We start from the raw sequence: 114682 nt of genomic DNA on the forward strand, positions 1-114682 counted from the left end.
CCGTTATCGCAACGAAACCAGCGGCGGCGACCTGTTCTGGAAAGCCAAGCCGGAAGTCTCGTTCATCGACCGCGACGTGCTGATCATCGACGACATCCTCGATGAAGGTCACACCCTGGGCGCGATCATCGACTTCTGCAAACACGCCGGCGCACGCAAAGTGCACACCGCCGTGCTGATCGACAAGGACCACGACCGCAAGGCACGTCCTGACCTGAAAGCCGATTTCGTCGGCCTGCCGTGCATCGACCGCTACATCTTCGGTTATGGCATGGACTACAAAGGCTACTGGCGCAACGCCAACGGGATTTACGCGGTTAAAGGAATGTAAGCAATGGGTACGCCAGGCTTTCTTGATCAAACGCTATTCGCTGAGTTGGCCGAGAAAGCCGCGCACAATCCCCGCGGACGCCAGCATCACAACTTCCATCAGATGGAAGAAGCCTGTCATCGCATGGCTGTGGGGCTGCAACCGCAGACCTACATCCAGCCTCATCGTCACCTGGGTGACAACAAGGCAGAAACGTTGTTGGTACTCAAGGGGCGGCTGGGGCTGCTGATCTTCGACGAAAACGGTGCCGTGCTGAAAAAGCAGGTCCTGCAGGCCGGTGGAGACTGTGTCGGTGTGGATCTGCCGACGAACGTCTTTCATGGTCTGGTCGTACTGGAAGCTGACAGCCTGATGTTCGAATGCAAGGCCGGACCTTATCGCCCGGTGGGTGAGGGCGAACTTGCCCCGTGGGCACCGCGTGATGGCGAGCCCGGTGTTGCTGACTATCAGGCCTGGATGCGCAAGCAGTTTGATTGAATCGGCGCATTGATTTGCGCAGGTGCATGCTAGAGTTCTCGGCCCCGCCCTCCGGAGCCTGTCATGCGCCTCTTGATCCGCAGCCTCGCCGCCCTGTTGCTGTCCATCAGCCTGCCGCTGTCCGCTGCGCCGATGCACAGCCAGTTCCTGCCGCCGGACGATCTGACCCTGCGCGACGCTGAACCCGAGCAGCAGCAACTGCTGCAGGTCAGCGAGTATTCGGTGGTGGTCGGTGCGCAGCGCCAGTCCAATCAGCAGCCGATTCCGGTCACCTCGTCCTTGTTGATCCGCCTCAAGGGCAAGTCGCTGAACAAAGGCGCGAACATCAACCAGGTGCTGGTGAGTTTCGACGGCGAAAGCAAAAGCCTGAAGAAACCGGCATATGACGATAAAAGCAAAACCCTGACGCTGTTCTATCCGCTCGCTCAATACCGCGTGGTGATGGATCTGCTGCGCAACGACACGGTGTATGTGCAGTTCCTCAGTTATGCCAATGGCCATATCTGGGCCGATCTTCATACCGGGGCGATTCGTCCGCGTTGAGCCGGGCGGCCGGGCAAGGGTAAACTGCCCGCCCCGTGTCATGTCTGCGAGCTGGAGTCGGCAATGCGTAAAGATAAGAAACAAGTGATTGGTGACGAGATCGGCGATGAGCAGATCAAGCTGTTCCTCGATTTTGAGCCGGTCGACGCCACTTCGCCGTCGCTGCACAAACTGATAAAGGCCTATCGCGGTTTGCGCATCGATGATTTCGAGCGCTTTCTGGGCTTCTTCGTTGCGGCGGGTTATGACGTTGATGGCAAGGATGAGCAGGGCAAGACCTTTGTTGACCTGATCGCCGATCAGCGCAACGCCCCGGACTACATCGAGCTGATCGAAAAGTCCCGCTCCTGAGATCAAAGATCGCAGCCTGCGGCAGCTCCTACAGGTTGAACACAAAACCTGTGTAGGAGCTGCCGAAGGCTGCGATCTTTTGCTTTTCAAGGCCATAAAAAAACGCCCCGATCGGGGCGTTTTTTCATGCCGCAAGATCAAGCGAAGCTTGGGGTCTCGCTGCTTTCTTCAACCAGTTCCAGGGCGATGTTGTTCTGCGTGTTGATCTTGCGATACAGCGCAGCATCGGTTTCCAGAACCTTTTCACGGGCCGGGAAGATCTCGGCCAGTTTGGTAGCCCATTCGCCGGACGCCTTGGCCGGGAAGCACTTCTCGATCAGTTCGAGCATGATCGAAACGGTCACCGACGCGCCTGGCGAAGCGCCGAGCAGGGCGGCGAGGGAGCCGTCCTTCGCCGCGACCAGTTCGGTACCGAACTGCAGGATGCCGCCCTTTTTCGGGTCCTTCTTGATGATCTGCACCCGTTGGCCGGCCACTTCCAGGCGCCAGTCTTCGGCTTTCGCCTGCGGGTAGAAACGCCGCAGCGATTCCAGGCGCTGTTCCATCGATTGCATCACTTCGCTGACCAGGTACTTGGTCAGGTCCATGTTGTTTTTCGCCACCGCCAGCATCGGCCCGATGTTGCCGGCGCGCACCGACATCGGCAGGTCCATGAAGGAGCCATGCTTGAGGAACTTGGTGGTGAAACCGGCGTATGGCCCGAACAGCAGGGATTTCTTGCCGTCGACGACGCGAGTGTCGAGGTGCGGCACCGACATCGGTGGCGAACCCACGGCCGCCTGGCTGTAAACCTTGGCCTGGTGGTGCTTGACCACTTCCGGGTTATCGCAGCGCAGCCACTGGCCACTGATCGGGAAGCCACCGAAGCCTTTGCTTTCTTCGATGCCCGAAGCCTGCAGCAACGGCAGGGCAGCGCCACCGGCACCGAGGAAGACGAACCTGGCGTCGACTTCGCGGGTGTTGCCGTTGTTGACGTCCTTGATGCTGACGGTCCAGCCGGCGCCGTTACGCTTGAGGCCGGTCACGCGCTTGCAGTATTTGACCTGGGTGTCCGGGGCACTGCTCAAATGCTTGAGCAGCTGATTGGTCAGGGCGCCGAAGTTGACGTCGGTGCCGTTCATCACACGGGTGGCGGCGAGGACTTCGTCCGGCGAGCGGCCCGGCATCATCAGCGGCATCCACTCGGCCATCTTGCCTTTGTCTTCGGTGTACTCCATGTCGGCAAACGCGTGGTGCTTGCTCAGGACATTGAAGCGCTCCTTGAGGAACGACACACCGCTTTCGCCCTGAACGAAACTCAGGTGCGGTACCGGGCTGATGAAGGATTTGCACGAGCCGAACGTGCCCTTCTTGGTCAAGTACGACCAGAACTGCTTCGACACCTCGAACTGGGTGTTGATGTGCACGGCTTTCTTGATGTCGACGCTGCCATCGGCAGCCTGCGGGGTGTAGTTCAGCTCGCACAGGCCGGCGTGACCGGTACCGGCGTTGTTCCACGGATTGGAACTCTCGGCGGCGCCGGAATCCATCAGCTCGACGACTTCCAGCTTGATCGCGGGGTCGAGCTCTTTGAGCAGTACGGCCAGGGTGGCACTCATGATGCCGGCCCCTACCAGAACTACGTCGACTGCTTCGTTATGCGCCATTTAACGCGTCTCCCAAATCTGCAGCACCAAATTGTCGGCATGGCTGCCAGGCGTTCCAGGGCAGGTCAGTGGGCCCGGGCTATCCGTGGTCAGGTGGGCCATGTCCGAATCTTCGCAATTTTTCGCAACTTCGACGGATGCGTGCGGCCTGGTTTCAAGCGTTCCATGAACGCATTTTCGCGCAGGGCTGGCAATTCGACTTATGGTCGAGTCATCCGTTTTCGTGCAACCAAATCCGTAGCGGACAGGCTTCAGGCTCCGATGTTCGAGGTATACCCGGTCCTGTGTCGTTGGGCTGTTTCAGACGCTAATGGTGCATGTTCAGACGCAAAACTATTCATTTGCTCGCCACACTCTTGTGAAGTTGTGAAAACCCGTTTTTTTCACGCTCTTTTGAAGACGTGAACCTCAAAAAAGGGCTGCCTTGGCCTGGCACCTGCCCGCTAGGGCAAAACAACGCGGTGGCCGAGCGAATGACAGCTCTGCAGATTCGCGAAAAGCGGGTTTTTGCCGGAAGAACAGGCAAGCGCGCCAACTTCACTCGATCTGTGTGGGCGGCTCTCTGTGGGCGATTTTGATGTCGATGCATGCGCATTGACGCTGTTGCGGGGCCCGATCAGGAGACGTCCTTATAATCGGGGGAGATTGTAGCGAAGAAATGCGCGCAGTTGCTCGTGTTTAATGACTTTTATTAGGCATCCGGTCAGATGCTCAACTGCACCTGACCCCGTGCGCGCATTTGTCGCGGTACGACCCGGGCGCTGGCGGGCAGCGGCTGGTTCAGCCAGGTCAGGCGGATTTCTTCGATTTCCACCCAGCCGTCGCCCATCGGTTGCAGGCTGCACTGTTTGAAGGCCTGGCAATGACCGTTGCGGTCGAGCAGGGCAAAGCTGCGATGCAGCGGGCGTGGGGCGAACAGCGAGATCAGATAACGCATGGCAGAGTTCCTTGAAGGAGGACTGCTGTGAAGCTTGCCGGTGGGCCGTGACGTCGCGGTGTATGGACGGTGAAGAATGTGTGACAGGAACCGCTTTCAGCGGGGTTTGTCAGACATTTCAGTATTCACTGTGCGACGCTGGTTACGCGCAGTGGCCCACCGCTATACTGCCGGCCTGTTTGTGCCTGATTCTGGAGAGAAGAGCATGTTGCAACGCCTGTTGTTCGGTTTGATCACTGTCGCCGGTTTGACCCTCGCCGGCTGCGCCCATAGCCCGCAACAACTGAATCCGGAGCCAAAGCTGACCACGCAACTGCCAGCGGTCGGTCGCGGCCAGCCTGTCATCGTGCGTGTGGTCGACGGTCGTCCGTCGCCGACCCTCGGTACCCGTGGCGGTCTGTATCCGGAAACCAGCGCCATCACCGTGCAGCGCGAGCAGATCCTGCCGAAGCTGCAGGCCCAGGCCGAAGCTGCCGTACGTCTGCTCGGCTTCACCCCGACCACCAGCGCACCTAACGCGCCGCAGCTGACCGTTACCCTGGCCGAGCTGAAATACCAGTCGCCGAAAGAAGGCATGTACGTGACCGAAGCCACCATCGGCGCGACCTTCCGCTCCGACGTGCAGAACGCCAACCGCCGTTACAGCGGCCGTTACGGTGCGTCGCTGGACCAGCGCTTCGGCATGGCGCCGAATCAGGAGACCAATACCAAACTGGTCAGCGATGTATTGAGTGACGCACTGACGCGTCTGTTCAAGGACCCGACCGTGGGTCAGGTGCTCGCTGAGTAAGCTTGCAGTGGATATGAAAAAGCCCGGGGCCAGTGATGGTTCCGGGCTTTTTTGTGGATCTGAGATTTGTGTCGTATGGGAAATCGATTCCCCTCACCCCAGCCCTCTCCCGAGGGAGAGGGAGCCGATCGCGTGTGCTTCAAAACCTGAATTCGGCGCGGTATCTCATGTCGGCGTATCTACCGCAAACACCTCGGTCAGTCCCCTCTCCCCAAGGAGAGGGAGCCGATCGCGTGTGCTTCAAAACCTGAATTCGGCGCGGTATCTCAAGTCGGCGTATCTACCGCAAACACCTCGGTCAGTCCCCTCTCCCTCTGGGAGAGGGCTAGGGTGAGGGTGCTTTTGACGTTCAGGCAGCCTGAGAATAAAAATCGAGCACGCTCACTCCGGTCAGCAAATCCGTCTCGGGCAAGTCCGCATGCTGATGCCCGCCCAGCGCGCAATACACCAGCCAGTGCCGATCCTGCACGTTGAAGGCAAGGCTGCCGATCAGGCTTTGCTGGTCGTCGTAAGGAGTGATGAGGTACAGGCGATCCTGGTTTTCCGCGTGCAGCATGTCGCATTCCATTCGGGTTTCGAGGCGCGCAGGGTGAAGCATCCACGTGACGATGCCATGACACAGGACAGCCATCGGTCGATTGTCAGGTTATTTGTCGCAAAGGCTGGGGCAGGGCGTCAGGGTTTGGGTAGAATTCGCGCCGCGGTCGTCGGTCTGGCGTCTGCCACACCGGTTAAGTTCGAGGTCTGTGATGTCGCTGCACTTGATGACGCTGTTTACCGCCCATCCCGCCAAGTTGATCAACCTGCTGGCCTTGCTGCTGGCCTTTCCGGGCAGCTGGCTGCTGCACGCGACCCGCCGCCGTGAGCAACGCGCCCAGGCCAGTCTCGCCGCCCAGCGCCAGGCGCAGCCCAATGCCGAGCCGATGCTCGATTGGGCGACGTTGCGCATGAACCGGTTTTTCTATCGTTTTGGTTTTGCTTGCCTTGGCCTGGCCCTGATCGTCTCGTGGATCAGCACGCGCTTCTGAAAGCAAAAGCAAACCCTGTGGCGAGGGGATTTATCCCCGCTGGACTGCGTAGCAGGCCCCGTTTTTCTCAGGTAAAAACTTGGGAGCGCTGCGCACTCCAACGGGGATAAATCCCCTCGCCACAGCCGTTGCCTACAGCGGCAATCCAGCCTTGACCCGATACTGATTGCGCACCGGCGTCGCATATTGCAGCACCAGGTACGGACGATGCTCAGCGGGGCACGCATCCAGTCGGCTTTGCCATTCATCCTGCGCCTTGGCCAGTTCGTCAGCCGGGAACACCTCGGCCGCCGTCGGCACATTCAGTTGCGGATCGGCATCCGCCCACTGCGCGTACGCCAGGTAATGCACCGGGAACAGCCGGTAGCCGCCGAGAATCTGCTTGTCCATCTCGATCGCCAATTGCTTGGTGTCCTCGAACACCTCAGTGATCGGCGCGGCAAAGTTCACGTGCACCCGGCCCTTGTAACCGGTGATGCCCTTCGCGATGCTCACGTCATCCTCGCCCGGCGCCTTGGCGTAGGTGCCGGTGGTGGCGCGGATGTAGAGTTCGCGGGCCTTGGCCTGGTCGCAGGGGTCGTACTCATAGCTGATCGACACCGGCGTCACGTTGAGCGAGCGGATGACTTCGCCGAACGGCTCGTCCTTGCGGCTCATGTGGAACATCTTGAGGATCGCCGACTCGGTGCGGTCGTCGCCGTCCTTCGCCCGACCTTCAGCCTGAGCAATCCAGATCGACGCGCAGTCGTTGCGGATCGAGTGGTTGATGTACGCCGACAGCAACTGATAAGCAGCCATCTTCTCGCGGCGGCCGGTGATCGAGCGGTGGACGATAAAGCTCTTGTTCAAGCGCATCAGGTCACTGACAAACGGCTTTTGCAGCAGGTTGTCGCCAATCGCGATGCGCGGCGTCGGCAGGCCGGCGTGGTACACGGCGTAGTTGACGAAGGCCGGGTCCATGACGATATCCCGGTGGTTGGCGATGAACAGGTAGGCGCTGCCGGACTTGAACTGCTCGACACCGGTATAGGTCACGCCGTCGGTGGCGCGCTCGATGGTGTGGTCGACGTAGAACTCGACTTTGTCCTGTAAGGTAGCCACGGAATTCACGTCGGCAAACTCACGACGCAGCCGATGGGCTATAAGAGGTTTGAGCATCCAGCCGAAGGCACCGGCAAAACGCGGGAAGCGGAAGTGGGTGAGGATATCTAGAAACGCCTTGTCGCCGAGCAGCCTTGCCAGTACCGCAGGTACTTCGCTGTCGTCGTAAGGTCGGATGGCATCGAATTCGCCCATCATGCTCTCTTGTTGGAAACGGCTAGGGTAAGTAAAGGGTTTGATCGAAAACCCGCAGGGCACGGTCTGAAAAGTAGTCAGACAAAAATAGCCCTGCAAATAGACCGGCGATTATACGCACAAGTCACTTGGGAGACCGCGATGCTGGAAGATGCACGGTATGAATGTCCGTATTGCGGTGAGGAAGTCGAGACCACGCTGGATTTGTCCGGCGGCGATCAAACGTATATCGAAGACTGCCAGGTGTGCTGTCGTCCGATCACCTTTGTCCTGCAAGTCCATGAAGACGAGTGGCATCTGGAAGTCTTCAGCGAAAACGAGTGAGGGCCGCGTATGCAGCGCATCTACGAACCGGCGAACCTGATGGAAGGGGAGATGCTCAAGGGCATGCTCGCCAACGAAGGAATCGAGGCGCACCTGATCGGCTGTGATCTGGTGGGCGGTACGGGTGAACTGCCGATCTTCGGCCTGCTCGGGCTGTCGGTGGATAACGATCAGGCCGAATACGCCCGCGAGCTGATCAACTTGTACAATGCCGCGCTGCCGCTACACGGCGACGAACCGGAGAGCTTCCCCGGGACGCTGGTCTGTTAGGCTGGCGCTGGTTTTATTCAGAGTTATGTTGCCCCATGTGTGGACGTTATGCCCTGTTTCGCTGGAACCGCGACTTTGCGGCCCTGCCAGGTTTTCCCGCCGATCAACAGGCGCAGTGGAACATTTCCCCCAATGATTCGGTGTTGATGCTGCGTGCCGACGAAGACGGCCAGCGCACGTTGGCCCGTGCGCGCTGGGGCCTGACACCGCCGTGGCTGACCGATCTGTCGAAGACCCCGGCCCATGCTCGCGCCGAAACCGTGGCCGAGCAGCCGATGTTTCGTGAGGCGCTGCGTCTGCGGCGTTGCCTGCTGCCGGCCAACGGTTTCTACGAATGGCGCGGCACCCAGCGCAAGCGACCGTACTGGTTGACGCCGGGGGAGGGCTCATCGTTGTTTTTCGCCGCGATCTGGGAAGCGTATCCGGTGCAGGAACAGGTCTGGCTGAGCACGGCAGTGATCACTCAATCGGCGGCGAGTCAGCGGCGACCGTTGATTCTCGATGAAGCGGGGCAGGCTGCCTGGCTTGATCCCGAAACGCCGCTCCATGTCTTGCAGGGTTTGCTCGCCAGTGAACCGGCGGCGCTGCGTGAGCGGGTGTTGGCGAATCTGGTGAATGATCCGAAGTTGAACGGGCCGGAGTGTTTGACCCCGGCTTGATTTGCGTGGATCAAAAGCCCCTCACCCCAGCCCTCTCCCGGAGGGAGAGGGAGCCGAATGGGGATACTTCAGAGGTACACCGACCTGAACGATCTGTTGTGAATCCATAATCGACTGTTTTTTTCAGGTCGATGTATAGCGCAAGACATCGCGGTCGGTCCCCTCTCCCTCCGGGAGAGGGCTAGGGTGAGGGGCTCTTGATCTTTCAGACCTTGAATTGATTGATCAACCGCCGCTGCTGTTCCGCCAGTTTGGTCAACCCGGCGCTCGCCGAACTCGATTCATCCGCACCGCCGGCCACTTCATTCGCCACCTGACCTATGTTGATCACATTGCGGTTGATGTCGTCGGCCACTGCGCTTTGCTCTTCTGCCGCACTGGCGATCTGCGTGTTCATGTCGTTGATCACCGACACGGCCTGGGTGATCGTTTCCAGCGCTTCGGCCGCTTTCGCCGCGTGTTGCACGCTTTCGTCGGTGCGGTTCTGGCTGTCTTCCATGACGCGCACCACATCGCGGGTGCCCTGTTGCAACTGCTGGATCATGCTCTGGATTTCTTCGGTGGCCTTCTGGGTTTTCTGCGCCAGATTGCGCACCTCGTCGGCGACCACGGCAAAACCGCGACCCTGCTCGCCGGCTCGCGCGGCTTCGATCGCCGCGTTCAGTGCCAGCAGATTGGTCTGTTCAGCGATGCCGCGAATGGAAGTGAGGATGGCGTTGATGTTTTCGCTGTCCTTGGCCAGCGTCTGCACCACCTCGACAGCCTTGCCGATTTCCACCGCCAGTACGCCAATCGAATTCGAGGTGTCGCGCACGATCTGCATGCCCTGGCTGGCGGCCTGATCGGCGTGGCTTGCCGCTTGTGCTGCCTGGGTGGCGTTGCGCGCCACGTCCTGGGCGGTAGCGGTCATTTCCTGCACCGCTGTCGCCACTTGATCGATTTCGGCCATTTGTTTCTGCACGCCGATGTTGGTGCGGATGGCGATGTCGGCGGTGTGTTCCGAGGAATCGCTGACGCTCTGCACCGAGGTCACCACCTGGGTGATCATCGCCTGCAACTTGCCGAGGAAGGTGTTGAAGCCTTTGGCAATCGAGCCCAATTCGTCGCTGCGGTCACTGCTCAAACGCCGGGTCAGATCGCCTTCGCCCTGCGCGATGTCATCGAGCATGGCGACCATTTGCTTGAGTGGCCGCGCGATGCCGTGACCCACCAGCCAGATCACCAGCAGGCCGATGCCGGCGATGATCAGGCCGACCATGGCCATGCCGAAGGTGTCGGATTTGCGCTGGGCATCAAGATCAGCCTGGAGGTTTTGCAGATCGGCCATGACCGCGTTGAGCGGCAATTGCAGCATCAGTGTCCAGCGTGCGTCGGTCTGGCCGATGCCGAACGGCAGGTACAGTTCGATGCGGCCCTTGGCCTGATTCACCGCATAGGTGACCTCGTCGCGCTTGAGGTTGGCGAGATTGCTGGCCTGTTCGGCGTCGAGAATGTCGCTGACTTTTTCGCCGAATTTGCTCGAATCCTTGGTATAGGCAACGATCCGCCCATTGCCGCCGACCAGGGCCATTTCACCGGCGCCGCTGTAAAGCTTATGGTTGGCGGCGAGGAGCATGTCCTGAATGAAGTTCACCGAGAGGTCGGCGCCGACGATGCCCTGGAACGCCCCGTTGACCATGATCGGTTCAATGAACGAGGCGAGCATGACGATCTTGTCGCCGACCTTGTACGGTGCCGGGTCGATCACGCAGGCTTTCTTCGTCTCTTTCGAGCACAGGTAGTACTCGCTGGCGCGCACCCCGGTGGACAAGGTTTTCTGATCGTCGACATCGGCCAGTTTGTCCACGCCCAGACTGCCGTCGGTATTGCGGAACCACCACGGCAGGAAACGTCCATTGGCTGGATCGATACCGACCACGGCGCTGCCGATGTAGGCCGCGTCATTGTGGTCCAGTGCGTTTTTTCCCAGCCGATGTAGGTGCCGAGAACCTTCGGGTTCTTTTCTACGTTTTCCTTGATCAGGCTGATCAGTTGCTCGCGGCTGACGCTCAGGCGCGGCTGGCCATCGGCGGCGGTTGTGCCGAGCAGGGCGTTGACGCGTACCAGACCGCCGGCAATCAGCAGCGGCGCTTCGAGTTCGCGCTGGATCTGGCTGACCTGGGTCTGCGCCAGCGAGGTCAGGCGCTGTTCGATGACTTGCTCGAACTGCGCCTGGGTGCGCTGTTGCACCATTTCTTGAGTGCGGGCGCCGGAGAACAGCGCGTACAGCACCAGCGCCGCGACCACGCTGAGGACGATGGCGCCGGCCAGAGCGGCGACGGAAAACTGGATCGACTTGAACTTCATGGGAGCTCCGCACGCAAGAGGACAATCTGCGAGGGATTTATCGGCGGGGTGGGCGCGGCCATGAGAGACGTTGGTCGGAATCGCCGCGCGATGTCGCTGATGGATCGATGCACGGCGGATTCAATGCGCGTCGAGGAATTTCCAGCCAGTCTTGCGGCCTTAGGTGGATGTACGCGCAATGCGTCCGTTGTATCTGGCGCCAATACAATTAGCCGCCTAGGATACGCCTCAGGTTTTCAGGGAGCTTTTGAATGAACAAGACATTAGTGGTAAGTGCTTTGAGCGCAGCGCTGTTGCTGGCCGGTTGTCAGTCGGTCAACACCACCAGCGGCGGCGCCGTGGGCGTGGAGCGCAAGCAGTACATGTTCAGCATGCTGTCCTCGCAAGAGGTCGATCAGATGTACGCGCAGTCGTATCAGAAGACTGTCGGCGAGGCGTCGAGCAAAGGTGTGCTGGACAAGACCAGCCCGGAAGCCAAACGCGTGCAGACCATCGCCAACCGCTTGATCGCCCAGGCGCCGACCTTCCGCCCGGACGCGGCGCAGTGGCAATGGGAAGTCAATCTGATCAAGAGCGATGAGCTCAACGCCAACTGCGGTCCCGGCGGCAAGATCATTTTCTACACCGGGCTGATCGACAGCCTGAAACTCACCGACGATGAAATCGCTGCGGTCATGGGCCATGAAATCGCCCACGCCCTGCGCGAGCACGGCCGTGAGGCGATGTCCAAAGCCTATGGCATGGAAATGGCCAAGCAGGGCGCCGGCGCTTTGTTCGGTCTGGGTCAGGACAGCCTGGCGCTGGCGGACACCGTGGCCAACTACGGCATGACCTTGCCCAACAGCCGCGCCAACGAAAACGAAGCTGACCTGATAGGCCTGGAACTGGCCGCCCGCGCCGGCTACAACCCGAACGCGGCGATCACCCTGTGGGACAAGATGAGCAAGGCTTCCGAAGGCGCGCCACCGGAATTCATGAGCACTCACCCGGCATCCAGCAGCCGCATTGCTGCGTTGCAGGCAGCGATTCCGAAGGTGATGCCGTTGTACGAAAAAGCCCCGAAGTCCTGAGCCAATGATCGTTCCCACGCTCTGCGTGGGAATGCAGCCCGGGACGCTCTGCGTCCCATTGGAACGCGGAGCGTCCCTTGAGGCATTCCCACGCAGAGCGTGGGAACGATCCTTCAAATCCCCTCACCACAGGTTTTGGGTAGTTCAGTAGACGGGGTTAAACCCAGCCACTGCTCTGCATCGCTTTATAAACCGCAACAATCGCCAGAATCATGAACGCCGAAGCCGCGAGGCGGCGGATCAGGGTCAGCGGCAGTTTCTCTGCGGCAAAATTACCCGCCAGTACCACCGGCACGTTGGCAATCAGCATGCCCACGGTGGTGCCGATGATCACCAGCCACAGTTCCGGATATTGCGCGGCGAGCATCACCGTGGCGATCTGCGTCTTGTCGCCGATTTCCGCCAGGAAGAATGCGATCAGTGTGGTCAGGAACGGCCCGAACTTGCGCGCAGTACTGGCCTCGTCGTCATCCATCTTGTCCGGGACCAGCGTCCACAGTGCCGTGGCGGCGAAGCTGGCGGCGAGGATCCAGTGCAGAACGGCGTCGGAGAAGAAACTGCCGACCCAGGCACCTACCGCACCGGCTGCTGCGTGGTTGGCCAAAGTCGCGGCGACAATCCCGGCAATGATCGGCCAGGGTTTGCGAAAGCGGGCGGCGAGAATCAGCGCGAGCAGTTGCGTCTTGTCGCCGATTTCGGCCAAGGCAACGATAGCGGTGGGAACGAGTAGCGAGTCCAGCATCAGGGATTTCCTAAGGGGCGGGTCGACACGGCTATGACACGTACAGCCTTCCCGCCCCGGGTAAGGTGTGCGTGTCATAGGTCTTGTCAAACCCTGCGATCCGTCTGGTGCGGACGCTTGGGTCGCATACGCCATGATCTGAGGATCAAGTATGTTGACGTATGCCGGACGAGCTTGGCGCTCGTGGGAGACTACTCCCCTAGGACGGAGCGGATTCTGCCTAGGCAAATCCGATTGGGCAAGAACAAATTTTCAACCGCGCTTGGCCCGGTAAATCCGGAAACCGTTGCCTTCAGCCTTGATCGCACACACGCCCAGGTGCTCCTCGATCAACGGCTGATACTTGAGAAAGCTGTTCGCCACAAGGCGCAGTTCGCCACCGTTTTTCAGATGTTTCGCCGCTTTTCGCAGCAGGTTCTCTGTAGCGAAATAATCGGTGTGCACGCCGACATGGAACGGCGGATTGCTCAGAATCGCGCTCAAACCCATCGGCGCCGCATCGATGCCGTCCCCGGTCAGCACTTCCGCCTCCAGGCCGTTGGCGGCCAGGGTCAGACGGCTGCTGGCGGCGGCGAACGCGTCGACATCCAGCAACGTCACCTGATTGTGCGGATAGCGACGTTTCACTGCAGCCCCGAGCACGCCGGCGCCGCAACCGAAGTCGAGCAGATGGCCGCTCGGCAGTTTGTCCAGATGCTCCAGCAGCAGGGCGCTGCCGCGATCCAGTCGACCGTGGCTGAACACGCCCGGCAAACTGATGACTTTCAACGGCCCTTCGGCCAGGGGCAGTTCGTAGGTCTGCGCAAGACTTTCCAGGGATTTCGCTTCAGGCGCATTGGCCACGGTGACTTGCCAGAGCTGGCAGTGCCGGGCGCTGTCGAGTTTGCGTGGCTTGCCGAACGGATTGAGCTGTTTGGATGCGCCTTCGATGCCGCTGCGTTTTTCCCCGACCAGAAACACCTCACGCCCGGCCAGACGCGACGTCACGGCGTTGAGGATGTAATCGGTCAGGTCCTTGGATTTGGGCAGGAACACCACAGCGCTGTCGAACTCACGCTCGGGCACATTCACGCCGAACTGGCTGCGGCCCTCGAAACGCGCGTCCAGTGCGGCTTGATCGCCAGCGTGCCAGCACCAGCCGAACGCATTGGGCAGACGCCCGAGCAGATCGTCGGCGGGCAGGCCGGCCAACAGCAGCGAACCCTGGAATAACTCGGCCTGACGAAGCAGTACTTCACTGCGCGGATCCATAACTGCTCCTTGAAAAAAGTGCCGCAGTTTATCAACTGACGACCCGCAGCGCCTCACCGCTGAAGAACGCCTGGGCGTTTTCGCTCAGTTGGCCGACGATACGCTGGCGTGCCTCGCGGCTGCCCCAGGCGTTGTGCGGGGTGACGATCAGGCGCGGGATATCGGCGGCGAGCAGCGGATTGCCCTGGGTCGGTGGCTCGACACTCAACACATCGGTCGCCGCACCGCCGAGGTGACCGCTGCGCAAAGCGTCGGCCAGCGCCTGCTCATCGATCAGGCCGCCGCGGGCGGTATTGACCACAAATGCGCCAGGCTTCATCGAGGCCAGTTCGCGGGCACCGATGAAATGCCGGGTGTGCTCGTTGAGCGGGCAGTGCAGGGTCAGGGCGTCGATCTGCGGCAGCAGTTCTTCCAGCGGCAAGCGATCCGGCCGAGCCGGGCGCCCGGGAATCTGCCCGAGCAACACACGCATGCCGAACGCTTCGGCCAACCGCGCCACGGCACCACCAAGTTCGCCATGCCCGAGCAGGCCGAGGGTTTTGCCTTGCAGTTCGATGATCGGGTAGTCGAGCAGGCAGAACTGTTTCGCCTGTTGCCAGCGGCCTGCGCTCACAGCTTTCTGATAGTCGGCCAGGCGCGTGGCGAGGTTGAGCAGCAGCATGATCGTGTGTTGCGCCACCGACGGCGTGCCGTAAGCCTGGCAATTGCACACGGTGATGCCGTGGGCGCGGGCGGCAGTGAGGTCGACATTGTTGGTGCCGGTGGCGCTGATCAGGATCAGTTTCAGTTGCGGGTTGGCAGCCATGGCAGCAGCGTCGATCACGACCTTGTTGGTGATCGCCACTCCGGCGCCTTGCAGGCGTTCGCTGACCTGTTCCGGCAAAGTCTGGGCGAACAGCTGCAAGTCGCTGAAGCATTCGCGCAACGGACCGAGGTCCAGATCGCCGAGATCCAGCGAAGGGTGATCAAGGAATACCGCGCGGCGCGTGTTCGTCATCAACTGTACCTTTTGTGCTGTGAGCGGAGGGCGTACTCTGCCGAGCCTACCAGATGAAACAAATCGTTACGCTGACCCCGCAGCGGACACATAACCTTGTGGCGAGGGGATTTATCCCCGTTCGGCTGCGCAGCAGTCGCAAAATCACTGCCTGCGGGCCAGGCAGAAGTTTTTGGCGCTGCTTCGCAACCCATCGGGGATAAATCCCCTCGCCACAGGACTGCGTTCTTTTCAGATTTTTTATTGACCAAGCTGCCCCAAAGGAGCCCCCATGTACTGGACCGAGTTCTTGACCGTTGCCCTGATCCACTTGCTCGCCGTGGCCAGCCCCGGCCCGGACTTTGCCGTGGTCGTGCGCGAGAGCGTGACCCACGGGCGTCGCGCCGGCACCTGGACCGCGCTGGGCGTGGGCTCGGCGATTTTCCTGCATGTCGGCTATTCGTTGCTCGGCATCGGTCTGATCGTGTCGCAATCGATCGTGCTGTTCAACGCGCTGAAGTGGGCCGCCGCCGCGTATCTGCTTTACATCGGCTTCAAGGCCTTGCGCGCGCAACCGGCGAAAACCGTCACCGATGATTTGCACCGGGAAACCGGCGTACGCACCGCGCGGGGCGCGTTTACCTCGGGCTTCGTCACCAACGGCCTGAACCCGAAAGCCACGCTGTTTTTCCTCTCGCTGTTCACCGTGGTGATCAATCCGCACACGCCGCTGGCCGTGCAGGCCGGTTACGGCGTTTACCTGGCGGTGGCGACGGCGATCTGGTTCTGTCTGGTGGCGATGCTGTTCAGCCAACATCGCGTGCGCGCCGGCTTCGCGCGCATGGGCCACTGGTTCGACCGCACCATGGGCGCGGTGCTGATTGCTCTCGGTGTGAAAATCGCTTTTACCGAGATGCACTGACCGGGCCGCATTGTTCTCTTGTAGGAGCTGACGAGTGCAACGAGGCTGCGATCTTTTGATCTTGTCTTTTCATAAGCAAATCAAAAGATCGCAGCCTTCGGCAGCTGGTACAGGGGCCATATCCAATTTCCCGATACCTGGGGTGCTGGCGCAAAGCTAGCATTTGTACGGCTCTGCAAATCATTCCTTTGGCTGATTTGACTGTCATGCTGGCGCACTAGAGTACGAATCTCTCCGCCAACACCGTGCAGTCAGAAAAGGGATTCTTATGTTGCAGACTCGGGTCATTCCGCCGGCCGATGGGGCCTACCAGTATCCATTGCTGATCAAACGGCTGCTGATGTCCGGCGCCCGTTACGAGAAAACCCGCGAAATCATCTACCGCGACCAGTTGCGCTACAGCTATCCGACCCTGATCGAGCGGGTTGCGCGGCTGGCCAACGTGCTGACGGCTGCCGGCGTCAAGGCCGGTGACACCGTGGCGGTGATGGACTGGGACAGCCACCGTTACCTGGAATGCATGTTCGCCATTCCGATGATCGGCGCGGTGATCCACACCATCAACGTGCGCCTGTCGCCGGAGCAGATCCTCTACACCATGAACCACGCCGAAGACCGCTTCGTGCTGGTCAACAGCGAGTTCGTCGGGCTGTATCAGGCCATCGCGCCGCAGCTGACCACGGTGGAGAAAACCCTGCTGCTGACCGATCTGCCGGAGAAAACCGCAGAGCTGCCGAACCTCGTCGGCGAATACGAGCAACTGCTGGCCGCTGCGAGTGCGCAATACAATTTCCAGGACTTCGACGAAAACTCGGTCGCCACCACGTTCTACACCACCGGCACCACGGGCAATCCCAAAGGCGTGTATTTCACCCATCGGCAACTGGTGCTGCACACCATCGGCGTGGCGACGATCATGGGTTCGATCGACAGCGTACGGCTGCTCGGCACCAACGATGTGTACATGCCGATCACGCCGATGTTCCACGTCCACGCCTGGGGTTTGCCGTACGTGGCGACCATGCTCGGGCTCAAGCAGGTTTATCCGGGGCGCTACGATCCGGAGTATCTGGTGGAGTTGTGGCGCAAGGAGAAGGTCACCTTTTCCCATTGCGTGCCGACCATCCTGCAGATGCTGCTCAACGCCAAAGCCGCGCAGGGTGCCGACTTCGGTGGCTGGAAGATCGTCATCGGCGGCAGCGCGCTCAATCGCAGCCTCTATGAAAACGCCAAGGCCCGTGGCATTCAGCTGACAGCCGCTTACGGCATGTCGGAAACCGGGCCGCTGGTGTCCTGCGCGCACCTCAACGACGAACTGATGGCCGGCAGCGAAGACGAGCGCACCACTTACCGGATCAAGGCCGGTGTACCGGGGCCGTTGGTCGAAGCGGCGATTGTCGACGGCGACGGCAACTTCCTTCCGGCCGACGGTGAAACCCAGGGCGAACTGGTGCTGCGCGCGCCGTGGCTCACCGAAGGCTATTTCAATGAACCGCAGAAGGGCGCCGAGCTCTGGGCCGGTGGCTGGTTGCACACCGGCGACGTCGCCACGCTCGACAGCATGGGCGTGATCGATATTCGTGATCGCATCAAGGACGTGATCAAGACCGGCGGCGAGTGGATCTCCTCCCTTGACCTCGAAGACCTCATCAGCCGGCATGCGGCGGTACGCGAAGTAGCAGTGGTGGGCATCGCCGATCCGCAGTGGGGCGAGCGCCCGTTTGCCTTGCTGGTGGTCCGCGAAGGGCAGGTGATCGGTGCACGGGAACTGAAGGAACACCTCAAGCCGTTCGTCGAGCTGGGACACTTGAGCAAATGGGCGATCCCCAGTCAGATCGCCCTTGTTACCGAAATTCCCAAGACCAGCGTCGGCAAGCTCGACAAGAAGCGCATTCGCCTCGACATCACCGAGTGGCAAGCCAACAACAGTACCTTTCTTTCGACACTTTGAGTGTCTGCTGGCGCGCCGAAACCGGCGCGCCAGACCCACCAAGCAAGCGCTTGGCTTGTGAAATCGAAAAAATCAGCCATCCTTGCCCTGCCGACGTGTGTCGGACTGGCGAAAGGACTGTTCCAGAGTGGTTGGCGGCTGCAAATCACACTTTAGAGGGATCAAGCACTACCACCCGCTGGATATAGTCCGCTCAAGGACTTTTTAGAAACGGAGCACACGCACTGATCGGGGCGAGCAACTCTGGAGTGATTTCGGGCAACCCTGGCGCCCGGTCCTCCACAGCGTTTTTAAAAGTACTCACTGCCATAACAATAATGCACATGGAGTAGCGTCGATGACCTCAGTAAACCAGTTCTGGCGCCGGGCGAAACTGCCTCTGGCGGTCAGTCTTGCCTCCTCGCTCGCCGGGCCTGCATTCGGCGTCAGTTTCAACGTCGGTGAAATCGAAGGCCAGTTCGACTCGTCCCTGTCGATCGGTGCCAGTTGGTCTACTCAGAGCCCGAACAAGAACCTTATCGGCGTCAACAACGGCGGCCGTGGCCTGTCGCAGACTTCCGATGACGGGCACGCCAACTTCAAGAGCGGCGAAACCTTTTCGAAGATCTTCAAGGGCATCCATGACCTTGAATTGAAATACGGCGACACCGGCGTGTTCGTCCGTGGCAAATACTGGTACGACTTCGAACTGAAGGACGAGAGCCGCCAGTTCAAGGACATCAGCGACAGCAACCGCAAAGAGGGCGCCAAGTCCTCCGGCGGGCAGATCCTCGACGCCTTCGTCTACCACAACTACGCGATTGCCGATCAGCCGGGCTCCGTGCGTCTGGGCAAGCAGGTAGTGAGCTGGGGTGAAAGTACCTTCATCGGCGGCGGCATCAACTCGATCAACCCGATCGACGTCTCCGCGTTCCGTCGTCCGGGCGCCGAGATCAAGGAAGGCCTGATTCCGGTCAACATGTTCTACGTGTCGCAGAGCCTCACCGATAACCTCTCGGCCGAAGCGTTCTACCAACTGGAATGGGACCAGACCGTCGTTGACAACTGCGGCACCTTCTTCTCCCAGCCGGACATCGTTGCTGACGGTTGCGACAGCAATCTGCGCGTACTGAACAAGCGTTCGCAGATTCCGGCGATCGCTTTGGGGCCGTTGGCCGCCAACGGTGTGAACGTCGACCAAGAAGGCGTGCTGGTGCGCCGTGGGCCGGACCGTGACGCGCGCGACAGCGGTCAGTGGGGCGCGTCCCTCAAATACATGTTCGAGCCACTCGACACCGAGTTCGGCGCCTACTTCATGAACTACCACAGCCGTGCGCCGATCTTCAGTGCAACCGGCGCACCGCAGTCGGTCTACAACACTGCCGCCGCGCTGCCGGGGCCGTTCGCCGCACTCGCACCGCTGCTGGTCGCGGGCAATTCGAATTACTTCATCGAATACCCGGAAGACATTCGTCTCTACGGCCTGAGTTTCTCCACCACCCTGCCTACCGGTACGGCGTGGAGCGGTGAGATCAGCTACCGTCCGAACGCGCCGGTGCAACTGAACTCCACCGACATCCTGTTTGCCGGCGTGCGTCCACTGGGCGGCGCGCTGACCAACGCTTCGTTGCTCACTGGCGTGCCGGGTCAGGACCTGCATGGCTATGAGCGCAAGGAAATCACCCAGATCCAGACGACCTTCACGCACTTCTTCGATCAGGTCATGGGCGCCAGCCGTCTGACCCTCGTTGGTGAAGTCGGCGCGACCTACGTCGGTGGCCTGGAAAGCCGTTCCGACAAGCGTTATGGCCGCGATCCGGTCTACGGTCCGGGTGAGTTGCCGGCTACTGGCACAGTCGATACCTGCGCCAACATCCTCAACAACAGCACCATCAACGGCGCAGGTCCTGGTTCGCCGCAGAACAACCGCAGCCGCAATTGCGAAAACGACGGCTTCACCACGTCGATGTCGTGGGGCTACCGTGGTCGGGCGATCTGGGAATACAACGACGTGTTTGCCGGTGTGAACCTCAAGCCGAACGTGGCCTGGTCCCACGACGTGAGCGGTTACTCGCCAGGCCCTGGCGGCAACTTCGAGGAAGGTCGCAAAGCGGTCAGCCTGGGCGTCGACGCCGAGTACCAGAACACCTACACCGCGAGCCTGGCCTACACCAATTTCTTCGACGGCAAGTACACCACCGTGGATGACCGCGACTTCGTGGCGCTCAGCTTCGGCGTGAACTTCTAAGCACTGCATTTCAGGACGAACGAATTTATGAAAATAACAAAGAGTCTGTTCCACGCCGGTGTTCTGGGCCTGTCGCTGCTGGCGACCAGTGTCATGGCGGCGGTGCCTGCTGCCGAAGCGGATAAACTGGGCAAGAGCCTGACGCCGATGGGCGCGGAAATGGCCGGTAATGCCGACGGTTCGATCCCGGCCTGGAAACCGCTGCCAAAAATGCCGGCAGCGTCGACAGCAAGGGCTTCCTGTCCAACCCTTACGCCAGTGAGCAGCCGCTGTTCACCATCACCGCCAAGGATGTCGACAAGTACAAGGACAAGCTTGCCCCGGGCCAGTACGCGATGTTCAAGCGCTACCCGGAAACCTTCAAGATGCCGGTCTATCCGTCCCATCGCGGCGCCACCGTGCCGGATGACGTGTTCGCCGCGATCAAGAAGAACGCCACCAGCACCAACCTGGTGTCCGGCGGCAACGGTCTGGAAAACTTCGATACCGCCGTGCCGTTCCCGATCCCGAAAACCGGTGTGGAAGTGATCTGGAACCACATCACCCGTTATCGCGGCGGCAGCGTGACCCGTCTGGTGACCCAGGCCACGCCGCAACCGAACGGCTCGTACAGCCTGGTGTACTTCCAGGATCAGTTCGTGTTCCGCGACAAGATGAAGGATTACGATCCGGCGAACCCGGGCAACATCCTGTTCTACTTCAAGCAGAAAGTGACCGCGCCGGCGCGTCTGGCCGGTGGCGTACTGCTGGTGCACGAGACTCTCGATCAGGTCAAGGAGCCGCGTTCGGCGTGGGTCTACAACGCCGGGCAGCGTCGTGTGCGCCGTGCACCGCAAGTGTCGTATGACGGCCCGGGTACTGCCGCCGACGGCCTGCGTACCTCGGACAACCTCGACATGTACAACGGCGCGCCGGATCGTTACGACTGGAAGCTCGAAGGCAAGAAAGAGATGTACATCGCCTCCGACAGCTACAAGCTCGACGATCCGAAACTGAAGTACTCGGACATCATCAAGGCCGGTCACATCAACCAGGACCTGGCTCGCTACGAGCTGCGCCGCGTCTGGCACGTGGTCGCGACCCTGAAGGAAGGCCAGCGCCACATCTACGCCAAGCGTGACTTCTACATCGACGAGGACACTTGGCAGGCAGCGGTCATCGACCACTATGACGGTCGCGGCCAACTGTGGCGTGTAGCCGAGGCGCATGCCGAGAACTACTACGACAAGCAAGTGCCGTGGTACGCCCTCGAAACCCTCTACGACCTGCAGTCCGGCCGCTATCTGGCACTGGGCATGAAGAACGAAGAGAAGCAGGCGTATGACTTCGGCTTCACCGCTACCACCAGCGACTTCACCCCGGCCGCTCTGCGTCAGGATGGTGTTCGCTAAACCTGCGTAAACCCGAGGCCGCATCCTCGTGAAAACGCCCCGACCGGTTCGGGGCGTTTTTTTGCGTGCGGTTTCACGCCTCAGCTCCGACACGGATTCATCGTGGTCGCGATTGGTCGGTGATGCCGGATTTTGGCGGCGCTGTGTAGGCTTTTTGTAGCCATTTGTAGCAGTGACCTTCATTACCTCTTCGTTTAAGGCTAGGCTGCGGACATCTGCAACGCCGCCAATCGCCTTCGAACAAGAGCCGGCCATGACTGATCTGTCCCCACTTCCGGGTCCCGCAAGCATCACCGTCGCAGCACTGGACGGGCGTTTTTTCCGCCCGCCGCTGCCTGATGGCTATGTCTTGCGGCCGCGCCTTTGCCAGCGTCTGCAGGCCGGGCTCGGAGGTCGGTTGCTGCTGGTCAGCGCCCCGGCCGGGTTCGGCAAAAGCTCGCTGGCAGTGGAGTTCTGTCAGAGCCTGCCGGCGCATTGGCAAAGTCTCTGGCTGGGCTTGAGTCCGCGTGACAATGATCCCGGACGTTTTCTTGAGCGCTTGCTCGAAGGTCTGCAGGACTACTTTCCGGCCTTGGGCGCTGGCGCTCTTGGTCTGCTGAAAATGCGTCAGCGTCATCAGCCATTCGCTTTTGAAGAATGGCTCGACGGTCTGCTCGATGAGCTGGCGCTGCATCTCGATCCTGCCGCGTCGTTGCTGCTGGTCCTCGACGACTACCACCTCGCCCAAGGGCCGGTGCTGGATCGTTGCCTGCAATTTTTCCTCAATCATCTGCCCGATGGCTTGCTGGTGATGGTCACCAGCCGCCAGCGCCCGGACTGGCATCTGGCGCGTCTGCGCCTGTCGCGTCAGTTGCTCGAGCTGCACGAACAGGACTTGCGCCTGACCCACGACGAAGCCCTGACCTTGCTCGACCGCCACAGCAGCTCACTGCGCGGCGAAGCACTGGAAAGCCTGATCCAGCGCAGCGAAGGCTGGGTCGCCGGCCTGCGCTTCTGGCTGCTGGCGGTGGCCGAGGCGGGTAACGATGCCGCGCTGCCGCAGGCGCTGAACGGCGGCGAGGGGTTGATACGCGACTATCTGCTCGAAGAAGTCATCGATTGCCTGCCGGCCGAAGTGCAATCGTTTCTCTACGAAACCGCACCGCAGGAACGCTTTTGCAGCGAGCTGTGCGACGCGGTCCGCGAAGCCCATGACAGCGCCGAGATCCTGCGCTTTCTGCTCGCCCATCAGGTGTTTCTGGTGCCGCTGGACGAGCACGGTCACTGGTACCGCTATCACCATTTGTTTTCTGACTTGTTGCGCAGCCGGCCAATCGCCCAGGCGATGGTGCCCAACGCTACCCTGCATTTGCGCGCCTGCCGCTGGTTCAATGCGCAAGGCCTGCTCGACGAAGCGGTGGAGCAGGCGTTGCGTGCCGGGCATCTCGATGTCGCGGCGAACCTGGTACAGAACCTGTCCGAAGAACAGCTGCTCGCCGAGCAGAACGTCGGCATGCTGCTGCGCTGGAAAATGGACTTGCCCGACAGCCTGCTGATCAGCACGCCACGGCTGATCGTGCTCTACAGCTGGGCGCTGGGGCTGGCCTGTCAGCTCGACGCCGCTGAAGAGCTGGCCAGCCATTTGAGCCGTTTCCTGCCGGCGCCTTCGGCCACCGCGCAAAAATCCATGCTTGCGCAATGGCTGGCGCTCAGCGGGATCATCGCTCGCGGGCGCGGCCATCGCGAACTGACCCTGCGTTATTGCAGCGAAGCACTGGAGAGCCTGCCGGCCAAACGTTATGGCCAGCGGCTGATGTGCCTGTCGACCTTGTCCAACCTGGCGATCGCCGACGGTGATCTGTGGCGCGCCCGTGGCCTGAACCGTGAATCCCTCGAGCTGGCGCAACGGGTCGGCAATCCATTATTCGAAGCGTTGGCGCATTACGACAGGGCGCGGGTTCTGCAATCGCGGGGCGAGATTCTGCGCGCGCTGGATGAAGTGCATCAGGGCCTGGAACGCTTGCGCGGTCTGTCGCCGCAACGCCTGTACGCCGTACGCGCACGGCTGACGTTGTATGAAGGTTTCCTGCTGGCGATGCGTTTGCAGCCGCAGGCCGCACGCGTACGCCTGCTGGCCGGCATTGGCGAGGCGCGCGCCTGTCGCGACATCAGCGTGCTGATCGGCCACTGCGTGATCGCTCGGCTGGACGGCGCCAGTGGCGAATTCGCCAAGGCCTTCGCCGAACTCGCCGAAGCCGAACGCCTGATGCACATCTGGGACGTACCGCCGATCTACTATCTGGCGATGATCACCCTGGTCAAATGCGAACTGTGGCTGGCTCAGGGCCGGATTGATCTTGCCGAGGCTTGGCTTGCACGCCTGGGCCAGACCTACACCGGCGAACACGCTGCGGCACCGCCAGAGTTTCATCCGCAGCTGCCGCTGCATGTGGAACTGCAACAGGCGCTGCTTGATGTGATTCAGGGGCAACCGATGCTCGCCGAAGGGCGGCTGAACGTGTTGCATGAAAACGGCCAGCGGACCGGCCGGCAGTTGCTGAGCGTGATGGCGTTGACGCAGAAGGTGGCGCTGTTGCTGTCCAGTGGACGCGAGCCCGATGCGCGCAAGGTGTTGAGTCAGGCGCTGGAAGCTGCGGCCGGCGGCGTATTCCAGCCCTTCGATGCGCTGCTGAAAAGTCATGCCGACTGGATGCGCGGGCAATTGCAGGCGCTTTCCTGCCACGCCGTCAGCCAGCAATTGCTCACACAGTTCCCAACAGCCGCGCCGCGACCGAGCGTAGAAAGCTCAACTACCGAACAACTCAGCAGCCGGGAATTGGCCGTGCTGCGCCTGATCGCCCAAGGCTGTTCCAATCAGGAAATCAGCGAGCAGTTGTTCATTTCCCTGCACACCGTGAAAACCCATGCCAGCCATATCAACAGCAAGCTCGGGGTTGAGCGGCGTACGCAGGCGGTGGCGCGGGCGAAGGCGTTGGGGTTATTGCTCTAGCGACGGTAAAATTCGCCATCGGCCGTTGCCAACGGCGTTGACCCTGTCCAGGATTTTTCCATGACCACGCCCAGCCCTGCGCTTATCCGCGAAACCTTCCCCGTCGGCCCGCTCCAGTGCAACTGCACGATCATCGGCGACCCACTCACAAAAAAGCCATCGTCGTCGATCCCGGCGGCAACCCGGACCTGATCATGGCGCGCCTCGATGCCCATGGCCTGAAAGTCGTCAGCATCATCCACACCCACGCGCATCTCGATCACTTTCTCGCTTCCGGGCAGATGAAGGAGAAAACCGGCGCGACCCTGCATCTGCACAAGGAGGATCAATTCCTCTGGGACAACCTTGAAATGCAATGCCAGATGTTCGGCGTGCCTTACACCCCGGTGCCGTCGCCGGATCGCTGGTTGAGCGATGACGAAGAACTCGCCTGCGGTTGCGGTGTGGCACTGCACACGCCGGGACATACACCCGGGTCCATGAGCTTTTGGTTTTCCGAGGCTAAGCTGTTGATAGCCGGCGACACGCTGTTTCGTCGCGGGGTAGGGCGCACGGATTTGTGGGGTGGCGATCAGGCGACCATCGTGCGTTCGATCAAACAGCGGCTGTATACGCTGGACGAGGACGCAACGGTTGTCACCGGGCACGGTCCGGACACGCGTCTGGGTGATGAGATGCGTGAGAACCCGTTTGTGCGTGCCTGAATTTTTTGTCACGGGCAGCGGGCGGAATTTTTAGGCATTGTCATGATCCAACGCCCGCGCAGGTCCATTGATTGATCAGTGGCCGCTGCACCACAGAATGCAGAAAACCAGGAGCTCTCCATGTTCACCACGCGTCGTTTGATTATTGTCGCTACTGCCGTGGCCGTGCTGTCCGGCTGCGCCTCGCCTAATCCGTATGACAATCAGGGTCAGGCCGACGGTGGCTCGCAAGGCATGAGCAAAACCGCCAAATACGGTGGCCTCGGCGCGCTGGCCGGCGCACTCGCCGGTGCCGCCATCGGTCACGACAACCGTGGCAAGGGCGCCTTGATCGGCGCTGCTGTCGTCGGTGCCTCCGCTGCCGGCTACGGCTACTACGCCGACCAGCAGGAAAAGAAACTGCGCGCGAGCATGGCCAACACTGGCGTTGAAGTGCAGCGGCAGGGCGATCAGATCAAGCTGATCATGCCGGGCAACATCACCTTCGCCACCGATTCGGCGAACATTGCCCCGAGTTTCTACCAGCCGTTGAACAACCTGGCCAACTCGCTGAAGGAGTTCAACCAGAACCAGATCGAAATCGTCGGTTACACCGACAGCACCGGCAGCCGCCAGCACAACATGGACCTGTCACAGCGTCGTGCGCAGAGCGTGGCGACCTACCTGACCTCGCAAGGTGTCAGCGGTGCCAACCTGTCGGCCCGTGGCGCCGGCCCGGATAACCCGATTGCCAGCAACGGCGACGTGAATGGCCGCGCGCAGAACCGCCGGGTCGAAGTCAACCTGAAGGCGATTCCGGGCCAGCAGTATGGTGGTCAGCAGCAACAGCCGGGTACGGTGCAGCAGTATCCATAAGCGATTGCCTGAATGAAGAAATGCCCGATCCTGTGATCGGGCATTTTTTTGTCTGGGCAGTGCCGGCCTCTTCGCGGGCAAGCCCGCTCCCACAGGTATTGGCGGTGGCCACAAAATCTGTGTTCCACACCTGACCCCTGTGGGAGCGGGCTTGCCCGCGAAAAGGCCAGTGTTGTCACCGCAAAATCAGCCGATACAAAAAAGCCCCCGGACAACAGCATTGTCCGGAGGCTTTTTGTTGGGCGCGAAACCCGATTACTTCTTCAGACCATAATGCTCATCGAGCATGCCCGGCGAGTTTGGATTCTTCGGTGCATAGTCACGCGGTGGTTCCTGATCGCGCGGTGGCGTCAGGCGTTCACGTGGTGCCTGCGCTGCGTCGGCGTGCAGGGCGGCGATCAGGCGCTGGCGGGTCTGCTCGTCCAGGGCCAGACGATTGGCGCCCTCGGCGAGGTGGTCCTGCACTTCCTGATAGCTCTGGGTCAGTTTCTTGACCAGCATCGCTGTGCTGTTGAAGTGGGTGACCACTTCGTTCTGATAACTGTCGAAACGCTCCTGGATATCATCCAGTTGACGCTGCGTGCGGCTCGGTGCGGCGTTCGGCGCAACGCGCGCGATCAGGAATCCAATGGCGACACCCACAACCAGGGCAAGAGTCGGTAACAACCAAACTAAGAGCGAGTGTTCCACGAGTCCTTCCTCTATAAACGGCTTTGCTTTACGTTAACGGCTCGAACCTGCGCTGTATACCGCGATTCACTCGCAATAGATTGGCACAGACAATTTGCTAGACGAGTCGACCCGATTCGAGGTCACGGAGTTCCTCCCTTGCTGATGCGTGAAACCCCTGTAGTGATTGACGGCCCTGTCGGCCAAATTGAGGCTTTGTATCTGGATAACGAGCAGCCGCGCGGCATCGCGCTGATCTGCCATCCGAACCCGGTACAGGGCGGCACCATGCTCAACAAGGTCGTCTCGACCCTGCAGCGCACCGCGCGCGACGCAGGCCTGATCACCTTGCGTTTCAACTATCGCGGCGTCGGCGCCAGCCAGGGCACGCATGACATGGGCACCGGTGAAGTCGACGACGCCCAGGCCGCCGCCACATGGCTGCGGGAAAAACACCCGGATCTGCCGCTGACCCTGTTCGGTTTCTCCTTCGGCGGATTTGTTGCAGCAAGTCTCGGCGGCCGTCTCGAAGCCCAGGGCGTGCAGCTTGAGCACCTGTTCATGGTTGCCCCGGCGGTGATGCGTCTGGGCGAGCAGGATCAACTGCCGCAGCACGGCGGGTTGACCGTGATCCAGCCGGAAACCGATGAAGTCATCGATCCGCAACTGGTCTACCAGTGGTCGGAACAACTCCAGCGCCCCCATGAGCTGCTGAAAGTGGCAGAATGCGGACACTTTTTTCACGGCAAGCTGACCGATCTCAAGGATCTGCTGCTGCCGCGTCTCTCGAATTGATTGCAGTCTGACAAGCGATTACCCATGACCAACCGTACCCGCATTCTCACCGGCATCACCACCACTGGCACGCCGCACTTGGGCAACTACGCTGGGGCCATTCGCCCGGCAATCCTCGCCAGCCGCGACAGCCAGGCCGATTCGTTCTATTTCCTGGCCGACTACCACGCCCTGATCAAATGCGATGACCCGCTGCGCATCCAGCGCTCGCGTCTGGAAATCGCCGCGACCTGGCTGGCCGGTGGCCTCGATGTCGACCGCGTGACGTTCTACCGCCAGTCCGACATCCCGGAAATCCCCGAGCTGACCTGGCTGCTGACTTGCGTCGCTGCCAAGGGCCTGCTCAACCGCGCGCACGCCTACAAGGCCTCGGTGGACAAGAACGTTGAGACGGGTGAAGACCCGGATGCCGGCATCACCATGGGCCTCTACAGCTATCCGGTGCTGATGGCGGCGGACATCCTGATGTTCAACGCGCACAAGGTGCCGGTCGGTCGCGATCAGATTCAGCACGTGGAAATGGCCCGCGATATCGGTCAGCGTTTCAACCATCTGTTCGGCCAGGGCAAAGAGTTCTTCACCATGCCCGAAGCGCTGATCGAAGAAAGCGTGGCGACGTTGCCGGGCCTCGACGGTCGCAAGATGTCGAAGAGCTACGACAACACCATTCCGTTGTTCAGCAGCGCGAAAGAAATGAAGGACGCGATCTCGCGGATCGTCACCGACTCCAAGGCCCCGGGCGAAGCGAAAGATCCGGACAACTCGCACCTGTTCACTCTGTTCCAGGCCTTCGCCACTCCGGCGCAGGCTGACGAGTTCCGCAGCGAACTGCTCGGTGGTTTGGGCTGGGGTGAGGCGAAGAATCGCCTGTTCCAGTTGCTCGACAATGAGCTGGGCGAGGCGCGCGAGAAGTATCACCAGTTGATCGAGCGTCCTGCGGATCTGGAAGACATTCTGCAGATTGGTGCGAAGAAGGCCCGCGCCGTGGCCACGCCGTTCCTCAATGAATTGCGCGAAGCCGTTGGCCTGCGTTCTTTCGTCAATCAGGTCCAGGTAGCCGCGACTACCAAGAAGAAAGCCGCGAAAGCCGCACGTTTCGTCAGCTTCCGCGAGGACGACGGCAGCTTCCGTTTCCGTCTGCTGGCGGCCGATGGCGAGCAATTGCTGTTGTCGCGCAACTTCGCCGACGGCAAGACTGCCGGCCAGGTGACCAAACAGTTGCAGTCCGGCGAGTCGCTGGATGTGCGTACTGATGACCTGAGCTTCAGCGTCTGGCTGGCCGGTGAGTGCGTGGGCGACAGCCCGGCCTTCGCCGACGCTGCCGCGCGAGACGCCGCCATCGAGGCGTTGCGCGTCGCGCTGACTCCAGCTCAAGACTGATAGGCGGCACGACCCGACCAAGGGCCGATTGCCATTCCCACAGGCCGTCGCTACAGTGACGGCCCGTTTTTGTTGCCTTGCTAACGAATTATGACGCCCCTAGAACGATATCAAGCTGATCTGAAACGCCCGGACTTCTTCCATGACGCCGCGCAGGAAACTGCTGTGCGTCACTTGCAGCGTCTGTACGACGACTTGATCGCCGCTGACCAGAACAAGCCGGGTCTGTTCGGCAAGCTGTTTGGCAAAAAGGATCAGGCGCCGGTCAAGGGCCTGTATTTCTGGGGCGGCGTCGGTCGCGGCAAGACTTACCTGGTCGACACCTTCTTCGAAGCGTTGCCGTTCAAGGAAAAGACCCGCACGCACTTCCACCGCTTCATGAAGCGTGTGCACGAAGAAATGAAGACCCTGGGCGGCGAGAAAAACCCGCTGACCATCATCGCCAAGCGCTTCGCGGCCGAGTCGCGGGTGATCTGCTTCGATGAATTCTTCGTCTCCGACATCACCGACGCGATGATCCTCGGCACGCTGATGGAAGAATTGTTCAAGAACGGCGTGACCCTGGTCGCGACGTCGAACATCGTGCCGGACGGCCTGTACAAGGATGGCCTGCAGCGCGCGCGCTTCCTCCCCGCCATTGCGCTGATCAAGCAGAACACCGAGATCGTCAACGTCGACAGCGGTGTTGACTATCGTCTGCGTCACCTCGAGCAAGCCGAGCTGTTCCACTATCCGCTCGACGAAGCCGCCCACGAAAGCCTGCGCAAGAGCTTCAAGGCACTGACGCCGGAGTGCACGGCAGCGGTGGAAAACGATGTGCTGATCATCGAGAACCGCGAAATCCGCGCTCTGCGCACCTGCGACGACGTGGCCTGGTTCGACTTCCGCGAACTGTGCGACGGCCCGCGCAGCCAGAACGACTACATCGAACTGGGCAAGATCTTCCACGCCGTGCTGCTCAGCGGCGTCGAGCAGATGAGCGTCACCACCGACGACATCGCCCGTCGCTTCATCAACATGGTCGACGAATTCTACGATCGCAACGTCAAACTGATCATTTCTGCTGAAGTCGAGTTGAAGGATCTGTACACCGGCGGACGCCTGACCTTCGAGTTTCAGCGCACGCTGAGCCGACTGCTGGAGATGCAATCCCACGAGTTTCTGTCGCGGGCGCACAAGCCTTAAGCGGAGTCTCGGCGACAAAAAAGGGCCTGCGATTGCAGGCCTTTTTTATGGGGCCAGTTCAGCGAGGCAGGTTGCCAACGTTGATTGCTGTTGGCAGCCAACCAGAAGCCAGAGCAGAATTCTTGCTTTGCGCGGGCATAGGAACCCAGCCATCACGGCACCTTTACGCGTCATATCGATTTCACTGCCGACGAAGCCATAGGTCACTTGCGCCGTCGCGCCACAACCGGTGCGGGTGGCGATGATCACCGGAATATGTCGGGCAATGCCTTCGATGACGTTGGCCCAGTCCGCTGAAACATGGCCGGCACCGAAGCCAGCGATCACTAGGCCGGCGTAACCTAGCTCCACAACCTTCTCTAGCAGCAGACTGTCTGCACCGAGCGAAGCTTCCAGCAAAGCAATATTCTGGCGGGTGTCTCGGGGCATCGGCAAAACATGGCGCGCAACCGGCGCATGGAAGTAGCGCGGAGCGCCTTCCACTATCAAGCCAGCAGGGCCGGTCAAGGGCGAGGCGAAGGCGTGCATGGCCATTGAATCGACTTTGCGCACGCTACTGGCGCGGTGAATCTCGCCGTTGATAACCACCTGTGCTCCGCGCCCATGACTGCATGCCGCCAACGCAACGCGACCGGCATCCAGCAGGTTTGCCGGGCCATCAGCCCCCGCTTGCATGGCAGAGCGCATGGCGCCAGTCAGCACCAATGGCTCGTCGTGCGCCCACAGGTAATCGAAGAAAGTGGCGGATTCCTCCAGAGTGTCCGTGCCCTGGATGATGATGACTGCGGCCACGCCTTGGCTGATCTGCGCGTTGGCCCAGTTCAATACGTCCAAGAGGTATTCGAAATCCAGCGAAGCGCTGGGTAACAGACCGAAAGTCTCGACGGTTGCTCGTGCGAGCATATTCAACTCCGGCACGGTGTTCAGCAACGCTTCGCCGGACACCGCCGGAACGACGCCTTGGCCGTTTTGCGTCGATTGCATGCTGACAGTGCCGCCGAGCGCGGCAATAGCCAGTTTTGGCAGTTCCATGTGATACCTCGCGAAGAAAGACCGGCTGTACCGGGGACTATCCAGATGCCAGCCGGGGCAGGGGAAAGATCAGTGGCTGGCCAGCCATCCGACGATTGGCAGGATCAATAGCGTACTGAGAGCCATCGACAACACGTTACCGATAAAGCCATGCATGAAGCCTGGCAGCCGCTGCGCGAGGGCGCAGGCCAGTGGCGGGGCGATTAGGGCGCCGAGCAGCGCACTGGAGATGATCACTTGCCAAGCGCCGCCGAAGGTAAGGATCGCAGCCGGAACAACGGACACCAGCGGTACATAGGTCGGATACCAACCGCGCGCCATCCACTGCTTGCGCCAGATCACTACGCCCAAGGCCGACGTCAGCGCCTGACCGGCCAGCAGTTGCGGCAGCAGACCGGTGCCGTAGACCGGGCTCATCGGGTTGAGTGTAAATGCGAGCAACGCACCGACAATCAGTCCCAGACTGGCCCACTCATTGCCGAAGAAAGGTGCCTCGGAGAAATCCGCCAAGACCCGGCGCATGCTCCATACCACGCCATAATCCGGCGCCTTGCCGGACACGGTCATGCTGACTTCCTCGGCAGCCGGCTCGGGCTCCGCTGGTCTCACCAGGCTTGGCACGTAGCGACAAAGCACGAAGGCGCCGATGCTGGCGATGGCCATGCCCGAAACATTGCCAATCACCACGGGCAGACCGAGTGGGTTGCATACGTAATTGACCATCAGCAGACACAGAGGTGTCACGAACAGGGCGCCCATGATGGCTCCGTTGATCGCGACCTTCCAGCCTGCACCGAACATCAATACCATTGCGGCAGGCAACGACACGAATGCCGCGAAGGTGGGCTGCCAACTGGTCGCGGTGACGGTCCAGCCCCACAGCAAATTGCTCAGCACCAGACCCAGTAGTGAGCTTGTCACCAGCCACGGCCAGAGCCCGCTGCCGTAACAGATCGTGAAGCCTTGCCAGGCTTTTCCCGTTCGATTAGCCCAATAGCCCAGATATGCACCGGCCAGAAGGCCAATCGAGGCAAACTCGTGTTTATAAAACGCCACCTCGCTGATATCTCCAAGCACCCAACGCAGCCAGGCAGCAGCGTCGGGAAAACTCGAAACCATATGGCTGTAGTCCGGCCAGCGCGCCGACCACAACGAATGATGGGTGAGCGATAGCCAGCCAATCAAAACCGTCGCACCCAGAATCAGGCCGATAATGGTGCTGTCCATCGCGGTTCTGGCCACGATTGTTTTGCGGTGCTTTGCGTGAATGTCCATTGCCCGGCCTCCGGTTAACGCGGCAGGCACGGATGCTGGGTGTAACCGAGCATTCGATCGTAGACATCACAGCGCCGATCACGGTGCAAATCGTTCAGGTCGTTCCAGATTGGCGCACTGCGCGAGCTGGTCAGGTCGATATCGGCGTAGAGGATTTCCTGCTGGTCGGCGGACGCCACGCGGCCAATCGGCCAGCCGTTAGTGCCAGCAATCAAAGAGCATCCAAGGTAACGAGCGCCACGCTCTTCGCCGATTCGGCTGGCCGCCGCAATGAACACATTGTTGACGTGCGCCGCGGTCATGGTCAGGTACGAAGCCATGCACTTGCCGGCGTCATCGAACAAGGGCGGTGGTGTCCAGACCCAGTTGTTCAGGCTGCAGATAATGTCCGCGCCCTGCTGGCTGAGGATTCTCGGGACCTCGGGAAACCAGATGTCCCAGCAGATCAGCAGACCGATACGACCGATCGGCGTTTCGAACACCGGGAAACCGCTATCGCCTGCGGTGAACCAGAGCTTCTCCAGATTCCACAGGTGCGCCTTGCGGTATTTGCCGATGAAACCGTCAGGTCCCAACAACACGGCTGTGTTGTACAACCGTGCCCCTTCGCGCTCGGTCAGCCCTGCTACCAGATACACCTGATGCTGGCGGGCAAAATCCTCCCATCGGCTCACGCTCGGCCCATCCGGAACCGATTCGGCGTGATCGAACGCATCCTGTCGAGTGCGAAAGAAATAACCGGTGTTTGTCAGCTCGGGCAAAACGATGAGGTTGGCACCGCCATTGACCGCCTGCAGTGCCAACTCCAGGCTATTACTCAGATTCGCTGCACGATTTTGCGTACCGACCTGCGGATCACATTGCACAACCGCAACACGAACAGGGCTTGTTGACTCACTCATTTTTCATGATCCCTTATTGTTGTTTTCACGCCATCGGGTGGCGGGGAACATAAGAGTCGAGTCAGCACTGGAAGGTAAGTCGGCGCTTTCCGGTTAAGTTGTAGTACGCCTCCTAGGACGATTAAACACATATCGACGATGCACGTTCAGGACGCTGAATTGCGTGACTGAAAACTTCATGGTCCGGCCTGGTAGTGTGGATAGTCGGTTATCTGGAAGCCGCCATTGAACTGCGCCGAGGTTTTTTCGCAAATATGAATCACCGCATCGATGGCACCGCGAAAGCAGGGCTCGGTCCAGCCGGCATCCACTGAAAACGACTCGCCAGAAAGATACAGCCCGGAAACACTGGAATAGTCGCGGTTGTATTTCATCAGGCTTACAGCGTCGTAGTAGGCGCCGGGGCGGTAAAGTTTGGCGCACCCCAGTGAGTTCTTATCGGTGATCCAGCGCTGTACGACGGCCTGATTCAGGCCAATGAAAGGCGAGATGCGCTGCCCGATATTGCTGCAGTTCATCAGGATTCGATCAAGTTCTTCGGCACATTTGGCGACCAGCTCCTTGTCGCTGAAACAGCAGAGTTTGGTAGCGTCATCTTCCCAGGTGTAACTGAGAAGAATGCAGTCGTAGCTGTAGTGATCGTTATAGCGGTAGGTATAAACATCGTGGATAAAACTGTCCGTGACGATCGCTTGGGGGATGGCGGTATTGCCGGACAGGAAGGATTTCTTCAGCGGCGCGAACACTTTGCAGCTGGTTTCCCAATGTGCTGTCTTGTACGCATTGATCGTTTCGAACGGCAGCATTTGTGCAGTGAAGTTTTCAAGCCTGATTCGTGTTTCGATCAACCACGAAGGCAGCGTCATGATCACGGAGTCATAATCGCTGAAATGTTCCTGGGCCTGATGGGGGCGACTTTGCTTCCAGTTGTAGTAGACACGGGTTCTACCGCTGTCGAGCTTTTTCAGCCGAGTGACGGCGCTATCAGTCAGCAAACCTTCGCGGTATTGCAGGCTGTGTTCGTGGAAAGACATCGCTGTTTCATCAGGTTTGATGAACATAAGGCTTTCACTCAGCGCCGCGAGACCGAGGTAGCGCGGGCCTTCAAACTGCAGGCCGGTTGAATCGAAAACCGCATTGCTGCGGATATGCGGTGAGTCAGGCAGAGGATCGCCTTGTTCATCTACCCGACCCAGCACCAGTTGCAAGTGACTGCTGAACCCGAATATGGCAGTGCGCAGCGGGTACAGTGCACAGACGTCATAAAATGCGCCCCAGCTGCCGTCACCGATGCCGATGGCATAAAAAATGGCCGATTCCTCTGGCGACATTCCCATCCCGCCAAAATCGCCCGGCGCGTCTTTTTCCCAGCGTTGCAGCACCGGCATGCTCACCAGATCACGGAAGGAAATGGCGTGATACCTGGCGACAATAGCTGCCCACACGGACTCCCATTCCTCGCTCGCATAACTGTCGCAAACGTGCCGGGTCATGCGGTCGGCGAACGCTCTCCATTTTGCATACACCGCTTGCAGCTTCTCGCCGGGAGGACGGGTCTGACCGTCGGCGTTTTTCCAGATAAGCATTTGCGGCGTAGCCTGCTCTGACAGGCTGCCCTCGCGCAGATAGATGCCGGTTGATTTGACCCATTGGCTGCCGGGATTGGCAAAGTCTGAAAGGGCCAGGTCGAATATCGTCGCGTAGTAGGCCATCAGCGAACGACCGTCCTTCGGCGATTCTCCTTCGCGATTGAACAAAGGCATACGCATCGCACCCATTTCGAACGGGGTATGGCTGGCCTTGGATTGAGGACTGCCGGGAACGGTCAGGTGCCTGCCGCCGATTCGCGAGGACTGTTCGATCAGCGTGATCTGGGTGAAGCCGCAGCGCAGCAATTCTCTCGCTGCCGTCAGGCCTGTGATGCCTGCGCCGATGATGCAGATTCGATGGCTCGAATCAGTCGCTCGGGCGATTCCGCCTGGCTGCTCCAGTAACGCGCGGTAGTCAAAACACAGGTCCGGCGGATTGGGGAAACGGGCTTTCCAGTTGTCCTGTGGCGAACGTTTTTTGCGTTTTTCAAGGCCAGGAGCCTGTGAGGGATAGTTGTAGCTGGAGCCGATGGTCACTGTTGATCTTCCCTGATGCGATGTGCTTGGGAAGTAGTCTGGTCGGCGCAGGCACGTCCGAACAGTCGTAAAACACAGCCAGACGCTGTTCTGTTTTCGTTCATTTGTGTCGGACGAATCACAACTTACAAGCCGGTCCCCGTGGAAGGACTACACCCACAGGGACGTCAGTCTGGCGGAAGTTTACGCAGCCTGCTGAAACTGTTGCCGATACTGGTTAGGCGACAGTTCGGTGTGCTGGCGGAACAGTCGCGCGAAGAAGCTCGCATCGTCGTAACCGACCTCATAACTGATGGTCTTGATGCTCTTGCGCGTGCCCGAAAGCAGGCCCTTGGCCGTCTCGATGCGCAGGCGTTGCAAGTAATGCAGCGGCTTGTCGCCGGTGGCGGTCTGGAAGCGGCGCATGAAGTTGCGGATGCTCATGCCGTGCTCGCGGGCGACGTCTTCGAAGCGGAACTTGTCGGCAAAATGTTCTTCGAGCCACTGCTGGATCTGCAGGATGATCACGTCCTGATGCAGCTTCTGCCCACCGAAACCGATACGTCCCGGCGAATAGCTGCGCTGCACTTCGTAGAGGATGTCGCGGGCCACGGCTTGCGCCACGTTCGCACCGCAGAAGCGTTCGATCAGATAGATATAGAGATCGCATGCCGAGGTAGTACCGCCGGCGCAGTAGAGATTGTCGGCGTCGGTCAGGTGCTTGTCCTGATTCAGATAAACCTTGGGGAAGCGCTCGGCGAAGGCATTGAAGAAGCGCCAGTAGGTGGTCGCTTCCTTGCCGTTGAGCAGCCCGGCTTCGGCGAGCCAGAACACCCCGGTAGCTTCGCCGCACAACACCGCACCGCGCGCATGCTGTTCGCGCAGCCACGGCAGGATTTGCGGGTAACGGCCGCACAGCGTATCGAAGTCGTCCCAGAACGCCGGGAGGATGATCACATCGGCGTTTTCCAGGCCACCGTCGACCGGCATGACCACGTCGCTGAAGCTTTTTACCGGTTTGCCATCGGGGCTGACCAGGCGCGTTTCGAACGCCGGTGTCAGGCCGTGGCCCAGTTGTTTGCCGTAACGCAGGCTGGCCACATGGAAAAAATCCTTGGCTTGCATGAGGGTGTAAGCGAAAACCCGGTCGATGGCCAGGATGCTGACGCGCCGCAAGGGCGGGGAGACGTGCTTAGACATAATTCAACTTTTGTTTTGTTTTTATAAGGGAAAGTGGTCACCAGACGGCTGGATCGTCTTATTTTTTGTCGGATGTGTCCAGTGTCCCGTAGCAGGAGTCGGGCTTAGTCTCTGAGAGCCGTATCCCTCCAACAACAAAGAAAGGTGCCGCATGATCCCCAGAACCCTGTTCAGCTCCGAGCACGAATTGTTCCGCGACAGCGTGCGAACTTTCCTCGAAAAAGAGGCCGTGCCGTATCACGCGCAGTGGGAGAAGCAGGGACACATTGATCGCGCGCTGTGGAACAAGGCGGGGGAGGCGGGGATGCTCTGTTCGCATCTGCCGGAAGAGTACGGCGGGCTCGGCGCGGATTTCCTCTACAGCACCGTGGTGATTGAAGAAGTCGGGCGTCTGGGACTGACCGGCATCGGCTTTTCGCTGCACTCGGACATCGTCGCACCGTACATCCTGCATTACGGCAGCGAGGCGCTGAAACACAAATACCTGCCGAAACTGGTCTCAGGGGAAATGGTCACGGCGATCGCCATGACCGAGCCTGGCGCCGGTTCCGACCTGCAAGGGGTGAAAACCACGGCGGTGCTCGACGGTGACGAATATGTGATCAACGGTTCGAAGACCTTTATCACCAACGGCTTTCTGGCTGATCTGGTCATCGTGGTGGCCAAGACCGACCCGAAGGCCGGGGCCAAGGGCACCAGCCTGTTCCTGGTGGAGGCGAATACGCCGGGCTTCGAGAAAGGCAAGCGCCTGGAGAAGGTCGGCATGAAGGCGCAGGACACCTCGGAACTGTTCTTCCAGGACGTGCGCGTGCCGAAGGAGAACCTTCTCGGCCAGGCGGGGGCCGGGTTTGCCTATCTGATGCAGGAGTTACCGCAAGAGCGCCTGACCGTGGCGATTGGCGGCCTGGCCTCGGCTGAAGCGGCGTTGCAATGGACGCTGGATTACACCCGTGATCGCAAGGCGTTCGGCAAGTCGATTGCCGATTTCCAGAACACCCGCTTCAAACTGGCCGAGATGGCTACCGAGATCCAGATCGGCCGGGTTTTTGTCGACCGCTGCCTGGAGTTGCATCTGCAAGGCAAACTCGATGTGCCGACGGCGGCGATGGCCAAATATTGGGGCACCGACCTGCAATGCAAAGTGCTCGACGAATGCGTGCAACTGCATGGCGGCTACGGCTTCATGTGGGAATACCCGGTGGCCCGGGCGTGGGCGGATGCGCGGGTGCAGCGGATCTATGCAGGCACCAATGAAATCATGAAGGAGATTATTGCGCGGTCGCTTTGATGATCGTTCCTACGCTCTGCGTGGGAATGCCGCCGGGGACGCTCCGCGTTCCGCTGTTGAGGTAATCCGACTGGCCCCTTCGCGAGCAGGCTCGCTCCCACAGGGGATCACGGTACCTGTGGGAGCGAGCCTGCTCGCGAAGCCTTGGCGGTCAGTTACGGCGCGGGATTCGGATGATCCTTGTGAATCGCCTCGATCCCGGCCAGCACTTCATCGGACAGTTTCAGATCAAAACTGGCAATGTTGCTGTCCAGTTGCTCAAGCGTCGTCGCGCCAATGATGTTGCTGGTGACGAAAGGTTGCTGGGTCACGAAGGCCAGTGCCATTTGCGCCGGGTCCAGACCGTGTTCACGGGCCAGGGCTACGTAACGGCTGCACGCCGCTTCGGATTGCGGGTTGAAATAGCGGCTGAAGCGGCTGTAGAGGCTCAGGCGTCCTTTCGCTGGACGGGCGCCACCCTCGTACTTGCCGGAGAGGAAACCGAACGCCAGCGGCGAATAGGCGAGCAGGCCGCACTGTTCGCGAATGGCGATCTCGGCCAAGCCGACTTCGAAGCTGCGGTTGAGCAGGTTGTACGGGTTCTGGATCGACACTGCACGCGGCCAGCCACGGGCTTCGGCCAAAGCCAGAAAGCGCATGGTGCCCCACGGCGTCTCGTTGGACAGACCGATGTGGCGAATCTTGCCGGCCTTCACCTGTTCGTCGAGGGCTTCGAGGGTGTCTTCCAGTGGCGTCAGGTTCGCTTCGATCTTGTGTTTGTAGCCCAGCTGTCCGAAAAAGTTGGTGCTGCGTTCCGGCCAGTGCAGTTGGTACAGATCGATGTAATCGGTCTGCAGGCGCTTGAGGCTGCCGTCCAGTGCCTCGGTGATGTGCTGGCGGTTGTGGCGCAGGTTTTTATCGCGGATGTAGTCGATGGTGTTGCCGGGGCCGGCGATCTTGCTGGCGAGGATCCAGTCGGCACGGTCACCGCGACTCTTGAAGTAATTGCCGATGTAGCGCTCGGTGGTGGCGTAGGTTTCGGCTTTTGGCGGCACCGGATACATTTCGGCGGTGTCGAGGAAATTGATCCCGGCTTCCTTGGCCCGTTCAATCTGGGCGAAGGCTTCAGCTTCAGTGTTTTGCTCGCCCCAGGTCATGGTGCCGAGGCAGATTGCACTCACGTTCAGGTCGGTACGGCCTAGCTGGCGATAGTCCATCGGGTGCTCCTTGGGCAAAACAATCATAAAAGCAGGTTGAAAAATTTTTCGCAATCTGCATAATTGCCGACCTCTTTCTGCAGTGGAAGTGATGCGCCGCCGCCGAAGAATCTTGCCGTTGAACGGACGCGCCGACCCGAGCCCCCGAAAGCGTCTGTATCCGGCTGCCTTTGACTTGTCAAAGTACGCACTATTCAGTAAGATCCGCCGTCTTATTTACAGGCGGCCCCTGAGGCTATAAAGAATGAAAACTTTTACTGCTAAACCGGAAACAGTAAAGCGCGACTGGTTTGTCGTCGACGCTGCTGGTCAGACCCTGGGTCGTCTGGCCACCGAAATCGCGAGCCGTCTGCGTGGCAAGCACAAGCCTGAGTACACTCCTCACGTTGACACCGGCGACTACATCGTCGTCATCAACGCCGAGCAGATCCGTGTTACCGGCGCTAAAACCACTGACAAAATGTACTACTCCCACTCCGGTTTCCCGGGCGGCATCAAGTCGATCAACTTTGAAAAGCTGATCGCCAAAGCCCCTGAGCGCGTGATCGAGACCGCGGTTAAAGGCATGCTGCCTAAAAACCCACTGGGTCGCGACATGTACCGTAAGCTGAAAGTCTATGCGGGCGCTGCACACCCTCATACTGCTCAGCAGCCCCAAGAACTGAAGATTTAACGGAATAGTTCATTATGTCGGCGACTCAAAATTACGGCACTGGCCGTCGCAAGACCGCAACCGCACGCGTTTTCCTGCGTCCGGGTACTGGTAACATCTCCATCAACAACCGTTCGCTGGATAACTTCTTCGGCCGCGAAACTGCCCGCATGGTAGTTCGTCAGCCGCTGGAGCTGACCGAGACTGTCGAGAAGTTCGACATCTACGTCACCGTGATCGGCGGTGGTGTAAGTGGTCAGGCTGGCGCAATCCGCCACGGCATCACCCGCGCTCTGATGGACTACGACGAAACCCTGCGTAGCGCTCTGCGCAAAGCTGGCTTCGTTACCCGCGACGCCCGTGAAGTTGAACGTAAGAAAGTTGGTCTGCGTAAAGCGCGTAAGCGTCCGCAGTACTCGAAGCGTTAATTTCGCTTCCACGTTCAAAAAAGAACGCCCGCCTCCTCACGGAAGCGGGCGTTTTTTTATGCGTGCGATTTATCAAAGAATTGCGTTGTGACAACTTGCCACAGCCGTAGACCCCCTATACTCCAAGGCTTGAGGGGTTGATCCCCGGGGAATTAACCTTGTCAGAATTGGGGGTTTTCATTACCATTCGGGCAAAATTTTTATAAGTAACATTTGATTTATTTAGTAGACGCCTGATTTAACAGGCCAAAAAAGCTGATGGGAGAGGACTGAATGAGCAATGACGGCGTGAATGCAGGCCGGCGTCGCTTCCTGGTGGCAGCCACATCCGTGGTGGGTGCTGCAGGAGCGGTGGGGGCTGCGGTCCCGTTCGTGGGGTCATGGTTTCCCAGTGCCAAGGCGAAAGCTGCCGGTGCACCGGTGAAAGTGAATGTCAGCAAAATCGAGCCAGGCCAGCAGATGATTGCTGAATGGCGCGGCCAGCCGGTGTTCATTGTCCGCCGTACCGAGGAAATCCTGGGGAATCTCAAGAAGATCGAGGGTCAACTCTCCGATCCGACCTCCAAAAACTCCACGCAACCCACTTATGTCGACCCGGAAGTGCGCTCGATCAAGCCGGAAATTCTCCTGCTGATCGGGATCTGTACGCACCTGGGTTGCTCACCGACCTTCCGTCCCGAAGTGGCACCTGCGGATCTGGGCAAAGACTGGGTAGGCGGCTATTTCTGCCCGTGCCACGGTTCCCACTACGATCTGGCTGGCCGCGTCTACAAGTCGCAACCTGCGCCTTTGAACCTGCCAGTTCCCCCGCATTCCTATGAGACCGATGACCTGATTGTCATTGGCGTCGATACGGAGAAAGCGTGATGAGCAAGTTCATGGATTGGGTTGATGCGCGCTTTCCCGCGACCAAAATGTGGGAAGACCATCTCAGCAAATATTACGCACCAAAAAACTTCAACTTCTTCTATTTCTTCGGCTCGCTGGCGCTGCTGGTGCTGGTCAATCAGATCGTCACCGGTGTCTGGCTGACGATGAGCTACACGCCGTCCGCAGAAGAGGCGTTTGCTTCCGTCGAATACATCATGCGCGACGTCGAGTACGGCTCGATCCTGCGTCTGCTGCACTCGACCGGCGCCTCGGCGTTTTTTATCGTCGTCTATCTGCACATGTTCCGCGGCCTGCTCTACGGTTCGTACCAGAAACCGCGCGAGCTGGTCTGGGTGTTCGGCATGCTGATCTACCTGGCACTGATGGCCGAAGCGTTCATGGGTTACCTGCTGCCTTGGGGCCAGATGTCGTACTGGGGCGCCCAGGTGATCATCTCGCTGTTCGGCGCGATTCCGCTGATCGGCGATGACCTGACCCAGTGGATTCGTGGTGACTACCTGATCTCCGGAATCACCCTGAACCGCTTCTTCGCCTTGCACGTTGTCGCGCTGCCGATCGTGATTCTCGGTCTGGTGGTGTTGCACATTCTGGCGCTGCATGAAGTGGGCTCGAACAACCCTGACGGCGTCGATATCAAGAAGCACAAAGACGAAAACGGCATCCCGCTGGACGGCATCGCGTTCCACCCTTACTACACGGTGAAGGACATTGTCGGCGTCGTGGTGTTCCTGTTCATCTTCTGCTTCATTGTGTTCTTCTTCCCGGAAATGGGCGGCTACTTCCTCGAAAAACCAAACTTCGAGCCGGCTAACCCGTTCAAGACGCCTGAGCATATTGCCCCGGTCTGGTACTTCACTCCGTTTTACGCAATCCTGCGTGCGGTGCCAGACAAGCTCATGGGCGTTATCGCCATGGGCGCGGCGATTGCGGTGCTGTTCGTGCTGCCATGGCTTGATCGCAGTCCGGTGAGATCGATGCGCTACAAGGGCTGGATGAGCAAAATCTGGCTGGTGGTGTTCTGCATTTCTTTCGTGATTCTCGGCATCCTCGGCGTTCTTGCGCCGACGCCGGGGCGCACGTTGCTGTCGCAGGTCTGCACCTTCCTGTATTTCGCCTACTTCATTCTGATGCCGTTCTACACCCGGCTCGAGAAGACCAAACCGGTTCCGGAAAGGGTGACTGGCTGATGAAAAAGTTATTTCTTGCTCTGATTTTTACTGCGCTGCCTTCCCTGGCTTTTGCTGCCGGGGGCCATGGTCCGGAACTGGAAAGTGTCGATATCGACGTCTCCGACAAAGCCGCCCTGCAGGATGGTGCGCGGACCTTTGCCAACTATTGCATGGGGTGCCACAGCGCCAAGTTCCAGCGTTACGAGCGCGTTGCCGATGACCTCGGCATTCCGCACGAGTTGATGCTGGAGAAGCTGGTATTCACCGGTGCCAAGATTGGCGACCACATGAACATCGGCATGCAGCCGGCCGACGCCAAGACCTGGTTCGGCGCGGCGCCGCCGGACCTGACGCTGGTAGCGCGGGTACGCGGCACCGACTGGCTGTACGGTTACCTGAAGTCGTTCTACGAAGACCCGGCGCGTCCATGGGGCGTGAACAACAAGGTCTTCCCGAACGTCGGCATGCCTAACGTGCTGGTCGGCCTGCAAGGTCGGCAGGTCGTCGGCTGCAAGCAGGTGCAGATCGTCGAGGACGGCAAGAAGCAATACGATCCGCTGACCGGCACGCCGCTGACTCATGAAGCGTGTGATCAGTTGACCATCGTGCCGAAGTCCGGTGCTCTGAACGAAGAGCAGTTCGATGAGAAGGTCAAGAATCTGGTAACCTTCCTGGCTTACTCGGCTAACCCGGTTAAGCTGCAACATCAGCGCATCGGTACTTATGTCTTGCTGTACCTGGCGTTCTTCTTTGTGTTCGCCTACCTGCTCAAGCGTGAATACTGGAAAGACGTGCACTGATACGCTTCAAGCATTGCTGTTAATCGCGCGCGCCCAAGGGCGCCTCCGCTAAAGCAGGGTCTGCTCAGTCAGACCCTGCGGGAGGTGCCCTCTGGGCGCGCGCGTTTTTCCGGTTCCGACAAATTCAACAAGCGAGGAGGATCGCCATGGGCGTGACCAATCGGTTGGCCTGTTACTCCGACCCCGCCGACCACTATTCCCACCGAGTGCGCATCGTGCTTGCAGAGAAGGGTGTCAGCGCCGAAATCATTTACGTGGAAGCGGGCCGCCAGCCGCCTAAACTGATTGAGGTGAACCCTTACGGCAGTCTGCCGACGCTGGTCGATCGTGACCTGGCGTTGTGGGAGTCGACCGTGGTGATGGAGTATCTGGATGAGCGTTACCCGCACCCGCCGCTGATGCCGGTTTATCCGGTGGCGCGGGCCAACAGTCGTCTGCTGATCCACAGGATTCAGCGTGACTGGTGCGGGCTGGTGGATCTGATTCTGGATCCCAAGAGCAAAGAGGCTGCACGGGTCGTGGCGCGCAAGGAACTGCGCGAAAGCCTGACCGGCGTTTCGCCGCTGTTTGCCGACAAACCGTTCTTCCTCAGTGAGGAACAAAGTCTGGTGGATTGCTGCCTATTACCCATACTCTGGCGTTTGCCGATTCTGGGTATTGAACTGCCGCGGCCGGCCAAGCCGCTGCTTGATTATATGGAGCGTCAGTTTGCGCGTGAGGCTTTCCAGGCGAGTCTGTCTGGTGTCGAACGCGATATGCGCTAAGGCTTAAGGAGCCGCTATGAACTCCAGTCGACCTTATCTGGTCCGCGCGCTCTACGAGTGGATTGTGGATAACGATTGCACCCCGCACATGCTGGTCAACTCCGAGTACCCGGCGGTGCAGGTGCCACAGGGTTTTGCCAGTGACGGCCAGATCGTCCTGAACATCTCGCCCAGTGCCGTGCGTCATCTGCACATGGACAACGACGTGGTGACGTTCGAAGGCCGCTTCGGCGGTGTTCCGCACAGTCTCTACGTGCCGATCAGCGCGATCCTGGGCATCTACGCCCGGGAGAACGGCCAGGGCATGGTGTTTGACCTCGAGTTGCCGATGGACGACGAGGAAGACATTGATCCGGATGACGACTCGCCGCCACCGGGCAGCGAGCCGCCACGTCCGAGTGGCCGGCCAAGCTTGAAGGTTGTGAAATAAAAAAAGGCGATCCGGATGGATCGCCTTTTTTGTGCCTGCATTGGTCGTGTAGGAGCTGCCGGAGGCTGCGATCTTTTGATTTTTAAAAGCAAGATCAAAAGATCGCAGCCTCGATGCACTCGTCAGCTCCTACACAGCTCCCGCGTAATCAGGTCAGTCGATGTATTCGAACAGCTTCACGATCTTCTGCACACCGGACACGCCCTGAACCAGATTGGTTGCCTGAGTGGCTTCCTGTTTGGTCAGCAGGCCCAGCAGATAGACGATGCCGTTCTCGGTCACGACCTTGATGCGCGAGCCGGGGATGCTGGCGTCGGTGAGCATCTGGGTCTTGATCTTGGTGGTCAGCCACGCGTCGTTCTGGCGCGCGAGCAGGGAGGACGGTTGCAGCACTTGCAGTTCGTTATGCACCTTCTTCACGCGCTGGACGTTGGCGGCGGCCTGTTCGGCTTTGGCCTTGAGATCTTCGCGTGGCGTCTGGCCGGCGAGCAATACCACGCCGTTGAAGCTGGTAATGACGATATGCGAGTCGTTGTCCAGGGCCGGATCGGCCTTGGCGATGTTCACGCCTGCTTTGGTTTCGATCAGCGAGTCGTCGATCTTGCTGCCGAAGGTGCGCGTGCCACGGTCGTCTTCGATCGGCGCTTCACGGCTGGCGTTCACCACCGAGGTGCAGCCGCTGATGCCGAGGCACAGGGTCAAGGCCAGAAGGCCAAGGCGATTAGGGGTCATTCTTCACTCCCGAACAGTTGGCTGTCGATCAGATCGCAAAGGCAATGGATCGCCAGCAAGTGGACTTCCTGAATACGTGCAGTGACGTTGGCCGGTACGCGAATCTCGACGTCCTCGGGCAACAGCAGCGACGCCATGCCGCCGCCATCGCGTCCGGTCAAAGCTACGACAATCATTTCGCGATCATGTGCGGCCTGGATCGCTTGAATAATGTTCGCCGAGTTGCCACTGGTCGAAATCGCCAGCAACACATCGCCCGGCTGGCCGAGCGCGCGGATCTGCTTGGAGAACACTTCGTTGTAGCTGTAATCGTTGGCGATCGAAGTGATTGTCGAAGTGTCGGTGGTCAGCGCAATCGCCGGCAGACTCGGACGCTCGCGCTCGAAGCGGTTGAGCAGCTCCGAAGAAAAATGCTGGGCATCGCCGGCCGAACCACCGTTGCCGCACGAGAGCATTTTGCCTTCGTTGAGCAGGGCGTTGACCATGATCTGGCTGGCTTGCTCGATGTGCGGTGCAAGTACGTCCATCGCCTGTTGCTTGGTGTCGATACTGGCCTGAAATAGCTGGCGAATTCGGGATTGCATGTCCATCTGTGTGACCTTAAGTGGCGCGGCTGTTCGGCACGTGAATGTGCAGCCGGCAAAGCAAAGAGCAAAATGTGTCGGACGAAAACGGGGCAGGGTGCAGGCGATCAACTGTCGAAAGCATTCTGCAACCAGTTCAGCTGATTCGGGTGGCTGTCGATTGCCACCACATCGAAGCGGCAGGGGGAATTGGCCCAACGCGACTCGCGCTGAAGAAAATACTGTGCTGCAAAGATCAGTTTCTGCTGCTTGCGCTCGTCGATACTGGCGAGCGCGCCACCCCATTGAGTGTTTTTTCTGTAGCGAACTTCAACGAATACTACTGTATCGCCATCAAGCATGACCAGATCAAGCTCGCCGCGTTTGCATAACCAGTTCTGCGCCAACAGGCGCAGACCTTGTTGTTGCAGATGTTCGAGCGCCTGGCGCTCGGCATCCTTGCCGCTTTGCGAGCGTGACCTGTCGGGCATCAGCGCGGGGTGTCCGGCAGGCGCTGCACCTGACCGCTGACGAACTGTGCCCACGGCAACTGGCGCACAACGCGCTGGGTCTGGGTCATGCCGAGGCTGCCCGACTGACCTTCGATGCGGCTGTCCGGCAGGGCCTTGAGTTGGCCCAGGCGCGGTGCCAGGCGATAGGCGTCGGCGCCCATGGCGTACAGGCGACCGAGGCTGCCATTGGCTTGCGGCCATTGCGCAGCTACTTGCTGGCGCAGCGGATCGCTGGTTTCCAGCAGCCATGGGGTTTCGCAGAAGCGAATGCCGTTCATGTCGTTGTACTGATTGACGTCGCCGCTGGCGCTGTAGACGTGGGAGGTCGCGTAGACCGGGACGTCACCGGCGTACTGGAAATTCAGGGTCGGCTTGATCTGCTGGGCCTGTTGCGGCGTGGCGGCCAAGAAGATGAATTCGATGTCCTGACGACGCGAAGGCTGCGCGGCGACATTGGTGCCGGCAACATTCTGCAGGCTCTTGGCGCGGGCTTCGCTCTGGCGCAGCTGGAACATGTCGGCAATCTGCTGGGCCAGTTGCACCGGCTGATCGACACGCTCGGTGGCAACGATGCTGCCGCCATTCGCTTGCCAGTCCTGGCTGAAGGCACGCAGGACGCGATCGCCCCATTCGCCCTTCGGTACCATGATAGCGGCGCGATGCAGGCCGTCGGCACGAGCGCGACGGGAAACTTCGCGAGCTTCGTCTTCAGCCGCCAGGCCGAACTGGAACAACTGCGCCGGGCCTTGCTCGCCTTCGCTGTAGTTCAGCGCCAGGGTGGTGATTGGCAGTTGCGGGCGAGTGCTCAGTTGCTTGACCAGTGGTTTTTCCAGCGGGCCGACTACCAGTTGCACGCCGTCAGCCTGAGCCTTGCGATAGAACTCGTCCATCGAAGTCAGCTTCGAGCTGTCGTAGAACTCGATGGCAGGTGGGTTCTGGCCGGCCTGTTGCGCCTGATAATGCGCGGCCATGAAGCCTTCACGCAGCGCTTTGCCGACCGACGCCAACTGGCCGTCCTGTGGCAGCAGCAGGGCGATTTTGCTCAGTGGCTGGCTGGCCAGTTCCTTGAGCTTGGTCAGCGGCAGCGGCAGGTTGATCGCCGCCGGGTGCTTTGGATTCTGCGCACGCCAGTTGTCGATCGCGGCTTGTTGCTGTTCCAGCGTGCCTGCGGTTTTCACCGCTTGCGCCAGTGCCATCCAGCCGCCGAGATCGTCGGTGTTGTTCGGTTGCAATTGATCGGTTGGCAGCGAAGCGATCAGGGTCCAGATCGCTTCGTGGTTCTTGCTCGCCGCTTCGCCTTCCAGCATCGGTGCGATGAACACACGCTCACGGGCAGCGGCCAGCGTCTGGCCATCGGCTTCAAGGGCGCGGGCGTGAACAGTGCCAGTGCGCACTTGCTGCTCTTCCGGCATTTCCCCGAGCTTCTGGAAGCTAGGATGGCTCAGGGCGGTCAGCGCAGCTTTCGGCTGATTGCGCGTCATGGCCAGTTCGGCGGAAAGCGTATTGGCGAAAATCTGCTGGCCTGGCTTGAGTTGCTCCACCGGCACTTGTTGCAGGATTTGCGCGGACTGGCCGGCATTGCCTTGGCGGTAGGCCTGGTCCGCCGCGCTCAGGCGCAGCAGGGCGGCTTGTTCCGGGGTTTTAGCCTGCGCAGCCTGTTCGAGCAGTTGCTCGATGCTGGCGTCCGGAGTCCGTGGAAGTTCGCCAAGGCTGGAGGAAGGGGAGCTGGCACACGCGGCCAACAAGGCAGCGAGGCAGAGGGCAGTGAACAGCCGCAGGCAAGCGATCATGTAAGTGTTCCTGATACTCGATCAAATTAGCGTGGAATTGTACCCAAGCACTGGCCGGGGCGCGATGTTACTGGCGTGAATCGGTCAATTTAGCTGGAGTAAATGTTGCGGCAGCGCACAACCGGGCGAAAAACCGCACTCGGCCGGAGCGCATCGCAAGCCTCATGACGCGCTACAATGGCCGCTTTTACCGATCACGAGGTGTGCGCTTTGACTGCTCCAGGTCCTTTGAATTCCGCTGCTGGCTCGCTTTATGTGGTGGCGACGCCCATCGGCAACCTGGACGACATCAGCGCCCGGGCCTTGAAAATCCTCCGTGAAGTGGCCCTGATTGCAGCGGAAGACACCCGGCATTCGGCGCGCCTGATGCAGCACTTCGGCATCGGCACGCCCTTGGCCGCATGTCACGAACACAACGAACGGGATGAGGGTAGCCGCTTTATTACGCGGTTGTTGGCGGGCGACAACGTCGCGCTGATCTCCGATGCCGGCACGCCGCTGATTTCCGATCCGGGTTATCACCTGGTGCGTCAGGCCCGTGCGGCCGGGATCAACGTGGTGCCGGTGCCGGGTGCCTGTGCGTTGATCGCAGCGCTGTCGGCGGCGGGCTTGCCGTCCGACCGTTTTATCTTCGAAGGCTTTCTGCCGGCCAAGTCGGTCGGACGCAAGGCGCGTCTGGAAGCGGTTAAAGAAGAGCCGCGCACATTGATTTTCTATGAAGCGCCGCATCGCATTCTCGAATGCCTGCAGGATATGGAAGCAGTGTTTGGCGGCGAGCGTCAGGCTCTGCTGGCGCGGGAAATCACCAAAACCTTCGAAACCCTTAAAGGCCTGCCGCTCAGCGAGCTGCGTGCGTTCGTCGAGTCCGACAGCAATCAGCAGCGCGGTGAGTGCGTAGTGCTGGTGGCCGGCTGGACCGCGCCGGAGTCGGAGGACGCGGTCAGCAGCGAAGCCATGCGCATCCTCGATCTGCTTCTGGAGGAAATGCCACTCAAGCGCGCCGCCGCACTGGCAGCGCAAATCACTGGCGAGCGCAAAAACGTGTTGTATCAGGTGGCGCTGGATAAACAGAAAGGCGTGTAAGCCGTCGCCCATGGCGGTATGGAGGGTTTTAGCGCTTGTTCTTCCGGCGCTCTGCCGTTAACCTTCGCGGCGGAGAGTCGATCGGACAGTCGCTGCCCTCTATGAGAATTAGGGGGAGGAAAGTCCGGGCTCCATAGGGCGAAGTGCCAGGTAATGCCTGGGAGGCGTGAGCCTACGGAAAGTGCCACAGAAAATAACCGCCTAAGCGCGCAAGCGCCGGTAAGGGTGAAAAGGTGCGGTAAGAGCGCACCGCACGTCTGGCAACAGTTCGTGGCTAGGTAAACCCCACTTGGAGCAAGACCAAATAGGGTCCCAAGGCGTGGCCCGCGCTGGGACCGGGTAGGTTGCTAAAGATGTCCAGTGATGGCCATCGTAGACGAATGACTGTTCAAGACAGAACCCGGCTTACAGATCGACTCTCCACCTTTTTCTTTCCCTGCTTGAAACAAAGAAGACGCGGCTGTGTAATATCAGCCGGCCTGGTCTGAAATTCCGGCAGCGGCAAACGCGGTAATAGCCTTTTCCCACCCTGCTTCAATCAACAGCCGAAGCGCCTTTGTAATACCGAAAAAATCTTACTCTTAACAAACTACTTTAACTTTCGAGCGCAGCTTTCAGTGCTGCATCAAGTTATTGACCAAAACTTCACGTCAGATTCTCGTTGAGCCTCCTTTTACGTCGCTAAATCTCCGTTCTGTAAGGCTTTTCCTTTAATCCGCGCCTTGACGGTGTGGTGGGCGCATTCCTATAGTGTGCGCAAGTGGCGGAAAGTGGCATGAAGTGGGTTTTTTGAGCTCAAAACGATAAAAATTGGAGAAACGCTGACGTGTTTCGCGGAGCTAACGCTATCAGTCTCGATGCAAAGGGCCGTCTCGCCATGCCGAGCCGGTACCGTGACGAGCTCGATTCGCGCAGTTCCGGCCAATTGATCGTGACCATTGATGCCGTTGATCCATGCCTGTGTGTCTATCCGCTCGACGAGTGGGAAATTATTGAAACCAAGTTGCGCGCACTCCTTCGCTTCGCGAAGAGAACCGTCGCCTGCAACGTTTATTGATTGGTAATGCCGTCGACCTCGAACTCGATGGCAGTGGTCGTTTCCTGGTTCCGCCGCGTCTGCGCGAATACGCCAAGCTGGACAAGCGCGCGATGCTGGTCGGCCAACTGAACAAGTTCCAATTGTGGGACGAGGATGCATGGAATGCGGTATCTGCCGCTGACCTTGCTGCTATTCAACAACCGGGCGCGATGCCTGATGAACTGCGTGATTTGATCCTGTGACTATTGATAGCGGCTTTAACCACATCACCGTACTGCTTGACGAAGCCGTCGAGGCTCTCGCCGTACGTCCTGATGGCTGCTATCTGGACGGCACGTTCGGGCGCGGCGGGCACAGTCGGTTGATCCTCAGCCAGCTCGGGCCGGACGGTCGACTCATCGGATTCGACAAGGATCCTCAAGCGATTGCCACCGGGCAAACGCTAGCGGCCGAAGACGGCCGCTTTGTCGTTGTGCAGCGCAGCTTTGCCGAGCTCGGTTCGGTGGTTGCCGAGCAAGGCCTGACCGGCAAGGTCAGCGGCATTCTGCTCGACCTCGGTGTGTCTTCGCCGCAGCTCGATGACGCCGAGCGCGGCTTCAGTTTCCTCAATGACGGGCCGCTGGACATGCGCATGGACCCGTCCCGTGGCATCAGCGCTGCCGAATTCGTCAACACCGCGCCTGTGGAAGAAATCGCCCGGGTGTTCAAGGAATACGGCGAAGAACGTTTCTCCGGGCGTATGGCCCGTGCCGTCGCCGAGCGTCGTGACATCAAGCCGTTCGAGCGCACCGCCGATCTGGCCGAAGTGCTGAAAGTCGCCAACCCGGCGTGGGAAAAGGGCAAGAACCCGGCCACCCGCGCGTTCCAGGGGTTGCGCATTCACGTCAACAACGAGCTCGGCGATCTGGAGGCCGGTCTCGACGCCGCACTGGAAGCGCTGGAAGTTGGCGGCCGTCTGGTGGTCATCAGCTTCCACTCGCTGGAAGACCGCATCGTCAAACTGTTCATGCGCAAGCTGGTGAAAGGCGAAGTCGACAACCTGCCGCGCAACCTGCCGGTTCGCCACGTCGCCTTCGAACCGAAAATCAAAATCCACGGCAAAGCGCAGACGGCCTCCGACGCCGAACTCAAAGCCAACCCACGTTCCCGTAGCGCCGTCATGCGTGTCGCGGAGAAGTTGCGGTGAGCAAGCTTTTCGCCAAACCACTGCCCGGCGGCAGCTTTCTGATGCTGCTGCTGTTTATCGGCGTGCTGTTTTCGGCCATTGCCGTGTCGTACAGCGCGCACTGGAACCGGCAGTTGCTCAACACCCTTTATAACGAACTGAGCGTGCGCGACAAGGCGCAGGCCGAGTGGGGCCGCTTGATTCTCGAGCAGAGCACCTGGACTGCGCACAGCCGCATCGAAGTGCTGGCCACCGAACAACTGAAGATGCACATCCCTGGCGCCGCCGACGTGAAGATGGTGGCGCCATGATGAAACTCGAAGGCGCAATGTTCCCATGGCGCTTCCGCCTGATGGTGGCGCTGCTCGGCCTGATGGTCGCGGCGATCTGCTGGCGCATCATCGACCTGCAAGTGGTCGACCGTGACTTCCTCAAAGGTCAGGGCGATGCGCGCAGCCTGCGGCATATTCCGATTCCGGCGCACCGTGGCCTGATCACCGACCGTAACGGCGAGCCTCTGGCTGTCAGTACGCCAGTGACCACGCTGTGGGCCAACGCCAAGGAAATGCAGTCGGCCAAAGAGAAGTGGCCGGCACTCGCCGCCGCGCTGGGCCAGAACCCGAAAGCCCTGAGCGAGCGACTCGAAGCCCAGGCCAACAAAGAATTCATTTACCTGGTGCGCGGGCTGACCCCCGAGCAGGGTCAGGCTGTGCTCGATCTGAAAGTGCCGGGCGTCTATGGCATCGAAGAATTCCGTCGTTTCTATCCGGCCGGTGAAGTCACCGCGCACATGGTCGGCTTTACCGACATCGACGATCACGGTCGCGAAGGCGTCGAGCTGGCCTATGACGAATGGCTGGCCGGGGTGCCGGGCAAACGACAAGTCATCAAGGATCGCCGGGGCCGGCTGATCAAGGATGTTCAGGTCACCAAGAACGCCAAGGCCGGCAAGCCCTTGGCGTTGTCGATTGACCTGCGTCTGCAATACCTGGCCAACCGCGAGCTGCGCAACGCGATCATCGAAAACGGCGCCAAGGCCGGCAGTCTGGTGATCATGGACGTAAAGACCGGCGAGATCCTGGCCATGGTCAACCAGCCGACCTACAACCCGAACAACCGTCGCAACCTGCAACCGGCGATGATGCGCAACCGCGCCATGATCGACGTGTTCGAGCCGGGTTCGACCATGAAAGCCATTTCCATGAGCGCGGCGATCGAAACCGGCCGCTGGAAACCGAGCGACACCGTCGAGGTGTATCCGGGCTCGTTGCAGATCGGCAAATACACCATTAAAGACGTGTCGAAGACCGAAGGGCCGGTGCTCGATCTGACCGGCATCCTGATCAATTCCAGTAACGTCGGCATGAGTAAAGTCGCCTTCGATATCGGCGGCGAAACCATTTTCCGTCTCGCGCAGAAAGTCGGCCTCGGTCAGGACACCGGCCTGGGCTTCCCCGGCGAACGTGTCGGCAATCTGCCGAACTACCGCGAATGGCGCAAGGCTGAAACTGCAACCTTGTCTTACGGCTACGGTATTTCCGTGACCGCGATCCAGTTGGTGCACGCGTTCTCGGCACTGGCCAACAACGGTCGCCTCGCGCCACTGACCCTGATCAAAACCGACAAGATGCCGCAGACCACCCAAGTGCTGCCGGAAGCCGTGGCGAAAACCATGCAGGGCATGTTGCAGCAGGTAATCGAAGCGCCGCGCGGCGTGTTCCGTGCGCAGGTGCCGGCTTATCACGTCGGCGGCAAGTCGGGTACCGCGCGCAAGACTTCGGTCGGCACCAAGGGCTACGCAGAAAACTCCTACCGTTCGCTGTTCGCCGGCTTCGGCCCGATGAGCGATCCGCGTTACGCCATCGTTGTGGTGATCGATGAACCGACCAAGGCCGGGTACTTCGGTGGTCTGGTGTCCGCGCCGGTGTTCAGCCGTGTGATGTCCGGCACCCTGCGTCTGATGAACGTGACCCCGGACAACCTGCCGACCACCCAACAGGCCAACGCCACCCCGGTCGTTCCGCTGAAAGCCAATGGAGGGCGCGGCTGATGTCATTAAGTCTGAACAAGATATTTCCCCACGCCGGCCACGATCTGTTGATCCGTGAACTGGCGCTGGACAGCCGCAACGTGCGCGCCGGCGACTTGTTTCTCGCCGTGCCCGGCGGCCGTTTCGATGGCCGTGCGCACATCGCCGATGCCTTGCAACGCGGCGCGGCTGCCGTGGCTTATGAAGTCGAAGGCGCCACCGTGCTGCCGATCACTGACGTGCCGCTGATTCCGGTCAAGGGTCTGGCGGCGCAACTTTCGGACATTGCCGGGCGTTTTTACGGTGAGCCGAGTCATCACCTGAACCTGATCGGCGTCACTGGCACCAACGGCAAGACCAGCGTGACCCAACTGGTTGCGCAGGCACTTGATCTGCTCGGCCAGCATTGCGGCATCGTCGGTACGCTGGGTTCCGGTTTCTACGGCGCGCTGGAAAGCGGCCTGCACACCACGCCGAACCCGATTGCCGTGCAAGCGACCCTGGGTGACCTGAAAAAGGCCGGTGCCAAAGCCGTGGCCATGGAAGTCTCGTCCCACGGTCTGGATCAGGGCCGGGTCACCGCGCTGGCGTTCGACGTGGCGGTGATGACCAACCTGTCCCGCGATCATCTGGATTATCACGGCACCATGCAGGCGTACGCCGAGGCCAAGGCCCGGCTGTTCGCCTGGAATGACCTGAAGTGCCGCGTGGTCAACCTCGACGACGATTTCGGCCGGCAACTGGCGGCGGAAAAACGCGAGTCGCGTTTGATCACCTACAGCCTGCTCGACAGCAGTGCCTACCTGTTCTGCCGCGAAGCGCAGTTCGACGACCATGGTGTACGCGCCACGCTGGTCACGCCGCAGGGCGAGCATCACCTGCGCAGTACGCTGCTTGGTCGTTTCAACCTGAGTAACGTGCTGGCCGCAGTCGGCGCCTTGCTCGGTCTGGATTACGCCCTCGACGAAATTCTCAAAGTGCTGCCGAAGCTCGAAGGCCCGGCCGGTCGCATGCAGCGTCTGGGTGGTGGCACGCAGCCGTTGGTGGTGGTCGATTACGCCCACACACCCGATGCGCTGGAAAAGGTTCTCACTGCGCTGCGCCCGCACGTCAAAGGCCAACTGCTGTGCCTGTTCGGCTGCGGCGGTGATCGCGATCGTGGCAAACGTCCGTTGATGGCCGAAGTGGTCGAGCGCCTCGCCGACCAGGTGCTGGTCACCGATGACAACCCGCGCACCGAAGATCCTGCGGTGATTTTCGACGACATCCGTGCCGGGTTTACCGCTGTGGATAAAGTCACCTTCGTCGCCGGTCGCGGTCAGGCCATTGCGCAATTGATTGCCGGCGCAACCGCTGACGACGTGATTGTGCTGGCCGGCAAAGGTCACGAGGACTATCAGGAAATCAACGGCGTACGCCATGCCTTTTCCGATCTGGTCGAGGCTGATCACGCCCTGACCGCGTGGGAGGTGGCCCATGCTTAAGGCACTGACACTCAGTGAACTTACCAATGCACTCGAGGCCCGCCTGATTGGCGCTGATGCCCGTTTCGACGGCGTCAGTATCGACAGTCGTGCGATCCAGCCCGGCCAGTTGTTCATCGCCCTGACCGGCCCGCGTTTCGACGGTCATGATTATCTGAACGACGTTGCCGGCAAAGGCGCCGTGGCGGCACTGGTCGAGCGCGAAGTCGCCGACAGCGCGCTGCCGCAATTGCTGGTCAAGGACACCCGTCAGGCGCTGGGCCAACTCGGCGCGTTGAACCGTGCTGCGTTCACTCAGCCCGTGGCAGCGGTGACCGGTTCCAGCGGCAAGACCACGGTCAAGGAAATGCTCGCGAGCATCCTGCGTACCCGCGGTCCGGTGCTGGCGACCCGTGGCAACCTGAACAACGACCTCGGCGTACCGCTGACCCTGATCGAGCTGGCGCCGGAACACACCTCGGCTGTCATCGAACTGGGCGCTTCGCGTCTCGGTGAAATCGCCTACACCGTCGGCCTGACCAAGCCGCACGTAGCGATTCTGAACAACGCCGGCACCGCTCACGTCGGTGAGTTCGGCGGTCCGGAAAAAATCGTCGAAGCCAAAGGCGAAATCATCGAGGGTCTGGCCGCCGATGGCATCGCCGTGCTCAACCTCGATGACAAGGCTTTTGGTATCTGGAAGACCCGCGCGGCCGGCCGTCAGGTGCTGACGTTCGCCCTGAGCAACAGCGAGGCGAATTTCCACGCCAGCGATCTGGCCACCGATGCCCGTGGTTGCCCGGCGTTCAATCTGCACACGCCTGAAGGTAGCGAGCGCGTGCAACTGAACCTGCTCGGTACTCATAACGTCGCCAATGCCCTGGCTGCCGCCGCTGCTGCTCACGCCTTGGGCGTGTCGCTGTTCGGCATCGCCACCGGCCTCGGTGCGGTGCAACCGGTCAAGGGGCGCACCGTCGCGCAACTGGCAAAAAACGGCATGCGCGTGATCGATGACACCTACAACGCAAACCCCACCTCGATGTGCGCGGCCGTTGATATACTCGCCGGCTTTTCCGGCCGCACCGTCCTGGTGCTCGGCGATATCGGCGAGTTGGGCGACTGGGCGGAGCAGGGGCACCGCGACGTGGGCGAGTACGCCCGAGGCAAGGTTTCTGCGCTTTACGCGGTCGGGCCGAACATGGTCCACGCGGTAAACGCTTTCGGTGAGCAGGCGCAGCACTTCGGCACACAGGCCGAGCTGATCCAGGCCCTCGCCGCCGAGCAGGACACAAACACCACCATTTTGATCAAGGGTTCGCGCAGCGCAGCGATGGAAAACATCGTTGCGGCTCTGTGCGGGTCCAGTCTGGAGAAACATTAATGCTGCTGCTGCTAGCGGAGTATCTGCAACAGTTCTACAAAGGCTTCGCGGTCTTCCAGTACCTGACCCTGCGCGGGATTCTCGGTGTGCTGACCGCGCTGGTCTTGTCGCTGTGCTATGGCCCGTGGATGATCCGTACTCTGCAGAACCGTCAGATCGGCCAATCGGTGCGTAACGACGGTCCGCAATCGCACCTGTCCAAATCCGGTACGCCGACCATGGGTGGCGCGCTGATTCTGTCTTCGATCGGCGTCAGCACCTTGCTCTGGGCTGACCTGAGCAACCGCTACGTCTGGGTGGTGCTGCTGGTGACCCTGCTGTTCGGCGCCATCGGCTGGGTCGACGATTACCGCAAAGTGATCGAGAAGAACTCCCGTGGCCTGCCGAGCCGCTGGAAGTATTTCTGGCAGTCGGTGTTCGGCCTCGGCGCTGCGATCTTCCTTTATATGACTGCCGCGACGCCGGTGGAAACCACGCTGATTCTGCCGATGCTCAAGGACTACAGCATCCCGCTGGGCGCCGGTTTCATCGTGCTGACCTACTTCGTCATTGTCGGTTCGAGCAACGCGGTCAACCTGACTGACGGCCTCGACGGCCTGGCGATCATGCCGACGGTGATGGTCGGCGGCGGCCTGGGGATTTTTTGCTACCTGTCGGGCAACGTGAAGTTCGCCGAATACCTGCTGATTCCTTACGTGCCGGGCGCAGGCGAATTGATCGTGTTCTGCGGTGCACTGATCGGCGCGGGTCTGGGCTTCCTGTGGTTCAACACTTATCCGGCGCAAGTGTTCATGGGCGATGTCGGTGCACTGGCACTCGGCGCGGCACTGGGCACCATCGCGGTGATCGTTCGTCAGGAAATCGTCCTGTTCATCATGGGCGGCGTGTTCGTGATGGAAACCCTGTCAGTTGTCATTCAGGTTGCCTCCTTTAAGCTGACCGGTCGCCGCGTGTTCCGCATGGCGCCGATTCACCACCACTTTGAACTCAAGGGCTGGCCCGAGCCGCGCGTGATCGTCCGTTTCTGGATCATCACCGTGATTCTCGTCCTGGTCGGCCTTGCCACCCTGAAGCTGAGGTAGAACGAGTGTCTCTGATCGCTTCTGACCACTTCCGCATCGTTGTCGGCCTCGGCAAGAGCGGCATGTCCCTGGTTCGCTTCCTGGCGAATCGGGGCACGTCGTTTGCTGTGGCCGACACGCGGGAAAATCCACCGGAACTGGCCACGCTCAAGCGTGACTATCCGCACGTGGAAGTGCGTTGTGGCGAGCTGGACGTCGAATTCCTCTGCCGTGCCGACGAGCTCTACGTAAGCCCCGGCCTGGCGCTGGCGACTCCGGCCCTGCAAGCCGCCGCTGCCCGTGGCGTGAAAATGTCTGGCGACATCGAGTTGTTCGCGCGTTACGCGCGGGCGCCGATCGTCGCGATCACCGGCTCCAACGCGAAAAGCACCGTGACCACGCTGGTCGGTGAGATGGCGGCTGCGGCCGGCAAGCGCGTCGCCGTTGGCGGCAACCTCGGCACCCCGGCGCTGGACCTGCTCAGCGATGACGTCGAGCTGTACGTCATGGAGTTGTCGAGTTTCCAGCTGGAAACCACCGACCAGCTCAACGCCGAAGTCGCCACCGTACTGAACATCAGCGAAGACCACATGGATCGCTACAGCGGTCTGCCGGCCTATCACCTGGCCAAGCACCGGATCTTCCGGGGCGCGAAGCAGTTTGTGGTCAACCGTCAGGACGCCCTGAGCCGTCCATTGATCGGCGAAGGCCAGCCATGCTGGACCTTTGGCCTGAGCAAACCGGATTTCAAAGCGTTCGGCATTCGCGAAGAAGACGGCGAGAAGTACCTCGCCTTCGAATTCCAGAACCTGATGCCGGTGCGTGATCTGAAGATTCGCGGTGCGCATAACCAGTCCAACGCTCTCGCCGCATTGGCACTGGGGCACGCTGTGGGTCTGCCGTTCGACGCCATGCTCGCGGCGCTGCGCACGTTTGCCGGGCTCGAACACCGCTGCCAGTGGGTGCGCGATCTCGACGGCGTGGCTTATTACAACGACTCCAAAGCCACCAACGTTGGCGCCGCTCTGGCCGCGATCGAAGGCCTCGGTGCGGACATTGACGGCAAGGTCATTCTGATCGCCGGCGGTGACGGCAAAGGCGCCGAATTCAACGATCTGCGCGATCCGGTGGCGGCCAACTGCCGCGCTGTGGTCCTGATGGGCCGCGACTCCGACAAGATCGGCGCAGCCATTGGCGATGCCGTGCCGCTGATCCGCGCGACCTCGCTGGTCGACGCCGTCGCGCAATGCCGCGCAGCTGCCCAGCCGGGTGACGTGGTGCTGCTGTCTCCGGCCTGCGCCAGTTTCGACATGTTCAAGAATTACGAAGACCGTGGTCACCAGTTCGTCCGCGCTGTGGAGGAACTGGCATGAACCTGAGAAACATCATCAAGCCGTACCCGTCGCCGCTGATCACCGGGCGTGGCATCGACCTCGACTTCCCGATGCTCGCCGGTTGCCTGGCGCTGCTCGGTCTCGGCCTGATCATGATCGCTTCGGCGTCCACCGAAGTGGCGGCGGCGCAGTCGGGCAGTCCGCTGTATTACATGATTCGCCACCTTATCTATGTGGTGCTGGGCCTGGGTGCGTGCATTGTCACCATGATGATCCCGATCGCCACTTGGCAGCGCCTCGGCTGGATGATGCTGATCGGTGCGTTCGGCCTGTTGGTGATGGTGATCATCCCCGGCATCGGCCGCGAAGTGAACGGTTCGATGCGCTGGATCGGTTTCAGCTTCTTCAACGTGCAGCCGTCGGAAATCGCCAAGGTGTTCGTGGTGATCTACCTCGCCGGTTATCTGGTGCGCCGGCAGAAAGAAGTGCGCGAGAGCTGGATGGGCTTCTTCAAGCCGTTCATCGTGCTGCTGCCGATGGCGGGTCTGTTGCTGATGGAACCGGACTTCGGTGCCACCGTAGTCATGATGGGCGCGGCGGCGGCGATGCTGTTTCTTGGCGGGGTCGGACTGTTCCGCTTCTCGCTGATGGTAGTGCTGGCGGTTGGCGCGGTGGTTTTGCTGATCCAGATGCAGCCGTATCGAATGGCGCGTCTGACCAACTTCGCCGACCCGTGGGCCGACCAGTTCGGTGCCGGCTATCAGTTGTCGCAGGCCTTGATCGCTTTCGGTCGCGGCGAGTGGCTGGGCGTCGGCCTGGGCAACAGCGTGCAGAAGCAGTTCTACCTGCCGGAAGCGCATACCGACTTCGTGTTCTCGGTACTCGCCGAAGAGCTCGGTGCGGTCGGTTCGTTGTGCACCGTCGCGCTGTTCGTGTTCGTGTGTATTCGCGGCATGTACATCGGCCTGTGGGCGGAGAAGGCCAAGCAGTTCTTCGCCGCTTACGTGGCTTACGGCTTGTCGTTCCTGTGGATTGGTCAGTTCCTGATCAACATCGGTGTGAACGTCGGCCTGCTGCCAACCAAAGGTCTGACTTTGCCCTTCCTCAGTTACGGCGGCAGCTCGCTGGTGATCTGCTGCGCCTGTCTGGGCCTGTTGCTGCGCATCGAGTGGGAGAGTCGGACCCACCTGGGCAGCGAAGAGATGGAATTCCAGGAGAGCGACTTCGCCGAGGAGCCGACTCATGGGCGCTAACGTATTGATCATGGCCGGCGGTACCGGCGGCCACGTGTTCCCGGCGCTGGCCTGTGCCCGCGAGTTTCAGGCGCGCGGCTACACCGTGCACTGGCTCGGCACGCCACGGGGGATCGAAAACGAACTGGTCCCGGCGGCAGGGCTTGAACTGCACCGGATCAACGCCAGCGGTCTGCGCGGCAAGGGCAAGCTGTCGCTGCTCAAGGCGCCGCTGATGCTGCTGAAATCGGTGTGGCAGGCGCGGGCGATCATGCGCCGCCTGAAACCGGTGTGCGTGGTTGGCTTCGGCGGTTATGTGACCGGCCCCGGCGGTCTTGCCGCAAAACTGGCCGGCGTGCCAGTGATCGTTCACGAGCAGAACGCTGTCGCCGGCACCGCCAATCGGTTGCTGGTGCCGTTCGCCGCCCGAGTGTGTGAAGCGTTCCCCGACACCTTTACTCTGTCGGACAGCCGCCGTACCACCGGTAATCCGGTGCGCAGCGAGCTGTTCCTCGACACATCGCGACCGGCGCTGACCGGGCGCAAAGCGCGTTTGCTGATCCTTGGCGGCAGCCTGGGCGCAGAACCGTTGAACAAATTGCTGCCTGAAGCCCTGGCCCAAGTCGCTGCCGACCTGCGCCCGGAAGTGTTTCATCAGGCCGGTAAAAACCACGATGAAGTGACTGCCGAGCGTTACCGCGCCGTGGGCGTGGAGGCGCAGGTGCAGCCGTTCATCAAAGACATGGCCCAGGCCTATGGCTGGGCTGACCTGGTGGTGTGCCGCGCTGGCGCGTTGACCATCAGTGAGCTGGCGGCCGCCGGTCTGCCCTCGATGCTGGTGCCCTTGCCCCACGCGATCGACGATCACCAGACCCGCAACGCCGATTATTTGGCCCGCGAAGGCGCTGCCTTCCTGATGCCGCAAAGAACGACTGGTGCCGCGGATCTTGCCGCGCGCCTGACAGAGGTCTTGATGCAACCGCAACGACTCGAAGCAATGGCCCAAGCGGCCCGCCGACTGGCCAAACCCGATGCCACCCGTAGCGTGGTCGATACCTGTCTGGAGGTGGCCCATGGTTGAGAATCAGAAAGCCATGCCACAACCGGAAATGCGCCGCATCCGTCGCATCCACTTCGTCGGCATCGGCGGCGTGGGCATGTGCGGTATCGCTGAAGTGTTGTTGAACCTGGGCTATCAAGTCTCCGGTTCCGACCTGAAAGCCTCGCCGGTCACCGAGCGCCTGGAAACCTTCGGCGCGCAGATCTTCATCGGTCACCGTGCCGAGAACGCCGCTACCGCCGACGTGCTGGTGGTGTCGAGCGCGGTAAACACGTCCAACCCGGAAGTGGCGACTGCCCTTGAGCGCCGCATTCCAGTGGTGCCGCGCGCAGAAATGCTCGCCGAGCTGATGCGCTATCGCCACGGCATCGCCGTCGCCGGTACCCACGGCAAAACCACCACCACCAGCCTGATCGCTTCGGTGTTCGCGGCCGGTGGTCTGGACCCGACATTCGTGATCGGTGGTCGCCTCAATGCAGCGGGCACCAATGCCCAGCTCGGCACCAGCCGTTACCTGATTGCCGAAGCCGACGAAAGCGATGCGAGCTTCCTGCATCTGCAGCCGCTGGTGGCCGTGGTCACCAACATCGACGCCGACCACATGGCGACCTACGACGGTGACTTCAACAAACTGAAGAAAACCTTCGTCGAGTTCCTGCACAACCTGCCGTTCTACGGGCTGGCGGTGATGTGCCTGGACGATCCGGTGGTGCGTGAAATCCTGCCGCTGGTCAAGCGTCCGACCGTGACCTACGGCTTCAGCGAAGACGCCGACGTACGCGCAATCAATGTGCGCCAGCAGGGCATGCAGACCTTCTTTACCGTGCTGCGCCCGGATCGCGAGCCGCTGGACGTGTCGGTGAACATGCCCGGCAACCACAACGTGCTCAACTCGCTGGCGACCATCTGCATCGCCACCGACGAAGGCGTCAGCGATGAAGCCATCGTTCAGGGCCTGTCGGGCTTCCAGGGTGTTGGCCGACGCTTCCAGGTCTACGGTGAACTGCCGGTGGACGGCGGCAACGTGATGCTGGTCGACGACTACGGTCACCACCCGACCGAAGTCGCTGCGGTGATCAAAGCCGTGCGCGGTGGCTGGCCGGAGCGTCGTCTGGTGATGGTCTACCAGCCGCACCGCTACAGCCGCACCCGTGATCTGTACGACGACTTCGTCAATGTACTGGCCGACGCCAACGTGCTGCTGCTGATGGAAGTCTATCCGGCCGGCGAAGAGCCGATCCCGGGCGCCGACAGCCGCAAGCTGTGCAACAGCATCCGCCAGCGCGGTCAGCTCGACCCGATCTACATCGAGCGGGGCGTTGACCTGGCGCCGCTGGTCAAGCCGCTGCTGCGCGCCGGCGACATTCTGCTGTGCCAGGGCGCTGGTGATATCGGCGGTCTCGCGCCGAAGCTGTTGAAAAGTGAATTGTTCGCCGGCGCCGTGGCGGCGCCGGTCGAGGGAAGTTGAAATGACTGCTGCCTACGCCAAGCTGTTCTCCACCATCGCGCCGAAAGACTTCGGCCGCGTCGCCGTGCTCTTCGGCGGCCTGAGTGCCGAGCGTGAGGTTTCGCTGAAATCTGGCAACGCCGTGCTCGAGGCGCTGCAAAGCGCTGGCGTCGATGCGTTCGGCATCGATGTCGGTGAAGACTTCCTGCAGCGTCTGCTCAGCGAAAAGATCGACCGTGCGTTCATCATTCTCCACGGTCGCGGCGGTGAAGACGGCAGCATGCAGGGCCTGCTCGAGTGCGCGGGCATCCCGTACACCGGCAGCGGCATTCTTGCTTCCGCACTGGCGATGGACAAACTGCGCACCAAGCAGGTCTGGCACAGCCTCGGGATTCCGACGCCGCGTCACGCCGTGCTGTGCAGCGAAGCCGATTGTATTTCCGCAGCGACGGAACTGGGCCTGCCTTTGATCGTCAAACCGGCGCATGAAGGTTCAAGTATCGGGATGGCCAAAGTGAATTCTGCGTCCGAGTTGATCGACGCATGGAAAGCGGCCAGTACCTACGATTCGCAAGTCTTGGTCGAGCAATGGATTCAAGGTCCGGAGTTCACCATCGCCACCCTGCGTGACCAGGTGTTGCCTCCAATCGCCCTGGGTACACCGCACACATTTTACGACTACGACGCCAAGTACATCGCCAACGATACCCAGTACCGCATTCCGTGCGGGCTGGACGCGGCCAAGGAACAGGAACTCATGGAACTCACGGCCAAGGCCTGTGAGGCGCTGGGTATCGCCGGTTGGGGCCGGGCGGACGTGATGCAGGACGCCGATGGGCAGTTCTGGTTCCTCGAAGTCAATACCGCACCGGGCATGACCGATCACAGCCTGGTGCCGATGGCGGCGCGGGCTGCCGGTCTGGATTTCCAGCAGCTGGTTCTGGCCATTCTGGCCGCCAGCGTTGAAGACGCAGGCGCAACAGAGGCGCGAGGTTAAGACCATGCAAGGCGCTCATCTCAGACATCAGCCACCCGCACCCGGCCGCAAGCCGGTGCCGCGGGGTGCCAGCCGAATGGTGGCGAAAGAGCCGATGTCCGCGCGCCTGCCGAAAGCCAATTTCAGCTTTCTGAAAAGTCTGTTCTGGCCGGTGCTGCTGGTGGCGCTGGGCTTTGGTACCTACGAAGGCGCGCAGCGTTTGCTGCCGTACGCCGACCGGCCGATCAGCAAGATCGCGGTGCAGGGCGACTTGAGCTACATCAGCCAGCAGGCGGTGCAGCAGCGGATCGCGCCGTTCGTGGCGTCGAGCTTCTTCACCATCGACCTCGCCGGTATGCGTACCGAGCTCGAGCAGATGCCGTGGATCGCCCACGCCGAAGTGCGTCGGGTGTGGCCGGATCAGGTAGTGATCCGCCTGGAAGAGCAATTGCCGGTGGCGCGTTGGGGCGACGAGTCGTTGCTCAACAACCAGGGCCAGGCGTTCACGCCCAAGGAACTGGCGAACTACGAACACCTGCCGCAGCTGTTCGGCCCACAACGGGCTCAGCAGCAGGTGATGCAGCAGTATCAGGTGCTGAGCCAGATGCTGCGCCCGCTGGGTTTTTCGATTGCACGCCTGGAATTGCGTGAACGCGGCAGCTGGTTCCTGACCACCGGTGCCGGCAGTTCCGGCCCCGGCATCGAGTTGCTGCTGGGACGCGGCAACCTGGTGGAAAAGATGCGCCGCTTTATCGCCATCTATGACAAGACGCTGAAAGAGCAGATTACGAACATTGCGCGCATCGATCTGCGCTACGCCAACGGCCTCGCTGTTGGCTGGCGGGAACCCGTAGCGCCGACGACAGCCCAACCCGCTGTCGCAAAGAATTAAGAAGAGGCAGGACCCATGGCAAACGTGCAAAGCGGCAAAATGATCGTCGGTCTGGATATCGGCACCTCCAAAGTGGTGGCGCTGGTAGGCGAGGTCGCGGACGACGGCCAGCTGGAAATCGTCGGGATCGGCACGCATCCGTCCCGCGGCTTGAAGAAGGGCGTGGTGGTCAACATCGAATCCACCGTGCAGTCGATCCAGCGCGCGATCGAAGAAGCCCAACTGATGGCCGGCTGCCGCATTCACTCGGCGTTCGTCGGCGTTGCGGGCAATCACATCCGCAGCCTGAACTCCCACGGCATCGTCGCGATCCGTGATCGCGAAGTCAGCTCGGCTGACCTTGAGCGTGTGCTCGACGCCGCCCAGGCCGTGGCGATCCCGGCTGACCAGCGCGTGCTGCACACCCTGCCGCAGGATTACGTGATCGATAACCAGGAAGGCGTGCGCGAGCCACTGGGCATGTCCGGCGTGCGTCTGGAAGCCAAGGTTCACGTGGTCACCTGCGCCGTCAACGCTGCACAGAACATTGAAAAATGCGTACGCCGCTGCGGTCTGGAAATCGACGATATCATTCTCGAGCAACTGGCCTCGGCCTACTCGGTGCTGACCGACGACGAGAAAGAACTGGGCGTGTGCCTGGTCGACATCGGCGGCGGCACCACCGACATCGCGATCTTCACCGAAGGCGCGATCCGTCACACCGCCGTGATCCCGATTGCCGGTGATCAAGTGACCAACGACATCGCCATGGCGTTGCGCACCCCGACCCAGTACGCCGAAGAGATCAAGATCCGTTACGCCTGCGCCCTGGCCAAACTGGCCGGTGCCGGTGAAACCATCAAGGTGCCGAGCGTTGGCGACCGTCCACCGCGTGAGCTGTCGCGTCAGGCCTTGGCCGAAGTGGTCGAGCCGCGTTACGACGAACTGTTCACCCTGATCCAGGCCGAGCTGCGTCGCAGCGGCTACGAAGACCTGATCCCGGCGGGCATCGTGCTCACCGGTGGTACTTCGAAAATGGAAGGCGCCACTGAACTGGCCGAAGAAATCTTCCACATGCCGGTGCGCCTCGGTGTGCCGCATGGCGTGAAAGGTCTGGATGACGTGGTGCGCAACCCGATTTATTCCACTGGCGTCGGTTTGTTGATGTACGGCCTGCAGAAGCAGTCCGACGGAGTTTCGTTCTCCGGCATCGGCAGCCGCGACAGCTACAGCAGCGAAGAGCCTCAGGCGCCGCTGCTGGACCGACTGAAAAAGTGGGTTCAGGGCAATTTTTAAAAGCTTTACCGCAACACCGCTACAAACAGCAGTAGGCGAAAAAACTAGAGAATGTAAGGAGAGGGAAAATGTTCGAACTCGTAGACAACATCCCCGCAAGCCCGGTAATCAAAGTTATCGGTGTCGGCGGTGGCGGCGGCAACGCTGTCAATCACATGGTCAAGAGCAACATCGAAGGCGTTGAGTTCATCTGCGCCAACACCGATGCTCAAGCGCTGAAAAACATCGGCGCGCGGACCATCCTGCAACTGGGCACCGGCGTGACCAAAGGCCTGGGTGCCGGCGCCAATCCTGAGGTCGGCCGTCAAGCCGCTCTGGAAGACCGCGAGCGCATCGCTGAAGTGCTGGCCGGCACCAACATGGTGTTCATCACCACCGGCATGGGCGGCGGTACCGGTACCGGTGCAGCGCCGATCATCGCTGAAGTGGCCAAGGAAATGGGCATCCTCACCGTTGCGGTCGTGACCCGTCCGTTCCCGTTCGAAGGCCGCAAGCGTATGCAGATCGCCGACGAAGGCATTCGCATGCTTTCCGAAAGCGTCGACTCGCTGATCACCATTCCGAACGAAAAACTGCTGACCATCCTCGGCAAAGACGCAAGCCTGCTGTCGGCTTTCGCCAAGGCTGACGATGTTCTGGCCGGTGCCGTTCGCGGTATCTCCGACATCATCAAGCGTCCGGGCATGATCAACGTCGACTTCGCCGACGTACGCACCGTGATGAGCGAAATGGGCATGGCGATGATGGGCACTGGCTGCGCCAGCGGTCCGAACCGTGCACGTGAAGCCACCGAAGCGGCAATCCGCAACCCGCTGCTGGAAGACGTCAACCTGCAAGGCGCGCGCGGCATTCTGGTGAACATCACCGCCGGTCCTGACCTGTCCCTGGGTGAGTACTCCGACGTGGGTTCGATCATCGAAGCCTTCGCTTCCGAGCACGCGATGGTCAAGGTCGGTACCGTTATCGATCCGGACATGCGCGACGAGCTGCACGTAACCGTAGTTGCCACCGGTCTGGGCGCGAAAATCGAGAAGCCTGTGAAGGTCATCGACAACACCGTTCACACCTCGATGGCTTCGGCGCAGGTGCAACAACCGGCTCCGGCCCGTCAGGAGCAGCCAGCGGTTAACTACCGTGATCTGGACCGTCCGACCGTCATGCGCAACCAGGCTCAGGCCGGTGCTGCGGCTGCCGCGAAGATGAATCCGCAGGATGACCTGGATTACCTGGACATTCCGGCATTCCTGCGTCGTCAGGCCGATTGATGGAATGTATCAGGGCTATGAAGGTGATTGGTGTTCAGCAAAGGCATGGTCTGCTATCATCGCCAGCCTTTGTTGATACCAGTTCGCAATTTGCGCTGAAGCGGCCCAAGCCATGATTAAACAACGCACACTGAAAAATATTATCCGTGCCACAGGTGTAGGCCTGCATTCCGGCGAGAAGGTCTATCTGACCCTCAAGCCTGCGCCTGTCGACACTGGCATTGTGTTTTGTCGCGCTGACCTCGACCCTGTGGTGCAGATTCCTGCCCGCGCGGAAAACGTCGGTGAAACCACTATGTCGACGACGCTGATCAATGGCGACGTCAAAGTGGACACGGTAGAGCACTTGCTCTCGGCCATGGCTGGCCTGGGCATCGATAACGCCTACGTCGAGCTCTCCGCGTCCGAAGTCCCGATCATGGATGGCAGCGCTGGACCCTTCGTATTCCTGATTCAATCGGCAGGCCTGGAAGAACAGGACGCCGCCAAGAAATTCATCCGCATCCTGCGTGAAGTGACAGTGGAAGACGGCGACAAGCGCGCCACTTTCGTCCCTTTCGAAGGCTTCAAGGTGAGCTTCGAGATCGATTTCGATCACCCGGTATTCCGGGACCGCACCCAGAGTGCAAGCGTGGATTTTTCCAGCACTTCGTTCGTTAAAGAAGTCAGCCGCGCCCGTACCTTTGGTTTCATGAGTGACATCGAGTACCTGCGCAAGCACAACCTCGCACTCGGCGGCAGCGTGGAAAACGCGATCGTGGTCGACGCTGATGGCGTGTTGAACGAAGACGGTCTTCGTTATGAAGACGAATTCGTCAAACACAAGATCCTCGACGCGATTGGCGACCTGTACCTGCTGGGCAACAGCCTGATTGGTGAGTTCAAAGGCTTCAAGTCCGGTCATGCACTGAACAACCAGCTGCTGCGCAAATTGATTGAGCAGACAGACGCTTGGGAAGTGGTGACGTTCGAAGACGCCAGCACCGCACCGATCTCTTACATGCGCCCGGTTGCGGCGGTGTAAGTAAAAAACCTCTCTAGTTTTTTGAAGGCCATCCTCGGATGGCCTTTTTTTATGCCCTTTCAAAAGCAAAAGATCGCAGCCTTCGGCAGCTCCTACAGGGGAACGCATTCCAGATGTAGGAGCTGCAAAAGGCTGCGATCTTTTGACTTTAAATTGACACTACAACGCGATTGCGCCCGCCTTCCTTGGCCTGATACAGCGCCTTGTCCGCTGCAAACAGCAGCTGCTCCAGTGTCATCTCGCTCGCCGATGTCCATGTCGCGATGCCGATACTCACCGTCATCGCCCGCTCAGCGCCTTCAACCCATGGCAAGTTTTCCACCGCCTGGCGAATCTGCTCGGCGATCTGCTGCGCCCCGGCGCTGTCGGTCTCGGCGAGAATCACCGAAAACTCTTCACCGCCATAACGTGCGACCAGATCCGCCGGGCGTCGCACGTTCGCGGTGATCACCCTGGCCAGTTCACGCAACACCTGATCCCCAGCCTGATGGCCATGGCGATCATTGAAGGCCTTGAAGTGGTCGGCATCGATCATCATCACCGACAGCGGCTGGCCCGAGCGCTGGGCGCGGAACCATTCGTGGCGCAGGGTCTGGTCGAGCATGCGTCGGTTGGCAACGCCGGTCAGATCATCGGTGGCAGCCAGTTGCGCCAGTTCGCGTTCGGCGCGATGGCGCAAACGCAGTTCCCGGGCGAGCAGCCAGGTCAGCCACAACAGCCCCAGGCACAACACGCCGGTGGCGCCGCTGATCAGAATCGCCGTGCGCCGCCAAGTGCCGAACACCTCCTCGCTGGACAGCGCGACCATCACCGTCAACGGCAGATTGCCGACCCGCGAGTAGGTATAGAGCCGGCGTTGTTTATCCATGCTCGAGGTACTGGTGAAACTGCCGCTGCCATCGCGATCGTTGAGAATCCGCACGACGTTGGGCCGGTTGCCGAAACTCTTGCCGACCGAATCGCTTTGCAAATAGGGCTTCTGCGCGAGCAGCACGCCATCGCTGTTGATGATGTTCAATGTGCTGTCGGTGCCGATGTCGAGGCTTTTGAACAGGTCGTCGAAGTAGTCGAGTTTCAGCGACGCCACCGCTACGCCGAGGAATTCGCCGGTCTGCGCGGAGGTGCGCCGGCTGAAGCTGATGCGCCACTGATCGGCCTCTTCGCAATCGCAACGGGTCTTGAACGGGCGGCTGATGAACATGCCCATGTCACGGTTGAACGCATGGGCGAGGAAATAATCGCGGTCGGCGAAATTGCCCGGTTTCGCTTCGATGCGCGAGGAGTCGGCGATCACCTCGCCATGCTTGTCGAGCAGGAGGATGTCGCCCTTGAAACGCGCGGTGGCAGAGCGATCGAACAGGGCCAGATGACGGATCTGCGGCGAGACGTTCTGCAGGTCGTCACGCTGAGCGGCGGCGATCAGGCCTTGCAGCGTCAGGTCGTACAGCTCGACGGTGCGCAGCACATCGGCGTCGATCAATTGCGCAATGGTCGTGGCGCGGCGCGTGGCGACTTCCTGCGCACTGGCGTACTCGCGGATCAGCAGAAATGTGACGATGCACACCATCGCAATCACGGTCAGCAGGCTGCCAAGGATCAGCAGGCGCTCGGGGCGACCGGTAAGGCCTGTGATGGAAGGCGTGCGGCTGGTGATCATGATGGGCTGTCGGTAGGAGTGGTTTCGTAAGCTTAGTAGGGCTGACGCCGGACAAACTTGTGGGAGCGAGCCTGCTCGCGAAAGCGGTGTGCCATTCAACATCAATGTTGATGGATCAACCGCGTTCGCGAGCAGGCTCGCTCCCACAGGGTAGATCACAGGATCTGAAAAACGCAGCGCCGATCTTAGAAGACGTTGACCGGGTAGTCGATGATCACGCGGTATTCATCTGTATCCGAATCAATCGCGCCGTAGCCGTTGCCGCCCCGGTTGGTGGCCCATTGCAGGCGCACCGCGAGATCCTTGGCCTGGCCGCTTTGCACGACGTACTGCAAATCGATGTCGCGTTCCCAATGCTTGGCGTTATGGCCGTCGGCGCTGTACCAGCTGGAATAGCCTGCGCTGTTCGGGTCGGCTTTGGTCAGGTCCACCGTGCCGCGCGAGTAGGACAGCGCCGAAGTCAGGCCGGGCATGCCGAGGCCAGTGAAGTCGTAAGCGTACTTGAGCTTCCAGGAGCGTTCGTTCGGGCCGTTGAAGTCCGAATACTGCTGCGAGTTGTCGAGGTAAACGCTGTCGCCCTGGCTGATGTAGTCGAACGGCGTGTTGCCGTTGACCCGCTGATAGGCGGCAGTGACGCTGTGGCTGCCGATGCCGACGGTGAGATGCGCGCTCCAGGTGTTGTTGTCGATATCGCCGAGCAGCGCATCACCGGTGTCTTGCGTGTGATAGAAGTGCAGGCCCGGGTTGAGGCTGACCAGATCGTTCAGTTGCCAGGTGTAGTCGAGGTCGTAGTAGTACTGGTTCCAGATGTCCTTGAGCTCAGACGCGTAAAGGCTGCTCGTCAGGCCTTCAACGCCGCTCCAGGCCACTCCGGCCCAGTTCAAGTGTTGGCTGTCATCGCCATCGGCCAGCGTGCCGTAGGACGTGCCGATTCGGGTATGACCGCTCTGGTTATACGGCTTGGTGAAACTGGCCTGGCCACCTTCGATCAGCCAGCCGTCGAAGCTGCGGTTACTCAGGCTGATGCCACGAAAGGTCTGCGGCAGCATCCGCGTGTCGCCGCCGGCAATCACCGGGTTGGTGAGGAACAGGTCACCGGCCTTCAGTTCGGTATCGAATGCTCGCAGCTTCAGGGTCCCGCCGGCGGTTGAAAACGAGCCCGGCGCTTTGCCGTTGCCGTCGCTGATCGGCAGGATGCTCGAACCGTCGGTACCGCCTCCGCCATCGAGTTTCAAGCCGAGCATGGCATGAGCATCGACGCCGAAGCCGACCGTGCCTTCGGTATAACCCGATTCGAAAGCCCCGAGAAAACCTTGCCCCCATTCAATGTTGTCGTCCGCTTTCTGCAAGCGGTTGCGATTCATGTAGTAGTTGCGGGCATTGAGGCTGAGGCTTGAGCCTTCGACGAAACCTTGTTCAGCGGGCTCGTCGGCGTGGGCGGCGGGAGCAATCGTTGCGGCAATTGCAATGAACAGCGGGGTGAGGCAGGCAGGGTAAAACACGTGCGGTGGAGCTCCTTGGGTCAGCGGGCCGCTCTGTTTCTTGAGCGGCTTGATGTTTCTTGTTGTTACAGACGCGCCAGACGGCTTTCAGACCACAACGAAAAAAGGCCGCTGAATAACAGCGGCCTGGAGTGACGACGGTTGAACGGGAAGAGCCAAACAACCGCGTCGAGGGAAACCTTTCGCGGTGAGACTCAGCTGTCTTTCTCGAGCGCTTGAGCCTGGGAAGTAGCGGCTTGCGGGGATTGCGTGGCGTCTTGAGCCTTGGCCATCACTTCGGCCTGATACTGATCGAATGCCTGCGCGCGAGCGACTTTTTGCGCTACGAATGTTTGCGATTCTTCAGCCATCGCCATCGGCGACAGGATCAATGAGGACAAAACGAATGCGCTGGCAATACCCATACTGTTGGACATCTTGAAAACCTTCTCGCTTGGCGAGTGCTGTTTGGTGCGGGCAAAGATAAGGTTGCCGGGGGTTGGGAAACAGCGCGATTTTCATAAATGACTGTTACAGCAAAAGCAAAGATCGGCACGGGTAACAACCCGGTCTGTGCGTGATGGTGGCCTGTGGCGAGGGGATTTATCCCCGTTGGGCTGCGAAGCGGCCCCAAGAATTCCAGCCTCAAAGATTCTTAGAGCTTGTGCACAGGATTTGCGACTGCTGCGCAGCCGAGCGGGGATAAATCCCCTCGCCACAGGGCTTGGCTGAGCATTCAGACCGGGAGATGGATGCCAAAGGTGTTCATGCCCCGATCACTGCGCACAAACACATCCCCGCCATGCATCAGCGCAATCGCCTTGACGATCGCCAGCCCCAGGCCGTGGTTATTGCCGCTGTTGCTGCGCGAAGCATCGACCCGATAAAACCGTTCGAACAACCTCGGCAGATGCTCGCTGGCAATCGGCGACCCGGGATTGGCTACGCCAATGCTCACCTGGTGTTCTTCAACCTCGATGCGCACCTCGATCACCTGGCCCGGTTCGGTATGCTGCACAGCGTTGCTCAGCAAGTTGATCAACGCCCGACGCAGATGCGCGACCTCGATCTGCACTTGCGCATCGCCGCTGACCTGCACTTCAACCTGCGCGTCTTCAAGGATGAAATCCAGATAGTCCAGTGTCGTCGCCACCTCATCAGCCATTGACGTCGAGGTCAGTTTGGTCGCCTTGTTGCCTTGATCGGCGCTGGCCAGAAACAGCATGTCGTTGATGATCGAGCGCAGTCGCTCAAGCTCTTCGAGATTGGATTGCAGCACTTCGAAATAGTGTTCGGCGGAGCGCCCGCGAGTCAGTGCGACCTGGGTCTGGCCGATCAAGTTGGTCAGCGGCGAACGCAGTTCATGGGCGACGTCGGCGTTGAACGATTCCAGCCGCGAATAGGCCAGTTCAACCCGTTCCAGAGTTGAGTTGAACGATTCGACAAACTGCTCCAGTTCCGGCGGCAGCGGCGACAGACGCAAGCGCCCGGCGCGCAGTGGTGGTGCCAGACGCTGGGCTTCCTGCGACAGCTTGATCAGCGGTTTCAGACCAATGCGCGCCACCCAATAGCCCAGCGCCGAGGCCAGCAGCACCCCGACAATCGCCAGACTGATCAGGGCGATGAGCAAGTGATGCTGGGTCTGATGCAGCGTCTCGGTGTCGATGCCGATCATGAAACGCAACGGCGGGCGCTGATCCTTGGCGGGGAACTGACTGACCAGCACTTTCAGTGGGTAGGGTTGATCGGGCAGTTGCAGATCGTGCATGCCCAACGGGCCATTGATGGCGGCACGAATCTGCGGGGTGAGATGGCCGTATTCGTAGCGCGGATCACCGCTGCTGATCCAGAAACTGATGCGCTTGTCTTCCTCGCCGAGCAGTTTGAGCTTGTTGTTGATCTTTACCCAATGCTCCGGCGTGCCGTAACGCCCGACGGTGGATTCGAGCACGCTGTACCGCGCATCCAGCTCAGCTTCCGGCAACAGCCCCAGGCCCTTGTCCACCTGTTGATACAGCGCGCCACCGATCAATAGAAACACGACCAGTGCCACCAGGGTGAACATGCCGCTGAGGCGCAAGGCAATCGAGTTACTGGACACCACGGCTCTCCAGCACATAACCCATGCCTCGGATCGTGTGCAGCAGCTTTTCGTTGAACGGCCCGTCGAGCTTGGCGCGCAGGCGTTTGATCGCGACTTCGACGACGTTGGCGTCACTGTCGAAATTGATGTCCCAGACCATTTCGGCGATGGCGGTCTTCGAGAGAATTTCGCCCTGGCGCCGGGCCAGCACGCTGAGCAGGGAGAACTCTTTCGCGGTCAGATCCAGGCGCGTGCCGGCGCGGGTGGCCTTGCGGCTGATCAGGTCGATCCACAGGTCGGCGATGGTCACTTGTACCGGTTCGTGGCCGCCGCTGCGCCGGGTCAGCGCTTGCAGGCGGGCGACCAGTTCGAGAAAGGAAAACGGTTTGCCGAGGTAATCGTCGGCGCCGTCGCGCAGGCCTTTGATGCGGTCTTCGACGCGCTCGCGGGCGGTGAGCATGATCACCGGGGTCTGCTTGCGCGCACGCAATGCGCGCAGTACGCCGAAGCCATCGAGCCCCGGCAACATGACGTCGAGGACGATCACGGCGTAATCGCATTCCAGCGCCAGATGCAGGCCTTCGACGCCGTCGCGGGCAAGGTCGACGGTGTAGCCCTGTTCGGTCAGGCCACGGTGCAGATAGTCCGCGGTTTTTTCTTCGTCTTCGATAATCAGAACGCGCATGACCGCCTCAGTCTGTGGTCGCCAGTGCCGTTGCGGGCGTTGCGGCTGGTGGGTGTGAGTGCCGGTGAAACAGCCGCTCGAGCCATAAGTATATGACCGGCGTGGTGAACAGCGTCAGCATCTGGCTGACCAGCAAACCGCCGACCACGGCAATGCCCAACGGCTGGCGCAATTCGGCGCCGGTGCCGTAGCCGAGCATCAGCGGCAACGCACCGAGCAGGGCGGCGAGGGTGGTCATGATGATCGGCCGGAACCGGGTGATGCACGCTTCGAAAATCGCCTCCTGCGGCGGCAGACCGCGCTGGCGCTGCGCCTCGAGCGCGAAGTCGATCATCAGGATGCCGTTCTTCTTGACGATACCGATCAGCAGCACCAGACCGATCAACGCCATGATCGAAAAGTCCTGGCCGCAGATCCACAGCATGATCACCGCACCCAAACCTGCAGCCGGCAGCGTCGAGATGATCGTCAGAGGGTGCACGAAGCTTTCATAAAGCACGCCGAGAATGATGTACACCGCCACCAGCGCCGCCAGAATCAGCCACGGCTGGCTGGCCAGCGAACTCTGGAACGCCTGCGCCGCGCCCTGGAAATTGCCGCTGATCGCGGTGGGCATGCCGATCTCGGCCTTGGCCTGATTGAGCTGAATCACCGCATCGCCCAATGCCACGCCGGGGGCGAGGTTGAATGACATATTGGCGGCGGGGAACATGCCGTCATGGGCAATCGACAGCGGGCCGATGGTCGGCGCGTCGAATCGGGCCAGCGCCGAGAGCGGCACCATTTCCCCACTGAGTGGTGAGCGCAGGTAAAAATAGTTGAGGCTTTCGGCCTTGCCGCGTTGTTTGGTATCCAGTTCCAGAATCACGTTGTACTGATTGACCTGAGTCTGGAATTCATTGATCTGCCGTTGGCCGAACGCATCGTACAGCGCCTCGTCGACATCGCTTGCCGTCAGGCCGAAACGCGCCGCTGCGCTGCGATCGATGCTGATGTGGGTGATGCTGCCGCCCAGTTGCAGATCGTTGGAAATGTCGCGAAACGCCGGGTTGCTGCGCAGTTTCTCGGTCAGGCGCTGGGTCCAGGTGGCGAGGGTCGCGCCGTCGTTGCTCTTGAGTACGTATTGGTACTGCGCACGGCTAGGGCCGGAGCTGAGGTTGATGTCCTGCCCGGCGCGCAAATAAAGGACGATGCCGGGCACTTTCATCAGTTGCGGGCGGATGCGATCGATGAACTGGCTGGCGCTGACATCGCGATCGCCACGTTTTTTCAGGGCGATCCAGAAGCGCCCGTTGGCGATGGTCTGGTTGCTGCCGGAAACCCCGACCGAGTGCGAGAACGCCTGCACCGCCGGATCGGCTGCAACGATTTCGGCCATCGCCAAGTGTTTTTTCACCATGTCGCCGTAGGAGATATCCGCAGCGGCTTCGGTGGTGCCGAGGACAAATCCGGTGTCCTGCACCGGAAAGAAACCCTTGGGAATAAAGATGTAACCGGCAACAGCCAGCGCCAAAGATAAGCCGAACACACCAATCATCAATTTCTGATGATCGAGGGCGCGGCGCAGGCCTTTTTCGTACCAGCCGAGCAAGCGCTCGCTGAAACCCGGTTTGGCGCTGGCGTGATGCACCGGTTTGCGCATGTACAGTGCAGCAAGGGTTGGCGCCAGCGTCAGCGACACCACCACCGAAATCATGATGGTCGATGTCGCAGTCAAGGCGAATTCCTTGAACAATCTTCCGACCACACCGCCCATGAACAACAGCGGAATAAACGCCGCCACCAGCGAGAAACTGATCGAAACGACGGTGAAGCTAATCTCGCCGGCTCCCTTGATCGCCGCCTCGCGCATATCGTCACCGGCCTCGAGATGGCGATGAATGTTTTCCACCACCACGATCGCATCGTCCACAACGAAGCCGACCGCGACGACGATCGCCACCAGCGTCAGGTTGTTCAGGCTGAAGCCGAGGACGTACATCAGGGCGAAACTGGCGATCAGCGAGACACCGAGTACCGCCGAGACAATCAGCGTCGCCGACAACTGGCGCAGGAACAGCGCCATGACCGCGACCACCAGCAGGATCGCGATCAGCAAAGTGATTTCCACCTCATGCAGCGAGGCGCGAATGGTCTGCGTGCGGTCGATCAGGGTTTTCACCTGCACCGAGGCCGGCAGCATCGCTTCGAGGCCGGGCAGGGCGGCCTGAATGCGATCAACGGTCTCGACAATGTTGGCGCCGGGCTGGCGGAAAATCACCAGATTCACACCAGGTCGATCTCCGGCCCAGGCCTGCACGTAGGCATCTTCCGCACCGTTGACGACTTTGGCGACATCGCGCAGGTGAACCGGGGCGCCATCCTTGTAGGAAACGATGAGCTCGCTGTAGTCCTCAGGGTGGAACAACTGGTCGTTGGTCGACAGCGTCGAGATGCTCGATTCGCCGTACAACGCACCTTTGGCCAGGTTGAGGCTGGTCTGCTGAATCGCCAGCCGAATGTCGGCCAGCGTCAGGCCAATCGCCGCGAGTTTGTCCGCCGAGGCTTGCACTCGGATCGCGGGGCGTTGCTGACCGGTGATGTTGATCTGGCCGACGCCGTCGATCTGGCTGATCTGACGCGAGAGCAGGGTTTCCACCAGGTCGCTGAGTTCGGTGCCGGGCATTTGCGTCGAGCTGACGCTGAGGATCAGCACCGGGCTATCGGCCGGGTTGACCTTTTCCATGTGGGCAGCGTCGGCATGTCTTTGGGCAACTTGCCGGCGGCGGTATTGATCGCCGCCTGCACTTCCTGGGCGGCGGTGTCGATGCTTTTGTCGAGAGTGAACTGCAAGGTCAGCAGGGTTGAGCCCAGCGCGCTGCTCGAGGTCATCTGGGTCATGCCGGGGATGGCGCTGAATTGCACCTCCAGCGGCGTCGCCACCGAGGAAGCCATGGTGTCGGGGCTGGCGCCGGGCAACTGTGCAGAGACCTGGATCGTAGGAAATTCCGCTTCCGGCAGTGGCGCAATCGGCAAACGCGGAAAGGCAATTACGCCGACCAGTACCAGAGCGAACGTCAGCAAAATCGTCGCTACCGGGTGATCGATGCACCAGGTCGAGATGCCCTTGTGCGAGTTCATGGCTTGGGCTCCCCCTGCACCACTTGCGGCGGCTCGCTCATGATTTGCACGCTCGCCCCGGGCTTGAGCCGCGACTGGCCGTCGGTCACCAGTACGTCACCAGCGTTGACGCCTTTGATGATGTCCTGACCGCTGCCCTGATAAACCATTTGCACCGGCACTGCCTCGACCTTGTCGTCCTTCACGCGGTAAACGAAGTGTTGTTCGAGGCCACGCTGTACGACGGTGGGCGGAACCACCAGCGCATCTTTATCCACAGCCGTCTGGATTTTTACCGTCACCAGCAAACCCGGCCAGAGCTTCTGGCTGGCATTGGCGAACTCGGCCTTGGCGCGGATGGTGCCGGTGTTGGCGTTGATCTGATTGTCGATCAGGGTCAGCTGACCTTCGCCGAGCAGATTGCCGGTTTCGCCATCAGTATCGGCTCCGATGTACGCCTTGACCGGTGCGCGTTGCGGATCGCTGATAAGGCTCTGCAGGGTCGGCAGCATCTGCTGCGGCAGGGAGAACTCGACGGCGATCGGGTCGATCTGCGTGACGGTGAACAGGCCCTGGGTGTCGGTCATGCGCAGGAAGTTGCCTTCATCGACCGTACGAATACCGACGCGCCCGGTGACCGGCGAGCGAATCTGCGTGTAGGACAGCTGCACCTGCGCCGCATCGATCGAGGCCTGATTGCCTTGTGCCGTGGCTTTGAGCTGGTTGACCAGCGCTTGCTGCTGGTCGAAGGTCTGCTTCGACACGCCGTCGTCGACGCTGAGCAGTTTGTAGCGCTTGAGATTGACCAGCGCTACCTGCAACTGCGCCTGACTCTCGCCCAACTGCGCCCGGGCCTGGTCGAGGTTGGCGCGGATCGAGCGGTCGTCAATGGTGGCGAGCAGGTCGCCTGCTTTGACCCGTTGGCCTTCCTTGACCAGAATTTTCGTCAGAATGCCGTCGATCTGCGGGCGCACCACCACGCTGTGCAGCGAGAGCACCGAGCCGATGCCGCTGGTGTAGCGCGGCACGTCTTTGGCGCTGACCGTCACCACCCGCACCGGGATGGCAGTCGGTGTAGCCAGTTTGGCCGGCGCCGGTTTCAGCGTGAACCACAGGCCGGCGGCTGCGAGCAGAATGAGGAGAGTGGCCAGCAGGATTTTGTTTTTCTGGATGGACATGCGCGGCGCCGAAGTCTGGAGTTTGGGCAGATTGACCAGTTATAGACCGGTCAGGCGGTCGGCAGGGTGACGGCTGGCTGTCAGGATTGTCAGTTTCGTTTGTATAGATGGGGAGTAGCAGTGTGCGGCGATGGTCTTGTGTTGGATTCGCCCCTCACCCCAGCCCTCTCCCCAAGGAGAGGGAGCCGATTTGTGGGCTTTTCGAACCTGAGTTCGACTCGGTATCCCATGTCGGCGAACCTCGAGTAAACACCTCGGTCTGTCCCCTCCCCAGGGCGAGGGTTACGGTGAGGGGAAACCATTCAGCGCACCGTGCAAATCTTCAGATGCCGAGCCACAGCGCACAGGTATACTGCGCGCCTTTGCGGCTCACTGATCGGGCCGACTTTATGTTCCCGGAGCTTTTATGACTTCCCCGACCCAACCGCCGGTTGACGACGCTGTGAGCGACGTCCCGGCTGAAGTGGCTGATGCCAGCGAAACCAAGGCCGAGATCCCGGCGTTCAAGTTCCCGTTCAAGCCGGGCGAGCTGGCTTCGGCGAAAGGCTCGAATCAGCCGTGGTACAAGAATGGCGCGAAGAATGGCCACACCAAAACCCCGGGCATGGCGCCGCCGGGGACGCGTCGGTCGATGGGCAAGCGCTGACATCGGAAAGTGATGGTGCTTGTGCTGGCCTCTTCGCGAGCAGGCTCGCTCCCACAGGTTTTGTGTTTGGCGCAGATCCAATGTGGGAGCGAGCCTGCTCGCGAATGCGACAGCCGCTACAGCACAAATGTCAGATCAAGCCGCGCGCAATGAAATAAACGCATAAGTCTGCGCCGGTTCCGTCACCACTTGCCCGCCCGCAGCCAGCACTTGCCCGGCCACGTCATCGCCGGACAAATGAAACAGCCATTCACTGGTTTGCGCCGCCAGCGGTTGCGCGCTCACTTGGTCGATCACTGCCGCAAAGGCATCCATGTTCGGCAAGTACGCGGTGAACCCGTCGCCCTTGAGCGCCGTGGTGCGAATTCCCAGGATTGCGCAGATCGCATCCTTGAGTTTGATCTCATCCCGATCCGCCTGACGCGAACGCTGAATCAACTCCAGCAGTTCCCGATCAACCAACTCGCCGCCCACGATCAGCTCCGGTCCCTGTTCCCAGGACTGCGGTGGGCAATCCTTGGCAGCAGGATTGAGCGGGATGTGCGGATTGATTTCCGCCGGGTAAATCCGGCACACCAGCGGGCGACGCTCGTAGATCCGGCAGCGCTTTTCGTCGTCAAGATTCCGGCAGGGGCCGACGTTGTAGGCGGCAAAGGTGATCGCCACGTGAGCATCAGTAGTGCCACTGCGGACCACCGCTGAACGGCGCTCGGCATGTTCGCGCTGTTGCGCTGGCAGGCCCAGGCCATTGCCGAGAAAAGCCTCGGCCAGCACGATCACCTGACCGCCATCCGCCGCCCACATGCGGGCTTCGGCGAGCGTCAGCGGGACATGGTGATCGGTGCAGCATTTGCCGCAACCTACGCAGGAAAACGTCGTATTCATTGAGCGATCTGTCTTCAATCAGGGTGTGAAACGGTGGCGGAAAACCACCGCACAGGGCCGGGTCGAAGCAAGTTGTGCGCCATTCACTGAGGTTTGGCGGTCGGGCGAATCGAATCCCACTCGGTGACGTACGCGGTTTTCGACTGTTTGTTGTACAGGCACAGCTCGCTGCCTTGCTGGCCTTTCATGTGTTTTTGCGGGTATTGGCCTTGCAGCAGAACGGCGGTGTAACCGACGCGGTCGTCGAATTGCGCCGGTGTGCCGACCGGTTTGACGTTTTTCAGACCGCTGGCCTTGGTGCAGCTGGCGAGTACGGTCTTGTCATAGGCAGCCCAGGCGTCGGGGCTGGAGGCATGGGCCTGGGAGGCGAGGGCGATGAGGCTGAGCAGCGCCAGGGTGATGGCTTTCATGGTTGGGGCATCCTTGGTTATGGCCAAGGTTGGAGTCTGTCGGATAGCGGAAGTTGCCAGTGCTGCCCTTCGCGAGCAGGCTCGCTCCCACAGTTTGAAATGCAATCCACCTGTGGGAGCGAGCCTGCTCGCGAAAGCGGTAGATCAGTCGGGCACAGGCTCGCGCCGAACCACAACCATCCCGACACTCTCATACAACCGCCGCGCCCGCAGGTTGTCCTCCAGAACCCGCAAATCGACAAACCCCTCGCGCCGCTGTTGAAAGACGCTGAAGGCATGCAGCAACAACGCCCGCCCAAGCCCCCGGCCCTGCATTCGCGGGTGCACCACCAGATTCTTGATATATGTGCTGGTCCAGCACTGCGCCACGCCCACCACGCCCTCGGCATCGCAGGCAATGAAACACAACGCAGGGTCGTATTCAGGGTCGCTGGCAAAGCGCCGCTGCCAATCGTCCAGTGACGGCACTCGACCGCCACCTTCCAGCTGTCCGAGCTGCATCAACTGATGCACTGCCGGCGCCAGTTCCTCGCGGTAGACGGACAGCTCAATCCCGTCCGGCCGCTGAGCATCCGGCAGAGGTCCACTCAAGTCGCGGCGCAGCAGAAAGCAAAACGTCTCGGCCAAGACTCAGTGCCCGTTGGCCGCGACGTGCTTGGCGGCTTCGATCAGACGTTGGGTCAGCTCCGGCGAGGAGAACTTGGTCAGCACCGCGTTGGCACCGGCCAGGCGAGCTTTTTCACTGTTCATCGCGCTGTCGAGCGAGGTATGCAGCAAGACGTACAAGTGAGCGAAATCCGGGGTTTCGCGCAGGGTACGGGTGAAGGCGTAGCCGTCCATTTCCGACATTTCGATGTCGGAGACGATCAGATTGATCTGCTGCGCGGTGCCTTGCAGGTCGAGCAGGCAGTCGATGGCTTCCTTGGCACTGCGCGCGGTGTGGCATTGCAGGCCGAGGTTGCGCAGGGTGTGCACCGATTGCTGCAGGGCCACCTGGCTGTCATCGACCACCAGAATGCGCGCGTTGCCGAGCACTTCAGCGTCTTCCATGGTCAGGTCGGTCGGCGCCATTTCGATCTGCGCCGGGGCGATGCTGTGGATGACTTTTTCGATATCCAGCACCTGCACCAGCGTGCCGTCCACCGAGGTCACGCCGGTGATGTAGGCGCGCGAGCCGCCGGAGCCGAAAGGTGGTGGCTTGATGTCGGTGGTCAGGCAATGGACGATCTTGCTCACCGCCTGCACATGCAGACCCTGCTTGGAACGGCTGACATCGGTGACGATCAGGCAGCCACCGTTGGGATCCTCCAGCGGCCGCTCGCCGATCGCGCGGCTGAGGTCGATCACCGACAAAGAGGCACCGCGCAGGGAGGCGATGCCTTTGACGTGCGGGTGCGACTCCGGCAGCTTGGTCAGCGGCGGGCAGGGGATGATTTCACTGACTTTCAGCAGGTTGATCGCCATCAGCTTGCCGCTGCGCAAGGTAAACAGCAGAAGCGAAAGTGAATCTGCGCGGGCTTTGGTGGAGGACATAAGAACCTTCTGTGGGGCGAGAGTGGAAATCGCCAGAAACCTTTGATGCCGTGTTATCGGCGTTAAAGGGGTGGGCTTTAGGTTAGTTGTCGGGTAGTCGGCTTGAGTTGATCGCTGTTCTCTCTATCACTGCCCCTCACCCCAGCCCTCTCCCAGAGGTAGAGGGGGCCGACGGAGGTGTCTGGCGTTTTACACCGACCTGAACGACCGAGTCGATTATGGATTCGCAAGAAATCTTTCACGTCAGTGGAATTCTTCAATATCCCCCGATCAGTCCCCTCTCCCAGAGGTAGAGGGGGCCGACGGAGGTGTCTGGCGTTTTACACCGACCTGAACGACCGAGTCGATTATGGATTCGGAAGAAATCTTTCACGTCAGTTGAGTTCTTCAATATCCCCCAATCAGTCCCCTCACCCAGTGGTAGAGGGGGCCGACGGAGGTGTCTGGCGTTTTACACCGACCTGAACGACCGAGTCGATTACGGATTCGGCAGAAATCTTTCACGTCAGTGGAATTCTTCAATATCCCCCCATCAGTCCCCTCTCCCTCTGGGAGAGGGCTAGGGTGAGGGTGTGCTTTTAGCTCTTCATGCCTAGTCGTTTGGCCATGCGCCCCAGATTCGCCCGATCCACCCCCAACTCCCGCGCCGCACTTGCCCAGTTATCCTGATGACGCTCCAGCGCTGCACCGATCAACCGCCGCTGAAACTCATCGGTGGCACTGCGCAAATCCCCGGTGATCATCGGCATCACACTGGCCAAGTCTGCATTGGCAGGCGCAACCACGTTATCCACAACCTCACGGGGCAAATCCAGATCCGCCGCGCTCAGACTCAAAATCTTCGGCCGCACTTTGCAGTTACCCAGCGCCTTCAGCGCACTGCGTCCGATCAAATGCTCCAGCTCCCGGACATTCCCCGGCCAGGTGTAGGCCAGCAGCGCTTCCTGAGCATCACTGTTCAAGCGCAGGCTGTTGAGGCCCATGCGCGAGCGGTTCTGTTCCAAAAAGAAGCCACTGAGCAGCAACACATCACGCCCACGATCGCGTAGCGCCGGCACTCGCAGCGGATACACGCTCAGACGGTGATAGAAGTCGGCGCGGTAGCGACCGCTGCGCACTTCCTCGGCCAGATCGCGATTGGTCGCTGCAATCAGACGCACATCGACCTGATGCTCCTTGTCCGAACCCAGGCGCTGCAACTGACCGCTCTGCAATACGCGCAGCAACTTGGCCTGAACTGTCAGCGACAGTTCGCCGACTTCATCAAGAAACAGCGTGCCGCCATTGGCCAGTTCGAACTTGCCACGCCGATCGCTGGTGGCGCCGGTGAAAGCGCCCCGCACGTGGCCGAACAGTTCGCTTTCCACCAGCGTGTCGGGGAGGGCGGCGCAATTGAGGCTGATGATCGGTTTGTCGGCGCGCGCGGAGGCGGCGTGGATGGCTTGGGCCACGAGCTCTTTACCGACGCCGGTTTCGCCGGTGATCAGAACGGTCAGATCACTGCCGCCGACCAGATTGATTTCTTCCACCAGACGTTTATGCGCCTTGCTCTGGCCGATCATTTCACGGTGCTGCTGGCCGCTGGCCTGACGATAGACCTCGGCGCGCTGATGCTCGTCTTCGGCGCGGGTGGCCAGACGTTCGATGCGTTCGGCGGCGTTGACCGTGGCCGAGGCGAGGCTGGCGAAGGCTTGCAGGGCGTCGAGTTCGATCGGCTCGAAACGCTCCGGGTCCAGCGCGTCGAGGGTGATCAGGCCCCAGAGTTTTTCATCGACGAATAAAGGACAGCCGAGGCAGTCGTGAACTTCAAGATGATCGTCGAGGCCATCGACCAATCCGTCATAAGGATCGGGCAGGTCGCTGTCGGCAGCGAAGCGCGTCGGCCCGGCGCCGGCCAGCAGGATTTCAAAACGCGGATGCTCGCTGACCTTGAAGCGCCGGCCGAGGGTGTCGGTACTCAAGCCATCCACCGCCAGCGGCACCAATGATTCGCCATCCAGACGCAACAACGCGGCGGCATCGCAGGGCAACAAGGCGCGCATGGCCTCGAGCAAACGCCGGTAGCGCTCACCTTCGGGCAGTTCGCGGGAGAGGTCGGCGACCAGAGGCAGCAGGGCGGTAAGCAAGGATTTGGCGGTCATGGGTATGTAGTCAAATAGACAAGGTGTAGTCGCGATGACTATACGTTCATTTGTGTCGAAATGACTACTCATGTCTCAAGCCGTTGAATTTAATGGATTAAATTGTTGGCACGAAAGCTGATATCCCTAAGCCAATCTTTCAAGAAAGCGCAGGAGTCACCTTATGCTTAGCGTCCAGGATCGTGCCATCATCAAATCCACTGTGCCTCTGCTGGAAAGCGGCGGCGAGGCGTTGATCACGCATTTCTACCGCATGATGCTCTCCGAATACCCGCAGGTGCGCCCGCTGTTCAACCAGGCGCATCAGGCCAGTGGCGATCAGCCGCGTGCCTTGGCCAACGGTGTGCTGATGTACGCCCGACACATCGATCAGCTCGACCAGTTGGGCGATCTGGTAGCCAAGATCATCAACAAGCACGTCGCTCTGCAGATTCTGCCGGAGCATTACCCGATCGTCGGCAGCTGCCTGCTGCGCGCCATTTCCGAAGTGCTCGGCGAAGAGATCGCCACACCTGAGGTGATGAGTGCCTGGGGCGCTGCGTACGGGCAACTGGCCGACATCCTGATCGGCGCGGAAACCGCAATCTATGACCAGAAGGAACAAGCCGTCGGCGGCTGGCGCGGTGCGCGGGAATTCATCGTTGCGGCTAAAGTGCAAGAGAGCGCCGAAATTACCTCGTTCTACTTCGAACCGGCAGACAAAGGGCCGATTCTTGCGGCCGAACCGGGTCAGTACATCGGCATGAAGCTGATGCTCGACGGCGAAGAAATCCGTCGCAACTATTCGCTGTCGGCACTGGCCAACAATGGTCAGTACCGCATCAGCGTCAAGCGTGAACCGAACGGTCGCGCGTCAAACTACCTGCATGATCAACTGCACGTCGGCGCGAGCATCCAACTGTTCCCGCCGTCGGGCGAATTCACCCTGGCGGCCAGTGACAAGCCGCTGGTGCTGATCAGCGGCGGCGTCGGCATCACCCCGACGCTGGCGATGCTGGAAGCAGCGCTGGCCACCGAACGTCCGGTGCACTTTATCCACTGCGCGCGCAACGGCAGCGTCCACGCGTTCCGCGACTGGGTCGATGGGCTGGCGGCGCGTCATCCGCAACTCAAACGCTACTATTGCTACGCCGAAGAAGATGGGGTCAGCCCGGCGGCGGACAAGGTTGGCCTGCTCAACGAAGAACTGCTCGGCCAGTGGCTGCCGGTACAGCGCGATGTCGATGCGTACTTCCTCGGACCGAAAGGGTTCATGGGCGCGATCAAACGGCACCTGAAAGCGTTGGGCGTGCCGGAGAAGCAGAGCCGTTACGAGTTCTTCGGGCCGGCTGCTGCTCTGGAGTGATCCGAGACCGAGTTGTCTCGTTCGCGAGCAGGCTCGCTCCCACAGGAATTGCGTGCGACGCAGATCCATTGTGGGAGCGAGCCTGCTCGCGAATCTTCTGCGCGCCGCAAAGCCATGTTGGTTAATCATTCCTTAACCGCTCTATCGTTTATTGCCCCGGTGTAGACTTGCGACAATTTCAGCCGCCGGCCGGCTGGACCATGGACTTACAAAGGAAAGGCAATGAGCGAGGAAACGATGCGGTTGGGGCGTGAGCGGCGCTATCTGGTGTTGCTGGGGATCATCTGCCTGGCGTTGATCGGCGGCGCACTTTACATGCAGGTCGTGCTCGGCGAAGCACCTTGCCCACTGTGCATTCTGCAGCGCTATGCACTGTTGCTGATTGCAGTGTTCGCCTTCATCGGTGCGGGCATGCGCAGCCGTCGCAGCATCACCGTGTTCGAGACACTGGTAGTGATCTGTGCGATCGCCGGGGCCGGTGTGGCCGGGCATCACGTCTATACGCAGTTCTATCCGGCGGTGAGTTGTGGCGTCGATGTGCTGCAACCGATTGTCGATGATCTGCCGTTGGCGAAAATTTTCCCGCTGGGCTTCCAGGTCGACGGTTTCTGCTCGACGCCGTATCCGCCGATCCTCGGCCTGTCGCTGGCACAGTGGGCGCTGGTGGCGTTCGTGCTGGTGGTGATTCTGGTGCCGTTGCTGACCTCGCGTAATCGAAAAGCGCTGCGCTGAGTCAACTTCTCGGCAGAGCGGCCGATAAACAAAACGCCCCGATTTTCGCTGATGAAAATCGGGGCGTTTTGCATTTCAGAGCGTTTGTGAAAACACCGTGACGAACGGCAATGAAGCGTGCGGCAAATGTGCGACATGTTGTCACACAGGGGCTGTCGCAGGGGCTCGGGATGCGGCGGATTGGCCGCCTGTTACATAAAAACATTGGCCAGTTTTAGTGTTTTCGGGCTTGAGCACGGACGTACCAGAGCAGGCAGTTTTAACAGGCGCCGGCAGATGGGCGAAGCCCTTGGAACATCGGGCTTTGCGCCGCTCCAGCGTTTGTAGATCGGGTGCAGAGCTGTCTGATTTGAGGCGGTTACGCTGGCAGATTTTGCCGTTTTTATTGAGAAACGCTTTCGATAACTTGCGCAACTTTTGCAAAAATGGCGATGGATTGTTGCTCTGAGTGATAAAAATTATTTCGGGATAAGACATGGTGTATAGGGCGCTACCTATCTACAATCGCCCGCACTGAATTCCCGACGCTGTTCAGCCTTTATCAAGGAACTGATCAGGAGGTCGGGTGTCGAGCGAGCCGCGAGGCTTTCGAGACACCCTGGTGTCGGTGCCTTTCCAATTTTCCGCACCAAATGGAATTGGTCTGTAACAAGGCCTTTGACCACGAATTCGAATAAGAACTGAACGCTGTCCCAAGGTTTTGTCGAGCGTGAGACGCGCGACGGGCGGCCCTTATTCAATCCAAAGAAAATGCCAACCCTTGGCAGGGTGAAGTGTTGGCGATCAAAACCCAACTGCATTGCGCAAGCTGCTTTAGAGGTCGTGAGATGAGTAAAAACAGGTACCCCAGATTACTAGGCCTAGTGCCGCTGCTCGGCACGTTGTTGCTGGGAGGCTGCAACATGACCTTGCTCAATCCAACGGGCCAGGTCGGCCTGGAACAGCGCAACCTGATCATCACCGCCACGCTGCTGATGCTGTTGGTCGTCGTGCCGGTCATCGTCATGACCTTCCTGTTTGCCTGGAAGTACCGCGCTTCGAACAAGAACGCCGTCTACACGCCGAAGTGGTCGCACTCGACCAAGATCGAAGTGGCCGTATGGACCATCCCGGTGCTGATCATCATCGCCCTGGGCTACATCACTTACATCTCGACTCACGAGCTGGACCCGTATCGTCCGATCGAGTCTGACGTCAAGCCTGTGACCATCGAAGTCGTCGCGCTGGACTGGAAGTGGCTGTTCATCTACCCGGAACAAGGCATTGCCACGGTCAACAAGATCGTGTTCCCGGCGCACACGCCAATCAACTTCAAGATCACCTCCGACGCCGTGATGAACTCGTTCTTCATCCCGGGCCTGGGCGGCCAGATCTACGCGATGGCGGGCATGCAGACCAAGCTGCACCTGATCGCTGACCGCAACGCTGAAATGGACGGTATCTCCGCCAACTACAGCGGTGCCGGTTTCACCGGTATGAAATTCAAGGCTATCTCCACCACTCAGGAAGATTTCGACGCCTGGGTAAGTGAAGTCAAGAAGTCGCCTAAACAGCTTGATCAGGCTGAATACGCGGCCCTGGCCAAACCGAGCCAGAACAACCCAGTCGAACTCTACTCGTCGGTCACGCCGAACCAGTTCCAGATCATCGTCGACAAGTACGAAGGTATGAAGCCGGGCAAGCCGCTGAAGCACGAGAAGAAAGAGAAAGAAGTGGCGGCCACGGATATTGACGCGGGTTCGCATTCAGCTGCCGGGGCAGAGGAGTAAACGATGTTTGGTAAATTAAGTTGGGAAGCAGTCCCATTCCACGAGCCGATCGTGATGGTGACCATCGCCATGATCGCCCTCGGTGGTCTGGCGCTGTTCGCTGCGATCACTTACTTCAAGAAGTGGACGTACCTGTGGACCGAGTGGCTGACTTCGGTCGACCACAAGAAAATCGGCGTGATGTACATCATCGTCGCCATGGTCATGCTGCTGCGCGGCTTTGCCGACGCGATCATGATGCGTACCCAGCTGGCCATGGCCACCGAGGGTTCGCCTGGCTACCTGCCACCTGAACACTATGACCAGATCTTCACCGCTCACGGTGTGATCATGATCATCTTCATGGCGATGCCATTCTTCACCGGCCTGATGAACCTTGCAGTGCCGCTGCAGATCGGCGCGCGTGACGTTGCGTTCCCGTTCCTGAACTCCCTGAGCTTCTGGCTGCTGGTGTCCGGCGTTGTGCTGATCAACCTGTCCCTGGGCGTCGGCGAGTTCGCCAAGACCGGTTGGGTTGCGTATCCGCCGCTGTCGGGTCTGCAATACAGTCCTGGCGTGGGTATGGATTACTACATCTGGGCGCTACAGCTATCCGGATTGGGTACGACGTTAACCGGGGTCAACTTCCTCGCGACCGTACTGAAAATGCGTACCCCTGGCATGAAACTGATGGACATGCCGATCTTCACCTGGACCTGCACCTGGGCAAACGTTCTGATCGTGGCTTCGTTCCCGATCCTGACCGCTACCCTGGCACTGCTGACCCTTGACCGTTACATGGATTTCCACATTTTCACCAATGAACTTGGTGGCAATCCAATGATGTACGTCAACCTGTTCTGGGCCTGGGGCCACCCTGAGGTTTACATCCTGATCCTGCCGGCATTCGGCATCTTCTCGGAAGTGATCTCGGCGTTCACCGGCAAGAAACTGTTCGGCCACCACTCGATGATCTACGCCTCGGGCGCGATCTCGGTACTGGGCTTCATGGTCTGGCTGCACCACTTCTTCACCATGGGTTCGGGTGCGAGCGTCAACGCCTTCTTCGGTCTGGCGACGATGCTGATTTCCATCCCGACGGGTGTGAAGCTGTTCAACTGGCTGTTCACCATCTACCAGGGCCGTCTGCGCTTCACCAGCCAGGTAATGTGGACTCTGGGCTTCATGGTGACCTTCGCCATCGGCGGCATGACCGGCGTACTGCTGGCCATCCCGGGTGCTGACTTCGTGCTGCACAACAGCCTGTTCGTGATCGCGCACTTCCACAACGTGATCATCGGCGGTGCGGTATTCGGTTACATCGCTGGCTTCGCGTTCTACTTCCCGAAAGCGTTCGGCTTCAAGCTGCACGAAGGCTGGGGTAAAGCAGCGTTCTGGTTTTGGATCTCGGGCTTCTTCGTCGCGTTCATGCCGCTCTATGCACTGGGCTTCATGGGCATGACCCGTCGTCTGAACGCCACCACCAACCCTGAGTGGGTACCGTACCTGTACGTTGCCATGTTCGGTGCGGTGATGATTGCTGTGGGTATCGCCTGCCAACTGATCCAGCTGTACGTCAGTGTGCGCGACCGCAACAAGCCAGAGAACGTTTGCGATCACGGTGACCCGTGGAATGCACACACCCTGGAATGGTCGACCTCGTCGCCACCACCGTTCTACAACTTCGCTGTGCTGCCTAAGGCTGACTGCATCGACCCGTTCACCGAAGCCAAGGAAAACGGTACTGCGTACCAGCGTCCGGCCAAGTACGAGCCGATCCACATGCCGAACAACACCGCCACTGGCGTGGTGATGGGCGCGCTGTTGACCGTCTTCGGTTTCGCGATGATCTGGCACATCTGGTGGCTGGCGATCGCGAGCCTGGTGGGCACCGTCGTTTACTTCGTGATCCACGCTGCACGTGACGACCAGGGCTATATGGTTCCGGTTGAAACGATCGAGCGTATCGAAGCCGAGCAGCACAAGCGTCTGGTCGCGGCAGGGAAAATCCCGGCCAATGCCACCCGTGTTGAAACCTCGTTGGAACAGGCTTAAACCATGTCGAACTTAGTGACCAATGTTGGACACGCCCATGGTGACCATGGGCACGATGACCATCACCACGACTCGGGCGAGATGACCGTATACGGTTTCTGGCTCTACCTGATGACCGACTGCATTCTGTTTGCGTCGATCTTCGCGGTATACGCAGTACTGGTAAACAACGTTGCCGGTGGCCCGTCGGGCCACGAGATCTTCGAACTGCCTTACGTGCTGGGCGAAACCGCTCTGCTGTTGTTCAGTTCGATCACCTACGGCTTCGCCATGCTGGCGTTGTACAAGGGCAAGAAGCAGGCGGTCCTGGGCTGGTTGTTCATGACCTTCCTGCTCGGCGCGGGCTTCATCGCCATGGAGATCAACGAGTTCCACCTGCTGATCTCCGAGGGCTTCGGTCCTAGCCGTTCGGGCTTCCTGTCGGCGTTCTTCACCCTGGTCGGTACCCACGGTCTGCACGTTTCGGCCGGTCTGATCTGGATGGGCATCATGATGTATCAGGTCAACAAGCATGGCCTGACGTCGACCAACAAGACCCGTCTGAGCTGCCTGAGCCTGTTCTGGCACTTCCTGGACGTGGTCTGGATCTGCGTCTTCACCGTTGTTTACCTGATGGGGACTCTGTAATGGCTAATGCACACTCCCATGACAGCCACGATGCTGGCCACGGCAGCGTCAAGTCGTACGCCATCGGCTTCATCCTGTCGGTAATCCTGACCGTCATTCCGTTCGGTCTGGTGATGTACCCGACCCTGCCGAAGTCGACGACGCTGGCAATCGTTCTGCTGTTCGCAGTGATCCAGGTGATCGTTCACCTGTATTACTTCCTGCACCTGGACCGTTCCATTGCACAGCGTAACAACGTGATCGCGTTCGTCTTCACGGCGATTGTGATCGTGCTGCTGGTTGGCCTGTCGCTGTGGATCATGTTCAGCATCCACACGTACATGATGGCGAAGTGAGGTAGACCCGATGTCGCTCAAGCACTTTATCCAAATCACCAAACCGGGGATCATTTTCGGTAACGTGCTTTCTGTGGCAGGCGGGTTCTTCCTGGCCTCGAAAGGGCATGTCGATCTGGCGGTGTTTCTGGCCGCCATGATCGGTACTTCCCTGGTCGTGGCCTCCGGTTGCGTGTTCAACAACTGCATCGACCGCGACATCGACCTGAAGATGGAACGCACCAAGAACCGTGTGCTGGTCCAGGGCCTGATCTCCCTGAAACTGGCCCTGGTTTACGCGACCATTCTGGGTGTTCTCGGCGTTGCCTTGTTGTACAAGGTAGCCAACCCGTTGGCTGCCTTGTTCGCAGTAATCGGCTTCATCATCTACGTTGGCTTCTACAGCCTGTACCTCAAGCGCAAGTCGGTTCACGGCACGCTGGTGGGCAGTCTGTCGGGCGCCATGCCGCCAGTGATCGGTTACGTTGCCGTGACCAACAGCTTCGACATGGCCGCACTGACCCTGCTGGTGATGTTCAGCCTGTGGCAGATGCCGCATTCCTACGCCATCGCGATTTTCCGTTTCAATGATTACCTGGCCGCATCGATTCCGGTGCTGCCAGTGAAACGCGGCATTCAAGTGGCGAAGAAGCACATCCTGCTCTACATCCTGGCGTTCCTAGTGGCGACCTTGATGCTGACCTTCAGCGGCTACGCCGGCATGAGCTACCTCGCCGTCGCCGCCGCCATGGGCATGTACTGGCTGTACATGGCCTGGACCGGCTACAAGGCAGTTGATGACACCGTCTGGGCACGCAAGCTGTTCGTGTTCTCGATCTTCACCATCACTGCGTTGAGCGTCATGATGTCCCTGGACTTCAAGGTGCCGACAGAGCTGTTGCTGACGTACGCGCCGTAAGGTCTGCAAGCTTCAGGAAAAACCCCGCACGTTGAGAGATGTGCGGGGTTTTTTGTTTATTCGAGCAGCGATTTGTTGATAGGCTGTCTATAGTCAAGCTGCTTATAGTTTGGCTATGCGAACAATCTTTTTTGAAACAACGATATTTACCAAAAGCGTTGGCCGCTATCTGACGGACGACGAATATCGAACATTGCAGAACTACCTTCAGAGCAATCCGCTTGCGGGCGATGTAATGCCTCGAACGGGTGGCTTCCGTAAGCTGCGCTGGGCTGATTCTCGCCGTGGCAAGGGAAGACGAGGCGGCTTGCGGGTTCTCTACTATTGGCTTATGAATGATGGTCAGTTCTGGCTGTTCGCCATTTACGACAAAGATGAGCTTGAGAAGCTGACTGCCGAGCAAGAGAGGGCACTCAGGACAGCCATTGATAAAGAGTTGAAAAAACGAGGTACCCCATGAAAAAACGCGACCTGTTTGCAGAGTTAATGCAGGGCGTTGATGAGATGGCGGCTCAACGCGAGGGCAAGATCACACTGCGCAATACAGTGCTTGAGGACAAGCCTGTACCTGAAGTGGGCGCACAGGAAATTGTGGCTCTTCGAGAAAAACTGCATATGTCTCAAGCTGTTTTTGCCAGTCGAATCAGGACAAGTCCAAACACCCTTCGAAATTGGGAGCAGGAAAAGTCGAAGCCCAATGCTCAAGCAGCATTATTGATACGACTGGTTGAAAAATTTCCAGATATGGTTGAGCGCTTGAACACTGTTTGAGCGCCGCTGAAGACCAGCTTGTGGTCCGGGGCATCCGAAAGGTTTAGGGCCTTTTGTTCCATCTACGCTGGTTGCACAACTTAGACAAACGCCATAGATTTGGATCCAGCCCCGACAGTAGTAGCTCCAAGCCATCTCCGGTGCTCGACTGTTTTAACCCGTGCATTGATCAAAAGGCTGGGCGCAATGACCGAACGGATGACCTGCGATGAGCGTTTTATCGCCCTGGCCGAAGAACTCAACTACGACATCTATGGCGAGAACACCGCCGGTGGCAATTACGCGCCGCTGATCCGTCATCACGACGAGCTGTACATCAGCGGGATGGTGCCGCGGGTCAATGGCAAGATTCTCTATCCCGGTCGCGTGGGGCTGGAATTGAACCTCAAGGATGCGCAAGCCGCGGCGAGCATCAGCGCCATGCGTTGCCTGGCGCTGATTGTCGATGCGGTGGGTTCGCTGGACAAGATTCGCGCGTTGTTGCGGGTCACGGTGTATGTGAAGTCGACTGCTGACTTTGTCGACCTGAGCGAAGTGGCCAACGGCGCTTCGGATGTGTTCAGCCATGTGCTGGGCGATGCCGGGCGGCATACACGTACGACCATCGGCGTGTATCAGTTGCCGAAGAATGCGGCGATTGAAGTGGACATGATTGCGGCGTTGCATCCGTCGGCTTGAGGGGGTAGCGGTTTGCCCTCACCCTAACCCTCTCCCGGAGGGAGAGGGGACTGACTGAGGGGCTTTCAAGATATACGCCGACCTGAAATACCGAGCCGAACTCAGGTTTGAAAATCACACAAGTCGGCTCCCTCTCCCTCGGGAGAGGGCTGGGGTGAGGGGCGACGATTTTCGCCTCCTCACGAATCACAAGCCGGACAACAAAAAGCCCCGCCTGAATCTCAGCGCGGGGCTTTTTTGCAAGTGCTTGGCAGATTACTGCGCCGCGATGCTGTACCCGTCAAACGCCGTCTGCTGCTGCAGCGCGGTGATGATGTTCTTGCGGTTCACCGCCTGTTCGGTACCGGCGTTATCGACGAAGGTTTCGCTTTCCAGCTCGGCTTCATCGCCTTCACCCACGAAAGTGAAACCGAGGAATTCCAGTGCCTCACGATCTACGTTCAGACGCGAACGCGGGGTGCGCATTGGCAGGGTCACGCTGGCGCCGTCCTTGCTGATGGTGAAGATTTCCACTTCTTTCTTCTTCGCAGCTTTGCTCTTGCCGCCGCTCGGATTGCTGATCGCCTGATGGGTCTGATTCAACAACTTCAGCGCCAGGCCATAAACGATTTCCTGGAATGCCGGATCGTCCTTGAAGCTGGACAGAATGCGTCCGATCGAGAACTTGCTGCTCAGGTCTTCCAGCGCGGCAATGTCGGCTGCCTCGGCGTCTTTCAGGCGCTTGAGTTCGCCCATCAGCTCGTACGCCTTGTCGTCATCAAAACTGTCATGCGCCTGACGGATCGCCGCACGCAATTCGCGGATCTGGTCGCTCTCGCGGGTCGACTGGAACGCGTCGAGGACCATCTCGCTGATGATTTTGGCTTGTGGCAGGTGTTGTGAAAGATTGATGGAGTTTTCGTATTCCGCTTTGGACGACTGGGTGACTACGGATTCAGCGGTGTTGAAATCGGACATTGAAATTTCACTACTTTTTAACTTGAGTTGAGGCGAGAAAGCACGAGGTCTTTTTCAGGCCGACTAATTTAGGGGAGCGGGGCGGCGTTGTCACGGAGCAACGGTCTGGTGGTCGGGATTTTTCCCGGCGTGCGTTATTTTCCGAGCATGGCGTCAGCGGGTTTCCCCACGTACGCATCGCAAACTCGACAAAGCGTCTCAGCTTCGGCAGTCGATAGCGATCCTGCGCATACAACAGATGCATCGGCCTGCTCGGCGGTTGGTAGTCCGTCATTACCCTGACCAGTTTACCGTCGCGCAGATCCTGCTCCACCAGCGCGTCGGGCAGCATCATGATGCCCATGCCGTTGCGCGCTGCCTGGTGCAAACCGGCGGAGCTGTTGATCAACATCGGCCCGCTGACGTCGACGAGGACTTCACCTTCCGGGCCGCTCAGACGCCAGCGTTTTTCCACCGATTGCCAGTCATCCCCAGCCGGGTAGGCGAAGGACAGGCAATCGTGTTGCTGCAAATCCTGTGGCGTGTGCGGCATGCCGCGCCGCGCGATGTAATCAGGGGAGGCGCAGACCGTCAGGGTGTAGTCGATCAAGGGTCGGGCGATCAGGTTGGATTGGTCGAAATTGCCCAGGCGGAATGCGACATCGAGGCCGTTCTCCAGCAGATCCGGACGGCTGTTGGTCAGCACCACGTCGAGCTTCACTTGCGGATACAGCAAGGAATATTCGCTGAGCGCCGGGGTCAGTCGTTCGACGCCGAAGGTCAGTGGCGCGGTGATACGAAGCAAACCGCGCGGCTCGTCCGACGCTTGTTCGGCCAGGCGTTCGGAGTCGGCCACTAGGCCGAGCACTTCCAGGCAGCGCTGATAATAGACGCTGCCGAATTCGGTCAGGCGCTGGCGGCGCGTGGTGCGTTGCAGCAGTTGCACGCCGAGCCGTTGCTCAAGCGCGCGCAGATGGTTGCCCACCATCGTCGTCGACATTTCGCACTTCGCAGCGGCGGCCGTCATGCTCCCGGTTTCGACCACTTTGATGTACACGCCCATCGACTGAAACAAATCCATTATCAAGCTCGGTTTTTAAATGATTGAAGTTTTTCCGGGTTTATCCAGCTCAGGTGGCTAACCATACTGCAAAAACACCGACCTGCAATGGAGTTTCACGTCATGACCGCCGCCCTGATGAACACCTACCAACCACTGGCCCTGAGTTTCACTAAGGGCCTGGGCACGCGCCTGTGGGATCAGGCGGGGCGCGAATATCTGGACGCTGTTGCCGGTGTGGCAGTGACCAATGTCGGCCACTCGCATCCGCGCATTGTCTCGGCGATCAGCGAGCAGGCGGGATTGCTGCTGCACACCTCCAACCTGTACAGCATCGATTGGCAACAACAACTGGCCAAACGGCTGACGGTGTTGTCGGGCATGCAGCGCGCGTTCTTCAACAACTCCGGCGCCGAAGCGAACGAAACGGCGCTGAAACTGGCGCGTCTGTACGGCTGGCGCAAAGGCATCGAGCAGCCGCTGGTGGTGGTCATGGCCAACGCGTTTCATGGCCGCACCCTCGGCACGCTGTCTGCCAGCGATGGCCCGGCGGTGCGCCTGGGCTTCAACGAACTGCCGGGGGATTTCGTCAAAGTGCCGTTCGGCGATCTCCCGGCGCTGGAGCAAATACAGCGCAAACACGGCGCGCGCATCGTGGCGATTCTGGTCGAACCGATCCAGGGCGAAAGCGGCGTACAAGTCGCACCTCCGGGTTATCTCAAGGCCCTGCGCGACCTGTGCAATCGCCACGCGTGGCTGCTGATGCTCGATGAAATCCAGACCGGCATCGGCCGCACCGGGCAGTGGTTCGCCTTTCAACACGAAGGCATCGTGCCCGACGTCATGACCCTCGCCAAAGGCTTGGGCAATGGCGTGCCGATCGGCGCCTGCTTGGCCCGCGGCCGCGCGGCCGACCTGTTCACCCCGGGCAGCCATGGCAGCACTTTCGGTGGCAATCCGCTGGCCTGCCGGGTCGGCTGCACGGTGCTGGACATCATCGAAGAACAAGGCCTGCTGGCGAATGCGCGGGTGCAGGGCGCACGGCTGCTGGAACGCTTGCGCGCCGAATTGGCAGACAACCCGAACGTGCTGGCAATCCGGGGGCAGGGCCTCATGATCGGTATCGAACTGAAACAACCGGTGCGCGACCTGACGCTGATCGCTGCGCGGGATCACGGCTTGTTGATCAACGTGACTCGTGGCAAGACCATCAGGTTGCTCCCTCCGCTGACGATTGATGAGCGCGAGGTGGGGATGATTGTCAGAGGGGTTGGGCGGGCTCTGGCCGCACATTGATTGGTCTGCGCAAAACCCTGTGGGAGCGAGCCTGCTCGCGAAAGCGGTCGACTATTCACAGTAGGTGTCGACTGAAATTGCGCCTTCGCGAGCAGGCTCGCTCCCACAGATCAGCGCATGGCTTTAGTCCGGCGCATTTGCAAACTCCGGCGCCAGCATCCTCGTCTTCTCCGCCCCATTCGAGTTGTGCTGAACAATCTCGCTCGGCTGCCCCTGTTCATTGAAAAACACCTGTCCGATCCCCGCCGAATTCCACAACCGTTCCCCGGCCTCGGCATGTTCCGGCGTATACGGGACGATGCGCATCAGGCGGCGTTTGGTGAACCAGTTCAACGGTGAGCGTGGTGAGTAGAGCCAGCGGTTGAGGCGGTCGAACCATTCCAGCAGGGTCGGTGGGAATTCGTTCTTGATGCCGCTGCTGGTGATCTGCCAGATCCGTGGGCCGGCCTTGCGGTGGCGGATCAGGACTTCGTAGACGAAGGAATAATGCACATCGCCGGACAGCACCACGTAGTTCCCCGGTGTGCGCGAGTGTCGGAAAATGTTCAGTATCACCTGCGCCGCGCCGCGATGGGCCATCCAGTTTTCCGCGTCGACCAGCAGTGGATAACCGCACCAGCTGAACACCTTCTGCACGGTTTCAATCAGCTTCACGCCAAAGATCGGCGCCGGCGACACGATGATTGCCGAAGGGTGATCGAGCAGTTCCTGTTGCAGTTCGCTCAAGGCTTCCCAGTCGAGCAGGCCCGACGGTTGCTTGAGGGCCATCTCGCTGCGCCAGCGCCGGGTGCGCGTGTCGATCACCACCAGCGCCGGACTGCTCGGCAGCACGAAATGCCACTGCTGAAAACGCAGCAGCTGATCAATCAGATCATCCTGCACCGGCATGTCCAGATAGCCGTCATCACCGCTGGCGCTCAGTTGTGCGGTCTGCTCCAGCATTCCTTTGAAAGCGTCCGGATTGTTGCCCCAGCCCTGACACAACAGATAAGCAATCAGCGCGTTGCCGATAATGCGCTTGGAAAACGGATGGCCGTAGGCGGTTTCCTCCCACTGCGCAGAAAGATTCCAGTCATCGGTGATGTCGTGGTCATCGAAAATCATCAGGCTCGGCAGATGCGCCAGCGCCCGCGCGACGTTGCCCAGGCCCGTCTTGAAGGCATCAATGCGCGTCTGCTCGAGGTTGTAGCGCTTGCGGCGTTCCGGCGTCAGCGTCGGCGCGCTCGGATTGATCAGCGACCACGGCGTCGGCGACCACACCAGCATGTACATGGCCATGACTTCGGCGAACGTCACGAGGTGATTGTCGGCACTGCTGCTGGTGAAAATCGGCTTACGCGCGCCACCGAAAAATCGCTCGCGCAAGGTCTCGTTGCTCTCTAGCGCCGGTAACAAATCCGCACGGTGGTAGTAGCTTGCCGGGTGTTGGTAGAGCTTGGCGCTGTCGCTGACCACGGCACCGTCAAGGTGCTCATCGAACAGACCCAGACGCTCGATCAAGGCATGAATCGCCCGCAGCATCGGCCCGGCAACATCGTCGGCATAGACCTGATCACCACTCATCATCAGCAGCGCCGGACGGTGTTGCGCATCGGCTTCGTCGGCCAGCAATTGATCGACGCAGAGCAAACCATCGGTTGCCGGATGATGCGGCTTGCGGCAGGAGCCGTGGAGCAATTGGTCGATCCGCGAACGCACGACGAGGTTCGCACAGGTAGCGCCGGGGTAAAGCAGATGAGGCGCCCACTCAGCCATACCGATGGCGTCATCGATCAGCAGGTCGTAAGCGATAAACGTGTCGCAGGGCAGGGCGCTTTCAAGTTGAACGTCTATCAGATGCACGAACGCATGACGGCCTACGGCAATGACCGTGCATTTCTCTGAGTCGAGCGGAATATCTCCTACACCTTGCAGGCGCAAGGTCAGCGCCAGTTCACGCGAGCCCACCAGCCACAGCACCACGCGCGTCGGCTCCAGCCGCCGCAGCAGCGGGCCGGCCAGGACAGGAGGCAGAGAGATCAGGTCATCAGGTGTTGAAAACATTGAGGGCAAGGTTCAAGGCGCACAGGCCGGCGATGATAGCGCAGCCGGCGCCTTGATCCCTTAAATCAGCCTTAAGAGTCGGCTTTTTGCAGTTTCAGCGCCAGCAAACGCCATTCCCCAGCCGTCGCATCAACCCGTGGCAATTCCTGCACGGAGCAATCGAAACGGTAGGTGATATCGTCGCCATTCATGTTGCGCGCAGTGACGCTGTTGCTGAAGCTGTAGACCTGATCCTTGTAGCGATGACTGACCAGCGCTTTGCTGTCAGCAAAACGCGCCGAAGCGGGATAACGCAGGGTGCTGGTGACAAATGGGCTGCACATGACATACGCGATCATCGACTTGTCGGCCTGTGCGTCGCCGCGCAACTTCTTGTTCAGCGCGGCGAGGGCCATGCGACCCTCGTAGTCGCTTTGATTCAGCACGGTCTGTACCGCCATTGATTTCGGCGCCCGGCTGACGTTATTCGGCAACAGTGCGGAGTCCGGGGGAAGGCTTGTCATCCGCTTCGATGGCAGCAAAAACCGGCGCATCTTTCAGTTCGGTGGCGGGCGTGACTGCCTCGGCTTCAGGCAGTACAGAGGTCGACTCGACGACTGGCGTGTTTTGCGCCTGCGCCTCGTGATCGAACGACGAAGGAAACAGCGAAAAGGTGATCGACAACATCACCAGCCCGACAATGAACCCACCCGCCGCGCCAACGATGTTGCCGTAGAAAGTATTCCAGCTGCCGCGGTTCTTCACCACCCAGCGCCACATGAAACCCCAGACAGCGACGAACGCCAGAAAACGCAAAAACTCCATTTGATCCTTTCCTTACCTTTCAACAATCCAAGCGCGGCGCGAGACGATCAGCAAGCCCCGACGATGCGCGGCAAGATAGCAAAATAGACGCGCCGTCCGGCTACGGTTGCGGAAAATAATTCGCCGCCAGAAAAATCAACGTGACCATGCCGGCGGCAACGCCACAGACCCCCGCGAGCAGTTGACGTACAACCGGATGCGCCGGCTGTCGACGCTTGGCGATCCACAACCACACACCCGCCAGAACGCCCGCGCTGGTCATGAACACCACCAGGCTGTTATGCAGTCCCGGCGCTGCCATGGTGGTGCCGAACAGCCCGTCATAAAGCAGTGTGAAGACAATGCCCGCCACCACAGCGCTGCCCGCTCCGGCAAGGTTTGCCAACAACAGATTCCAGTGCCCGCGCTGGCGCACCACCCAGAACCACATTGCCGCCATGACCACTAAACACAACACAGCATCCATCGGATTTCTTTCCTTGCCACGAGACAGAGGCGACAACTTGGTCGCCCGTTGAGAGTGGACGGAACGATAGCAAAATAGTAGCGTCGCGCCATGCCTTCTCTGTAATGGACTACCCATGTTTTCCACAACCCGTTTGCTGCAACTGCTCGGCGCTCTCACCCTTGCCGTCTCCATTACCCCAGCCTTCTGCTTCGCGAAAGAACACCCGCAAGCCAGCTGGGATTACTACCTCGCCAATTGCCAGCGGATGCAGGAGACAATCGCCGACGTCCAGAGCGGCCGCGTCTCCGCTGCCTATGCACTAACGTCCGGCCTGCAAGACAGCCTCGCCTCCATGAACGAGCGCCGCCTTAACCTGCTACCGCAACACCTCGACTCCAGCGAGTATGCCCACTGCGAAAACGTCGCGGCCCATGCCGAGGCAACCCTGGCCCAAGGCAAAGCCGAGTTCGCCGCGCAAATGCAACGCGGTGTGGAGGAGGGCCGAATTGCGCACCAGAACTCCCCCGCCTATCAACGCGCCCGTTCCCTCGGCTACAGCGACGTCGGCGACATCTCCTTCCTGAAACTGCACGAAGACACCGACGGCGAAGCCCGCCTGAAAACCATGCTCATCACCGTCGACGAAATCTGCGGCCAATACTTCCGCGCGACGCAATACGTGAAGCCCTATGTGATCTACACGGTGCGACCATCGGATGGCGGCTGTGGCGAAGTGAAGCGTGTTGCGATAGTTGGCGGAGGGCAACCAGAGAAGGGCGACTACATTGATCCCAACGGCGAATTTCAGTACATGGGCTGGAAAAAACTGGTGGGCGCTGACGGCTTCCCAACAGATATTCGAGTGCTTAAAGCACGTCGCTGATCAGGAGAGATACCGGCATGGCTGTAGCGCGGCACTCAAAGAATGTCGCGCAGATACCCCTTCAGTGCGAGCAGCGGCTGCCCCAGCTGCTCCACCGACCGCGCCTGAGCCAACTCCGCCGACAACTTGCGCAACTCCCGCCCCAAGGGCTTCTCGACCCCACCCAAAGCATCCAGCGCCAGGTTCAGGCATTCGTTCATCTTGAACTGAATGGCCTCGACATCGCCGCGTTTCACCAGTAACTCGAAAACATCTTTCTGATAATCGCCCATGACCATGTCATCGCGCAGGATCGGGCTCAGCCCCTCTTCTTCGTAGGCGAGTTTGAGGGAGAAAAGGGCGACGGTTTCCAGTGAGGTTTCCATGGGGATGTCTGTCAGTGAAGTGAAGGGCTTGAGCCCGATGCGCGAAGTACCAGCGGAAGTCTATTTTGCGGGCGCGATTATACGGGCGGTCATCGCATGCGAGGCAACCAGCAATCGGCCATCTAAACTCTCAAGCTCGCGCAGCATTGACATCCACTTTGATACGACGCTTTGATTACAAAAACTGAACATCAGCGGAGTGACCATCATGGAATACGACATGAAAATGATCGACGACGCCGTCCTTGCTCTCCTGGCTGCCTATAGCTCCGACGACGGCAATGCGTGGAAGGGCTATGACTTCGAAATCATGAACCGCTTGCACGAACAGGGTTTGATCAGTAATCCGGTGAACAGGAACAAGTCGATATGGTTGACGAAGGAAGGGATGGAGCGGGGGCGGGAGATTGCTGGGCGGATGTTTGGGGCTAAGGAATAGGTTGGGCAAGCGCCCGATTCTGGACTTGAGCTGTTGCTCGGCAAGATGACGTCAGTTTTGGCCATGGCTCGCCATAGCGATATGCATACGATTGGCGTCGGCGCGGTTACACGCAGATCTGCAGACGAAACGGTAGCGAGTTACTGGATAAGGAATCGGAGGATTTTTGCATTGGGACATCTTCTGAATGAACCACAACTGACTAGGGTCAGAGATGCCTTATCAGAGCCTTTCAATCATTTCCCCACTGATTACGACTACGTCGTTCGTCAGCTCAAGGGCGTTGATCCAGCGGTGCTCTACAAGATTTTTTATTCAGAAGTAGCGCCAGTGTGTTTCACAAACATTGCTGCAGTCCTGCCTACTGTGTGGACTGGGTTCGACCCTGCTTGGCTCAGATCCGAGATAGAGGAGAGGCTCGCGGCGCGACGGCGCAATTGGTTTCGCAGGCAGTACGACAGATTGTTGGTGCGTTGGTTGGAGTACAACTATGACTACATGTGGAAGGAGATAGCCTCTAGGCTATGAGGACGGTTGCATGCGGTTTGGTATTCCTCGATGGTAAAAGCCACCTTTTGTTTCACCTATGCGGTGATTCATGTCGCTTCAAGCTCAATCGTCGGGCGGGGCTTTAGTGGTCGGCATTGCACCAACCACTTTTCACCAGACGAAAAAAAGGCCCTGCTTGCGCAAGACCTTTTTCTCGGTGATGGTGCCGAGGGAGACTGTAGTCTTCCATGTAATCCGTGGCCTACAGCCAGATTTCACGGTTCGGGATACACGTAGGGATACAGCTTGCTTGGCCCTATGATCGCACAATCTCAGATCTAGGCTAAAAATCCCCTATCGGTAGTCGAAAATCTAGCTGGTGTGGCAAGGATTGCAGCAATAGTAACAACCATTAATCCTTAGGGTGGGGTTAGCCGCTCGAGCGGCGCTTACAGCACCAGCGCACGATGTATGACTTCCCAGCGATGCCTGATTGGCAGGCAACGGCATGAACTGACAGCCAGTCGTCGTGTTGTGCACTTCGTAGTCGCCATTTGCTTGAACGTTTCTATTCACGATAAATGATGGCATTTGCTAGTCCTCGCTTCCGTGTGTCGGATCGGTAGTGACTCAAGTGTTCTAACCATGTGTGCCGTACTGGCGGAAATCGCGATGGCTAGCAGTGGTGGAGGTTAGCTGCAGCATGGCAGAAAGCAATCAGTCGCCAGAAAGCCGCCGGGGACCCTGGGACTATCTGAAGGACACGGGGTCGGAAACCCGCGGGATCTTATTAGCGGCACGACTTCGAGCTTATTGAATTTCAATCATTGAAATCGAAAGGATTTCGTTGAAAAAGGGCCATCGTTACCGCGTTGGTAACGATGACCTGTCGTGTTGATGGTTCCGCACGTTTTCGGTCGTCAACCGTGTCAACCTGTCAACCAATGCAAAAAAGTCAGCCACTCTCAAGATCCTGCGGGTTTTATGCCCCGTGTCATTCAGAAATGCTCAGGGTCCCCGGCGACCTCCAATCATCTTGTGCAATTGCACTGGTGAACCGTGTGTTCACCCGGTTCACCTGTTCACTAAGCTGGGCACCTGTCCGCTAACAAAGTCCGGCGGGTTTCCGACCCCGTGTCTCGAAGAAAACCTCAGGGGCCCCGGCACAATACGGGAGATACACCTGACGTTCGCTGGTGGGATTGATCCTTACGGGGTGTGGGGGTATGTACCCCTCAAAAATGCGGTGTAACTCGTGTAACTGGTGTAACGATGGTTGGTAAGTAACTCTATTTATTTAATATTTATGATGTTACATCGGCTGCGTACACAAACATTTAGGCGTGTAACTCTGCCATCTGGTGTAACGCTCCGATGCTCGAAAGAGGGACGGAGGAGGTCATGTCCATGCGCAGGAGACCAGGAACTTCCCCACTCCCAGTCCGCCCAATAGACGCGATTAACGGGTTGTAATCATCAGTTTGGCCGCTCTGCCAGCGATCAGTCAGCAGTCGTAACGGGCCGCTTTCAGCCAATAGCAGCCATTACCGACCGGCAGCAACCGCAGAAAACGGCCAAAAGCGCCCAAAAGCGCCCCATCGGATTACTAGAAAGTCAGAGACTCTTCAACCAATCGTGGATTCGTTGGGAATTTTGCATCGGGATGGGTGATTAACTCAAACGAGCATTGCCTAATAAAATCTATCTTAAGACCGGTATTGTGAATCGAAAATCGGGTACAGTCCGTTAGTGAGCATGTCGAAATAGACAGTTAGTAAGAATAAATATGGAAGGGTTGTCTTGTCTATGGATCAGTCTTTTTCAATAAAAAATCTTAATGACTTGCTCAAAGGCGATAGGGAGAAAGGAGGGGATCTTGAAGAGCGATATATTCCTGCTGCCTTCGATATAAGAGTCAAACTCTACAACCTGAACAAACTTAAATCGTTCTCGAGGTACCGATTCCGCACTGGAAAAATTACGCCAGCATTCTATGAGAAGCGTATGTCTCGCCTGACTATGGTTATAGACAAGCGCAAAATTCAGCACGGACGTTTAGTTGACTTTGAGCTTGAAAGAGTCTCTAAAATAATTAGTGGAAAAGAATTCAGAATAAATGTAGCTCTCCTGCCTGCTCTGATTGGAGGGAAAAAAGTTTACGGAGTCGGAAATAGTTTAGAGCAGGTTCTTGCAATTAGATTTGTTCAGAGAGCACTGAAGGTCCTGTACGAGCTCCGTATGCCGTCACGCGATATACTAGTTAGTCAAATAAAGTCATTGGCTTTAGATGGCGTACCCAAATATATAATAAGGTCGGATGTCGAGTCGTTTTATGAATCTGTCAGACACAAGGAGTTGCTTGATGGAATTCACCAGGCTCCAGAGCTGTCGGTACTTATTAAAAGGATTTTAACGCGACTTATGAAAGATTACGTCGTCGTTTCTGGGGACAAAAATGGATTGCCGCGCGGCATAGGAATAAGTGCATATCTATCTGAGATATATCTGTCGAGTATTGATGCTGAAATTAGACGGCAAGATAATTTATTTTATTACGCCAGATATGTTGATGATATGGTGCTTATGTATGCCCCCCAGCGAAAGGAGCTTGCAGCGAAATATTTAGAAACTCTCAGCAAAATACTTCATGGGAAGGGGCTAAAATTCAACGATAAAACAAAATCCATTGATTTGCTAGAAGAGTTCAAAGGTAAATTTGATTATCTTGGATATACATTTGACGTCTCCAGTAGCACTTCCGGTGTGCAACTGAGCCAAAGAAAAATCAATAAATATAGATCGCGTATCGACAAAGCTTTTTCAGATTACAACTCAAAGTTTACATTTATTCCAAAAAGTCTGAAGAGGAGTTGGTGCTAAGGTGCCTTTTCTTAACTGGAAATATGCGCTTGTTCAATAGGAAAAGCAACGCATTCATCGGTGTTTATTTCAGCAATAAATATATAACTGATACTAGTCAGCTTTCGGGATTAGATCACTACTTTCGCTATAAAATTAGAGGCATAGCTAGTCCGTCATTGGCGAGAAAGCTTTCGAAGCTATCTTTTGAAAAAGGTTTCAAAGAAAAACTATTTAGAAATTTTGATTCAAAGCAGCTTTCAGAACTTTCGCGAGGGTGGAGGCATGTCTAGAAAAAAAGCATTGTCTATAAACTTTCCTGTAGAGCGGGTAGTGTTGTCTGATGTGCTTCCATATGAAGTTCCGATAGTTTTTTCGAATAGGTATTTTTATAGATTCCTATGTGAGCACGATATAAAGCTTAACGAAAACAGAATTTCATGGCGCTACAGCGATGAAGTGCTAGATAACCTTGTGAAAATGGTTCTAGGTGTTCAGCCTACTACGGCTGTTCGACATGCTGCCGATAACGGCAGGCCCGTATCCATAATAGAACTAGACAAATCAGACCTTGTCCATACTATTCCCTTCATTTTCTCGACTACGCATAAGCAGGATCAGTTGCGCCAGTTGTCGCTAATGCATCCAAAAGGTCAGTTGCTGGTAGTAGATTTCTATGACCAATTTAAAGATTTGATGATTTATTACACTGGTCGAAGTGAATTCAGTCTGCGATCACCAAGGCGAGTTGCTGGGTGTACGTATATCGACTTTCGCTCGCAAATTGAACGGCAGGATAAATCTGACACTTTGGTAGAAGTAGATGGCGAAAACTATGAGAACTTAAAATCTTTTTTTGTATATGAGCGGTTCAGTAATGTTTTCAAATTTTACGAGTCTAGAGAGCACCTCCGTAGCGAACGCGATTTCAGAACACTAACGAAATTTGATGTTTCTGGGTGTTTTGATAGCATATATACTCACTCGCTAGCATGGGCGATATACGGAAAAGATTTTGCGAAGCAGAATCTTAAAGCTATATTAGGGTCATTTGCGGGTAAGTTTGACTCATTGATGCAAAAGTTGAACCATAACGAAACGAATGGAATACTAATCGGCCCGGAGGTTTCAAGGATTTTCGCTGAAATAATCCTCCAGGCAGTTGATGTTGATATCGCCGGCAAGTTGCTTGAAAAGGGATATGTACATAATTCAGACTTTAAGATTTATCGCTACGTAGATGATTACTTCGTCTTCTACAATAGTGATGAAGTCTGCCACCAGATAAAAATGACACTTCAGGAAAGCTTAAAACTATATAAGCTATCATTAAATAAGGGGAAGGAAGAAACTCTAGGGCGCCCTATAATCACGCCAATCTCTATCGCAAAAAAGCGTATCTCTGATCTTTTTGATCGTGCACTAGCTTATGAGATCGCTTCAGAAGTTAAGGAAGGTGAAACATTGCCAAGGGGGCAGATTTATATTGGCAGGTCTTCACTTATAACTGACTTCAAGTCTATTCTTGCAATCTCTGGAGTCAATTATGGCGAAATTCTTAATTACTCTCTTTCAGTAGTTGAACGAAAAATTGGCTCTTTGATTGAATCTTACAAAAAAATAGAGAAAGTTGGCGGTGTCGATAAAAGTTTTTCAAAATCAATGGAAGCCCTTCTTGGTTTTGTGTTTTTTATCTATGCTGTATCGCCAAAAGTCAACACAACGATTAAGCTTTGTCGAATATGTCAGCGCGTTCTTTCTTTTTATAAGCTTGAGCCCATAGGGCTCAGCTATGAGGCATTAGTCTCGCAAGTAATATACGAAAGATGCCGGAGCGTTATGGAACATAATTCAGATGGCAAAAGCGCGAAAATTGAGGTCATGTATCTTCTGGTTTTAATGCGCCAGCTTGGTAAAAACTATCGTATAGATGAAAAGGTGCTTGGCCATAGCTTCGGCTTTGAACTTTTAGACGGGCAATATCAAGCGAAATCCAGTTTGAATTACTTTTCAATAGTGACTCTTCTTTTTTATATAGAGAACAAGGCTCGTTATTCATTGCTAAGAAGCGCTTTGGAAAAACATATATTGGAGAGGTTTAGACTGAGGCAGGACTCGTTGGTCGGTGACTCTGAAATGATTCATTTAGCGTTAGATCTTGTCGCATGCCCCTTCGTAAGTGACGAGACCAAGATTAGAATCTTACAGTTGTACGGCGTACCTGCAAACAACCTACTCAGACTTCAAAAGTATGGCAAATATTGGTTCACCAAATGGGGCGAATTCGATTTTTCTAAAGAGCTAGACGCTAAGGTCAGTCAGGAAGTATATTGAGTGGGATGCATCACGCACATAGAAGACCGTTTGCGGTCGCACACACCAGCATCATGGCCCGGTTGTTCTATGCACGAAAACCTTGCCTCGTTGAATCCTCGTGAGTTCTGCGGTCTTGACTCCTTCACTCTCCTCATAGCTTTAGGCCTACCAGGAGAGTGAAGGATGCTCGATTATCTTAGCTATCATCCCTGATGGCTGCATTTGGCCGAAAGCCACACTCACGAATGACCGCTGTCGGCCAGACGCGCAGGATCGTCAAAGTCTTGGTTCGCGGCCGCCCATCGTGCGGTTCTCCCTAACCTTGCGCAAGTCATCATGGAACTCATGAGAGCCGTTTGCTAACCAGCGGTGCTGGTCAACCAGTCACAGAAAAAGGCTACGACGCCGGATTCTGTCGGCGATGCTGCAATCGCTATTGCATTTAGCATGTCATGCTTTGTAGGGTCATGAAGCGAGAGTTACAAGCTGGTTTGCTGCGATCACGATGACGAATACTTTTCGTAGAGTTTTATCATTCGTTGCAATTGAGTTTTGGTAACGTGATCGTATCCGGATCTATATTTATTCGAACCGGAAGACTTTGTGCTTATATCATGCATTGCTGAGAGCTTTATGTAAGTTTTTTTGGGGGGAGGAATATTTTGATTTCAAATACTTTGTTATTGGAAGAGATCGTCGAGAATCTCGGCGGGGATGATGATTTTATTGAGAATACTGTCCCGCTATCGGCGGAGGATGAAATGCTCATAGGACGATTCGTTCAACAGTATTGCTGGGCGGATTTAAATGCTCGGCGCGCCGTGAATTACCTAAGGCACATTAATAGAGGAGATGCACGTAATTTCTCTGGGGGCTTAAATGATAAGGATGTACTTAACCATCTGGCTTCTGAAGCGGCAGCCTTGAAGGATTTGTCAGCTGTCAATAGTGGTTTGAGTGCAACAGTGGAAACGCTAGAGATGCACCGCGACTTGCGCCATAAGTTCGCTCACTGGGCTGGCCGTCGAGCGAAACATCACAACGCCTTCGTTCTACTGACCAGTAATGCATCGAAGGCTCAGAGTGAAGGGATAGCTATTTTGGAAGTCGGCATGTTAGGTTTTGACGTCTTATCTGTTCATGATCTTGAACGAGAGATAGTGAATCTTGTTTCTCATAATGAATATTTGGCGCGGGCTGTTAATTTTTTAGGTAACTACATCAAAGATCCTGCATCGGTATTATGATGTAGAATTACGTGAATTTGCGTTAACGCCTGGGCTAATCCCTTTGCTGAATCGCCTCTAGTTCGATAGACGTCATTAGGTGGCTGCTTTTGCCTGAGTGAGCTGTCCAGATTAGCCCTTTGAGACAGGCAGCAATCGGTAAAAACATTCATCCTCGACTGACTGCTTTTGGCCGTAAGCTGCCATCTCGGAGGGCAGCATTGGGTCGATTGCGATCAGTCGTGACCGGCAGCTTTCGACCCGAAGCGGCCGCTCGCCAGGGGGGCGTTCGCCCAGAAGCAGCTTTGCGAATGTGTCTACGACACTGGTGGCGATTCAAATACTAGCGAGCATGCATTGCACGGTTGTGCCAGTCATCACTGAAAGTAAGGGAACGGTAGCAGTTTCAGCGTGTACACACTTTCTTCATGCAACTGCTTCCGGTAGTCGTGATCATTCCCTGTAAGCATTGAGATTTGTGCTAGGATATGTTTGCCGAATGTAACTTACAAGACGCTGATACGCTTGTTCGTACTCAGTCGCAATTTTTCTCGCCGCCGTCAATGCTTTATTTGACAAAGTCGAGTCCAGCTCCTTGTTTAGTGCCAACTTATGATTTGTTCCGCTGTAGTCGATACTTGAGACATAGACAGGTGCGTCGCCCATAAAAGAGCGTATGTGCTGGTGCAATTTGGCACTGGCATTAAAAAAACCATCTAGTTTTGAATTCAGATCCCGGTCTGAGAATGGATATATATGAGGGTTTGAACGTTTAAATATCTCCCATGCGTCCAGAGGGATCAAAATTCTCTGAGAAAAAAATTCAGGAAAATCGTTGATGTATACAAGTAAGTGAGCGAATGGCATAAAACTGAAAACTTCGGTCAGTATACTGGCTATACGATCATGCTCTGAGTTTTTATTGCCTGATGACGGTTGAGCCCTAAGATTCTTGACATGGGCGTATAATTTTAAACGATAATTTCTAACCTCTGAAACGGTATAGTTCTTCGTTTGTCTTGTTGTTGAGTCGTAAAGATCATGATGATCCATGCATAGCCAAACTAAATCTTCAAAGCGTGTCTGAGTATTATCTTTGTTCAGATGAGCAATCTGCCCTCGCTTTTCTGTCGCGTCATTTTTCAGGCCAAAGCAAAGCGCACATATGCGCATGCTGGCGAAGAACAGCTCATTTTGGACGTGATCGGGTATTCTGTTTCTGGCCACACGTTATTCCTGATGGGTATAGATTATCGATTAAGCTGCGAGATCTGAGCGTAGATTAAGAGCGCGCTGGTGACTTGTCTATGAACGGCCGTGATCTGGACTCCTTTCAGGCATGTCCTTTTTAGCAGACCTCTGCTGAGTATCCCGAGGTCGAGAGGGGGGCTCAGGAACGACTCCCTAGGCCGAAAGCAGACGTCCGTGAGCGGCGGCTAGTGGGCAGACGCGGTCGTCAAGAAAAAATCGTGGAGGGCAGCCAGGAGCCGCTCGTTTCTAGCGGTTGGGAGGGCAGAGTAATACTTCGCGGAAGGCTTCATCACCCGTGAGGAGCGCAGAGTGATGATCCAGAAGGCTGCAGCGAACTACAGGAAAGCAGTCGAGGGCGTAGGGCAAGGCACCTAGCATTAGCCCAGATGGGTAGAGCTGCGCTGGAGCGATCAATGTTCGCCATGGTGAATTGTAGCTGGTCGGGGGTCGATCACTTCGACAGACAGACTATGGTCGGCATTTATCGAGCAGGTGATAGCGCATTGCGGGAGGCGCCGAGACAACAGGTCGCCAATTTCACGTCTGCTCATTGTGTCCACAACGTTGACTCCTTTTGCTGATGGTAGCGATTCTTAGATGGTGAGGTCGCAGGCGCAAAGGATGTAATCAACAAAAGAAAAGGCCTCTAAGAGGCCTTTTATTCAAGCTGCGTTATTTCTTCACCCAGCTTTCAACTTCGTCGGCACCGTGCTTGGTTTTCCACTCCTTCAGCGTCTTGTGATTGCCGCCTTTGGTTTCGACCACTTCGCCGGTGTGCGGGTTCTTGTAGACCTTCAGAGCGCGAGGCTTACGCTTGCCAGGTGCCGCCGCTTGTGTTGAAGCGCGCTTCGTGCTTTGCGGATCCAGCAGGTTGATGATGTGCTTGAGGCTGAAGCCGTATTGGTTGAGCAACTCGCGCAGCTTGGTTTCGAACTCGATCTCTTTTTTCAGCGCGCCATCGCTCTTCAGTGCTTCCAAAGCCTGAAGCTGTTCGGCGAGGTGCTTTTCGAGCTGGCGGTATTCGGCAAGTTTGGACATGTTTGATTCCTACATTTGTTTGATGACAGTTTGAATGTTCGTGCGGCTCACAAGTTCAGCGCTATTCTGACAGTTTAAGATACTCTCGGATGCTGATGATCTCTGCTTTTATCAATTTCACGGTGAGAGTCTCGACTTTCGTTTTTATGCGAGGTTTGTCCACGAATTCCAGCATTTCCTTTAAGGAGACTATTCGTGCATTCAGTAGGTCTTTCCAGTTGGGGGTGTTTCTAAGGTCAAATTGAATGATCATTTTGTAACCTGTGGAGGTTAAACAGCCTACCTGCGTAAGCTGTTTCGGTGGCTCAGCGCATTACAACGCGAGAACTTCTTGGATTGAGTATTTGGAGGCGCGATTCCACAAATCAGAGCTGGTCCAGTTGCGGAAATTTTCGCCTTCTTCAGGAAGTACCAATTTCCTGAGACTGATTTGGTCGCCGCCAACGAGATTGATGGCAGACCAGAGCTTGCCTCCCATTTCCAGCAACTCTTGAGCTTTCTCGTTCCACTGTTCCTCGAGAACAGTCTGCGCCAAGAGCAACGCCCTTCGTTCGATGGTTTTGTGCTCTTTCCGCGCCTCGTCGATGTGTTGATCCACGATGACGAGTTCCTGCTCCAGCGCGGCAATAATCAGAAGCTGCCGGCGATGCTGTTCGCTCGCAGTCGCCAGATTCTTTGCAGCCTTCTGGGCGTCGGCGTTGGCGGTTTTCTCGCCCTCGGTGTCGCCCCAGGCCACGGCTTGTGCATAAGCGGTCGCTGCATCGGTTTCGGCTTGCCGAGCCTTGGCTATGTCCTCTTCTGCCTGCTGCTGGATCTGGGCCAAGCGGGTGCTGAGGCTGTCGCGTTTCTCGTTGAGCTCCTGTTCGTCGGCTTTCCAGTTCGTCATCGATTCGACGTAGCCCGCCATCAGGGTTTCATGATTGACCAGCTGTTCGCGTCGTCGAATTCGAGCGTCTGCGTAACTAGCGCGTGTCTTGCAGGAGTCGTAAGGAATTTTGAGGGTGTTGTACTGTTTTCGAATTTCATGCAGTCGATCTGCATCGAGTTCGTCCTCGTTTTCCAAGAGCGCTTCCAATGGAGCTATTTGCACGTAGTGCTCCGCTGCCTCCCTCAGCAGGCTATCGCGGTGGCTGGTCCACTCTTCGATTTCGCCCATCAACACTCGCTTCTTTTCACATACGCCGATTACTTCGCCGGTGGCTGCTACGGGCAATGAGAGCCCTGTTTCATGGCCATCTGGATCACTGGCCAGCAGTTCGTGTTGTTCGGTGGAAGTTTGGAATTCGTTCATCTGTCTTGTTCCTAGAAAATGGGTTTGGGTTGAATGAGCGGCTGGCGAGGCCGGGAATAAGCCGGCGCTACCTCGATCAGCGGAGATGCCCTCAGGCAGCCCGAGCCTCGCTGTCATCCGTTCCCGGAATCGCCTTCACGATGTAGCAGCGTTGCTGCCCGAGGCCGGGTAGCCGCACCAGACTCGACGCCTTGCCGTCGCTGCTCGGTTCCAGCACACCGCGCTGCAGTAGCTCCTTGTTCACCGCCGTGAGGTTCATGCCTCGGAAGATCTCCGAGCGCCACGCCTCGGTCAGCACGTAATAGGTGTTGGTGGTGTGCATGGTGTCGCCCATGCCGTGCTCCAGCGTCTTGCGAAAGCCTAGGCGGTCAATAGTGCGCGGGCCGTGTTCGTCGATCTTGGCCGCTGCCGATTCCCAGCGTGTGAAACGGCTTTCACCAAAACGCTCGATGACCTGGCGCAGCCGCGCCAAGATCGCATCGCCCTCGAAGTTTCCGGCGCCGCCGCGCTCGTGGAGCCATGCGTTTAAGCACACCCGAGCGGCGGTGGTGGCCGTGCCGTCCGGCCAGCCGGTGATGCCCATCGCGGTGGCCAGCTCGCCTGCTGCGGCGGCGAGGCCGAAGCGAGCAGCGGCACGGTGTGCCTGTCCACTCGCGGACGCAGGGAGCGACTTGGCAATAAAGCCTTCCAGCGTGCGGCGCAGGATTGCCGCCCAGCCGTGGCGCTTGCCGGGTTCGCACAGCGCAGTCAGGAACGCGGTAAGCGGTGTGCCGTAATAGTTCGCCACCCGCGCTTTGAGTGCGTCGGACAGAGCGGCCGCATCTTCGAAACCGTTGAGCGTGTCGAACATGCCCAGACCTTTGCTGGCATCCGCCGGAACGGCGAGCATGCGTACCTCCATACCCGCTTTAAGCTCCTTGTTGGCTTCGGCCATGTGCTGCGCCAAGGTCTTCTCGCCGGTGGAGAGAAACAGCAGACGCCATTCCTGCACCTGCCGGCCTGCTTGGCCTCGATCATTGGCCCGAGCCTTACCGGTGCCGTTGCCCAGCATGTACACCGTCTCGCCGATGATGCGGGCATCACACATGCCGATTTCATCGAGCACCAGAAGCCCGTCGGAATGCGCGGCAGCGATTGACTCCAGCGCGTTGTCGGTCGACCGCCACGAGCGCACCAGACGCGGCCCGCCGTAGATCGAGGCGGCTACTTGCAGGTGAGTGGTCTTGCCGCCGGAGCTGTCACCGTACAGGTGAAAGCCGCCCGATTCGTGGCCGAGCATGTGTAGCAGGGGGCCGGCGAAGGCCACGCCGACGACAAACGCCAAGCGATGGTTGCCGATGCACAGCGCGCCGATCTGCTGTTGCCATTGCTCCAACGTGCCTGCTTCGCTGATCGGCGGAAGTTGCGCGCCGGCCTCGTAGAAGTGCAGGTGTTCCGCGTGCATGCCGACCTGCTGCTCAGGCAACAAAAAGGCGTTGTCATGCCAGCCCAAACGGGTGACCAGTCGCGCACGTTGCGCACTGTCGAAGCCTCCCAGGTAACTCTGCAAATCGTTGCGTGCGTTGCGTCCCGAGCGACTGCCTGCCAGACGCAAACCCATGTCCACCAGCGGGCCGAGAACATCCTTGCCGAAGTCGCCAGTCATGGTGCGCGCCGGAATGTTCCAGCGTTTCTTGGTGCCGTCGGGATCGTCGAACTCGACCAGCAAGCCCCAGTTGTGGCCCTTCTCGTCACGGGTACGCGCAAGGATCGCCAGCGGCGAACATACCGGGCGTGCTTCGCCGTCGTCGCCCGCATAAAACACACCTTCGGGCGTCAGGCGAAAGCCACCGGGCATCAAGTCGTTTTTCGATTTTGCCGGGCGCTTGGCTGCTGCTTTAGGTTTCGCTTCTGGCTCCGGTTCCGGCTTGGGTTCTACCGGGGCAACTACAGGTTTTTCTTCGAACACACCGAACAGCTCGCCGCCGCTTTCCAGCGCGGTGAAGTGGCCGGCGGTCCAGCCTTTGTCGAGGGCATCGGCCGCATCGTCGCCGTCATCCCATTGACCACCTTTTGCAAACGCGGCGCGGTCGTTCTTCAACGTAGGCTTGCGTTTGAACACCTCGAGCGCGATGACTCGGACCGAGGCGGCGCCGATTTCACGCAGCTTCTCGGCGACGTTGTCCATGCAGGTTTTACCGCTGTCGTCGTTGTCCGGCCACAACACCACGTCGCGTCCCTTGAGCGGCGTCAGGTCGGCTTTGTGCCAGGAGTTGGAGCCGTTAGGCCAGCAGGTGGCCACGTAGGTCGGCAGCAGCTCGGCGGCGGCATCGGCCGCTTTCTCGCCTTCGCACAGAACCACTGATGCGTCAGCGCGCTGGGCCAGTTCATCAAGGCGCAGCAGCGGACGCGGATCCGGCAGACCCTGCCAGCGCCATTGTTTGGTTTGGCTATCGGCGCGCTGACACCATGTCAGGGGCGCAAAGACCTTCTTTGGCTTGCCGTCTTCATCCGGGCCGAGGTCGAAGCGATACAGCGCCATGAGCGGCTGACCCTGCGCGTCACGGTAGATCCAGACCTTGGACGGCACACCGTGATCACGGTGCTTGGTCGGACACTTGTTCATGACCTCGGTCGGGATCGGCTGGATGGCGTTCCATTTTGCTGCCTTGGGCTTGCTCGGAGCGGCCATTGTCTTGGTGGCGCCGGGCGCAACGTTCAGCCAGTCGGCCAGTTTGTTGCAAGCCTCGACGTCGGTGCCGCCGTCCAGATAGCGCACCAGATCGATCAGGTCGCCGCCTTTGTCGCCGGTGGCAAAATCTGCCCAGGTGCCCTTGCTCAAATTGACCTTGAGCGATCCGGCGCGCTTGTCGCTACGGGTTGGATTCGGAGCGGTGTATTCCTTGCCGCCGTCCACGCGCTTACCGTTGGGCAACCAGTGCGACAAGACACGATCAATGTCTTTCAGCGCGGCGGCTTTCACGTCGGCGAAGCTTGGACGTTTCGCGGTGCTATTCGGGCATTGGCTCATGTGTCAGCCCTCGGTAGAAACAGCGCGTCGTTGATGTCATCGATCAGCGCTTTGGCCATCTCGCCCAGGTACAGAGCGGGCCAACTGAAACGCTCGCCGTGGTCACTCATGGCAGCGTCGAAGTTGAGCTGGTTCGCGTGATGTTGCAGCAACGACACCATCTCCAGCGCGTCCTCGACGGGTACTCCGGCATTCACCCGAAATAGCTTCAGGTCGGTGGCATTAACGCGAGAAAAGGTAGCGTGGCCCGGTGTGGTGGAAATGCTCATAGCGCACCGCCTTTCTGCACCGCAGGGGCTGAAGTGTTGTCACCGTGCATGGCCAGCGTTTTGATCAACCCGAGGGTGCCGCGCACGTCCCAGAGGACTGCGGCAATCACGT

General features: G+C 58.9%; 102 protein-coding genes, 1 other RNA gene, 6 pseudogenes and 1 riboswitch (2 of these 110 running past the window's edge). Of the genes and pseudogenes, 64 read left to right on the forward strand and 45 right to left on the reverse strand.

The genetic code is table 11. The features are described 5' to 3' along the window. From ACZZ0K_RS01970 to ACZZ0K_RS01985, 4 genes are all read left to right on the forward strand, one after another. Positions 1-331, forward strand: partial view of a hypoxanthine-guanine phosphoribosyltransferase gene (locus tag ACZZ0K_RS01970; RefSeq protein ID WP_016773231.1) — the 3' portion only. It extends 227 nt beyond the left edge of the window; the window shows 331 of its 558 coding nt (coding positions 228-558); its start codon lies beyond the left edge, outside the window; the stop codon is at positions 329-331. Between the two features lie 3 nt (positions 332-334). Then, the gene (locus tag ACZZ0K_RS01975) at positions 335-808 is read left to right on the forward strand and encodes a WbuC family cupin fold metalloprotein (RefSeq protein WP_150741828.1); all 474 of its coding nucleotides are present in this window, start codon (positions 335-337) and stop codon (positions 806-808) included. A 63-nt stretch (positions 809-871) separates the two neighbouring features. Continuing rightward, the gene (locus ACZZ0K_RS01980; protein ID WP_150741829.1) at positions 872-1351 is read left to right on the forward strand and encodes a hypothetical protein; all 480 of its coding nucleotides are present in this window, start codon (positions 872-874) and stop codon (positions 1349-1351) included. Positions 1352-1414: 63 nt separating this feature from the next. Then, positions 1415-1702, forward strand: coding sequence for a PA4642 family protein (locus tag ACZZ0K_RS01985; RefSeq protein ID WP_041479985.1), 288 nt, complete (start codon positions 1415-1417; stop codon positions 1700-1702). Between the two features lie 137 nt (positions 1703-1839). Here ACZZ0K_RS01985 and mqo read toward each other — a convergent pair whose 3' ends face one another. Both mqo and ACZZ0K_RS01995 read right to left on the reverse strand, forming a co-directional pair. Continuing rightward, entirely contained in the window at positions 1840-3348 is a 1509-nt protein-coding gene (gene mqo / locus ACZZ0K_RS01990) for a malate dehydrogenase (quinone) (protein ID WP_252884824.1), read from the reverse strand. A gap of 703 nt (positions 3349-4051) precedes the next feature. After that, positions 4052-4285 (reverse strand): hypothetical protein, encoded by a 234-nt coding sequence (locus ACZZ0K_RS01995; protein ID WP_039761314.1) that lies wholly within the window; start codon positions 4283-4285, stop codon positions 4052-4054. Positions 4286-4490: 205 nt separating this feature from the next. On the opposite strand from ACZZ0K_RS01995, the gene ACZZ0K_RS02000 reads away from it, so the two are divergent. Then, a complete protein-coding gene (locus tag ACZZ0K_RS02000; protein ID WP_039761315.1) occupies positions 4491-5075 on the forward strand; it encodes a YajG family lipoprotein in 585 nt (194 codons plus the stop codon). Positions 5076-5424: 349 nt separating this feature from the next. Here ACZZ0K_RS02000 and ACZZ0K_RS02005 read toward each other — a convergent pair whose 3' ends face one another. Then, a complete protein-coding gene (locus tag ACZZ0K_RS02005; RefSeq protein ID WP_095181665.1) occupies positions 5425-5631 on the reverse strand; it encodes a hypothetical protein in 207 nt (68 codons plus the stop codon). A 193-nt stretch (positions 5632-5824) separates the two neighbouring features. Between ACZZ0K_RS02005 and ACZZ0K_RS02010 the strand changes: the two genes are divergently transcribed. Next, positions 5825-6103 carry a hypothetical protein gene (locus ACZZ0K_RS02010; RefSeq protein ID WP_016770663.1) on the forward strand — a complete coding sequence of 93 codons (279 nt, stop codon included), beginning with the start codon at positions 5825-5827 and terminating at the stop codon, positions 6101-6103. Positions 6104-6235: 132 nt separating this feature from the next. Here the strand turns inward: ACZZ0K_RS02010 and ACZZ0K_RS02015 are convergent, their stop codons facing one another. After that, a complete protein-coding gene (locus ACZZ0K_RS02015; protein ID WP_041479984.1) occupies positions 6236-7402 on the reverse strand; it encodes a 1-acyl-sn-glycerol-3-phosphate acyltransferase in 1167 nt (388 codons plus the stop codon). Between the two features lie 138 nt (positions 7403-7540). On the opposite strand from ACZZ0K_RS02015, the gene ACZZ0K_RS02020 reads away from it, so the two are divergent. The 3 genes from ACZZ0K_RS02020 to ACZZ0K_RS02030 are packed head-to-tail and all read left to right on the forward strand — an operon-like array spanning position 7541 to position 8652. Continuing rightward, complete coding sequence (locus ACZZ0K_RS02020) at positions 7541-7723, forward strand: CPXCG motif-containing cysteine-rich protein (RefSeq protein ID WP_041479983.1); 183 nt, start codon at positions 7541-7543, stop codon at positions 7721-7723. 9 nt (positions 7724-7732) lie between these two features. After that, entirely contained in the window at positions 7733-7993 is a 261-nt protein-coding gene (locus ACZZ0K_RS02025) for a putative signal transducing protein (protein WP_041479982.1), read from the forward strand. Positions 7994-8028: 35 nt separating this feature from the next. Further along, positions 8029-8652 carry an SOS response-associated peptidase gene (locus ACZZ0K_RS02030; protein ID WP_039761324.1) on the forward strand — a complete coding sequence of 208 codons (624 nt, stop codon included), beginning with the start codon at positions 8029-8031 and terminating at the stop codon, positions 8650-8652. Between the two features lie 205 nt (positions 8653-8857). On the opposite strand, the pseudogene ACZZ0K_RS02035 reads toward ACZZ0K_RS02030, so the two are convergent. Then, a pseudogene (locus ACZZ0K_RS02035) lies at positions 8858-10998 on the reverse strand (methyl-accepting chemotaxis protein). Between the two features lie 251 nt (positions 10999-11249). On the opposite strand from ACZZ0K_RS02035, the gene ACZZ0K_RS02040 reads away from it, so the two are divergent. Continuing rightward, the gene (locus ACZZ0K_RS02040) at positions 11250-12068 is read left to right on the forward strand and encodes a M48 family metallopeptidase (protein WP_016773242.1); all 819 of its coding nucleotides are present in this window, start codon (positions 11250-11252) and stop codon (positions 12066-12068) included. A gap of 157 nt (positions 12069-12225) precedes the next feature. On the opposite strand, the gene ACZZ0K_RS02045 is transcribed toward ACZZ0K_RS02040, so the two are convergent. From ACZZ0K_RS02045 to ACZZ0K_RS02055, 3 genes are all read right to left on the reverse strand, one after another. Further along, a complete protein-coding gene (locus tag ACZZ0K_RS02045; RefSeq protein ID WP_041479980.1) occupies positions 12226-12810 on the reverse strand; it encodes a TMEM165/GDT1 family protein in 585 nt (194 codons plus the stop codon). Between the two features lie 88 nt (positions 12811-12898). Next, a riboswitch (yybP-ykoY riboswitch) is annotated at positions 12899-13023 on the reverse strand. A gap of 39 nt (positions 13024-13062) precedes the next feature. Further along, the gene (locus tag ACZZ0K_RS02050; RefSeq protein ID WP_258707188.1) at positions 13063-14061 is read right to left on the reverse strand and encodes a class I SAM-dependent methyltransferase; all 999 of its coding nucleotides are present in this window, start codon (positions 14059-14061) and stop codon (positions 13063-13065) included. Positions 14062-14092: 31 nt separating this feature from the next. Then, positions 14093-15058, reverse strand: coding sequence for a 2-hydroxyacid dehydrogenase (locus ACZZ0K_RS02055; RefSeq protein WP_258707187.1), 966 nt, complete (start codon positions 15056-15058; stop codon positions 14093-14095). Between the two features lie 271 nt (positions 15059-15329). Between ACZZ0K_RS02055 and ACZZ0K_RS02060 the strand changes: the two genes are divergently transcribed. The 7 genes and pseudogenes from ACZZ0K_RS02060 (at position 15330) to ACZZ0K_RS02090 (ending at position 26076) form a co-directional block, all read left to right on the forward strand. Next, positions 15330-15959, forward strand: coding sequence for a LysE family translocator (locus ACZZ0K_RS02060; protein ID WP_056790244.1), 630 nt, complete (start codon positions 15330-15332; stop codon positions 15957-15959). A gap of 268 nt (positions 15960-16227) precedes the next feature. Beyond that, positions 16228-17910 carry a fatty acid--CoA ligase gene (locus ACZZ0K_RS02065; RefSeq protein WP_122747829.1) on the forward strand — a complete coding sequence of 561 codons (1683 nt, stop codon included), beginning with the start codon at positions 16228-16230 and terminating at the stop codon, positions 17908-17910. Between the two features lie 337 nt (positions 17911-18247). Then, a complete protein-coding gene (locus ACZZ0K_RS02070; protein ID WP_073473478.1) occupies positions 18248-20137 on the forward strand; it encodes a DUF1302 domain-containing protein in 1890 nt (629 codons plus the stop codon). A gap of 27 nt (positions 20138-20164) precedes the next feature. Then, positions 20165-21528: pseudogene (locus tag ACZZ0K_RS02075) on the forward strand (DUF1329 domain-containing protein). A 253-nt stretch (positions 21529-21781) separates the two neighbouring features. After that, complete coding sequence (locus ACZZ0K_RS02080) at positions 21782-24517, forward strand: LuxR C-terminal-related transcriptional regulator (RefSeq protein ID WP_252878877.1); 2736 nt, start codon at positions 21782-21784, stop codon at positions 24515-24517. A 60-nt stretch (positions 24518-24577) separates the two neighbouring features. Next, positions 24578-25221 (forward strand): annotated as a pseudogene (locus ACZZ0K_RS02085) (MBL fold metallo-hydrolase). 120 nt (positions 25222-25341) lie between these two features. Next, positions 25342-26076 carry a YiaD family glycine zipper/OmpA-like lipoprotein gene (locus ACZZ0K_RS02090; protein WP_041479972.1) on the forward strand — a complete coding sequence of 245 codons (735 nt, stop codon included), beginning with the start codon at positions 25342-25344 and terminating at the stop codon, positions 26074-26076. Between the two features lie 255 nt (positions 26077-26331). On the opposite strand, the gene ACZZ0K_RS02095 is transcribed toward ACZZ0K_RS02090, so the two are convergent. Continuing rightward, positions 26332-26766 (reverse strand): Z-ring associated ZapG family protein, encoded by a 435-nt coding sequence (locus ACZZ0K_RS02095; protein ID WP_042609742.1) that lies wholly within the window; start codon positions 26764-26766, stop codon positions 26332-26334. 144 nt (positions 26767-26910) lie between these two features. Between ACZZ0K_RS02095 and ACZZ0K_RS02100 the strand changes: the two genes are divergently transcribed. The 3 genes from ACZZ0K_RS02100 (at position 26911) to zapE (ending at position 30105) form a co-directional block, all read left to right on the forward strand. Beyond that, positions 26911-27540: an alpha/beta hydrolase gene (locus ACZZ0K_RS02100; RefSeq protein WP_160768466.1), complete on the forward strand. Its 630-nt coding sequence runs from the start codon at positions 26911-26913 to the stop codon at positions 27538-27540. 24 nt (positions 27541-27564) lie between these two features. Continuing rightward, a complete protein-coding gene (locus ACZZ0K_RS02105) occupies positions 27565-28920 on the forward strand; it encodes a tryptophan--tRNA ligase (RefSeq protein WP_252882668.1) in 1356 nt (451 codons plus the stop codon). Between the two features lie 90 nt (positions 28921-29010). After that, entirely contained in the window at positions 29011-30105 is a 1095-nt protein-coding gene (gene zapE / locus ACZZ0K_RS02110; RefSeq protein WP_150638826.1) for a cell division protein ZapE, read from the forward strand. 45 nt (positions 30106-30150) lie between these two features. On the opposite strand, the gene ACZZ0K_RS02115 is transcribed toward zapE, so the two are convergent. The 5 genes from ACZZ0K_RS02115 to ACZZ0K_RS02135 form a co-directional block, all read right to left on the reverse strand. Beyond that, the gene (locus tag ACZZ0K_RS02115; protein ID WP_150741837.1) at positions 30151-31137 is read right to left on the reverse strand and encodes an asparaginase; all 987 of its coding nucleotides are present in this window, start codon (positions 31135-31137) and stop codon (positions 30151-30153) included. A gap of 69 nt (positions 31138-31206) precedes the next feature. Continuing rightward, the gene (locus ACZZ0K_RS02120; protein ID WP_258707185.1) at positions 31207-32412 is read right to left on the reverse strand and encodes a hypothetical protein; all 1206 of its coding nucleotides are present in this window, start codon (positions 32410-32412) and stop codon (positions 31207-31209) included. A 14-nt stretch (positions 32413-32426) separates the two neighbouring features. Next, positions 32427-33314, reverse strand: a complete 888-nt coding sequence (locus ACZZ0K_RS02125; RefSeq protein ID WP_038860996.1) for a nitrilase family protein — start codon at positions 33312-33314, stop codon at positions 32427-32429. A gap of 176 nt (positions 33315-33490) precedes the next feature. Next, the gene (locus tag ACZZ0K_RS02130) at positions 33491-35440 is read right to left on the reverse strand and encodes a flavin monoamine oxidase family protein (RefSeq protein ID WP_463558940.1); all 1950 of its coding nucleotides are present in this window, start codon (positions 35438-35440) and stop codon (positions 33491-33493) included. 183 nt (positions 35441-35623) lie between these two features. Then, a complete protein-coding gene (locus ACZZ0K_RS02135; RefSeq protein ID WP_163012735.1) occupies positions 35624-36520 on the reverse strand; it encodes a GlxA family transcriptional regulator in 897 nt (298 codons plus the stop codon). A 250-nt stretch (positions 36521-36770) separates the two neighbouring features. On the opposite strand from ACZZ0K_RS02135, the gene ACZZ0K_RS02140 reads away from it, so the two are divergent. Continuing rightward, the gene (locus tag ACZZ0K_RS02140; protein ID WP_073473472.1) at positions 36771-37907 is read left to right on the forward strand and encodes an acyl-CoA dehydrogenase family protein; all 1137 of its coding nucleotides are present in this window, start codon (positions 36771-36773) and stop codon (positions 37905-37907) included. A gap of 155 nt (positions 37908-38062) precedes the next feature. Here the strand turns inward: ACZZ0K_RS02140 and ACZZ0K_RS02145 are convergent, their stop codons facing one another. Beyond that, positions 38063-39103, reverse strand: coding sequence for an NADP(H)-dependent aldo-keto reductase (locus ACZZ0K_RS02145; RefSeq protein WP_056790225.1), 1041 nt, complete (start codon positions 39101-39103; stop codon positions 38063-38065). Between the two features lie 244 nt (positions 39104-39347). Between ACZZ0K_RS02145 and rplM the strand changes: the two genes are divergently transcribed. The 7 genes from rplM (at position 39348) to ACZZ0K_RS02180 (ending at position 44237) form a co-directional block, all read left to right on the forward strand. Further along, positions 39348-39776, forward strand: a complete 429-nt coding sequence (gene rplM, locus ACZZ0K_RS02150; protein WP_003228062.1) for a 50S ribosomal protein L13 — start codon at positions 39348-39350, stop codon at positions 39774-39776. Between the two features lie 14 nt (positions 39777-39790). Continuing rightward, a complete protein-coding gene (gene rpsI / locus ACZZ0K_RS02155; protein ID WP_003228056.1) occupies positions 39791-40183 on the forward strand; it encodes a 30S ribosomal protein S9 in 393 nt (130 codons plus the stop codon). 273 nt (positions 40184-40456) lie between these two features. After that, entirely contained in the window at positions 40457-41050 is a 594-nt protein-coding gene (gene petA, locus ACZZ0K_RS02160) for a ubiquinol-cytochrome c reductase iron-sulfur subunit (protein WP_007917031.1), read from the forward strand. After that, positions 41050-42261, forward strand: coding sequence for a cytochrome b (locus ACZZ0K_RS02165; RefSeq protein ID WP_016773261.1), 1212 nt, complete (start codon positions 41050-41052; stop codon positions 42259-42261). The genes petA and ACZZ0K_RS02165 overlap by 1 nt, the downstream gene beginning before the upstream one ends. Beyond that, the gene (locus tag ACZZ0K_RS02170) at positions 42261-43043 is read left to right on the forward strand and encodes a cytochrome c1 (protein WP_016773262.1); all 783 of its coding nucleotides are present in this window, start codon (positions 42261-42263) and stop codon (positions 43041-43043) included. The genes ACZZ0K_RS02165 and ACZZ0K_RS02170 overlap by 1 nt, the downstream gene beginning before the upstream one ends. Before the next feature lie 146 nt (positions 43044-43189). Continuing rightward, positions 43190-43807, forward strand: a complete 618-nt coding sequence (locus ACZZ0K_RS02175) for a glutathione S-transferase N-terminal domain-containing protein (protein ID WP_007961620.1) — start codon at positions 43190-43192, stop codon at positions 43805-43807. Between the two features lie 16 nt (positions 43808-43823). After that, positions 43824-44237, forward strand: coding sequence for a ClpXP protease specificity-enhancing factor (locus tag ACZZ0K_RS02180; RefSeq protein ID WP_016773263.1), 414 nt, complete (start codon positions 43824-43826; stop codon positions 44235-44237). A 153-nt stretch (positions 44238-44390) separates the two neighbouring features. Here the strand turns inward: ACZZ0K_RS02180 and ACZZ0K_RS02185 are convergent, their stop codons facing one another. The 4 genes from ACZZ0K_RS02185 to ACZZ0K_RS02200 all read right to left on the reverse strand — a co-directional run bounded on the left by ACZZ0K_RS02185 (position 44391) and on the right by ACZZ0K_RS02200 (position 47834). Beyond that, on the reverse strand, positions 44391-44969 hold the full coding sequence (locus ACZZ0K_RS02185; RefSeq protein WP_024014250.1) for a BON domain-containing protein: 579 nt from the start codon (positions 44967-44969) through the stop codon (positions 44391-44393). Beyond that, positions 44966-45559, reverse strand: a complete 594-nt coding sequence (locus ACZZ0K_RS02190) for a phosphoheptose isomerase (RefSeq protein WP_008082788.1) — start codon at positions 45557-45559, stop codon at positions 44966-44968. Before ACZZ0K_RS02190 ends, ACZZ0K_RS02185 begins: the two co-directional genes overlap by 4 nt. A gap of 101 nt (positions 45560-45660) precedes the next feature. After that, the gene (locus ACZZ0K_RS02195) at positions 45661-46023 is read right to left on the reverse strand and encodes a YraN family protein (protein ID WP_016773265.1); all 363 of its coding nucleotides are present in this window, start codon (positions 46021-46023) and stop codon (positions 45661-45663) included. After that, a complete protein-coding gene (locus tag ACZZ0K_RS02200; protein WP_073473468.1) occupies positions 46023-47834 on the reverse strand; it encodes a penicillin-binding protein activator in 1812 nt (603 codons plus the stop codon). The genes ACZZ0K_RS02195 and ACZZ0K_RS02200 overlap by 1 nt, the downstream gene beginning before the upstream one ends. A gap of 177 nt (positions 47835-48011) precedes the next feature. Here ACZZ0K_RS02200 and rsmI point away from each other — a divergent pair, with 177 nt between their 5' ends. The 18 genes and pseudogenes from rsmI to lpxC all read left to right on the forward strand — a co-directional run bounded on the left by rsmI (position 48012) and on the right by lpxC (position 67560). Next, positions 48012-48917: a 16S rRNA (cytidine(1402)-2'-O)-methyltransferase gene (rsmI, locus tag ACZZ0K_RS02205; RefSeq protein ID WP_016773267.1), complete on the forward strand. Its 906-nt coding sequence runs from the start codon at positions 48012-48014 to the stop codon at positions 48915-48917. 73 nt (positions 48918-48990) lie between these two features. Next, positions 48991-49341, forward strand: an RNA gene (gene rnpB / locus ACZZ0K_RS02210) — RNase P RNA component class A. Positions 49342-49743: 402 nt separating this feature from the next. Then, positions 49744-50198 (forward strand): annotated as a pseudogene (mraZ, locus tag ACZZ0K_RS02215) (division/cell wall cluster transcriptional repressor MraZ). Next, entirely contained in the window at positions 50195-51142 is a 948-nt protein-coding gene (rsmH, locus tag ACZZ0K_RS02220) for a 16S rRNA (cytosine(1402)-N(4))-methyltransferase RsmH (RefSeq protein WP_374046297.1), read from the forward strand. Before mraZ ends, rsmH begins: the two are co-directional and overlap by 4 nt. Continuing rightward, entirely contained in the window at positions 51139-51432 is a 294-nt protein-coding gene (gene ftsL / locus ACZZ0K_RS02225; protein WP_016773269.1) for a cell division protein FtsL, read from the forward strand. The genes rsmH and ftsL overlap by 4 nt, the downstream gene beginning before the upstream one ends. Next, positions 51432-53171 carry a peptidoglycan D,D-transpeptidase FtsI family protein gene (locus ACZZ0K_RS02230; RefSeq protein WP_172834036.1) on the forward strand — a complete coding sequence of 580 codons (1740 nt, stop codon included), beginning with the start codon at positions 51432-51434 and terminating at the stop codon, positions 53169-53171. The genes ftsL and ACZZ0K_RS02230 overlap by 1 nt, the downstream gene beginning before the upstream one ends. Next, positions 53171-54634: a UDP-N-acetylmuramoyl-L-alanyl-D-glutamate--2,6-diaminopimelate ligase gene (locus tag ACZZ0K_RS02235; protein WP_016773271.1), complete on the forward strand. Its 1464-nt coding sequence runs from the start codon at positions 53171-53173 to the stop codon at positions 54632-54634. The genes ACZZ0K_RS02230 and ACZZ0K_RS02235 overlap by 1 nt, the downstream gene beginning before the upstream one ends. Then, a complete protein-coding gene (locus ACZZ0K_RS02240) occupies positions 54627-55994 on the forward strand; it encodes a UDP-N-acetylmuramoyl-tripeptide--D-alanyl-D-alanine ligase (RefSeq protein WP_258707183.1) in 1368 nt (455 codons plus the stop codon). Before ACZZ0K_RS02235 ends, ACZZ0K_RS02240 begins: the two co-directional genes overlap by 8 nt. Beyond that, positions 55994-57076 (forward strand): phospho-N-acetylmuramoyl-pentapeptide-transferase, encoded by a 1083-nt coding sequence (gene mraY / locus ACZZ0K_RS02245; RefSeq protein WP_016773275.1) that lies wholly within the window; start codon positions 55994-55996, stop codon positions 57074-57076. The genes ACZZ0K_RS02240 and mraY overlap by 1 nt, the downstream gene beginning before the upstream one ends. 5 nt (positions 57077-57081) lie before the next feature. Continuing rightward, positions 57082-58428, forward strand: coding sequence for a UDP-N-acetylmuramoyl-L-alanine--D-glutamate ligase (murD, locus tag ACZZ0K_RS02250; protein WP_258707182.1), 1347 nt, complete (start codon positions 57082-57084; stop codon positions 58426-58428). Continuing rightward, a complete protein-coding gene (gene ftsW / locus ACZZ0K_RS02255) occupies positions 58425-59642 on the forward strand; it encodes a putative lipid II flippase FtsW (protein ID WP_016773276.1) in 1218 nt (405 codons plus the stop codon). The genes murD and ftsW overlap by 4 nt, the downstream gene beginning before the upstream one ends. Further along, positions 59632-60702, forward strand: a complete 1071-nt coding sequence (murG, locus tag ACZZ0K_RS02260; protein ID WP_236168914.1) for an undecaprenyldiphospho-muramoylpentapeptide beta-N-acetylglucosaminyltransferase — start codon at positions 59632-59634, stop codon at positions 60700-60702. Before ftsW ends, murG begins: the two co-directional genes overlap by 11 nt. After that, the gene (gene murC, locus ACZZ0K_RS02265) at positions 60695-62149 is read left to right on the forward strand and encodes a UDP-N-acetylmuramate--L-alanine ligase (RefSeq protein WP_463558941.1); all 1455 of its coding nucleotides are present in this window, start codon (positions 60695-60697) and stop codon (positions 62147-62149) included. Before murG ends, murC begins: the two co-directional genes overlap by 8 nt. A 1-nt stretch (position 62150) precedes the next feature. Next, on the forward strand, positions 62151-63125 hold the full coding sequence (locus ACZZ0K_RS02270) for a D-alanine--D-alanine ligase (RefSeq protein WP_016773280.1): 975 nt from the start codon (positions 62151-62153) through the stop codon (positions 63123-63125). A gap of 4 nt (positions 63126-63129) precedes the next feature. After that, the gene (locus ACZZ0K_RS02275) at positions 63130-63996 is read left to right on the forward strand and encodes a cell division protein FtsQ/DivIB (RefSeq protein WP_039761388.1); all 867 of its coding nucleotides are present in this window, start codon (positions 63130-63132) and stop codon (positions 63994-63996) included. A gap of 15 nt (positions 63997-64011) precedes the next feature. Next, positions 64012-65271 carry a cell division protein FtsA gene (gene ftsA, locus ACZZ0K_RS02280; protein WP_016773282.1) on the forward strand — a complete coding sequence of 420 codons (1260 nt, stop codon included), beginning with the start codon at positions 64012-64014 and terminating at the stop codon, positions 65269-65271. A 68-nt stretch (positions 65272-65339) separates the two neighbouring features. Then, complete coding sequence (ftsZ, locus tag ACZZ0K_RS02285) at positions 65340-66536, forward strand: cell division protein FtsZ (RefSeq protein ID WP_016773283.1); 1197 nt, start codon at positions 65340-65342, stop codon at positions 66534-66536. Between the two features lie 112 nt (positions 66537-66648). Next, positions 66649-67560 (forward strand): UDP-3-O-acyl-N-acetylglucosamine deacetylase, encoded by a 912-nt coding sequence (lpxC, locus tag ACZZ0K_RS02290; RefSeq protein WP_007916984.1) that lies wholly within the window; start codon positions 66649-66651, stop codon positions 67558-67560. Between the two features lie 148 nt (positions 67561-67708). On the opposite strand, the gene ACZZ0K_RS02295 is transcribed toward lpxC, so the two are convergent. From ACZZ0K_RS02295 to ACZZ0K_RS02325, 7 genes and pseudogenes are all read right to left on the reverse strand, one after another. Further along, entirely contained in the window at positions 67709-69217 is a 1509-nt protein-coding gene (locus tag ACZZ0K_RS02295; protein ID WP_463558942.1) for a sensor domain-containing diguanylate cyclase, read from the reverse strand. A gap of 185 nt (positions 69218-69402) precedes the next feature. Then, complete coding sequence (locus ACZZ0K_RS02300) at positions 69403-70719, reverse strand: OprD family porin (RefSeq protein WP_258707180.1); 1317 nt, start codon at positions 70717-70719, stop codon at positions 69403-69405. Positions 70720-70913: 194 nt separating this feature from the next. Further along, a complete protein-coding gene (locus ACZZ0K_RS02305) occupies positions 70914-71135 on the reverse strand; it encodes a hypothetical protein (protein WP_258707179.1) in 222 nt (73 codons plus the stop codon). 299 nt (positions 71136-71434) lie between these two features. Next, positions 71435-72799: a heavy metal sensor histidine kinase gene (locus tag ACZZ0K_RS02310; RefSeq protein WP_258707178.1), complete on the reverse strand. Its 1365-nt coding sequence runs from the start codon at positions 72797-72799 to the stop codon at positions 71435-71437. After that, positions 72789-73466: a heavy metal response regulator transcription factor gene (locus ACZZ0K_RS02315; protein ID WP_016773287.1), complete on the reverse strand. Its 678-nt coding sequence runs from the start codon at positions 73464-73466 to the stop codon at positions 72789-72791. Before ACZZ0K_RS02315 ends, ACZZ0K_RS02310 begins: the two co-directional genes overlap by 11 nt. A 7-nt stretch (positions 73467-73473) precedes the next feature. After that, positions 73474-76586, reverse strand: a pseudogene (locus tag ACZZ0K_RS02320) (multidrug efflux RND transporter permease subunit). After that, a complete protein-coding gene (locus ACZZ0K_RS02325) occupies positions 76583-77743 on the reverse strand; it encodes an efflux RND transporter periplasmic adaptor subunit (RefSeq protein WP_258707176.1) in 1161 nt (386 codons plus the stop codon). Before ACZZ0K_RS02325 ends, ACZZ0K_RS02320 begins: the two are co-directional and overlap by 4 nt. A gap of 406 nt (positions 77744-78149) precedes the next feature. On the opposite strand from ACZZ0K_RS02325, the gene ACZZ0K_RS02330 reads away from it, so the two are divergent. Next, a complete protein-coding gene (locus tag ACZZ0K_RS02330; RefSeq protein ID WP_016773292.1) occupies positions 78150-78389 on the forward strand; it encodes a hypothetical protein in 240 nt (79 codons plus the stop codon). A gap of 135 nt (positions 78390-78524) precedes the next feature. Here ACZZ0K_RS02330 and ACZZ0K_RS02335 read toward each other — a convergent pair whose 3' ends face one another. From ACZZ0K_RS02335 to norR, 5 genes are all read right to left on the reverse strand, one after another. Further along, on the reverse strand, positions 78525-79274 hold the full coding sequence (locus tag ACZZ0K_RS02335) for a YkgJ family cysteine cluster protein (protein ID WP_056790195.1): 750 nt from the start codon (positions 79272-79274) through the stop codon (positions 78525-78527). A gap of 83 nt (positions 79275-79357) precedes the next feature. Continuing rightward, positions 79358-79684, reverse strand: coding sequence for a hypothetical protein (locus ACZZ0K_RS02340; protein WP_056790191.1), 327 nt, complete (start codon positions 79682-79684; stop codon positions 79358-79360). A 144-nt stretch (positions 79685-79828) separates the two neighbouring features. Then, entirely contained in the window at positions 79829-80311 is a 483-nt protein-coding gene (locus ACZZ0K_RS02345) for a GNAT family N-acetyltransferase (protein WP_258707174.1), read from the reverse strand. A gap of 3 nt (positions 80312-80314) precedes the next feature. Then, on the reverse strand, positions 80315-81217 hold the full coding sequence (locus ACZZ0K_RS02350; RefSeq protein WP_016773296.1) for a chemotaxis protein CheV: 903 nt from the start codon (positions 81215-81217) through the stop codon (positions 80315-80317). Positions 81218-81795: 578 nt separating this feature from the next. Next, the gene (norR, locus tag ACZZ0K_RS02355) at positions 81796-83358 is read right to left on the reverse strand and encodes a nitric oxide reductase transcriptional regulator NorR (protein WP_150741853.1); all 1563 of its coding nucleotides are present in this window, start codon (positions 83356-83358) and stop codon (positions 81796-81798) included. Positions 83359-83521: 163 nt separating this feature from the next. Here norR and hmpA point away from each other — a divergent pair, with 163 nt between their 5' ends. Together hmpA and ACZZ0K_RS02365 are read left to right on the forward strand one after the other, a co-directional pair. Next, positions 83522-84703 carry an NO-inducible flavohemoprotein gene (gene hmpA / locus ACZZ0K_RS02360; RefSeq protein WP_258707173.1) on the forward strand — a complete coding sequence of 394 codons (1182 nt, stop codon included), beginning with the start codon at positions 83522-83524 and terminating at the stop codon, positions 84701-84703. A 222-nt stretch (positions 84704-84925) separates the two neighbouring features. After that, positions 84926-85435, forward strand: a complete 510-nt coding sequence (locus ACZZ0K_RS02365; RefSeq protein ID WP_041479949.1) for a disulfide bond formation protein B — start codon at positions 84926-84928, stop codon at positions 85433-85435. Positions 85436-85576: 141 nt separating this feature from the next. Here the strand turns inward: ACZZ0K_RS02365 and ACZZ0K_RS02370 are convergent, their stop codons facing one another. Then, positions 85577-85912 (reverse strand): hypothetical protein, encoded by a 336-nt coding sequence (locus tag ACZZ0K_RS02370; protein WP_258707172.1) that lies wholly within the window; start codon positions 85910-85912, stop codon positions 85577-85579. Positions 85913-86262: 350 nt separating this feature from the next. On the opposite strand from ACZZ0K_RS02370, the gene cyoA reads away from it, so the two are divergent. The 8 genes from cyoA to ACZZ0K_RS02410 all read left to right on the forward strand — a co-directional run bounded on the left by cyoA (position 86263) and on the right by ACZZ0K_RS02410 (position 92547). Then, complete coding sequence (gene cyoA / locus ACZZ0K_RS02375) at positions 86263-87204, forward strand: ubiquinol oxidase subunit II (RefSeq protein WP_024014231.1); 942 nt, start codon at positions 86263-86265, stop codon at positions 87202-87204. 3 nt (positions 87205-87207) lie between these two features. After that, complete coding sequence (gene cyoB, locus ACZZ0K_RS02380; RefSeq protein ID WP_041479948.1) at positions 87208-89238, forward strand: cytochrome o ubiquinol oxidase subunit I; 2031 nt, start codon at positions 87208-87210, stop codon at positions 89236-89238. 3 nt (positions 89239-89241) lie between these two features. Further along, positions 89242-89865, forward strand: a complete 624-nt coding sequence (cyoC, locus tag ACZZ0K_RS02385; RefSeq protein ID WP_024014230.1) for a cytochrome o ubiquinol oxidase subunit III — start codon at positions 89242-89244, stop codon at positions 89863-89865. Next, entirely contained in the window at positions 89865-90200 is a 336-nt protein-coding gene (gene cyoD, locus ACZZ0K_RS02390) for a cytochrome o ubiquinol oxidase subunit IV (protein WP_011335842.1), read from the forward strand. Before cyoC ends, cyoD begins: the two co-directional genes overlap by 1 nt. Before the next feature lie 10 nt (positions 90201-90210). Next, positions 90211-91098 (forward strand): heme o synthase, encoded by an 888-nt coding sequence (gene cyoE, locus ACZZ0K_RS02395; RefSeq protein ID WP_016773305.1) that lies wholly within the window; start codon positions 90211-90213, stop codon positions 91096-91098. A 115-nt stretch (positions 91099-91213) separates the two neighbouring features. Continuing rightward, the gene (locus ACZZ0K_RS02400; protein WP_258707171.1) at positions 91214-91558 is read left to right on the forward strand and encodes a toxin; all 345 of its coding nucleotides are present in this window, start codon (positions 91214-91216) and stop codon (positions 91556-91558) included. After that, positions 91555-91869 (forward strand): helix-turn-helix domain-containing protein, encoded by a 315-nt coding sequence (locus ACZZ0K_RS02405; RefSeq protein ID WP_041479944.1) that lies wholly within the window; start codon positions 91555-91557, stop codon positions 91867-91869. Before ACZZ0K_RS02400 ends, ACZZ0K_RS02405 begins: the two co-directional genes overlap by 4 nt. Before the next feature lie 186 nt (positions 91870-92055). Beyond that, positions 92056-92547, forward strand: a complete 492-nt coding sequence (locus ACZZ0K_RS02410) for a RidA family protein (RefSeq protein ID WP_016773306.1) — start codon at positions 92056-92058, stop codon at positions 92545-92547. A 255-nt stretch (positions 92548-92802) separates the two neighbouring features. On the opposite strand, the gene ACZZ0K_RS02415 is transcribed toward ACZZ0K_RS02410, so the two are convergent. After that, a complete protein-coding gene (locus tag ACZZ0K_RS02415) occupies positions 92803-93504 on the reverse strand; it encodes a hypothetical protein (RefSeq protein ID WP_258707170.1) in 702 nt (233 codons plus the stop codon). Between the two features lie 163 nt (positions 93505-93667). Further along, positions 93668-94564: pseudogene (locus ACZZ0K_RS02420) on the reverse strand (LysR family transcriptional regulator); the annotation flags it as partial. A gap of 102 nt (positions 94565-94666) precedes the next feature. Between ACZZ0K_RS02420 and ACZZ0K_RS02425 the strand changes: the two are divergent. Then, positions 94667-95839 (forward strand): aspartate aminotransferase family protein, encoded by a 1173-nt coding sequence (locus ACZZ0K_RS02425; protein WP_258707169.1) that lies wholly within the window; start codon positions 94667-94669, stop codon positions 95837-95839. Between the two features lie 123 nt (positions 95840-95962). On the opposite strand, the gene ACZZ0K_RS02430 is transcribed toward ACZZ0K_RS02425, so the two are convergent. The 4 genes from ACZZ0K_RS02430 to ACZZ0K_RS02445 form a co-directional block, all read right to left on the reverse strand. Next, positions 95963-97882, reverse strand: a complete 1920-nt coding sequence (locus tag ACZZ0K_RS02430) for an alkaline phosphatase D family protein (RefSeq protein WP_258707168.1) — start codon at positions 97880-97882, stop codon at positions 95963-95965. Between the two features lie 71 nt (positions 97883-97953). Then, positions 97954-98385, reverse strand: a complete 432-nt coding sequence (locus ACZZ0K_RS02435; protein WP_463558944.1) for a hypothetical protein — start codon at positions 98383-98385, stop codon at positions 97954-97956. Next, on the reverse strand, positions 98345-98686 hold the full coding sequence (locus tag ACZZ0K_RS02440) for a hypothetical protein (RefSeq protein WP_463558945.1): 342 nt from the start codon (positions 98684-98686) through the stop codon (positions 98345-98347). The genes ACZZ0K_RS02435 and ACZZ0K_RS02440 overlap by 41 nt, the downstream gene beginning before the upstream one ends. Positions 98687-98786: 100 nt before the next feature. Continuing rightward, entirely contained in the window at positions 98787-99152 is a 366-nt protein-coding gene (locus ACZZ0K_RS02445; protein ID WP_258707166.1) for a hypothetical protein, read from the reverse strand. 115 nt (positions 99153-99267) lie between these two features. Between ACZZ0K_RS02445 and ACZZ0K_RS02450 the strand changes: the two genes are divergently transcribed. After that, a complete protein-coding gene (locus ACZZ0K_RS02450; protein ID WP_056790170.1) occupies positions 99268-100017 on the forward strand; it encodes a hypothetical protein in 750 nt (249 codons plus the stop codon). A 35-nt stretch (positions 100018-100052) separates the two neighbouring features. On the opposite strand, the gene ACZZ0K_RS02455 is transcribed toward ACZZ0K_RS02450, so the two are convergent. Further along, positions 100053-100382, reverse strand: coding sequence for a hypothetical protein (locus ACZZ0K_RS02455; RefSeq protein ID WP_016773313.1), 330 nt, complete (start codon positions 100380-100382; stop codon positions 100053-100055). Positions 100383-100602: 220 nt separating this feature from the next. Here ACZZ0K_RS02455 and ACZZ0K_RS02460 point away from each other — a divergent pair, with 220 nt between their 5' ends. The 5 genes from ACZZ0K_RS02460 to ACZZ0K_RS02480 all read left to right on the forward strand — a co-directional run bounded on the left by ACZZ0K_RS02460 (position 100603) and on the right by ACZZ0K_RS02480 (position 107732). Continuing rightward, positions 100603-100821 carry a DUF6429 family protein gene (locus ACZZ0K_RS02460; RefSeq protein WP_463558947.1) on the forward strand — a complete coding sequence of 73 codons (219 nt, stop codon included), beginning with the start codon at positions 100603-100605 and terminating at the stop codon, positions 100819-100821. A 171-nt stretch (positions 100822-100992) separates the two neighbouring features. Continuing rightward, the gene (locus ACZZ0K_RS02465; protein ID WP_258707164.1) at positions 100993-101349 is read left to right on the forward strand and encodes a DUF7079 family protein; all 357 of its coding nucleotides are present in this window, start codon (positions 100993-100995) and stop codon (positions 101347-101349) included. Positions 101350-103116: 1767 nt separating this feature from the next. Further along, positions 103117-104190: an antiviral reverse transcriptase Drt3a gene (gene drt3a, locus ACZZ0K_RS02470; RefSeq protein ID WP_463559736.1), complete on the forward strand. Its 1074-nt coding sequence runs from the start codon at positions 103117-103119 to the stop codon at positions 104188-104190. Between the two features lie 186 nt (positions 104191-104376). Continuing rightward, positions 104377-106503 carry an antiviral reverse transcriptase Drt3b gene (drt3b, locus tag ACZZ0K_RS02475; RefSeq protein WP_463558948.1) on the forward strand — a complete coding sequence of 709 codons (2127 nt, stop codon included), beginning with the start codon at positions 104377-104379 and terminating at the stop codon, positions 106501-106503. Between the two features lie 644 nt (positions 106504-107147). Further along, complete coding sequence (locus ACZZ0K_RS02480; protein ID WP_463558949.1) at positions 107148-107732, forward strand: hypothetical protein; 585 nt, start codon at positions 107148-107150, stop codon at positions 107730-107732. A gap of 432 nt (positions 107733-108164) precedes the next feature. On the opposite strand, the gene ACZZ0K_RS02485 is transcribed toward ACZZ0K_RS02480, so the two are convergent. The 6 genes from ACZZ0K_RS02485 to ACZZ0K_RS02510 all read right to left on the reverse strand — a co-directional run. Continuing rightward, a complete protein-coding gene (locus ACZZ0K_RS02485; protein ID WP_463558950.1) occupies positions 108165-108938 on the reverse strand; it encodes a hypothetical protein in 774 nt (257 codons plus the stop codon). 696 nt (positions 108939-109634) lie between these two features. Then, the gene (locus ACZZ0K_RS02490; protein ID WP_463558951.1) at positions 109635-110000 is read right to left on the reverse strand and encodes a histone-like nucleoid-structuring protein, MvaT/MvaU family; all 366 of its coding nucleotides are present in this window, start codon (positions 109998-110000) and stop codon (positions 109635-109637) included. A gap of 313 nt (positions 110001-110313) precedes the next feature. Beyond that, positions 110314-111156 carry a chromosome segregation protein SMC gene (locus ACZZ0K_RS02495; protein ID WP_463559738.1) on the reverse strand — a complete coding sequence of 281 codons (843 nt, stop codon included), beginning with the start codon at positions 111154-111156 and terminating at the stop codon, positions 110314-110316. Between the two features lie 226 nt (positions 111157-111382). Further along, positions 111383-114301 (reverse strand): DUF927 domain-containing protein, encoded by a 2919-nt coding sequence (locus ACZZ0K_RS02500; protein WP_463558952.1) that lies wholly within the window; start codon positions 114299-114301, stop codon positions 111383-111385. Then, a complete protein-coding gene (locus tag ACZZ0K_RS02505) occupies positions 114298-114570 on the reverse strand; it encodes a DUF3077 domain-containing protein (protein WP_085655302.1) in 273 nt (90 codons plus the stop codon). Before ACZZ0K_RS02505 ends, ACZZ0K_RS02500 begins: the two co-directional genes overlap by 4 nt. Continuing rightward, a protein-coding gene (locus ACZZ0K_RS02510) for a hypothetical protein (protein WP_463558953.1) crosses the window boundary here: on the reverse strand, positions 114567-114682 show its 3' end. The gene runs 169 nt beyond the window's last position; the window shows 116 of its 285 coding nt (coding positions 170-285); its start codon lies beyond the right edge, outside the window; it ends in the stop codon at positions 114567-114569. Before ACZZ0K_RS02510 ends, ACZZ0K_RS02505 begins: the two co-directional genes overlap by 4 nt.

Source organism: Pseudomonas sp. AC255 (assembly GCF_979258175.1).

Coding starts and splice junctions, on each gene's coding strand:
- ACZZ0K_RS02365 (WP_041479949.1), top strand. CDS start 84,926: ATGAGCGAGGAAACGATGCGGTTGGGGCGTGAGCGGCGCTATCTGGTG.
- ACZZ0K_RS01980 (WP_150741829.1), top strand. CDS start 872: ATGCGCCTCTTGATCCGCAGCCTCGCCGCCCTGTTGCTGTCCATCAGC.
- ACZZ0K_RS02410 (WP_016773306.1), top strand. CDS start 92,056: ATGACCGAACGGATGACCTGCGATGAGCGTTTTATCGCCCTGGCCGAA.
- ftsA (WP_016773282.1), top strand. CDS start 64,012: ATGGCAAACGTGCAAAGCGGCAAAATGATCGTCGGTCTGGATATCGGC.
- ACZZ0K_RS02435 (WP_463558944.1), bottom strand. CDS start 98,385: ATGACAAGCCTTCCCCCGGACTCCGCACTGTTGCCGAATAACGTCAGC.
- ACZZ0K_RS02060 (WP_056790244.1), top strand. CDS start 15,330: ATGTACTGGACCGAGTTCTTGACCGTTGCCCTGATCCACTTGCTCGCC.
- ACZZ0K_RS02350 (WP_016773296.1), bottom strand. CDS start 81,217: ATGTCCTCCACCAAAGCCCGCGCAGATTCACTTTCGCTTCTGCTGTTT.
- cyoC (WP_024014230.1), top strand. CDS start 89,242: ATGTCGAACTTAGTGACCAATGTTGGACACGCCCATGGTGACCATGGG.
- ACZZ0K_RS02340 (WP_056790191.1), bottom strand. CDS start 79,684: ATGAAAGCCATCACCCTGGCGCTGCTCAGCCTCATCGCCCTCGCCTCC.
- ACZZ0K_RS02020 (WP_041479983.1), top strand. CDS start 7,541: ATGCTGGAAGATGCACGGTATGAATGTCCGTATTGCGGTGAGGAAGTC.
- ACZZ0K_RS02505 (WP_085655302.1), bottom strand. CDS start 114,570: ATGAGCATTTCCACCACACCGGGCCACGCTACCTTTTCTCGCGTTAAT.
- ACZZ0K_RS02170 (WP_016773262.1), top strand. CDS start 42,261: ATGAAAAAGTTATTTCTTGCTCTGATTTTTACTGCGCTGCCTTCCCTG.
- ACZZ0K_RS02425 (WP_258707169.1), top strand. CDS start 94,667: ATGACCGCCGCCCTGATGAACACCTACCAACCACTGGCCCTGAGTTTC.
- ACZZ0K_RS02330 (WP_016773292.1), top strand. CDS start 78,150: ATGACTTCCCCGACCCAACCGCCGGTTGACGACGCTGTGAGCGACGTC.
- rsmI (WP_016773267.1), top strand. CDS start 48,012: ATGGCCGCTTTTACCGATCACGAGGTGTGCGCTTTGACTGCTCCAGGT.
- ACZZ0K_RS02055 (WP_258707187.1), bottom strand. CDS start 15,058: ATGACGAACACGCGCCGCGCGGTATTCCTTGATCACCCTTCGCTGGAT.
- petA (WP_007917031.1), top strand. CDS start 40,457: ATGAGCAATGACGGCGTGAATGCAGGCCGGCGTCGCTTCCTGGTGGCA.
- cyoE (WP_016773305.1), top strand. CDS start 90,211: ATGTCGCTCAAGCACTTTATCCAAATCACCAAACCGGGGATCATTTTC.
- ACZZ0K_RS02295 (WP_463558942.1), bottom strand. CDS start 69,217: ATGATCACCAGCCGCACGCCTTCCATCACAGGCCTTACCGGTCGCCCC.
- ACZZ0K_RS02430 (WP_258707168.1), bottom strand. CDS start 97,882: ATGTTTTCAACACCTGATGACCTGATCTCTCTGCCTCCTGTCCTGGCC.
- ACZZ0K_RS02015 (WP_041479984.1), bottom strand. CDS start 7,402: ATGATGGGCGAATTCGATGCCATCCGACCTTACGACGACAGCGAAGTA.
- ACZZ0K_RS01985 (WP_041479985.1), top strand. CDS start 1,415: ATGCGTAAAGATAAGAAACAAGTGATTGGTGACGAGATCGGCGATGAG.
- drt3a (WP_463559736.1), top strand. CDS start 103,117: ATGGATCAGTCTTTTTCAATAAAAAATCTTAATGACTTGCTCAAAGGC.
- ACZZ0K_RS02050 (WP_258707188.1), bottom strand. CDS start 14,061: ATGGATCCGCGCAGTGAAGTACTGCTTCGTCAGGCCGAGTTATTCCAG.
- ACZZ0K_RS02495 (WP_463559738.1), bottom strand. CDS start 111,156: ATGGGCGAAATCGAAGAGTGGACCAGCCACCGCGATAGCCTGCTGAGG.
- cyoD (WP_011335842.1), top strand. CDS start 89,865: ATGGCTAATGCACACTCCCATGACAGCCACGATGCTGGCCACGGCAGC.
- ACZZ0K_RS02305 (WP_258707179.1), bottom strand. CDS start 71,135: ATGTCCAACAGTATGGGTATTGCCAGCGCATTCGTTTTGTCCTCATTG.
- ftsZ (WP_016773283.1), top strand. CDS start 65,340: ATGTTCGAACTCGTAGACAACATCCCCGCAAGCCCGGTAATCAAAGTT.
- ACZZ0K_RS02450 (WP_056790170.1), top strand. CDS start 99,268: ATGTTTTCCACAACCCGTTTGCTGCAACTGCTCGGCGCTCTCACCCTT.
- cyoA (WP_024014231.1), top strand. CDS start 86,263: ATGAGTAAAAACAGGTACCCCAGATTACTAGGCCTAGTGCCGCTGCTC.
- ACZZ0K_RS02400 (WP_258707171.1), top strand. CDS start 91,214: ATGCGAACAATCTTTTTTGAAACAACGATATTTACCAAAAGCGTTGGC.
- ftsW (WP_016773276.1), top strand. CDS start 58,425: ATGAACCTGAGAAACATCATCAAGCCGTACCCGTCGCCGCTGATCACC.
- ACZZ0K_RS02500 (WP_463558952.1), bottom strand. CDS start 114,301: ATGAGCCAATGCCCGAATAGCACCGCGAAACGTCCAAGCTTCGCCGAC.
- ACZZ0K_RS02200 (WP_073473468.1), bottom strand. CDS start 47,834: ATGATCGCTTGCCTGCGGCTGTTCACTGCCCTCTGCCTCGCTGCCTTG.
- ACZZ0K_RS02065 (WP_122747829.1), top strand. CDS start 16,228: ATGTTGCAGACTCGGGTCATTCCGCCGGCCGATGGGGCCTACCAGTAT.
- murC (WP_463558941.1), top strand. CDS start 60,695: ATGGTTGAGAATCAGAAAGCCATGCCACAACCGGAAATGCGCCGCATC.
- ACZZ0K_RS02070 (WP_073473478.1), top strand. CDS start 18,248: ATGACCTCAGTAAACCAGTTCTGGCGCCGGGCGAAACTGCCTCTGGCG.
- ACZZ0K_RS02000 (WP_039761315.1), top strand. CDS start 4,491: ATGTTGCAACGCCTGTTGTTCGGTTTGATCACTGTCGCCGGTTTGACC.
- ACZZ0K_RS02100 (WP_160768466.1), top strand. CDS start 26,911: ATGCGTGAAACCCCTGTAGTGATTGACGGCCCTGTCGGCCAAATTGAG.
- ACZZ0K_RS02045 (WP_041479980.1), bottom strand. CDS start 12,810: ATGCTGGACTCGCTACTCGTTCCCACCGCTATCGTTGCCTTGGCCGAA.
- ACZZ0K_RS02405 (WP_041479944.1), top strand. CDS start 91,555: ATGAAAAAACGCGACCTGTTTGCAGAGTTAATGCAGGGCGTTGATGAG.
- ACZZ0K_RS02140 (WP_073473472.1), top strand. CDS start 36,771: ATGATCCCCAGAACCCTGTTCAGCTCCGAGCACGAATTGTTCCGCGAC.
- ACZZ0K_RS02010 (WP_016770663.1), top strand. CDS start 5,825: ATGTCGCTGCACTTGATGACGCTGTTTACCGCCCATCCCGCCAAGTTG.
- lpxC (WP_007916984.1), top strand. CDS start 66,649: ATGATTAAACAACGCACACTGAAAAATATTATCCGTGCCACAGGTGTA.
- ACZZ0K_RS02025 (WP_041479982.1), top strand. CDS start 7,733: ATGCAGCGCATCTACGAACCGGCGAACCTGATGGAAGGGGAGATGCTC.
- ACZZ0K_RS02415 (WP_258707170.1), bottom strand. CDS start 93,504: ATGTCCGATTTCAACACCGCTGAATCCGTAGTCACCCAGTCGTCCAAA.
- ACZZ0K_RS01975 (WP_150741828.1), top strand. CDS start 335: ATGGGTACGCCAGGCTTTCTTGATCAAACGCTATTCGCTGAGTTGGCC.
- ACZZ0K_RS02105 (WP_252882668.1), top strand. CDS start 27,565: ATGACCAACCGTACCCGCATTCTCACCGGCATCACCACCACTGGCACG.
- ACZZ0K_RS01995 (WP_039761314.1), bottom strand. CDS start 4,285: ATGCGTTATCTGATCTCGCTGTTCGCCCCACGCCCGCTGCATCGCAGC.
- ACZZ0K_RS02090 (WP_041479972.1), top strand. CDS start 25,342: ATGTTCACCACGCGTCGTTTGATTATTGTCGCTACTGCCGTGGCCGTG.
- ACZZ0K_RS02445 (WP_258707166.1), bottom strand. CDS start 99,152: ATGGATGCTGTGTTGTGTTTAGTGGTCATGGCGGCAATGTGGTTCTGG.
- zapE (WP_150638826.1), top strand. CDS start 29,011: ATGACGCCCCTAGAACGATATCAAGCTGATCTGAAACGCCCGGACTTC.
- rplM (WP_003228062.1), top strand. CDS start 39,348: ATGAAAACTTTTACTGCTAAACCGGAAACAGTAAAGCGCGACTGGTTT.
- norR (WP_150741853.1), bottom strand. CDS start 83,358: ATGACCGCCAAATCCTTGCTTACCGCCCTGCTGCCTCTGGTCGCCGAC.
- ACZZ0K_RS02175 (WP_007961620.1), top strand. CDS start 43,190: ATGGGCGTGACCAATCGGTTGGCCTGTTACTCCGACCCCGCCGACCAC.
- ACZZ0K_RS02005 (WP_095181665.1), bottom strand. CDS start 5,631: ATGCTGCACGCGGAAAACCAGGATCGCCTGTACCTCATCACTCCTTAC.
- ACZZ0K_RS02125 (WP_038860996.1), bottom strand. CDS start 33,314: ATGAGTGAGTCAACAAGCCCTGTTCGTGTTGCGGTTGTGCAATGTGAT.
- ACZZ0K_RS02185 (WP_024014250.1), bottom strand. CDS start 44,969: ATGACCCCTAATCGCCTTGGCCTTCTGGCCTTGACCCTGTGCCTCGGC.
- ACZZ0K_RS02195 (WP_016773265.1), bottom strand. CDS start 46,023: ATGCCCGACAGGTCACGCTCGCAAAGCGGCAAGGATGCCGAGCGCCAG.
- ACZZ0K_RS02165 (WP_016773261.1), top strand. CDS start 41,050: ATGAGCAAGTTCATGGATTGGGTTGATGCGCGCTTTCCCGCGACCAAA.
- murG (WP_236168914.1), top strand. CDS start 59,632: ATGGGCGCTAACGTATTGATCATGGCCGGCGGTACCGGCGGCCACGTG.
- ACZZ0K_RS02315 (WP_016773287.1), bottom strand. CDS start 73,466: ATGCGCGTTCTGATTATCGAAGACGAAGAAAAAACCGCGGACTATCTG.
- ACZZ0K_RS02490 (WP_463558951.1), bottom strand. CDS start 110,000: ATGTCCAAACTTGCCGAATACCGCCAGCTCGAAAAGCACCTCGCCGAA.
- ACZZ0K_RS02335 (WP_056790195.1), bottom strand. CDS start 79,274: ATGAATACGACGTTTTCCTGCGTAGGTTGCGGCAAATGCTGCACCGAT.
- ACZZ0K_RS02115 (WP_150741837.1), bottom strand. CDS start 31,137: ATGGAACTGCCAAAACTGGCTATTGCCGCGCTCGGCGGCACTGTCAGC.
- mqo (WP_252884824.1), bottom strand. CDS start 3,348: ATGGCGCATAACGAAGCAGTCGACGTAGTTCTGGTAGGGGCCGGCATC.
- ACZZ0K_RS02190 (WP_008082788.1), bottom strand. CDS start 45,559: ATGGACATGCAATCCCGAATTCGCCAGCTATTTCAGGCCAGTATCGAC.
- ACZZ0K_RS02370 (WP_258707172.1), bottom strand. CDS start 85,912: ATGTCTTATCCCGAAATAATTTTTATCACTCAGAGCAACAATCCATCG.
- rpsI (WP_003228056.1), top strand. CDS start 39,791: ATGTCGGCGACTCAAAATTACGGCACTGGCCGTCGCAAGACCGCAACC.
- ACZZ0K_RS02440 (WP_463558945.1), bottom strand. CDS start 98,686: ATGGAGTTTTTGCGTTTTCTGGCGTTCGTCGCTGTCTGGGGTTTCATG.
- ACZZ0K_RS02180 (WP_016773263.1), top strand. CDS start 43,824: ATGAACTCCAGTCGACCTTATCTGGTCCGCGCGCTCTACGAGTGGATT.
- ACZZ0K_RS02080 (WP_252878877.1), top strand. CDS start 21,782: ATGACTGATCTGTCCCCACTTCCGGGTCCCGCAAGCATCACCGTCGCA.
- ACZZ0K_RS02455 (WP_016773313.1), bottom strand. CDS start 100,382: ATGGAAACCTCACTGGAAACCGTCGCCCTTTTCTCCCTCAAACTCGCC.
- ACZZ0K_RS02030 (WP_039761324.1), top strand. CDS start 8,029: ATGTGTGGACGTTATGCCCTGTTTCGCTGGAACCGCGACTTTGCGGCC.
- ACZZ0K_RS02460 (WP_463558947.1), top strand. CDS start 100,603: ATGAAAATGATCGACGACGCCGTCCTTGCTCTCCTGGCTGCCTATAGC.
- ACZZ0K_RS02325 (WP_258707176.1), bottom strand. CDS start 77,743: ATGTCCATCCAGAAAAACAAAATCCTGCTGGCCACTCTCCTCATTCTG.
- ACZZ0K_RS02040 (WP_016773242.1), top strand. CDS start 11,250: ATGAACAAGACATTAGTGGTAAGTGCTTTGAGCGCAGCGCTGTTGCTG.
- ACZZ0K_RS02235 (WP_016773271.1), top strand. CDS start 53,171: ATGTCATTAAGTCTGAACAAGATATTTCCCCACGCCGGCCACGATCTG.
- ACZZ0K_RS02120 (WP_258707185.1), bottom strand. CDS start 32,412: ATGGACATTCACGCAAAGCACCGCAAAACAATCGTGGCCAGAACCGCG.
- ACZZ0K_RS02230 (WP_172834036.1), top strand. CDS start 51,432: ATGAAACTCGAAGGCGCAATGTTCCCATGGCGCTTCCGCCTGATGGTG.
- cyoB (WP_041479948.1), top strand. CDS start 87,208: ATGTTTGGTAAATTAAGTTGGGAAGCAGTCCCATTCCACGAGCCGATC.
- ACZZ0K_RS02145 (WP_056790225.1), bottom strand. CDS start 39,103: ATGGACTATCGCCAGCTAGGCCGTACCGACCTGAACGTGAGTGCAATC.
- mraY (WP_016773275.1), top strand. CDS start 55,994: ATGCTGCTGCTGCTAGCGGAGTATCTGCAACAGTTCTACAAAGGCTTC.
- ACZZ0K_RS02240 (WP_258707183.1), top strand. CDS start 54,627: ATGCTTAAGGCACTGACACTCAGTGAACTTACCAATGCACTCGAGGCC.
- ACZZ0K_RS02275 (WP_039761388.1), top strand. CDS start 63,130: ATGCAAGGCGCTCATCTCAGACATCAGCCACCCGCACCCGGCCGCAAG.
- ACZZ0K_RS02270 (WP_016773280.1), top strand. CDS start 62,151: ATGACTGCTGCCTACGCCAAGCTGTTCTCCACCATCGCGCCGAAAGAC.
- hmpA (WP_258707173.1), top strand. CDS start 83,522: ATGCTTAGCGTCCAGGATCGTGCCATCATCAAATCCACTGTGCCTCTG.